108 protein-coding genes and 3 tRNA genes (2 of these 111 only partly in view) are annotated in these 114,909 nt (G+C 74.6%); 29 read left to right on the top strand and 82 right to left on the bottom strand.

The window, feature by feature from the left end; genetic code table 11:
• The 3 genes from O2W17_RS15125 to O2W17_RS15115 form a co-directional block, all read right to left on the bottom strand.
• Positions 1–909, bottom strand: the 5' portion of a protein-coding gene (locus O2W17_RS15125; protein WP_269193242.1) for a thiolase family protein. 234 nt of this gene lie to the left of the window's left edge; the window shows 909 of its 1,143 coding nt (coding positions 1–909); the start codon lies at positions 907–909; the stop codon falls past the left edge of the window.
• 254 nt (positions 910–1,163) lie between these two features.
• Positions 1,164–1,964, bottom strand: coding sequence for an RNA polymerase sigma factor WhiG (gene whiG, locus O2W17_RS15120; RefSeq protein ID WP_269193241.1), 801 nt, complete (start codon positions 1,962–1,964; stop codon positions 1,164–1,166).
• 92 nt (positions 1,965–2,056) lie between these two features.
• Positions 2,057–2,995, bottom strand: coding sequence for a tyrosine recombinase XerC (locus O2W17_RS15115; protein WP_269193240.1), 939 nt, complete (start codon positions 2,993–2,995; stop codon positions 2,057–2,059).
• 167 nt (positions 2,996–3,162) lie between these two features.
• Here O2W17_RS15115 and O2W17_RS15110 point away from each other — a divergent pair, with 167 nt between their 5' ends.
• Positions 3,163–4,233, top strand: a complete 1,071-nt coding sequence (locus O2W17_RS15110) for an IPT/TIG domain-containing protein (RefSeq protein WP_269193239.1) — start codon at positions 3,163–3,165, stop codon at positions 4,231–4,233.
• A gap of 151 nt (positions 4,234–4,384) precedes the next feature.
• Positions 4,385–5,233 carry a hypothetical protein gene (locus O2W17_RS15105; RefSeq protein ID WP_269193238.1) on the top strand — a complete coding sequence of 283 codons (849 nt, stop codon included), beginning with the start codon at positions 4,385–4,387 and terminating at the stop codon, positions 5,231–5,233.
• Between the two features lie 29 nt (positions 5,234–5,262).
• On the opposite strand, the gene dprA is transcribed toward O2W17_RS15105, so the two are convergent.
• The 14 genes from dprA to O2W17_RS15035 form a co-directional block, all read right to left on the bottom strand.
• Entirely contained in the window at positions 5,263–6,504 is a 1,242-nt protein-coding gene (gene dprA, locus O2W17_RS15100; RefSeq protein WP_269193237.1) for a DNA-processing protein DprA, read from the bottom strand.
• Positions 6,501–8,021, bottom strand: a complete 1,521-nt coding sequence (locus O2W17_RS15095) for a YifB family Mg chelatase-like AAA ATPase (protein ID WP_269193236.1) — start codon at positions 8,019–8,021, stop codon at positions 6,501–6,503. Before O2W17_RS15095 ends, dprA begins: the two co-directional genes overlap by 4 nt.
• Entirely contained in the window at positions 8,018–8,377 is a 360-nt protein-coding gene (locus tag O2W17_RS15090; protein ID WP_269193235.1) for a YraN family protein, read from the bottom strand. The genes O2W17_RS15095 and O2W17_RS15090 overlap by 4 nt, the downstream gene beginning before the upstream one ends.
• 86 nt (positions 8,378–8,463) lie before the next feature.
• Positions 8,464–8,784, bottom strand: a complete 321-nt coding sequence (locus tag O2W17_RS15085; RefSeq protein WP_135146486.1) for a DUF2469 domain-containing protein — start codon at positions 8,782–8,784, stop codon at positions 8,464–8,466.
• Positions 8,781–9,569 carry a ribonuclease HII gene (locus O2W17_RS15080; RefSeq protein WP_269193234.1) on the bottom strand — a complete coding sequence of 263 codons (789 nt, stop codon included), beginning with the start codon at positions 9,567–9,569 and terminating at the stop codon, positions 8,781–8,783. Before O2W17_RS15080 ends, O2W17_RS15085 begins: the two co-directional genes overlap by 4 nt.
• 108 nt (positions 9,570–9,677) lie before the next feature.
• Positions 9,678–10,400: a LuxR C-terminal-related transcriptional regulator gene (locus O2W17_RS15075; RefSeq protein WP_269193233.1), complete on the bottom strand. Its 723-nt coding sequence runs from the start codon at positions 10,398–10,400 to the stop codon at positions 9,678–9,680.
• 146 nt (positions 10,401–10,546) lie between these two features.
• Positions 10,547–11,485, bottom strand: coding sequence for a signal peptidase I (gene lepB / locus O2W17_RS15070; protein WP_269193232.1), 939 nt, complete (start codon positions 11,483–11,485; stop codon positions 10,547–10,549).
• A 78-nt stretch (positions 11,486–11,563) separates the two neighbouring features.
• Positions 11,564–11,920, bottom strand: coding sequence for a 50S ribosomal protein L19 (gene rplS / locus O2W17_RS15065; protein WP_269193231.1), 357 nt, complete (start codon positions 11,918–11,920; stop codon positions 11,564–11,566).
• A gap of 146 nt (positions 11,921–12,066) precedes the next feature.
• Positions 12,067–12,567, bottom strand: a complete 501-nt coding sequence (locus O2W17_RS15060; protein WP_269193230.1) for an NUDIX hydrolase — start codon at positions 12,565–12,567, stop codon at positions 12,067–12,069.
• The gene (gene trmD, locus O2W17_RS15055) at positions 12,560–13,303 is read right to left on the bottom strand and encodes a tRNA (guanosine(37)-N1)-methyltransferase TrmD (RefSeq protein ID WP_269193229.1); all 744 of its coding nucleotides are present in this window, start codon (positions 13,301–13,303) and stop codon (positions 12,560–12,562) included. The genes O2W17_RS15060 and trmD overlap by 8 nt, the downstream gene beginning before the upstream one ends.
• Positions 13,300–13,845 carry a ribosome maturation factor RimM gene (gene rimM / locus O2W17_RS15050; protein WP_269193228.1) on the bottom strand — a complete coding sequence of 182 codons (546 nt, stop codon included), beginning with the start codon at positions 13,843–13,845 and terminating at the stop codon, positions 13,300–13,302. Before rimM ends, trmD begins: the two co-directional genes overlap by 4 nt.
• A gap of 25 nt (positions 13,846–13,870) precedes the next feature.
• Positions 13,871–14,107: an RNA-binding protein gene (locus O2W17_RS15045; RefSeq protein ID WP_269193227.1), complete on the bottom strand. Its 237-nt coding sequence runs from the start codon at positions 14,105–14,107 to the stop codon at positions 13,871–13,873.
• 3 nt (positions 14,108–14,110) lie between these two features.
• A complete protein-coding gene (gene rpsP / locus O2W17_RS15040; protein WP_269193226.1) occupies positions 14,111–14,602 on the bottom strand; it encodes a 30S ribosomal protein S16 in 492 nt (163 codons plus the stop codon).
• 168 nt (positions 14,603–14,770) lie between these two features.
• Positions 14,771–16,519 carry a proline--tRNA ligase gene (locus O2W17_RS15035; RefSeq protein WP_269193225.1) on the bottom strand — a complete coding sequence of 583 codons (1,749 nt, stop codon included), beginning with the start codon at positions 16,517–16,519 and terminating at the stop codon, positions 14,771–14,773.
• A 203-nt stretch (positions 16,520–16,722) separates the two neighbouring features.
• Here O2W17_RS15035 and O2W17_RS15030 point away from each other — a divergent pair, with 203 nt between their 5' ends.
• Positions 16,723–18,270 (top strand): LCP family protein, encoded by a 1,548-nt coding sequence (locus tag O2W17_RS15030; protein ID WP_269193224.1) that lies wholly within the window; start codon positions 16,723–16,725, stop codon positions 18,268–18,270.
• A gap of 27 nt (positions 18,271–18,297) precedes the next feature.
• Here O2W17_RS15030 and O2W17_RS15025 read toward each other — a convergent pair whose 3' ends face one another.
• From O2W17_RS15025 to O2W17_RS15015, 3 genes are all read right to left on the bottom strand, one after another.
• The gene (locus O2W17_RS15025; protein WP_269193223.1) at positions 18,298–19,386 is read right to left on the bottom strand and encodes an amidohydrolase family protein; all 1,089 of its coding nucleotides are present in this window, start codon (positions 19,384–19,386) and stop codon (positions 18,298–18,300) included.
• Positions 19,383–20,960: a signal recognition particle protein gene (gene ffh, locus O2W17_RS15020; protein WP_269193222.1), complete on the bottom strand. Its 1,578-nt coding sequence runs from the start codon at positions 20,958–20,960 to the stop codon at positions 19,383–19,385. Before ffh ends, O2W17_RS15025 begins: the two co-directional genes overlap by 4 nt.
• A gap of 541 nt (positions 20,961–21,501) precedes the next feature.
• Positions 21,502–21,840, bottom strand: coding sequence for a helix-turn-helix transcriptional regulator (locus tag O2W17_RS15015; RefSeq protein ID WP_269193221.1), 339 nt, complete (start codon positions 21,838–21,840; stop codon positions 21,502–21,504).
• A 214-nt stretch (positions 21,841–22,054) separates the two neighbouring features.
• On the opposite strand from O2W17_RS15015, the gene O2W17_RS15010 reads away from it, so the two are divergent.
• Entirely contained in the window at positions 22,055–22,510 is a 456-nt protein-coding gene (locus O2W17_RS15010) for a hypothetical protein (protein WP_269193220.1), read from the top strand.
• On the top strand, positions 22,507–23,556 hold the full coding sequence (locus O2W17_RS15005) for a baeRF3 domain-containing protein (protein WP_269193219.1): 1,050 nt from the start codon (positions 22,507–22,509) through the stop codon (positions 23,554–23,556). Before O2W17_RS15010 ends, O2W17_RS15005 begins: the two co-directional genes overlap by 4 nt.
• 5 nt (positions 23,557–23,561) lie before the next feature.
• On the opposite strand, the gene O2W17_RS15000 is transcribed toward O2W17_RS15005, so the two are convergent.
• The 4 genes from O2W17_RS15000 to O2W17_RS14985 form a co-directional block, all read right to left on the bottom strand.
• Positions 23,562–23,756: a hypothetical protein gene (locus O2W17_RS15000; protein WP_269193218.1), complete on the bottom strand. Its 195-nt coding sequence runs from the start codon at positions 23,754–23,756 to the stop codon at positions 23,562–23,564.
• An 83-nt stretch (positions 23,757–23,839) separates the two neighbouring features.
• Positions 23,840–26,209, bottom strand: a complete 2,370-nt coding sequence (locus tag O2W17_RS14995; protein ID WP_269193217.1) for a [protein-PII] uridylyltransferase — start codon at positions 26,207–26,209, stop codon at positions 23,840–23,842.
• Between the two features lie 109 nt (positions 26,210–26,318).
• Entirely contained in the window at positions 26,319–26,657 is a 339-nt protein-coding gene (locus tag O2W17_RS14990; RefSeq protein ID WP_263551933.1) for a P-II family nitrogen regulator, read from the bottom strand.
• Complete coding sequence (locus O2W17_RS14985) at positions 26,654–27,976, bottom strand: ammonium transporter (protein WP_269193216.1); 1,323 nt, start codon at positions 27,974–27,976, stop codon at positions 26,654–26,656. Before O2W17_RS14985 ends, O2W17_RS14990 begins: the two co-directional genes overlap by 4 nt.
• 264 nt (positions 27,977–28,240) lie before the next feature.
• On the opposite strand from O2W17_RS14985, the gene O2W17_RS14980 reads away from it, so the two are divergent.
• From O2W17_RS14980 to O2W17_RS14965, 4 genes are read left to right on the top strand one after another with little or no spacing between them, the layout of a single operon-like run.
• On the top strand, positions 28,241–28,945 hold the full coding sequence (locus O2W17_RS14980) for an energy-coupling factor ABC transporter permease (protein WP_269193215.1): 705 nt from the start codon (positions 28,241–28,243) through the stop codon (positions 28,943–28,945).
• Positions 28,942–29,253, top strand: a complete 312-nt coding sequence (locus tag O2W17_RS14975; RefSeq protein WP_269193214.1) for a PDGLE domain-containing protein — start codon at positions 28,942–28,944, stop codon at positions 29,251–29,253. The genes O2W17_RS14980 and O2W17_RS14975 overlap by 4 nt, the downstream gene beginning before the upstream one ends.
• 1 nt (position 29,254) lies before the next feature.
• Positions 29,255–30,037, top strand: a complete 783-nt coding sequence (cbiQ, locus tag O2W17_RS14970) for a cobalt ECF transporter T component CbiQ (protein ID WP_269193213.1) — start codon at positions 29,255–29,257, stop codon at positions 30,035–30,037.
• On the top strand, positions 30,034–30,780 hold the full coding sequence (locus O2W17_RS14965) for an energy-coupling factor ABC transporter ATP-binding protein (RefSeq protein ID WP_269193212.1): 747 nt from the start codon (positions 30,034–30,036) through the stop codon (positions 30,778–30,780). Before cbiQ ends, O2W17_RS14965 begins: the two co-directional genes overlap by 4 nt.
• Positions 30,781–30,799: 19 nt before the next feature.
• On the opposite strand, the gene ftsY is transcribed toward O2W17_RS14965, so the two are convergent.
• Positions 30,800–32,029, bottom strand: coding sequence for a signal recognition particle-docking protein FtsY (gene ftsY, locus O2W17_RS14960; RefSeq protein WP_269193211.1), 1,230 nt, complete (start codon positions 32,027–32,029; stop codon positions 30,800–30,802).
• Positions 32,030–32,110: 81 nt separating this feature from the next.
• Here ftsY and O2W17_RS14955 point away from each other — a divergent pair, with 81 nt between their 5' ends.
• On the top strand, positions 32,111–33,784 hold the full coding sequence (locus O2W17_RS14955) for an alkaline phosphatase D family protein (RefSeq protein ID WP_269193210.1): 1,674 nt from the start codon (positions 32,111–32,113) through the stop codon (positions 33,782–33,784).
• Between the two features lie 13 nt (positions 33,785–33,797).
• Complete coding sequence (locus tag O2W17_RS14950) at positions 33,798–34,613, top strand: endonuclease/exonuclease/phosphatase family protein (protein ID WP_269193209.1); 816 nt, start codon at positions 33,798–33,800, stop codon at positions 34,611–34,613.
• A 68-nt stretch (positions 34,614–34,681) separates the two neighbouring features.
• Here the strand turns inward: O2W17_RS14950 and smc are convergent, their stop codons facing one another.
• From smc to O2W17_RS14895, 11 genes are all read right to left on the bottom strand, one after another.
• Complete coding sequence (smc, locus tag O2W17_RS14945; protein ID WP_269193208.1) at positions 34,682–38,248, bottom strand: chromosome segregation protein SMC; 3,567 nt, start codon at positions 38,246–38,248, stop codon at positions 34,682–34,684.
• 93 nt (positions 38,249–38,341) lie between these two features.
• Positions 38,342–38,533, bottom strand: a complete 192-nt coding sequence (locus O2W17_RS14940) for a hypothetical protein (protein ID WP_269193207.1) — start codon at positions 38,531–38,533, stop codon at positions 38,342–38,344.
• A gap of 168 nt (positions 38,534–38,701) precedes the next feature.
• Positions 38,702–39,580, bottom strand: a complete 879-nt coding sequence (gene mutM, locus O2W17_RS14935; RefSeq protein WP_269193206.1) for a bifunctional DNA-formamidopyrimidine glycosylase/DNA-(apurinic or apyrimidinic site) lyase — start codon at positions 39,578–39,580, stop codon at positions 38,702–38,704.
• Positions 39,581–39,584: 4 nt separating this feature from the next.
• Complete coding sequence (gene rnc, locus O2W17_RS14930) at positions 39,585–40,370, bottom strand: ribonuclease III (protein ID WP_269193205.1); 786 nt, start codon at positions 40,368–40,370, stop codon at positions 39,585–39,587.
• Positions 40,371–40,380: 10 nt separating this feature from the next.
• Positions 40,381–40,560 carry a 50S ribosomal protein L32 gene (gene rpmF / locus O2W17_RS14925; RefSeq protein ID WP_014377519.1) on the bottom strand — a complete coding sequence of 60 codons (180 nt, stop codon included), beginning with the start codon at positions 40,558–40,560 and terminating at the stop codon, positions 40,381–40,383.
• Between the two features lie 2 nt (positions 40,561–40,562).
• Positions 40,563–41,198, bottom strand: coding sequence for a YceD family protein (locus O2W17_RS14920; protein ID WP_269193204.1), 636 nt, complete (start codon positions 41,196–41,198; stop codon positions 40,563–40,565).
• A gap of 176 nt (positions 41,199–41,374) precedes the next feature.
• Positions 41,375–42,070: a hypothetical protein gene (locus O2W17_RS14915; protein WP_269193203.1), complete on the bottom strand. Its 696-nt coding sequence runs from the start codon at positions 42,068–42,070 to the stop codon at positions 41,375–41,377.
• Entirely contained in the window at positions 42,067–42,552 is a 486-nt protein-coding gene (gene coaD / locus O2W17_RS14910) for a pantetheine-phosphate adenylyltransferase (protein WP_269193202.1), read from the bottom strand. Before coaD ends, O2W17_RS14915 begins: the two co-directional genes overlap by 4 nt.
• The gene (rsmD, locus tag O2W17_RS14905; RefSeq protein ID WP_269193201.1) at positions 42,549–43,103 is read right to left on the bottom strand and encodes a 16S rRNA (guanine(966)-N(2))-methyltransferase RsmD; all 555 of its coding nucleotides are present in this window, start codon (positions 43,101–43,103) and stop codon (positions 42,549–42,551) included. Before rsmD ends, coaD begins: the two co-directional genes overlap by 4 nt.
• A 19-nt stretch (positions 43,104–43,122) precedes the next feature.
• Positions 43,123–45,315 carry an ATP-dependent DNA helicase RecG gene (gene recG, locus O2W17_RS14900; RefSeq protein ID WP_269193200.1) on the bottom strand — a complete coding sequence of 731 codons (2,193 nt, stop codon included), beginning with the start codon at positions 45,313–45,315 and terminating at the stop codon, positions 43,123–43,125.
• 2 nt (positions 45,316–45,317) lie between these two features.
• Complete coding sequence (locus tag O2W17_RS14895) at positions 45,318–46,925, bottom strand: DAK2 domain-containing protein (protein WP_269193199.1); 1,608 nt, start codon at positions 46,923–46,925, stop codon at positions 45,318–45,320.
• A 185-nt stretch (positions 46,926–47,110) separates the two neighbouring features.
• Between O2W17_RS14895 and rpmB the strand changes: the two genes are divergently transcribed.
• The gene (gene rpmB / locus O2W17_RS14890) at positions 47,111–47,302 is read left to right on the top strand and encodes a 50S ribosomal protein L28 (RefSeq protein ID WP_104523111.1); all 192 of its coding nucleotides are present in this window, start codon (positions 47,111–47,113) and stop codon (positions 47,300–47,302) included.
• A gap of 1,260 nt (positions 47,303–48,562) precedes the next feature.
• Positions 48,563–50,749, top strand: a complete 2,187-nt coding sequence (locus O2W17_RS14885) for a DUF6351 family protein (RefSeq protein WP_269193198.1) — start codon at positions 48,563–48,565, stop codon at positions 50,747–50,749.
• A 223-nt stretch (positions 50,750–50,972) separates the two neighbouring features.
• Here the strand turns inward: O2W17_RS14885 and O2W17_RS14880 are convergent, their stop codons facing one another.
• Genes O2W17_RS14880 through O2W17_RS14870 form a run of 3 tightly spaced genes read right to left on the bottom strand, consistent with a single transcriptional unit; the run spans position 50,973 to position 53,141 of the window.
• Positions 50,973–51,599 carry a cytidylate kinase-like family protein gene (locus O2W17_RS14880; RefSeq protein ID WP_269193197.1) on the bottom strand — a complete coding sequence of 209 codons (627 nt, stop codon included), beginning with the start codon at positions 51,597–51,599 and terminating at the stop codon, positions 50,973–50,975.
• Positions 51,587–52,117, bottom strand: a complete 531-nt coding sequence (locus tag O2W17_RS14875; protein WP_269193196.1) for a GNAT family N-acetyltransferase — start codon at positions 52,115–52,117, stop codon at positions 51,587–51,589. Before O2W17_RS14875 ends, O2W17_RS14880 begins: the two co-directional genes overlap by 13 nt.
• Entirely contained in the window at positions 52,101–53,141 is a 1,041-nt protein-coding gene (locus O2W17_RS14870; protein WP_269193195.1) for a thiamine-phosphate kinase, read from the bottom strand. Before O2W17_RS14870 ends, O2W17_RS14875 begins: the two co-directional genes overlap by 17 nt.
• A 92-nt stretch (positions 53,142–53,233) precedes the next feature.
• Here O2W17_RS14870 and O2W17_RS14865 point away from each other — a divergent pair, with 92 nt between their 5' ends.
• Both O2W17_RS14865 and O2W17_RS14860 read left to right on the top strand, forming a co-directional pair.
• Positions 53,234–53,467: an Lrp/AsnC ligand binding domain-containing protein gene (locus O2W17_RS14865; RefSeq protein WP_269193194.1), complete on the top strand. Its 234-nt coding sequence runs from the start codon at positions 53,234–53,236 to the stop codon at positions 53,465–53,467.
• Between the two features lie 11 nt (positions 53,468–53,478).
• Complete coding sequence (locus O2W17_RS14860; protein WP_269193193.1) at positions 53,479–54,051, top strand: DUF3515 domain-containing protein; 573 nt, start codon at positions 53,479–53,481, stop codon at positions 54,049–54,051.
• A gap of 14 nt (positions 54,052–54,065) precedes the next feature.
• Here O2W17_RS14860 and O2W17_RS14855 read toward each other — a convergent pair whose 3' ends face one another.
• Positions 54,066–54,737, bottom strand: coding sequence for a hypothetical protein (locus O2W17_RS14855; RefSeq protein ID WP_269193192.1), 672 nt, complete (start codon positions 54,735–54,737; stop codon positions 54,066–54,068).
• Positions 54,734–55,870 (bottom strand): D-alanine--D-alanine ligase family protein, encoded by a 1,137-nt coding sequence (locus O2W17_RS14850; protein ID WP_269193191.1) that lies wholly within the window; start codon positions 55,868–55,870, stop codon positions 54,734–54,736. Before O2W17_RS14850 ends, O2W17_RS14855 begins: the two co-directional genes overlap by 4 nt.
• Positions 55,871–55,966: 96 nt before the next feature.
• On the opposite strand from O2W17_RS14850, the gene O2W17_RS14845 reads away from it, so the two are divergent.
• Positions 55,967–56,770: a CDP-alcohol phosphatidyltransferase family protein gene (locus O2W17_RS14845; protein WP_269193190.1), complete on the top strand. Its 804-nt coding sequence runs from the start codon at positions 55,967–55,969 to the stop codon at positions 56,768–56,770.
• On the opposite strand, the gene O2W17_RS14840 is transcribed toward O2W17_RS14845, so the two are convergent.
• The 3 genes from O2W17_RS14840 to O2W17_RS14830 all read right to left on the bottom strand — a co-directional run bounded on the left by O2W17_RS14840 (position 56,741) and on the right by O2W17_RS14830 (position 59,780).
• Entirely contained in the window at positions 56,741–57,817 is a 1,077-nt protein-coding gene (locus tag O2W17_RS14840; RefSeq protein ID WP_269193189.1) for a cystathionine gamma-lyase, read from the bottom strand. The two genes, O2W17_RS14845 and O2W17_RS14840, sit on opposite strands and share 30 nt — an antisense overlap.
• 134 nt (positions 57,818–57,951) lie before the next feature.
• The gene (locus tag O2W17_RS14835) at positions 57,952–58,947 is read right to left on the bottom strand and encodes an NAD(P)H-dependent glycerol-3-phosphate dehydrogenase (RefSeq protein ID WP_269193188.1); all 996 of its coding nucleotides are present in this window, start codon (positions 58,945–58,947) and stop codon (positions 57,952–57,954) included.
• Entirely contained in the window at positions 58,944–59,780 is an 837-nt protein-coding gene (locus O2W17_RS14830; protein ID WP_269193187.1) for a lysophospholipid acyltransferase family protein, read from the bottom strand. Before O2W17_RS14830 ends, O2W17_RS14835 begins: the two co-directional genes overlap by 4 nt.
• Positions 59,781–59,891: 111 nt before the next feature.
• Here O2W17_RS14830 and cofC point away from each other — a divergent pair, with 111 nt between their 5' ends.
• From cofC to O2W17_RS14815, 3 genes are read left to right on the top strand one after another with little or no spacing between them, the layout of a single operon-like run.
• Positions 59,892–60,536 carry a 2-phospho-L-lactate guanylyltransferase gene (gene cofC / locus O2W17_RS14825; RefSeq protein WP_269193186.1) on the top strand — a complete coding sequence of 215 codons (645 nt, stop codon included), beginning with the start codon at positions 59,892–59,894 and terminating at the stop codon, positions 60,534–60,536.
• Positions 60,537–60,540: 4 nt separating this feature from the next.
• Positions 60,541–62,613 (top strand): RNA degradosome polyphosphate kinase, encoded by a 2,073-nt coding sequence (locus O2W17_RS14820; protein WP_269193185.1) that lies wholly within the window; start codon positions 60,541–60,543, stop codon positions 62,611–62,613.
• The gene (locus tag O2W17_RS14815) at positions 62,597–63,577 is read left to right on the top strand and encodes an NUDIX hydrolase (RefSeq protein ID WP_269193184.1); all 981 of its coding nucleotides are present in this window, start codon (positions 62,597–62,599) and stop codon (positions 63,575–63,577) included. The genes O2W17_RS14820 and O2W17_RS14815 overlap by 17 nt, the downstream gene beginning before the upstream one ends.
• Here the strand turns inward: O2W17_RS14815 and leuD are convergent.
• A complete protein-coding gene (leuD, locus tag O2W17_RS14810) occupies positions 63,526–64,125 on the bottom strand; it encodes a 3-isopropylmalate dehydratase small subunit (RefSeq protein WP_269193183.1) in 600 nt (199 codons plus the stop codon). The genes O2W17_RS14815 and leuD overlap by 52 nt on opposite strands.
• 3 nt (positions 64,126–64,128) lie before the next feature.
• Positions 64,129–65,535 carry a 3-isopropylmalate dehydratase large subunit gene (gene leuC / locus O2W17_RS14805; protein ID WP_269193182.1) on the bottom strand — a complete coding sequence of 469 codons (1,407 nt, stop codon included), beginning with the start codon at positions 65,533–65,535 and terminating at the stop codon, positions 64,129–64,131.
• A gap of 112 nt (positions 65,536–65,647) precedes the next feature.
• Here leuC and O2W17_RS14800 point away from each other — a divergent pair, with 112 nt between their 5' ends.
• Positions 65,648–66,310 carry an IclR family transcriptional regulator gene (locus tag O2W17_RS14800; protein ID WP_269193181.1) on the top strand — a complete coding sequence of 221 codons (663 nt, stop codon included), beginning with the start codon at positions 65,648–65,650 and terminating at the stop codon, positions 66,308–66,310.
• Between the two features lie 28 nt (positions 66,311–66,338).
• Here the strand turns inward: O2W17_RS14800 and galK are convergent, their stop codons facing one another.
• The 8 genes from galK to O2W17_RS14760 all read right to left on the bottom strand — a co-directional run bounded on the left by galK (position 66,339) and on the right by O2W17_RS14760 (position 72,657).
• The gene (galK, locus tag O2W17_RS14795; RefSeq protein WP_269193180.1) at positions 66,339–67,508 is read right to left on the bottom strand and encodes a galactokinase; all 1,170 of its coding nucleotides are present in this window, start codon (positions 67,506–67,508) and stop codon (positions 66,339–66,341) included.
• Positions 67,505–68,596: a galactose-1-phosphate uridylyltransferase gene (gene galT / locus O2W17_RS14790; RefSeq protein ID WP_269193179.1), complete on the bottom strand. Its 1,092-nt coding sequence runs from the start codon at positions 68,594–68,596 to the stop codon at positions 67,505–67,507. The genes galK and galT overlap by 4 nt, the downstream gene beginning before the upstream one ends.
• Before the next feature lie 65 nt (positions 68,597–68,661).
• A tRNA-Glu gene (locus O2W17_RS14785) sits at positions 68,662–68,734 on the bottom strand.
• Positions 68,735–68,835: 101 nt separating this feature from the next.
• A tRNA-Glu gene (locus tag O2W17_RS14780) sits at positions 68,836–68,908 on the bottom strand.
• 41 nt (positions 68,909–68,949) lie between these two features.
• Positions 68,950–69,021, bottom strand: a tRNA-Gln gene (locus O2W17_RS14775).
• Positions 69,022–69,098: 77 nt separating this feature from the next.
• On the bottom strand, positions 69,099–69,995 hold the full coding sequence (locus tag O2W17_RS14770; protein ID WP_269193178.1) for a CPBP family intramembrane glutamic endopeptidase: 897 nt from the start codon (positions 69,993–69,995) through the stop codon (positions 69,099–69,101).
• 341 nt (positions 69,996–70,336) lie between these two features.
• Positions 70,337–71,839 (bottom strand): glutamate--tRNA ligase, encoded by a 1,503-nt coding sequence (gene gltX / locus O2W17_RS14765; protein WP_269193177.1) that lies wholly within the window; start codon positions 71,837–71,839, stop codon positions 70,337–70,339.
• A gap of 5 nt (positions 71,840–71,844) precedes the next feature.
• A complete protein-coding gene (locus O2W17_RS14760) occupies positions 71,845–72,657 on the bottom strand; it encodes a fumarylacetoacetate hydrolase family protein (RefSeq protein ID WP_269193176.1) in 813 nt (270 codons plus the stop codon).
• Between the two features lie 55 nt (positions 72,658–72,712).
• Here O2W17_RS14760 and O2W17_RS14755 point away from each other — a divergent pair, with 55 nt between their 5' ends.
• The 3 genes from O2W17_RS14755 (at position 72,713) to O2W17_RS14745 (ending at position 74,328) form a co-directional block, all read left to right on the top strand.
• A complete protein-coding gene (locus O2W17_RS14755; protein WP_269193175.1) occupies positions 72,713–73,093 on the top strand; it encodes a VOC family protein in 381 nt (126 codons plus the stop codon).
• Between the two features lie 171 nt (positions 73,094–73,264).
• Entirely contained in the window at positions 73,265–73,591 is a 327-nt protein-coding gene (locus tag O2W17_RS14750) for a putative quinol monooxygenase (protein ID WP_269193174.1), read from the top strand.
• A gap of 8 nt (positions 73,592–73,599) precedes the next feature.
• Positions 73,600–74,328, top strand: a complete 729-nt coding sequence (locus O2W17_RS14745; protein ID WP_269193173.1) for a glutamine amidotransferase — start codon at positions 73,600–73,602, stop codon at positions 74,326–74,328.
• Here the strand turns inward: O2W17_RS14745 and cimA are convergent.
• The 4 genes from cimA to serA form a co-directional block, all read right to left on the bottom strand.
• On the bottom strand, positions 74,319–75,905 hold the full coding sequence (cimA, locus tag O2W17_RS14740; protein WP_269193172.1) for a citramalate synthase: 1,587 nt from the start codon (positions 75,903–75,905) through the stop codon (positions 74,319–74,321). The genes O2W17_RS14745 and cimA overlap by 10 nt on opposite strands.
• A gap of 275 nt (positions 75,906–76,180) precedes the next feature.
• Positions 76,181–76,789 (bottom strand): maleylpyruvate isomerase N-terminal domain-containing protein, encoded by a 609-nt coding sequence (locus tag O2W17_RS14735; protein WP_269193171.1) that lies wholly within the window; start codon positions 76,787–76,789, stop codon positions 76,181–76,183.
• 9 nt (positions 76,790–76,798) lie between these two features.
• A complete protein-coding gene (locus O2W17_RS14730) occupies positions 76,799–77,821 on the bottom strand; it encodes a 3-isopropylmalate dehydrogenase (protein WP_269193170.1) in 1,023 nt (340 codons plus the stop codon).
• A 16-nt stretch (positions 77,822–77,837) separates the two neighbouring features.
• Positions 77,838–79,439, bottom strand: a complete 1,602-nt coding sequence (gene serA / locus O2W17_RS14725; RefSeq protein WP_269193169.1) for a phosphoglycerate dehydrogenase — start codon at positions 79,437–79,439, stop codon at positions 77,838–77,840.
• A gap of 125 nt (positions 79,440–79,564) precedes the next feature.
• Between serA and O2W17_RS14720 the strand changes: the two genes are divergently transcribed.
• Positions 79,565–80,317 (top strand): hypothetical protein, encoded by a 753-nt coding sequence (locus O2W17_RS14720; RefSeq protein WP_269193168.1) that lies wholly within the window; start codon positions 79,565–79,567, stop codon positions 80,315–80,317.
• 123 nt (positions 80,318–80,440) lie between these two features.
• A complete protein-coding gene (locus tag O2W17_RS14715) occupies positions 80,441–81,169 on the top strand; it encodes a hypothetical protein (protein WP_269193167.1) in 729 nt (242 codons plus the stop codon).
• A 64-nt stretch (positions 81,170–81,233) separates the two neighbouring features.
• Here the strand turns inward: O2W17_RS14715 and ilvC are convergent, their stop codons facing one another.
• From ilvC to ilvD, 5 genes are all read right to left on the bottom strand, one after another.
• Positions 81,234–82,262, bottom strand: a complete 1,029-nt coding sequence (gene ilvC / locus O2W17_RS14710; protein ID WP_269193166.1) for a ketol-acid reductoisomerase — start codon at positions 82,260–82,262, stop codon at positions 81,234–81,236.
• A gap of 50 nt (positions 82,263–82,312) precedes the next feature.
• Positions 82,313–82,840, bottom strand: coding sequence for an acetolactate synthase small subunit (ilvN, locus tag O2W17_RS14705; protein ID WP_269193165.1), 528 nt, complete (start codon positions 82,838–82,840; stop codon positions 82,313–82,315).
• An 11-nt stretch (positions 82,841–82,851) separates the two neighbouring features.
• On the bottom strand, positions 82,852–84,738 hold the full coding sequence (locus O2W17_RS14700) for an acetolactate synthase large subunit (protein WP_269193164.1): 1,887 nt from the start codon (positions 84,736–84,738) through the stop codon (positions 82,852–82,854).
• Between the two features lie 236 nt (positions 84,739–84,974).
• A complete protein-coding gene (locus tag O2W17_RS14695) occupies positions 84,975–87,803 on the bottom strand; it encodes a putative bifunctional diguanylate cyclase/phosphodiesterase (protein ID WP_269193163.1) in 2,829 nt (942 codons plus the stop codon).
• Positions 87,804–87,868: 65 nt separating this feature from the next.
• Positions 87,869–89,593, bottom strand: a complete 1,725-nt coding sequence (ilvD, locus tag O2W17_RS14690; protein ID WP_269193162.1) for a dihydroxy-acid dehydratase — start codon at positions 89,591–89,593, stop codon at positions 87,869–87,871.
• A 64-nt stretch (positions 89,594–89,657) separates the two neighbouring features.
• On the opposite strand from ilvD, the gene O2W17_RS14685 reads away from it, so the two are divergent.
• The gene (locus O2W17_RS14685; protein ID WP_269193161.1) at positions 89,658–90,041 is read left to right on the top strand and encodes a PH domain-containing protein; all 384 of its coding nucleotides are present in this window, start codon (positions 89,658–89,660) and stop codon (positions 90,039–90,041) included.
• Here O2W17_RS14685 and O2W17_RS14680 read toward each other — a convergent pair.
• The gene (locus tag O2W17_RS14680; RefSeq protein WP_269193160.1) at positions 90,035–90,982 is read right to left on the bottom strand and encodes a 2-hydroxyacid dehydrogenase; all 948 of its coding nucleotides are present in this window, start codon (positions 90,980–90,982) and stop codon (positions 90,035–90,037) included. The two genes, O2W17_RS14685 and O2W17_RS14680, sit on opposite strands and share 7 nt — an antisense overlap.
• Positions 90,983–91,057: 75 nt before the next feature.
• Here O2W17_RS14680 and O2W17_RS14675 point away from each other — a divergent pair, with 75 nt between their 5' ends.
• Positions 91,058–92,188 carry a PQQ-dependent sugar dehydrogenase gene (locus O2W17_RS14675; RefSeq protein WP_269193159.1) on the top strand — a complete coding sequence of 377 codons (1,131 nt, stop codon included), beginning with the start codon at positions 91,058–91,060 and terminating at the stop codon, positions 92,186–92,188.
• 107 nt (positions 92,189–92,295) lie between these two features.
• On the opposite strand, the gene gatB is transcribed toward O2W17_RS14675, so the two are convergent.
• Genes gatB through gatC form a run of 3 tightly spaced genes read right to left on the bottom strand, consistent with a single transcriptional unit; the run spans position 92,296 to position 95,635 of the window.
• Complete coding sequence (gene gatB, locus O2W17_RS14670; protein WP_269193158.1) at positions 92,296–93,798, bottom strand: Asp-tRNA(Asn)/Glu-tRNA(Gln) amidotransferase subunit GatB; 1,503 nt, start codon at positions 93,796–93,798, stop codon at positions 92,296–92,298.
• The gene (gatA, locus tag O2W17_RS14665) at positions 93,795–95,321 is read right to left on the bottom strand and encodes an Asp-tRNA(Asn)/Glu-tRNA(Gln) amidotransferase subunit GatA (protein WP_269193157.1); all 1,527 of its coding nucleotides are present in this window, start codon (positions 95,319–95,321) and stop codon (positions 93,795–93,797) included. The genes gatB and gatA overlap by 4 nt, the downstream gene beginning before the upstream one ends.
• Positions 95,318–95,635, bottom strand: coding sequence for an Asp-tRNA(Asn)/Glu-tRNA(Gln) amidotransferase subunit GatC (gatC, locus tag O2W17_RS14660; protein WP_269193156.1), 318 nt, complete (start codon positions 95,633–95,635; stop codon positions 95,318–95,320). The genes gatA and gatC overlap by 4 nt, the downstream gene beginning before the upstream one ends.
• Positions 95,636–95,803: 168 nt before the next feature.
• On the opposite strand from gatC, the gene O2W17_RS14655 reads away from it, so the two are divergent.
• Entirely contained in the window at positions 95,804–96,484 is a 681-nt protein-coding gene (locus tag O2W17_RS14655) for an ACT domain-containing protein (protein ID WP_269193155.1), read from the top strand.
• A 132-nt stretch (positions 96,485–96,616) separates the two neighbouring features.
• On the opposite strand, the gene ligA is transcribed toward O2W17_RS14655, so the two are convergent.
• The 13 genes from ligA to O2W17_RS14590 form a co-directional block, all read right to left on the bottom strand.
• Entirely contained in the window at positions 96,617–98,776 is a 2,160-nt protein-coding gene (gene ligA, locus O2W17_RS14650) for an NAD-dependent DNA ligase LigA (RefSeq protein WP_269193154.1), read from the bottom strand.
• A gap of 53 nt (positions 98,777–98,829) precedes the next feature.
• Complete coding sequence (locus O2W17_RS14645; RefSeq protein WP_269193153.1) at positions 98,830–99,840, bottom strand: methionine synthase; 1,011 nt, start codon at positions 99,838–99,840, stop codon at positions 98,830–98,832.
• A 4-nt stretch (positions 99,841–99,844) separates the two neighbouring features.
• On the bottom strand, positions 99,845–100,936 hold the full coding sequence (gene mnmA / locus O2W17_RS14640) for a tRNA 2-thiouridine(34) synthase MnmA (RefSeq protein WP_269193152.1): 1,092 nt from the start codon (positions 100,934–100,936) through the stop codon (positions 99,845–99,847).
• A gap of 10 nt (positions 100,937–100,946) precedes the next feature.
• The gene (locus tag O2W17_RS14635) at positions 100,947–102,152 is read right to left on the bottom strand and encodes a cysteine desulfurase family protein (RefSeq protein WP_269193151.1); all 1,206 of its coding nucleotides are present in this window, start codon (positions 102,150–102,152) and stop codon (positions 100,947–100,949) included.
• Positions 102,149–103,549, bottom strand: a complete 1,401-nt coding sequence (locus O2W17_RS14630) for an MFS transporter (RefSeq protein ID WP_269193150.1) — start codon at positions 103,547–103,549, stop codon at positions 102,149–102,151. Before O2W17_RS14630 ends, O2W17_RS14635 begins: the two co-directional genes overlap by 4 nt.
• A gap of 120 nt (positions 103,550–103,669) precedes the next feature.
• Positions 103,670–104,632: an electron transfer flavoprotein subunit alpha/FixB family protein gene (locus O2W17_RS14625; RefSeq protein WP_269193149.1), complete on the bottom strand. Its 963-nt coding sequence runs from the start codon at positions 104,630–104,632 to the stop codon at positions 103,670–103,672.
• Positions 104,633–104,677: 45 nt separating this feature from the next.
• Entirely contained in the window at positions 104,678–105,457 is a 780-nt protein-coding gene (locus O2W17_RS14620) for an electron transfer flavoprotein subunit beta/FixA family protein (protein WP_269193148.1), read from the bottom strand.
• Positions 105,458–105,574: 117 nt separating this feature from the next.
• Complete coding sequence (locus tag O2W17_RS14615) at positions 105,575–106,594, bottom strand: hemolysin family protein (protein ID WP_269193147.1); 1,020 nt, start codon at positions 106,592–106,594, stop codon at positions 105,575–105,577.
• Positions 106,591–107,979 (bottom strand): hemolysin family protein, encoded by a 1,389-nt coding sequence (locus O2W17_RS14610; protein ID WP_269193146.1) that lies wholly within the window; start codon positions 107,977–107,979, stop codon positions 106,591–106,593. Before O2W17_RS14610 ends, O2W17_RS14615 begins: the two co-directional genes overlap by 4 nt.
• Positions 107,980–108,144: 165 nt before the next feature.
• Entirely contained in the window at positions 108,145–109,251 is a 1,107-nt protein-coding gene (locus O2W17_RS14605; RefSeq protein WP_269193145.1) for a PLP-dependent cysteine synthase family protein, read from the bottom strand.
• A gap of 49 nt (positions 109,252–109,300) precedes the next feature.
• A complete protein-coding gene (locus O2W17_RS14600; protein ID WP_269193144.1) occupies positions 109,301–109,465 on the bottom strand; it encodes an RGCVC family protein in 165 nt (54 codons plus the stop codon).
• Between the two features lie 135 nt (positions 109,466–109,600).
• Positions 109,601–110,389, bottom strand: coding sequence for an enoyl-CoA hydratase/isomerase family protein (locus O2W17_RS14595; RefSeq protein WP_269193143.1), 789 nt, complete (start codon positions 110,387–110,389; stop codon positions 109,601–109,603).
• 10 nt (positions 110,390–110,399) lie between these two features.
• Positions 110,400–111,215: an ABC transporter ATP-binding protein gene (locus O2W17_RS14590; protein WP_269193142.1), complete on the bottom strand. Its 816-nt coding sequence runs from the start codon at positions 111,213–111,215 to the stop codon at positions 110,400–110,402.
• 58 nt (positions 111,216–111,273) lie between these two features.
• Here O2W17_RS14590 and glgX point away from each other — a divergent pair, with 58 nt between their 5' ends.
• Positions 111,274–113,424, top strand: a complete 2,151-nt coding sequence (gene glgX / locus O2W17_RS14585) for a glycogen debranching protein GlgX (protein ID WP_269193141.1) — start codon at positions 111,274–111,276, stop codon at positions 113,422–113,424.
• A gap of 57 nt (positions 113,425–113,481) precedes the next feature.
• On the opposite strand, the gene O2W17_RS14580 is transcribed toward glgX, so the two are convergent.
• Positions 113,482–114,450: an FHA domain-containing protein gene (locus O2W17_RS14580; protein WP_269193140.1), complete on the bottom strand. Its 969-nt coding sequence runs from the start codon at positions 114,448–114,450 to the stop codon at positions 113,482–113,484.
• A 123-nt stretch (positions 114,451–114,573) separates the two neighbouring features.
• Positions 114,574–114,909 carry the 3' portion of an alpha-glucan family phosphorylase gene (glgP, locus tag O2W17_RS14575; RefSeq protein WP_269193139.1) on the bottom strand. The gene runs 2,214 nt beyond the window's last position, so 336 of the gene's 2,550 nt are visible here — the last part of the coding sequence; its start codon lies off the right edge, out of view; its stop codon occupies positions 114,574–114,576.

The raw sequence follows: 114,909 nt of genomic DNA, 5'->3' as shown, positions 1-114,909 counted from the left end.
CGCCTGCGCGTAGGCCCCGGCGCATCCCGGCGGCGCGAGCCCGAGCTCCTCGACGATCATCGCCACGGTGATCGAGAAGCTGTCGTAGATGCCCCAGACGTGCACCCCGCCGAGGTCCATGCCGGCCTCGCCGAGCGCGATGCCGGCGGCCCGGGAGGCTCCGGTGTCGTCCGGGTCGAGTTCGCTCAGGTGCTGGTGCCGGTGGGCCTGGCCGACGCCCGCGATCTGCAACGACCGCTCCGACACCGGGGCGCGCGAGATCACGAAGGCGGCGCCACCGTCGGAGACCGGGCAGCAGTCCAGCAGTCGTAGCGGCTCGGCCACCGGGCGCGAGGCGAGGACGTCGGCGACCGTGATCGGTTCGCGGAAGTGCGCACCGGCGGTCCCGACGGCGTGCTCGCGCATCTGCACCGGCAAGGCGGCAAGTGCGCCGTCGTCCAGCCCGTGGCTCCAGAGATACCGGGACGCCAGGAGCGCGTAGTACGCGGGCACGTTGCCGCCGAGCGGCACCTCGTAGGCGGCGTGCCCCACCTGGGCGAGGACCGTGGTCGAGGTGGTTCTGGCCTGCCCGCTGGCGCGGTTCTCCCCGGCGACCACCAGCACGTGCTCGGCTGCTGCCGACCTCACCAGCGCGACGGCCTGCGCCACCATCGCCAGCCCGGTCGCCCCGCCGACGCTCATGCCGAAGGCGACATCAGGCCGTATCCCCAGCCGCTCGGCGGCCAGGTTCGCCGGCATCAGGTGGTTGGCCACCGTCGAGTATCCGGCGATCACCGCCCCCACCCGGTCTGGGCCGAGGCCGGCATCGTCGAGCGCCATCCCGGCGGCGGTGCACTGCCAGTCCAGCGAGTCCCTCCCCGGCTGGCGGCCGAAGGGGGTGAGCCCCACCCCGGTGAGGAACGCGGTCACCGGGACGCCTCCTCGAACCGGACGCCCCGCGCTCGAGGTTGGCCGGTCAGGCCTGCGGGATCCGCCGCCCCGTGCTGCTGCTGATCAGCGGGGCGCCGCTGCCACCGGGATGCGCGAGCAGTCATCCGGTGGTCGAGAAGGCTGACGTGCACCCTGCCCGCCTCCCGTCGGCCGCGCGCTGGACCGCCGGCGCCCCGCCGACCCGTGACGGCGGTCACGCGCGGCCGGCCGACCGTAGCAGCCGCGCCCGGCCGTCACGCGATGTCGGCGAGCTTGGTGCGCAGGTGCAGGACGGCCTTGGTGTGCAGCTGGCAGATCCGGCTCTCGGTGACCCCGAGGACGCGGCCGATGTCGGCGAGGGTGAGCCCCTCGAAGTAGTAGAGGGAGACGACGACCTTCTCCCGCTCGGGCAGCTGCTCGACGGCGCGGGCCAGCAGCTGCCGGGCCTCCCCGTGCTCGGCCATCGCCTGCGGGTCGAGTGCGGAGGGGTCGCGCAGGGTGTCGCCCAGGCGCGGGGAGCCGCCGTCGTCGTCGGTGAGCAGTTCGTCGAGGGCGACGACGTTGACCAGGGACAGCTGGCCGAGGAACTTCCGGATGTCCTCGACGTCCATGTCCATGGCGTCGGCGACCTCCTCGTCCGACGGCGTCCGGTGCAGCTTGCTCTCCAGCTCGGCGACGGTGCGCTCGAACAGGCGGGCCTTGACGCGGACCGACCGCGGGATCCAGTCGGTGTTGCGGAGCTCGTCGATGATGGCGCCGCGGATGCGCGACATCGCGTAGCTCTCGAACTTCACCTCACGGGTGGGCTCGAAGCGGGTGATGGCGTCGATGAGGCCGAACGTGCCGTAGGAGATGAGGTCGGCCTGCTCGACGTGGGCGGGCAGGCCGCTGCCGACCCGGCCGGCGACGTACTTGACCAGCGGCGCGTAGTGGAGGATCAACCGGTCACGCAGGGCGGGGTCCCGGCCGTCGACGTACCGCGCCCAGAGGTCGTGCAGCAGCGCATCGGCGTCCTCTCCGGACTCGTCGATGCGGCGGATGGTTGCCTCAGACACGGTGGCGCTCCTCGGTCGTGCTGCGCGGGCACCGTCCGTGGTCCCGCGTGGTCATGACTGCCGTCGTCCGCTCCGCGACCCGGCCGCCGCGCTCAGGCACGCGGGTGCGCCTGGGCATGGACAGCACGGAGCCGTTCGACCGTCACGTGCGTGTAGATCTGCGTCGTGGCGAGGCTAGCGTGGCCGAGCAGCTCCTGGACGGACCTCAGGTCCGCGCCGCCCTCCAGCACGTGCGTGGCGGCGGAGTGCCGCAGCCCGTGCGGTCCGATGTCCGGCGCCCCCGGGACGCCGGCCGTCGCGGCGTGCACCGTGCGCCGGGCCTCCCGGGCGTCCAGGCGGCGGCCGCGCAAGCCCAGCAGGAGCGCCGGCCCGGAGTCGGGCGTGGCCAGCGCCGGCCGGCCGCGGGTGAGCCAGCTGTCCAGCGCACGCTCGGCCGGCACCCCGTACGGCACGCTGCGCTCCTTGCGGCCCTTGCCGAACACCCGCAGCAGCCGGCGGCCGCGGTCGATGTCGTCGACGTCCAGCCCGACGAGCTCGCTCACCCGGATGCCGCTGGCGTAGAGCAGCTCCAGGACGACGGCGTCGCGCAGCCGGACCGGCTCCTCCTCCCCCGCGGCTGTCTCGACCAGCGCGCGGGCCTGCTCGGGCGCCAGCACGTCGGGCAGGGTCTTGTGGGCCTTGGGGCTGACCAGTCGCTGGCCGACGTCCTCGGGGGTGAGCCCGGAGCGGCGGAGCCAGGCGGTGAACGACCGGGCGGCCGAGGCGTGCCGGGCGGTGGTCGACCGGCCGTGCCCCCGGGTGCGGCCCTGGGCGAGCCAGCTGCGGAGGGTGGCGAGGTCGAGCTCGTGCGGCTGCGTCCCGCTGCGCCGGGCGAGGTGGTCCAGCAGCCGGGCGACGTCCCCGACGTAGCTGCGGACCGTGTTCTGCGACAGGTCGCGCTGCCCGCTCAGGTGCTCCTCGTAGCCGGCCAGCGCCTCGGCCAGCGCCGGGGGCAGCCCGGCGCGGACCTCTGCGGTGCTGGGAGTCGCCACGGGGGCACGGTCCGTCGGCGCCAGGCGCCGGTCAAGGCGCCGCGCCGGGACGCGTCGGCGCCAGGCCGGGGCCGGGGCCGGCCGATGCGACGGTGACGTCGCGGTGATGTCGCGTTCGTAGCGTCGCCGGATCGGGACATGCCTGCACCCCGCTGAGGTGATGAGTCGTGAGACGGCACGCGCACTCCCGGATCGCCGCACTCGCTGCCGGCCTCCTCCTCACCGTTCCCGCCTGCGGCGGCGCAGGGGACGTCGGGTCGGACGACCAGGCCGAGGAGCAGGAGACCGCCACGGTGACGGAGCCGACCGAGTCCTCGCCGAGCGGGGACGGTGATGAGAACGGCGGCGGCGACGGGAACGGCGGAGACGGCAACGGGAACGGCGGAGACGGCAACGGCGGCAACGGCGGAGACGGGAACGGCAACGGCGGCAACGATGACGACGACGGGTTCAGCTGGGTGCCCTGGGGGCCCGCGGACCCGGGCGATCCGCCGCCCTTCCAGTGGTACGGCTCGCTGGAACGACGCGACTGCGCCGGTCTGCAGAGCTCCGTGGCGGACGTGGAGGGCAGGGAGCTGTGGCGTGCGCTCACCGCGGTGTGCCTCGCTGCGGTCGACGGGGACGCGAGCCAGTGGGAGGTCGCCGAGGAGCAGGCCGCTGCCGTCGACGACGCCGACGACGGCGGGTGCCTGGACGAGGCGGCCCGCGCGCTGCTCGAGCGGGCCCTGGCCTGGCACCGGGAGCACCCGGGTCAGCAGCCGGAGGTCGTCTTCCCCGCACCGGGCAGCGCGACGGCGTGCCCCTTCGAGATCACGCAGGTCCAGCCTGCGCAGGGGCCGGTCACCGGCGGCACCACCGTCGTCCTCGTCGGCCGGGGGATCGACGAGCCGACCGAGATCCTCTTCGGGACGACGGTTGCCGAGGTGACCTCCGAGGGCTCCGGCGAGAGCAGTCCCGTGGAGGAGGCGATCGAGGTCCGCCTGCCACCTGCCGACGAGCCCGGCCCGGTCGACGTCCGGCTGCGCAACCGGGCAGGGGAGGTCACGGCGCCTGCACCCTTCACCTACCTGACAGACGAGGGCGGCGGCTCTCCGCCGTCGGAGTCCTCGGCTCCCGAGTCGTCCGGGAGCGGGACGGCGGACGACCCGACACCCTCGTCATCGGACCCCTCCGACACCTCGGACCCGTCGCCTCCGGGCTCGCCCGCGTCATCGGCCGCACCGACGTCCCCGAACTGACGACCCCGCGATGACCGAGACGGCTGGGGAGCGGCCCCCGTCCGGCGCGACCGCCGCTGCACCTCTCGCCGCCACGGCGTCGACCGCTCCCGGCCCGGCACCCGGAGCGCGCTCGGGAGCCTCCCCTCCGCCGGCGGCGGACGAGTCGCCGTTGCGGTCCTCGCTGTCCGTGCTGACCACGCTGGGACCGCCGGTCACCGTGGCGGGCGCGCTGATGCTCTACTACGGCTGGGCACGAACCGACCAGCAGGCACGGGCCATGGGTCTGGACGTCAGCCTCTTCGGCTACACCACCCAGGACTACGTCCTGCGCAGCGTCAGGACCCTCTACCTGCCGCTCCTCGTGCTCGGCGTGCTGGCGCTCGGCTGGCTCACCGCCCAGCAGAGCGTGAACCGGAGGCTGCTCCGACCAGGACCGCACCGGCGGATCCTGCTGGCCGGCTGGACGATCCTGGGCCTCGGGCTGTCGATCGCTCTGCTCACCCTCGCCGTCGGCATCAGCCGCAACCGCCCACCGCTGCTGCTCCCGCTCGCCATCGCCGCCGGGGTGGCCGCGGCCGCCTACGGCGGGTCCCTCGTCCGGGCCGCCAGGGGCACGGAACGCGATCCGGCACCTCCCTGGCAGCGGGCTCTCCGCACACTGCTCGTCAGCGCCGTCGTGGCCCTCGCGCTGTTCTGGCAGCTGTCGGACTTCGCCGGGGCCATCGGGCGGGGCTACGCCGACGAGGTCGCCGCCTCCGTTCCGGCGCTGCCGCGAGCCACGGCCTACAGCCCGGTTCCCCTGGGCATCCAGGCGCCGGGGGTGGTGGAGGAACCGATCGACATCGACCCGTCGGCAGCCGAGGCGCCGGGGGCGGCGCGCTACCGGATCACGGGCCTCCGCCTGCTGACCCAGTCGGGCGGACGCATCTTCCTGCTGCACGACGGTTGGACCCCCGAGACCGGGACGGTGGTGGTCCTGCCGGTCGATGACGAGGTGCGCTGGCAGTTCTCCCGCTGAGGTGCCTGCAGCAACCCGGACCGTCACCCTCATCCCTCCCCCGCTCGCTCCGACCGGGCCAGCCGCCAGCCGGTGCCGGTCCACTGGACGAGGTCGGCGAGCTCCAGCGACGGCAGCACCTTGAGCACCTCCAGGACGTCGCAGCCGGCGATGCTCGCCAGCCGTTCGGGGCCGACCCCGATCCGCACCGGGCAGGCGTCCAGCACCCGGGCCGCGAGGTCGGAGAGCCCGTCCCGCGGGGACGCCGGCCGCTCGACGGGCGGCGCCAGATCGGTGCCGATGCCGCCGACCGCCTCCACGACGTGCGCCGCCGAGGTCACCAGGATCGCGCCGGCCTCCTCGTCGCGCAGCAGCTCGTGGCAGCCCACCGAGAGCGCCGAGGTGACCGGCCCGGGCACGACCATCACCGGCCGGCCGAGCGTCCGGGCGCGCGTGGCCGTCGCCTGCGCTCCCGAGCGGGCCGCCGCCTCGACGACCACGGTGCCCCGGGTGAGGCCGGCGATCAGCCGGTTGCGCACGAGGAACCGGTGCCGCAGCGGCGCGCACCCGGGCGGCCACTCGCTCACCAGCAGCCCGGACTCGGCGATCCGGGCGAAGAGGGCGCCGTGCGCCGCGGGGTACACCCGGTCGACGCCGCAGGCCAGCACCGCGACCGTCGGGACCCCGGCGGCCAGGGCTCCCCGGTGGGCGGCGGCATCGATCCCGTACGCGCCCCCGGAGACGACGGTCCAGCCGCGCTCGCCCAGCTGGTGGCCGAGCTCGGCGGCGACGTGCTCGCCGTAGGCGGAGGAGGCGCGGGAGCCGACGACCGCCACCGAGCGGTCGGTCACCACGTCGAGCCGGGCGGAGCCGCGCACCCACAGGCCCATCGGCGGCACCGGCGCTCGCGTCCGGTCGGACTGGTGCCGCGGTTCGGCGGGCTCCCCGGCCACGGCGACGGTGAGCGCGTGCAGCGGGTAGGCCGGCCACTCGTCGTCCTCCGGGACCACGAAGCGGGCCTCGCAGCGTTCGGCGCGCCGCAGGTCGGCCAGCGTGGCGTCCTCGTGCGCCCGCGCGCCCACCAGCGACCGGACCCGGTCCGGCGCGGTGCCGGCCCGCAGGCGCCGCACGGCGTCGACGGGCCCCACGTCCTCGACGTAGCGCCAGAGGTCGATGGTGCCCGGCTCGACCGCCCGGCTCAGCCATGCCCGTGCACGCCGCACCCCCGGCTGGGCCGTCCCCGGGACGGCGACCGCGCCGGCCGCCTCCTCGAGGTCCTCGTCCAGGTTCATGCCGCGCTCCGCTGGAGCCGCATGCCGAGGGCCTCGGCCACCTCGTCGGGACCGGGCACCGTCCGGCCCGCCAGGTCGGCGAGCGTCCACGCCACGCGGACCACCCGGTCGAAGCCGCGCACCGAGAGCGACCCGCGCTCCAGGGCGCGCTCGGCCAGCCGCAACGACGACCGGGGCACGGCGAACCGCTCGCGCAGCATCCGCCCGGGCACCTGGCTGTTGAGCCCGAGGCCGGTGCCGGCCAGCCGCTCGCCCGCCGCCGCGCGTGCCCGGCGGACCCGTTCGGCGACCACGGCCGTCGACTCGGGCGCGCCCAGCCCGTCGAGCCAGGCGGCCCTCGTGACCGGCGGCAGCTCCACCCGGAGGTCGACGCGGTCGAGCAGCGGACCGGACAGCCGTGACTGGTACCGCCGCCGCTCCAGCGGGCTGCAGGTGCATGCGGTGTCACCGGCGGCGCTCGCGCACGGGCACGGGTTGGCCGCCAGGACCAGCTGCGCGCGGCAGGGGAAGGTCGCGGAGCCGGCCGCCCGGTGGATGGTCACCTGCCCCCGCTCCAGCGGCTGGCGCAGGGTGTCGAGGACCGCCCGCGGGAACTCCGGGGCCTCGTCCACGAACAGCACGCCGCGGTGGGCCCGGCAGAGCGCGCCGGGGCGGATCTGGCCCGAGCCCCCGCCGATGAGCGCCGCCATGGTCGCCGAGTGGTGCGGCGCCTCGAACGTGGGCCGGGTGACCAGCGGCGCGTCCGCCGGCAGGGTGCCGGCGATCGAGTGGATGGCGGTGACCTCCAGGGCCGCCTGCTCGTCCAGCGCGGGCAGCAGGCCGGGCAGCCGCTCGGCGAGCATCGTCTTGCCGGCGCCCGGCGGCCCGCTGAGGAAGAGGTGGTGGCCACCGGCGGCGGCGACCTCGACCGCACGCCGGCCCGCGGCCTGGCCGACGACGTCGCCGAGATCGGCGACGGGCGGCTGCGGGGGCAACGGCCCGCGCTCGTGCGGCCGCAGCACCGCCTCCCCGCGCAGGTGTTCGACCAGCTGGGCGAGGCTCTCCACGGCGAGCACCTCGACCCGCTCGACCAGCGCCGCCTCGGCGGCGTTCGCGGCCGGCACGACCACCTGGCGGTGCCCCGCCCGGGCTGCGGCGAGCACGGCGGGCAGCACGCCGCGGATCGCCCGCACCGACCCGTCCAGCCCCAGCTCGCCGAGCAGCACCAGCCGCTCGACCGCCCGGCGGCGCACCGCGCCCGCGGCCGCGAGCACCGCCGCGGCCAGGGCGAGGTCGAAGCCGCTCCCCTGTTTCGGCATCGACGCCGGGGAGAGCCCGATGGTGATCCGCCGGGCCGGGAACTCACCGCCGGCGTTGACCACCGCCGCCCGCACCCGGTCCACCGACTGCCGCACCACCGCATCGGGCAGGCCGACCAGGACCACCCCGGGCAGACCGGCCGCGATGTCCACCTCCACCTCGACCATCGCCCCCTGGACCCCGGCCAGGCCGACCGACCAGGTGCGTGCCAGCGTCACGAGAACGCCGCCCGCAGGTGCGTCACCAGGGCGGGGCGCTCGGGCCGCACGAGGACGCCGACGACGTCGAACCGCACCTCGGGCGCGTGCTCGTCGTGCGCGGCCAGCCAGCGCTGCGCCAGCACCCGCAGCCGCCGCTGCTTGGCCGGCGTCACCGCCTCGACGGGATGGCCGTAGCCGGTGCCCCGCCGGGTCTTCACCTCGCAGAAGACGAGGGCGTCCCGGTCGCGGGCGACGACGTCGAGCTCGCCCTCACGGCAGCGCCAGTTGCGGTCGAGGACGCGCAGCCCGGTGTCGGTCAGGAAGGCGACGGCGATCCGCTCGCCGCGGGCGCCGAGATCAGTCGTGGGAGGCACTCCCCGACCGTGCCGCGCGGACCCGGCCGGACCCAGGGCCGGCGCTCATCTGTGGACCGCGCCGGCGCCTGTGGACGGGAGACCGGTCAGGGCAGGCGGGGGCCGTCCGGCAGCTCGAGGTCGGGCTTGTCCAGCTCCTCGACGTTGACGTCCTTGAACGTCAGCACCCGCACGTTCCGCACGAAGCGGGCGGGGCGGTACATGTCCCACACCCAGGCGTCGGAGAGCTTCAGCTCGAAGTAGACCTCGCCGCCGGCCTCGCGGACCTGCAGGTCCACGGAGTTGGCCAGGTAGAACCGTCGCTCGGTCTCCACCACGTAGGTGAACTGCCGGACGATGTCCCGGTACTCGCGATAGAGCTGGAGCTCCATCTCGGTCTCGTACTTCTCGAGGTCCTCGGTGCTCATCGGTCCTCGGTGCTCGTCAGGGCTCGGGACGCAGGGCGCATGGCCCCATCATCGACCATGGCACCCGAGCCGGTCAGGTGGGTCGTCCGCGCGGCGTGCGCGTCGCGCGCGCGGGCCACGTTGACGTACCGCATCCGGTGCTCCGGGCAGGGCCCGTGCCGCTCCAGCGCGGCGGTGTGCACGTCGGTGATGTAGCCCTTGTGACCGGCGAAGTCGTACTCCGGCCAGCGCTGGTGCAGGTCCAGCATGATCCGGTCCCGGGTCACCTTGGCCAGCACCGAGGCGGCGGCGACGCACGCGGCCACCCGGTCGCCCTTCCAGACCGCCAGCCCCGGACGGGCGAGCCCGGGCACCGGGAAGCCGTCGGTCAGCACGTAGTCCGGGCCCGGGTCGAGCAGCGAGACGGCGCGACGCAGCGCCTCGATGTTGGTGACGTGCATGCCCCGGGCGTCGAGGTCCTCGACCGGGAGGACGACGACCGACCACGCCACCGCGCGGTCGACGACCTCGCCGTAGACCCGGTCCCGGGCGGCGGCGCTGAGCAGCTTGGAGTCGGCCAGGCCGGGCACCCGCCCCCGCCGTCCCGACGGCAGGACGCAGGCGGCGGCGACCAGCGGCCCGGCGCAGGCTCCCCGGCCCGCCTCGTCGGCGCCGGCGATGGCCTCGAAGCCCCGCCGGCGCAGCGCCCGCTCCATGTCCCAGAGCGCGTCGGGCCGGTCGTCGGCGACCGTGCGCCGGGCACGGACCGCCGGCGCCGAGTGGGTGTGGGTGGGTCGGGCAGCCATCGCGGCACGACAGTACGACGGCGGGGCGACAGCGCGGCCAACCCCCGGACGCACCGCGGGCCGGCCCCCGGGTGAGGGGCCGGCCCGCGGGAGCCGAGGAGGCGTGCGTCAGATGTCGGCGGTCACGTCGGGCTCGGCGGCCCGCAGCGCGTGCGCGCCGCAGGTGCAGCCCGGGGTCCGGTTGGACAGCACCAGGGAGACGGCGTGCGACCGGTCGCGGGCACCCAGCTTGCGCAGGATGGCCTTGACGTGGGACTTGACGGTGTCCTCGCTGATGAACAGGTTGCGGCCGATCTGCCGGTTCGACTGGCCCTGCAGGAGCTCGTCGAGCACGTCCTGCTCGCGCCGGGTCAGCGGCACCTCGGGGGCGAACGGCTTGGCCGCGGGCAGGGCCGACTGCTCGACCCGGCGGATCTGCGGGTCGACGACGACGCGCCCGGCGCGGGCGGCCAGGATCGCCCAGCCGAGCAGCGTCGGGGACGTGTTGACCATCAGGTACCCGCGGATGCCGGCGGCGATCGCCTCGTTGACCACGGCTGGGTCCTCCGAGGTCGCCAGGGCGACGATCGTGACGCGCGGGAAGCGGCGGCGCAGGTCGCGGCAGGCGTTGAGGGTCGCGGCGCGGCCGGCCCCCAGCTCCACCACGACGGCGTCGGGGCGGGCGGTCTCTACCAGCGTGAGGGCGCGGCGCAGTTCGCCGGGGGTGCCCACCGACTGCATGCCGGCGGTCTCGTTGATCATGCTGACCAGTCCCCGACGCAGGACGGGCGCGTCGGCGAGGAGGAGCACACGGGTGATCCCGCGGGCGGTGCTCGCCACAGGTGCAGACACAACAGACTCCGTTTCACTTCCGGGAACGTGCTCTGTCCCCATCGGGAGGGTGAAACGGTTGCTTGAATGCTTTTACAGTCCTTTTTCGGCAATGGCGCGCGACCATTCGCGGTTGTCGCGGATCACATGCGGAACAGCGGAACCATTCAGGGGCCGGTGCGAACCCGCCGTCGTCGCCGCCGCGCCGTCACCGGCACGGCCCCGGCCAGGCCGACCGCGTACGGCAGGACGGCGACGGCTCCCACGGGGCTCGCCGCGCCGCCGGACGGCAGCTCCGGGGCCACCGCGGCGGCCTCGGTGCCCTGGATGTCGGGCGAGCCGAGCAGGCCGAAGCGGTCCAGCGGCCAGACGATGACCGCCGCCTTGCCGATGACGTCGTCGACGCCGATGGTGCCGGCGTACTTGTCGCCCAGGTGCGATCGCGAGTCCGCCGACGCCGACCGGTGGTCACCCATGACCCACAACCGCCCGTCGGGCACCGTCACCGGGCCGAACGCGCGGTTCTCGATCGGGGAGTCCTCGAAGACGTAGGGCTCCTCGAGCGGTTCGCCGTCCACGGTGACCCGGCCCTCGGTGTCGCAGCACTGCACCGTCTGGCCCCCGGTGGCGATCACCCGCTTGACGAAGTCGTCCTCGCTGGGCGGGGCGACGCCGATCGCCCGCCCGAGCCACAGCAGCGACCCGGTGAACCAGTTGTCCGGCTCGTCGACCGAGATCTCCGGCGTCCAGGTGTCCGGCCCGCGGAAGACCACGATGTCGCCGGGCTCGGGCTCGCCGAACCAGTAGGGCACCTTGTTGACCAGCACCCGGTCGCCGGTGCACCCGGTGCAGCCGTGCAGCGTCTGCTCCATCGAGCCGGACGGGATGAAGAAGGCCTGCACGAAGAAGGTCTTGACGACCAGCGCCAGCACGAAGGCGATCAGCAGCAGGACGGGCAGCTCCCGCAGCAGCGAGCCCTTCTTCGCCTGCTCGCGGCGGCTGCGGCGGGAGGACGGCGTGACCCCGGTGTCACGCACGGGCGTCTCGTCGGGGTCCGGTTCCCCCGGAACGACGTCGGCGGGCCCCCCGGGCCGGTCGCTGCTCATCGGGAGCAGCGTACGGCGCGGGGGGCCCGCCGAGATCCAGCCGGTCGGACCGGCTGTCAGGCGTGTCCTCGCAGGAGGTCAGCGCGTGACGACCTCGCGCTTCTCCTTGATCTTGGCGGCCTTGCCGCGCAGCTCGCGGAGGTAGTACAGCTTGGCGCGACGGACGTCACCGCGGGTGAGCACCTCGATCTTCTCGACGACCGGGGTGTGCACCGGGAAGGTGCGCTCCACGCCCACGCCGAAGCTCACCTTGCGGACGGTGAAGGTCTCGCGGATGCCGCCGCCCTGGCGACGGATGACGACGCCCTGGAAGACCTGGATGCGGGAGCGGGTGCCCTCGATGACGCGGACGTGCACCTTGACGGTGTCACCCGGGCGGAACGAGGGGATGTCGTCGCGCAGCGAGTCGGCGTCGAGTGCGTCCAGGGTGTTCATCTCGGCAGTCCTCAGTCTCAGATGGCTCGTTCTCGGTTCGGACAGCGGAACGCCCCGGCTGTCCGTTCCGGGGTGCTGCGGCTCCGGAGCGGAGCTCCCGACGGCCCGGCCGTCGGTCAGCAGCGACTCTCTACTGTGCCACATCCTCAGGCGACGACGCGCGGGGGCCCCGTCCACCGGCCGGCGGCCAGCTCGGCGAGCAGGGCGGCCAGGTCGCCCGGCACGAGGTCCACGCCGCCCGCGACCAGCTCCCCCGGCGTCCACCAGCGATGCGGCTCGTCGGCCAGCAGCTCCAGCTCGGTGAGCGCCCCGGGCACCACCTCGTGCACGACGTCGCGGAGCACGAAGTAGGTCTCGCGGGTGTCGTAGAGCTGTTCGCCGAAGGACCCGACGTGCCGCCGCAGCCAGACCGGCCCCTCCAGCGAGGCGGGGTCGGTGCGCAGCCCGATCTCCTCGGCCAGCTCCCGGACGGCGGCCCCGCGCAGCGTCTCGCCGTCCTCCACACCCCCGCCGGGTGTGTACCAGAACAGCACCTCGCCGGGCGGCAGCGCCGGGCCGGGCAGCCGGGCGCCGAGCAGCAGCACCCGGCCGCCGGGGTCGAGGACGACGACGCGCGCCGTCGTCCTGAGCACCGGCCGCTCACTCACCGGCCAGCGCCGTCCGCTCGGCGTCGGTGAGCGCGTCGTCGGGCAGGGCGGCGAGCAGGTCGGGACGGCGGGCCGCGGTGCGGCGCAGCGACTGCCCGCGGCGCCAGCGGGCGATGCCGGCGTGATCGCCGGAGAGCAGCACCCCGGGCACCTCGTGGCCCCGCCAGGTGGCCGGCCGGGTGTAGGAGGGGCCCTCGAGCAGCCCGTCGGCGTGCGAGTCGAACTCCACCGACTCGCGGTTGCCGACGACGCCCGGGAGGAGCCGGGTGACCGCCTCGGTCATCACCAGCACCGCGGACTCGCCGCCGGCGAGCACGTAGTCGCCGATCGACACCTCGGAGACCGGCCCCGCGTCGGCCGCCCAGTCGGCGACCCGCTGGTCGATGCCCTCGTAGCGGCCGCAGGCGAAGACCAGCCCCGGCTCGGTGGCCCACCCGGCGGCCATCCGCTGGGTGAACGGCCGGCCGGCCGGGGTCGGGACGACGAGCCGGGTGCCGGGCGGGCGGACGGCGTCGAGCGCGCGGCCCCACGGCTCGGGCTTCATCACCATGCCCGGGCCGCCGCCGTAGGGGGCGTCGTCGACGGTGCGGTGCACGTCGTCGGTCCACTCGCGCAGGTCGTGCACGCCGACGCTCACCAGGCCGCGCTCGATGGCCTTGCCGAGCAGCGACTGGCGCAGCGGCGCGAGGTACTCGGGGAAGATGGTGACGACGTCGATGCGAAAGGCGTCGCTCACAGGTCGAGCAGCCCCTCGGGCGGGTCCACCACCAGGAAGCCGCCGGCGACGTCGACGGTGGGCACGATCGCCGACACGAACGGGATCAGCGCCTCGCCGCCCTCCGCGCGCCGCACGACGAGCAGGTCCTGCGCCTCGTGGCGGACCCCCGTGACCTCGCCGAGGACCGAGTCGTCGGGCAGCCGGGCGGCCAGGCCGACCAGCTGGTGGTCGTAGTAGGAGTCGGGCTCCTCGATCTCCGGCAGGTCCGCGATCGGGACCACCAGGAGGGTGTTGCGCAGCTCGTCGACGGCCTCGCGGACGTCGTAGACCGCGCCCGAGGCGTCGGCGAGCTGCAGCAGCAGGGTGCCGCTGTGCCACCGCTTGTCGACGACGGTCAGGGGGCCGCGCTCCGGCGGGTCGGTGGCCAGCACCGCTCCCGGGGCGAAGCGGCGGTCGGGGTCGTCGGTGCGGACCTCGACGGTGGCCAGACCACGGACACCGTGGGGCCGGCCGATCCGGCCGACCACCACGGTGTCGGTGGGTTCGTGCTGTGCTGTCACGTGCCGGCGCCCGGAGGGTTCGTGCTCAGCGCCCGTCGGTGTCGACGACGTCGACCCGCAGGCCCCGTCCGCCGACCCCGGTCATCACCTGGCGCAGCGCCTTGGCGGTGCGCCCGCCGCGGCCGATGACCTTGCCGAGGTCGTCCGGGTGCACCCGGATCTCGAGGGTCTTGCCGCGGCGGTTGGTGAGCAGGTCGACGGTGACGTCGTCGGGGTTGTCGACGATGCCCTTGACCAGGTGCTCGAGCGCGTCTTCGAGCACGTCTTACTCGGCCGGCGTCTCGGCCGGAGCGACCTCGGCCGCGGGGGCCTCGGCAGCAGGCGCCTCGGCAGCAGGCGCCTCGGCGGCGGGAGCGTCGGCGGCCTTCTTCGGCGCCGCCTTCTTCTTGGCGGTGGTCGCCTCCGTGGTCGGCTCGTCCATGCCGGAGCGGACGGCGGCCTCGTACAGGGCCTTCTTGTCCGGCTTGGGCTCGGCGACCTTCATCGGGGCCGGGGCCGGCTCGCCCTTGAACTTCTGCCAGTCACCGGAGACCCGGAAGATGGCGGCGACGGCCTCGGTCGGCTGCGCGCCGACGCCGAGCCAGTACTGCGCACGCTCGGAGTCGACCTCGATGAAGGAGGGGTCCTCCTTCGGGTGGTACTTGCCGATCGTCTCGATCGAGCGCCCGTCCCGCTTGGTGCGGGCGTCGGCGACGACGATGCGGTAGTACGGCGCGCGCATCTTGCCCAGGCGCATGAGCTTGATCTTGGTGGCCACGGTGGGTGGTGTACTCCTCGAACGCTGTGTGGTTGCTCGCCGGAGCGACGTGTGGGGGTACGCCGGGGCGGAGCGATGGACACGTGCGTCAACGGTGAGAGGGCCGCTGAAGCCGTGTTCGACCGTTCATTGTGCCAGACGCCCGGCCGGCCCCGTACCGGGCGCTCGTCAGCCCCGGACGACGGCGACCACGCGGGCCGCCGCGCCGTCGACCGGGATCTCCTCGCGCGCGCCGGTGGCCCGGTCGCGCAGCTCCAGGACGCCCTCTGCCAGGCCGCGGCCGACGGTGACGATCGTCGGCATGCCGAGCAGCTCGGCGTCCTTGAACTTCACGCCGGGTGACACCTTCGGGCGGTCGTCGTAGAGCACCGTCAGCCCGGCGGCGACCAGCTCGGCGGCCAGCCCCTCGGCGGCGGTGAAGATCGCCGGGTCCTTGCCGGTGGCGACGACGTGCACGTCGGCCGGGGCGACCTCGCGCGGCCAGACCAGGCCGAGCTCGTCGTGCGTGGACTCGGCGATCGCGGCCACGGCACGGGAGACACCGATGCCGTAGGAGCCCATGGTGACGGTGACGAGCTTGCCGTTCTCGTCGAGCACCCTGAGATCGAGCGCCTCGGCGTACTTGCGGCCCAGCTGGAAGATGTGGCCCATCTCCACGCCGCGGGCCAGCTCCAGCGGGCCGGAGCCGTCGGGCGCGGGGTCGCCGGCGAGCACCTCGGCGGCCTCGATGACGCCGTCCCAGGTGAAGTCCCGGCCGGCGACGAGGTCGAACACGTGCTTGCCCGGCGCGTTGGCGCCGGTGATCCAGCGGGTGCCGGGGACGACCCGCGGGTCGACCAGGTAGCGGATGCCGGACTCGCTGTCGGCGCCGAGCGCCTGCGGGCCGATGTAGCCCTTGACCAGCGCGGGGTGCTTCTCGAACTCGGTGAACGGCTCGACCTCGGCCGGCGCGACCTGCGCCTCCAGGCGCTTGGCGTCGACGTCGCGGTTGCCCGGCAGGCCGATCACCAGCGGCTCGCGGGTCCCGTCGGGGTGCACGAGCGTGACGACGACGTTCTTCAGCGTCGAGGCGGCGGTGTAGCCGGCGTCGGGGAACAGCTGCCGCGCGACGGCGACCAGCGTCTCGATCGTCGGGGTGTCGGGGGTGTCCTCGACGTGCGCCTCGGGCAGGCCCTCGAGCGGGATCTCGTCGGGGACGACGGTGGTGACCGCCTCGACGTTGGCCGCGTAGCCGCCGGGCGAGCGCACGAAGGTGTCCTCGCCGATCGCGGTCGGGTGCAGGAACTCCTCGCTCCTCGAGCCGCCCATGGCCCCGGACATCGCCGAGACGATCGCGTACTCCAGACCCAGGCGGTCGAAGATCCGGATGTAGGCGTCGCGGTGCGCGGTGTAGCTCTTGTCCAGCCCGGCGTCGTCGACGTCGAAGGAGTAGCTGTCCTTCATCGTGAACTCGCGGCCGCGCAGCAGCCCGGCCCGGGGACGCGCCTCGTCCCGGAACTTGGTCTGGATCTGGTAGAGCGACAGCGGCAGGTCCTTGTACGACGAGTACAGGTCCTTGACCAGGAGCGTGAACATCTCCTCGTGCGTGGGACCGAGCAGGTGGTCGACGCCGCGGCGGTCCTTGAGCCGGAACAGGTTGTCGCCGTACTCGGTCCAGCGCCCGGTGGCCTCGTAGGGCTCCTTGGGCAGCAGCGAGGGGAAGTGCACCTCCTGCGCGCCCATCGCGTCCATCTCCTCGCGGACGATGCGCTCGACGTTGCGGAAGACGCGGAAGCCCAGCGGCAGCCAGCTGAACCCGCCGGGAGCGGCCCGCCGGATGTAGCCGGCGCGCACGAGCAGGCGGTGGCTCGGGACCTCGGCGTCGGCCGGGTCGTCCCGAAGGGTCCGCAGGAACAGGGAGGACATCCGCAACAGCACGCCAGGAGTGTCCCAGGCCCGCCGCAGCGGTTTCCCGACACGTCCACCGGGCGGGCCCCGGACCTGGCACGACCGCGGAGGCGGCGGCCGTCCCCTCCTGCCACGGGCCCCGGCGAGCAGCGTCGAGTGGCTACGATCGGGCAGGTCAGAGGCGCATCGACACACCCCCCGCCGCGGGGCCGATCCCGGGAACGAGGTAGTCCGTGGGCCGAGACCGCCAGCACGACGACCGCGCCGGCCGGCCGCTCCCCCCGCGGCTCGACCCGCGGGCCGGCGTGCCGCCACGTGCCCGCGCCGGCTCGAGCGCCGCCGGGCTGCGACGGCGGGACCCCCGCCGACGCCTCGTGGTCGGCAGCCGGGTCCTGGCCGGCGTCCTCTCGGCGCTGCTGCTCGCCGGCTCGGGCTGGGGCTGGTACCTCGGGCAGGTCGCCGACGCGACGGTGAACCGGACCGACGCCATCCCCGCCGACGGCAACGAGGACAGCGGGGACGCCAGGGAGGCGATGAACCTGCTGCTGGTCGGCAACGACAGCCGCAGCAGCCTGACCGACGAGCAGCTGGCCGAGTTCAACGCCGGCACGGACTCCGGCATCAACACCGACACGATGATCCTGGTGCACGTCCCCGCCGACGGGTCGCGCGCCTCGTTCGTCTCCTTCCCCCGCGACTCCTGGGTCGAGATCCCCGGCCACGGCGAGGACAAGCTCAACGCCGCCTACGCCTACGGCTACGCCGCGGCCGACGACGCCACGGACGAGGCGGCCCGCCAGGCAGCCGGCGCACAGCTGCTGGTCCGGACCATCAGCCGGCTCACCGGGCTGCAGATCGACCACTACGCCGAGGTGGACCTGCTCGGGTTCTTCGAGCTCAGCTCGGTCGTGGGCGGCGTCGAGGTCAACCTCTGCGAGGCCGTCGACGACCGCGAGTGGTCGGGCGCGGTCTTCCCGGCCGGCCCGCAGACGATCAGCGGCGCCGACGCGCTGAAGTTCGTCCGCCAGCGCCACGGACTGCCCGGGGGCGACTTCGACCGCATCGTCCGCCAGCAGGTGTTCATCGCCGGCGTGCTGCGCAAGATGCTCTCCGACGACGTGCTGCTCGACCTGGGCAAGCAACGCGAGCTCGTGCAGGCCGCCGCCGAGTCGCTCACCGTGGACGAGGACCTGAACCTGCTCCAGCTCGCCGAGCAGATGCAGTCGGTCACCACGGGCAGCATCGAGTTCCAGACCGTGCCCAACCTCGGGATCGACCGGGAGGGCAGCGCCTCCATCGTCCGGCTCGAGGACGAGGCGACCCTGCGCCAGTTCTTCGCGCAGCTGTCGGCCGCACCGGAGGACGCCGCACCGGAGGACGCCGCACCGGAGGACGCCGCACCGGCGGACCCCGTGGACCCCTCGGAGGTGGCGGTCGCCGTCTTCAACGGCTCGGGGACGGGCGGGCTGGCGGCCGAGGCCCAGGCCGACCTCGAGGCCGGCGGCTTCACGGTGGCGTCCACGGGCAACGCCGACTCCGCCGACTACGAGCAGACCGAGATCCGGCACGCCGCCGGCGACGAGGCCCTCGCCGCCACGCTCGCCGCCGCCGTCCCCGGAGCTGTCACGCGGCTCGTCGACGACGCCACGCCGGGCACCGTGCAGCTCGTCCTCGGCGGGGACTTCAACGGCATCGGGGAGGCCACCGACGCCCAGCCGCCGGCGGACCCCGCGGCGGGCGAGGACGCCCGCACCGCCGCCGACACCGGCTGCATCAACTGACCGCCGCCGCTCCGGGGCGGCGGGCGTTCAGCCGACCAGGCGGCCGCGGAGGATCGTCCGCTGCGGTCGCCGCAACGCGTCGAGGTCGGCGCGCGGATCGGTCCCGTAGACGACCACGTCGGCGGTCGCCCCCTCCTCGATCCCGCGCAGCCCGAGCCACTCGCGCGCCCGCCAGGAGCCGGCGGCCAGCGCCGCCTCCGCCGGGATCCCGGCCGAGCACAGCGCCCGGATCTCGTCGGCGATGACCCCGTGGTCGATGCCGCCGCCGGCGTCGGTGCCGGCGAACACCGGCACCCCCGCCTCGTAGGCGGCGCGGACGACCGCACCGGAGTTCGCGTACAGCCGCCGCATCGTGCTGGCGTAGCCGGGGAACTTCTTCTCCCCCGCCGCCGCGAAGCCCGGGAAGTTCTCCACGTTGACCAGCGTCGGGACGACGGCGGTGCCCCGGCGGGCCATCTCGGCCAGGAGGTCCTCGGTCAGCCCGGTGCCGTGCTCGATGCAGTCGATGCCGCCCTCGATCAGCCCCGGGAGCGCGTCGGTGCCGAAGGTGTGCGCGGTGACCCGCGCGCCCTCCTCGTGCGCGGCCGCGATCGCCGCCGCGAGCACGTCGGCCGGCCACTCGGGCGCGAGGTCGCCGACCGAGCGGTCGATCCAGTCGCCGACCAGCTTCACCCAGCCGTCACCACGGCGGGCCTGGATCCGGGTCTGTTCGACGAGGTCCTCGGGCTCGATCTCGACGCCGAGCCCGGGGATGTAGCGGCGGGTGCGGGCGATGTGCCGCCCGGCCCGGATGATCGTCGGCAGCTCAGGGTCGCCGTCCAGCTCACGGGTGTCCACCGGCGAGCCGCAGTCGCGCAGCGCGAGCACCCCGGCGTCCCGCTCGGTGAGCGCCTGGGTGCGCGCGGAGGCGATGTCCTCGACGTGCCCACCGCCGCGGGCGATGCCCACGTGGCAGTGCGCGTCGACCAGCCCGGGGAGCAGCCAGCCGTTCCGGCTGACCGTCTCCGCGCCCGGTACCGGCTCGAAGGTGAAGCGGCCGTCGCGGACCCAGACGTCGCGGTGCTCTCCCTCGGGGAGCACCACCCCGGAGAGGTGGAGCGACGGCAGCGCGCTCACCGGCCGGGCCGCTCGTCCTTGAACTGGTCGAAGTTCAGCTTGGTGAGGTCGGGCAGGCCCTGACCCGGGGGCAGCCCCGGCATCCCGCCGCCGCCGAAGGGGTTCGCCCCACCCGGGAAGCCGGCGCCGGGCGGGAGGCCGGGCGCGCCCACCGGCCGCCGGGCGGGACCGCCCTTGCCCTTCCCCTTCTTCCCCTTGCCCTTCTTCGACTGCGCCTGCATCTGCCGGCCGCGGGCCTTCTTCGACATGGGGCCCATGCCCGGCAGGCCCATGCTGCCGGCCATCTGGCCCATCATCTTCTGCGCCTGGGCGAACCGCTCCAGCAGCCCGTTCACCTCGGTGACGGTCACCCCGGAACCGTTTGCGATGCGCACCCGCCGCGACGCGTTGATGATCTTCGGCTCGACCCGCTCCTGCGGGGTCATCGACCGGATGATCGCCGCGGTGCGGTCGAGGTCGCGGTCGTCCACCTGGGCGAGCTGTTCCTTCATCTGGTTCGCGCCGGGCAGCATGCCGAGCAGGTTCGCGATCGGCCCCATCTTGCGGATGGCCATCATCTGCTCGAGGAAGTCCTCGAGGCTGAAGCCCTCGCGCGAGGTGAGCTTGCCGGCCATCTTCTCGGCCTGGTCGGCGTCGAAGGCCTGCTCGGCCTGCTCGATGAGGGTCAGCACGTCGCCCATCCCGAGGATGCGCGAGGCCATCCGCTCGGGGTGGAAGACGTCGAAGTCGGTGAGCTTCTCGCCGGTGGAGGCGAACATGATCGGCTGCCCGGTCACGTACCGGACCGAGAGCGCCGCGCCACCGCGGGCGTCACCGTCGAGCTTGGTCAGGACGACGCCGGTGAAGCCGACGCCCTCCTGGAAGGCCTGCGCGGTGGTGACGGCGTCCTGACCGATCATCGCGTCGACGACGAACAGCGTCTCGTCCGGCGTGACGACGTCGCGGATGTCCGCGGCCTGCCGCATCAGCTCGGCGTCGATGCCGAGCCGACCGGCGGTGTCGACGACGACGATGTCGTGCATCGTGCGGCGCGCGTGGTCGATCGAGTCGCGGGCCACCTGCACCGGGTCGCCGACGCCGTTGCCCGGCTCGGGCGCGAAGACGTCGACACCCGCCTGCCCGGCGACGATCGACAGCTGGTTCACCGCGTTCGGGCGCTGCAGGTCTGCCGCGACCAGCAGCGGGGTGTGCCCCTGCGACTTCAGCCAGCGGCCGAGCTTGCCCGCCAGGGTGGTCTTACCGGCACCCTGGAGACCGGCCAGCATGATCACCGTCGGCGACTGCTTGGCCAGCCGGATGCGGCGGGTCTCGCCACCGAGGATCTGGACGAGCTCCTCGTTGACGATCTTGATGACCTGCTGCGCCGGGTTCAGCGCCTGGGAGACCTCGGCCCCGCGGGCGCGCTCCTTGACCGCGGCGATGAAGGCCCGCACCGCCGGCAGCGCGACGTCGGCCTCCAGCAGCGCGATCCGGATCTCGCGTGCGGTCGCGTCGATGTCGGCGTCGGTGAGCCGACCCTTGCCCCGCAGGCCGGTGAAGACCTTGTCGAGGCGGTCGGAGAGGGTCTCGAACACAGCACGTCCTCGTCACAGCTCGTGGCGCGGCCCGCCGGTCCGACGACCGGCGACACGGCGACGGGCCCGGCCGTGCCGATCCCTCGCGCCTCCTGGGCCCAGCGTATCCACCCACCTCCCCGCACGGGCGCCGCCGCGGGCGTCCCCCCCGGCCACCACCGGCGACGGGTCGGCCCGCCGCGCCGCCATCCGGAGGGGTCCGCAGCGCGACGCCGGGACATTGTCCGAAGCTAGTTTCGCGAGTAGGATTGCCGGTCAACACCGGCCGACCGTGCTGCGGCCGGATGGGGAGGAGTCCTCGTGTCCGATGTCCTCGCTTGGGCGGCCCTCATCCTGGTGATCGGGCTGCTGGCCCTGCGCACCCACCCCCGCGGTCGAGCATGGGCGCCCCGGGGCACCCTCCGGCCCCACGCCCGGACTCCCCTCCCGGCCGCCCGGCCGGCCGACGGGTGCCGGCCGGCGGTCACGGCAGTCCCGGCGTCACCCTCCACCGGCGACGCGCGTGTCCGTACCCCCGCAGATCTGCACTGAGCACCGCGGCTCAGGCCCGGCGAGCGGCCGCTCCCGACTCCGCGGTCGGCACGGCGCCGACCGACTCCGCCAGGACGAGCGCCAGGAAGTCGCCCACGAGGACGTGCCGCTCCAGGTCGTGCCGGAAGCGGCCCTGCGTGACGACGGTGTAGCGGTTGCGCCGCCCGACCCGCTCCCGGATGACGTACCCGGCCTGCTCGAGGTCGCCGACGATCATCTGGACCGCCCGCTCCGTGATCCCCACCCGCGCCGCCACGTCACGCATCCGGACGTCCGGGTCGGCGGCGAGGCTGACGAGCACGTGCCCGTGGTTGGACAGAAAGGTCCACCCCGCGCCCGATGCCATCATGCGAAGCACGTTACGCGTATCAGTCACCGCCCGTCCCCTCGGTACAACGCAGCACTCTTGCAATACGCATTCGGTTTCGCATATCGTGCTTCCTGCGAGGGGAGTACCCGAAGCGCAGGAGCGCAGTCGCTGCCCGTCAGTCCCGGCCCCGGCCCGGGCGCGGCCGGTCCCATCAGGGACCGGGGGAGACCTCGCCGCACCGTGGGAGACGCCCGTGACGTCGCTCGCCACCACCGTCCCGCCGACCACCACCCTGCCCACCGCGCCGGCGACCAGCCCGGCGGAGCCGGGCACCGGTGCGAGGGGCGCCCCGCCCCGGCTGCTCGCCGTCGTGCTCGACCGCGACACCGCGCTGGGCGTCCTGGACGCCGCCTACTCCTCCGCCCGCGACACCGGCCGTGAGGTGCACACCGCGATCCTGCTCCCCCGCACGACCGTCCCGCTCGACCCCTGGCTCCTGCCACGGCTGGGCGAGCAGGCCGACCAGGAGGCGTGCGACCTGATCGCGCTGGCGCGCCAGCGGGCGGCTGCCCACGGGGTGGCCTCGCGCATCAGCGTGCACCACCTCGGCGGGCTGCACGGGCGCCGTCGGCAGCGGGTGGTGGACCGCGCGGTCGCCCGGCTCGCCCGACGTCTCGACGCCGTCCCCGTCGGCTGGACCTCCTCGTGACCACCACCGCGGCCCGCGTGGCCTGGCCCTCCCCCGGCCAGGTGCTCATGCTCCAGTCGGTCCGCGCCGACTGCTGCCTGAGCATCCTCGCCTCGACCACCCCGTCGCCCCGCATGACCGACACGGACCTGCAGCGGCTCCGCCGGCTGGCCGACCGCGCCGCCGCCCGGCTGGCCGAGGGCGACGTCCCCGACGCCGACCTGCTCCGGGCGGCGCTGGACGAGGTCGTCGCCGGCGTCGCGCGGCAGGCGACCGGGTCGGGGATCGCTGTCTACGTCAGCCCCCACCTGCGCGAGGTGGTGCGGCTCCCGGTCCCCGTCAGCGACCGCGTGGTGGTGGACCGGACCTTCGCCACCCGCGACCTCGTGCGGGCGCTGCACCGGACCCCGCAGCACGTCGTGCTGCTGCTCAGCGAGGGCGAGGCGCGCCTGCTGGTGGGCGTGGCCGACGACCTGCGCCCCCCGCCCCGGACCGCGTTCCCCCTCACCGCGGAGGGCGCACCGCTCGACGCGTTCCTGCGCCGGGTGGACGAGTCGCTGGGCACCTACCTGCAACTGCACCCGGCGCCGCTGGTCCTCGTGGGCGCCGAGCGCGTCGTTGGGCGCTTCCGCCGGCAGTCGCGGAACACCGCCCGGCTCGCCGGGGCGCTGGCCGCGAACCTCACGCGGGCTCCCGTGACGGCCCTCGTGCCGCGGATCAGGCAGGTGCTCGAGGCCTACCTTCGCTCCCGCCAGGACGAGGCGCTGGAGCACCTGGACCGGCGGCGGTCCCGGCACGCCGTGGTGGAGGGGATCGGTGCCTGCTGGCTCGCCGCGCGGCGGGAGCGGCCCGAGATGCTCGCCGTCGAGGAGGGCTTCACCTACCCCGCCCGGCTCAGCCCCGACGGCGACTTCCTCACCCCGGCCGAGGACGTCGAGCACCCGGACGTGGTCGACGACGTGGTCGACGAACTGATCGAGACGGTGCTCCTCCGCGGCGGGTGGATCGCCTTCGTCGACGACGGGGCGCTCGCCGCGCACGGGCGGGTGGCGCTCACCGTCCGCTGACCGCGTCAGGCGGCGCAGGGCGCTCCGGCCACGGCGACGACGACGACGCGCACCTCACCGACGACCAGCGCCGAGCCGCAGTCGGCGCAGACCCACTCGGGGCACTCGCCGCCGTCGTCGGTGTGGCCGTCGATGCACGGCGGCTGCACGAAGTCCCGGTCGTCCCCGCAGGACGGGCAGGGCCACTGGCGGCTGTCCACGACGGACTCCTCTCGGCAGGTGGGACCGGTCCGTCCCGGTCCGCTGCCGACGGTCGCACGCACCACCGACAGAACCGCGGACCTCAGGACGGCGTGTCGGGACCGACCGCCAGCGCGGGACCGCGGGTGGCGGCGACCAGCGCCGCGTCGACCCGCTCCTTCTGCTGCGGGTCCACCGGCGAGCCGGAGGGGTTGCACACGTAGAAGCAGTCGACCGCGTCGGCCCCCAGGGTCTCGATGCGGGCGGAGGTCACGTCCAGCCCCTCCCCCGCGATCGCCGCGGTGAGCCGGTAGAGCAGCCCGGCCCGGTCCCCGGCCCGGACCTCCACGATGCCGGTCGCCGGACCGCTGACCTCGTGGTCGTGCCAGGAGATGCGCGGCGGGGCGGAGCGCCCCTCCTGGCGGTAGTCGGCCTCCCGCTGGCGCAGCCGCTCGGGCAGCCGGAGCGTGCCCTCCAGCGCAGCCCGCACGCCGTCGGCCAGGATCTCCGGCACCGGCGCGCGGCCGAACCGGGGCCGGACCGCGAACACCCCGGTGCCGTAGCCGTCGGCCACCGTCATCTTCGCGGCGCGCACGTCGAGCTGGTTGAGCGCGAGCACCCCGGCGCAGGTGCTGAGCAGCCCCGGCCGGTCGGGGGCGCCGATGGTCACCTGCTGCCCGTCGGCCACCTCCTCGATGCCGACGGTGACCGCCCGGGTCACCCCGGGGATGTCCGGCGCGGGCGTGGTCACCTGCGCCGAGGTGGGGTGCAGCACCGGGTCCGGCTCGGTCAGCTGCGGGCCGCCGAGCCGGCCCTGCACCCGGGCGACCAGCGCGGCGACCAGGTGCGCCTTCCACGGCGACCACGCCGAGGCGCTGGTGGCGGCGCCGTCGGCCTGCGCCAGGGCGTGCAGCAGTTGCAGCACCGTGGCGTCGTGCCCGATGGTGGCGGCGACGCGCTCGATGGTCGCGGGGTCGTCGATGTCGCGCCGGGTCGCCGTCGCGGGCAGCAGCAGGTGGTGGCGCACCAGCGTGCCGAGCACGGCGACGTCGGGCTCGGAGAAGCCCATCCGGGCGCCGATCTCCGCGGCGATCGGCGCCCCGACCACGCTGTGGTCCCCCGGCCAGCCCTTGCCGATGTCGTGCAGCAGGGCCGCGACCAGCAGCAGGTCGGGCCGGTCGACGTCGCGGGTCAGCTCGCTCGCCGCGGCGGCGGCCTCGATCAGGTGGCGGTCGACGGTGTACCGGTGCCAGGGGTGGCGCTGCGGCAGCGACCGGATGCGGTCCCACTCGGGCAGCAGCCGCGACAGCAGGCCCTCCTGGTCCAGCTGCTCCAGCACCGGGACCGCCGACCGGCCGCTGGCGAGCACCCGGAGGAACGACCAGCGGGCCTCCGGCGGCCACGGCTCCGGCAGCGGCGGGCTGTGCACCGCGAGCACCTTGAGGGTGTACGGCGAGAGCAGAAGGTCCGCGCGGGCCGCGGCGGCAGCGGCCCGCAGCACCAGCCCGGGGTCGGTGGCGGGGTGCGCGTCGCGGGCGAGCACGACCTCGTCGCCCTGCCGGACGACGCCCTCGGCCAGCGGCTCGCGGCGCACCCGGCGGTACCGCCCGCGCGGCCGGCGGACCAGCGCGGCCTCCACCCGGCGCCAGGTCTCGTCGGCGACGAAGGCCAGCCGCCGCCCGGCCAGGCTGACCTCGCGCAGCAGGACGTCCTCGTCGGCCAGGCCCAGGGTCGCGGCGATCGCGCGCTGCTCCTGGCGCACCAGGACGTCCGAGGCGCGCCCTGACCGGCGGCGCAGCTCGTCGCGCACGTCGAGCAGGAAGGCGTAGGCCTGCTCCACCTCCGCGGGCGGCTCGTCGACGAGCTGGGCCGCCGCCGCCGCCCGCAGCACCTGGCCCTCGCGCAGCCCGCCGTAGGCCTCCTTGAGATCGGGCTCGAGCAGGAAGGCGAGCTCCCCCAGCCGGCGGGCCCGCTCGCGGCGCAGGTCGCGCAGCTGGGGCATCAGCCGGGAGGCGTGCTGCCGCCAGCTGGCCAGGGTCGCCGTCCGCAGCCGGGCGGCCAGCTCCGCGTCGCCCGCCACCAGCCGGGCGTCGAGCAGCCCGAGCCCGGCCTTCGCGTCTGTGGAGGCGACGGTGACCGCCTCCTGCACCGACCGGACCGAGTGGTCCAGGCGGAGGCCGGCGTCCCAGACCGGGTACCAGAGCGCGTCGGCGACGGCGGCGATCTCCGGCCGGTCCTCGTGGACGAGCACCAGGTCGAGGTCACCGTGCGGGGGGAGCTCCCGGCGGCCGAGGCTGCCCACGGCGACCAGGGCCAGCCCCTCGGTGCCCGTCCGGGGCGGCGGCCCGCCGCGCCGGGTCCGAGGCGGCGGGGTGCCGGCGACGGCGTCGTCCAGCAGCCCGGCGAGCCACCCGTCCAGGGCCTCGACCCGCTCTGCGCGGCCCAGCCCCGGCAACGCCTCGGTGTCCAGCACGACTCCCCCTCGGTACGGCCCGGATGACAAGACGTCGGCCGGGGTGGCGGGCGACCCCACCACCCCGGCCGACGGGTGCGCTACGCGCGAACTGCGTCGTCAGCTCCGGTCAGAGCGCGTCGTCGCCGCGCTCGCCGGTGCGGACCCGGACGATCTCGTCGATCGTGGTGACCCACACCTTCCCGTCCCCGATCTGCCCGGTGGAGGCGGACTCGACGACGGCGTCCACGACACGGGCGGCGTCGAGCTCGCTGACGACCACCTCGATCCGGACCTTCGGCACGAAGTCCACCTGGTACTCCGCTCCGCGGTAGACCTCGGTGTGCCCCCGCTGGCGGCCGAAGCCCTGGACCTCGCTGACGGTGAGCCCGGCGATGCCGATCAGCTCGAGTGCGTTCTTGACGTCGTCCAGCTTGAACGGCTTGACGATCGCGGTGACCAGCTTCATGCCAGCGTCCTCTCGTTGTTGCGGGCCTCGGCACGCGCCTGGCCGGCCAGCGGAGCGGTGGAGCCGCTGCTGCCCAGGGAGGCGAAGTCGTAGCCCGACTCGGCGTGCACGACGGTGTCGATGCCGGTGACCTCGTCGTCCTCGGTGAGGCGGAAGCCCATCGTCTTCTGGATGACGAACCCGATGACCAGCGTAAGGACGAAGGAGAAGGCGAGGACGGCCACCGCCCCCACGACCTGGCGCCAGAGCTGGTCGGCGCTGCCGCCGAAGAAGAGGCTCTCCACGCCGGCGGGGGCCGCGGGGTCGGCGAGGAAGCCGATGGCGATGGTGCCCCAGAGACCGCCGACCAGGTGGACGCCGACGACGTCGAGCGAGTCGTCGTAGCCCAGCTTGTACTTCAGGCCCACGGCCAGGGCGCACAGCGCACCGGCGACCGCTCCGATGATGATCGCCCCGATCGGCGAGACCGCCGAGCAGGCCGGCGTGATGGCGACCAGACCGGCGACCACGCCGGAGGCGGCGCCCAGCGAGGTCGAGTGACCGTCGCGCATCTTTTCGACCAGGAGCCAGCCGAGCGTCGCCGCGGCGGTGGCCACCAGCGTGTTGACCCAGACCACCGAGGCGGTGTTGTCGGCGGCCAGCGCGGAGCCGGCGTTGAAGCCGAACCAGCCGAACCACAGCAGCCCGGCGCCGATCATGACCAGCGGCAGGTTGTGCGGGCGCATCGCCTCGCGGCCGAAGCCGCGTCGCTTGCCCAGCACCAGCGCCAGCGCCAGACCGGCGGCACCGGCGTTGATGTGCACCGCGGTACCCCCGGCGAAGTCGATCGCGGCCAGGTCGTTGGCGATCCAGCCGCCCACCACGTCGTCGCCGTCGAAGGCGAAGACCCAGTGCGCCACCGGGAAGTAGACGACGGTGGCCCAGATGCCGGCGAAGACCATCCAGGCACCGAACTTCGCGCGGTCGGCGATGGCACCGGAGATGAGCGCCACGGTGATGATGGCGAAGACGGACTGGAAGCCGACGAAGGCCATGGTCGGCAGCGCGGCGTCGGTGTCCTCCATCAGGCCGTTCAGCCCGAAGAACTCGAAGGGGCTGCCGAGGAGGCCGCCACCGATGTCGTCCCCGAAGGCGATCGAGTAGCCCCAGAGCACCCAGAGCACGCTGATCAGCGCCAGCGCCCCGAAGCTCATCATCATCATGTTGAGGACGCTCTTGGCGCGGACCATGCCGCCGTAGAAGAGCGCGAGGCCTGGGGTCATCAGCAGCACGAGCGACGCACTGGTGAGGATCCAGGCGGTATTGCCGGTGTCGAGCACGGCAACCTCCTGTGTCGGGTCGTCGGCCGGGCGGCCGTATCGGTGGGCCCCGCCGCCGGTGCGGGTGGGGCGATGCGGCGTTCACCGTGCCGGGCCGTTGTTTCCGGTGACGTCGGAGTCACGTTTCCGGGTCGTGAACTCCGCAGCGCGTGTCCGGCTCCTGCGTTGCGGTCGTGTTGCGAGGCCCCCGAGGGCACTCCGGTCGCACCCGTCCCGGCGCCCGCGAATCGCTAGTTGCAAAAGATGTGCAATAAGGTCGGGGGCGTGCACGTCCCCGATGGCTTCCTCGACGTCCCCACCTCCGTGGCCACCGGCGCGCTGGCCGCCGGCACGGTCGCCCTGGCCCTGCGCCGGTCGCGTGCCGAGCTCGACGACCGCACCGCGCCGCTGGCCGGGCTCGCCGCGGCGTTCGTCTTCGCCGGCCAGATGATGAACTTCCCGCTCCCCGGCCTGCCGGTGAGCGGGCACCTGATCGGCGCGGTGCTCACCGCCGTCCTGGTGGGCCCGTGGACCGCGGTGCTCTGCATGACCGTGGTGCTCATGGTCCAGGCCGTCCTCTTCGCCGACGGCGGCCTCACCGCGCTGGGCACGAACGTCACCCTGATGGCGCTGCTGGCGGTGGTCCTCGGCTACGGCGTCTTCCGCGGCCTGGCGGCGGTCCTGCCCCGCACCCGGGCCGGGATCCTGACCGCCACCGGGATCGCCGCGTACCTCTCCGTGCCGGCCGCGGCCCTGACCTTCGTCGGCCTGTTCGCCCTCGGTGGCACCGTCGACATCCCGGTCGGCACGGTCGCCGCGGCCCTGACCGGGGTCCACCTGCTCATCGGCCTGGGCGAGGCCGCGATCACCGTCGCCGTCGTCGGCGCGGTGCTGGCCGTGCGCCCCGACCTGGTCCACGGCGCGGCCCGGCTGCGCCCGGCGACGCCGCTGGCCGGCCGTCCCACCACGACGGCGGAGGTGGCCCGGTGACCCGCCGCGGCCGCAGCCTCTGGATCGCCGGCGTCGTCGCGGCCCTGGTCGTCGCCGGCGTGCTCAGCTGGTACGCCAGCTCCTCCCCCGACGGCCTGGAGCACGCCGCCGAGCAGGCCGGGTTCGCGCAGAGCGCGTCCGACAGCGCGACCGCGGGCTCCCCGCTCGCCGACTACCTGGTCGGCGGTGAGGAGAACCGCCTCTCCGCCGGGGCCGCGGGCGTCATCGGCGTGGTGGTCACCCTCGCGCTGGCCGGTGGGCTGACCCTCGTCCTCCGCCGGCGCGGCACCCCCGCCGACCGCACCTGACGTGGGCGCGGCGCACGGGGGCACGCTGAGCGCCCGCTACCTCCCGGGCAGCACCGCGGTCCACCGCCTGGAGCCGCACGCGAAGCTCGTGTCGGTGCTGACGTTCGCGGTGGTCGTCGTCGCCACCCCGGTGCACGCCCCCTGGGCGCCGGCCGCGTACGCCGGGTACCTGCTCGCGGTGCTCGCCGTCGCCGCCGTGGCCGGTGTCGGCCCGGGCCGGCTGCTGCGCGGCCTGGTCGTGGAGGTGCCCTTCGTCCTCTTCGCCGTCCTGCTGCCCTTCGTGGCGGGCGGCCCGCAGGTCGAGGTGCTCGGGCTGTCCCTGTCGCGGACCGGCCTCGCCGCCGGGACCGGCCTGCTGGCCAAGGCGACGCTGTCGATCCTGGCCGCCACCGTCCTCGCGGCGACGACGGAGCCGCGGGCGCTGCTGCGCGGGCTGGAGCGGCTGCGGCTGCCGCAGGTGCTCGTCCAGATCCTGATGTTCATGATCCGCTACGCCGACGTCGTGGGCGGCGAGCTGCACCGGATGCGGATCGCCCGGGAGTCCCGCGGCTTCACCGGCGGCGGGCTGCGCGGCCTCCGGGTGGTCGGTGCCACCGCCGGCGCCCTGTTCGTCCGGTCCTACGAGCGCGGCGAGCGGGTGCACCTGGCGATGCTCAGCCGCGGCTACCGCGGCAGCATGCCGACCGGGCCGTCGGTCCCGGTCGGGACGCGGTCGTGGGCGGTAGCGCTCAGCCTGCCCCTGGCGGCGGCCGCGGTGCTGCTGGCGGGGATCCTGCTGGGGTGACCGCACCCCCGCCGTCCCTCCTCGTCGAGGACCTCGCCTACGCCTACCCCGACGGGCACCAGGCGCTGTTCGGCGTGGACCTGCGCGTGGAGCGCGGCGAGCGGGTGGCGCTGCTGGGCCCCAACGGCGCGGGCAAGACGACGCTGGTGCTGCACCTCAACGGCATCCTGCGGGCGGGCCGAGGGCGGGTGGCGGTCGCCGGCCTGCCGGTGGAGAAGCGGTCGCTGCAGGAGATCCGCCGCCGCGTCGGCGTGGTGTTCCAGGACCCCGACGACCAGCTGTTCATGCCGACCGTCGGCGAGGACGTCGCGTTCGGTCCGCGGAACCTCGGCCTGCCCGAGCCGGAGGTGACCGCCCGCGTGGCCGCGGCGCTGGAGCAGGTGCACATGTCCGACGCCGCCGACCGACCGCCGCACCACCTCTCCTTCGGGCAGCGCCGCCGGGTCGCCGTCGCCACGGTGCTGGCGATGCAGCCGGAGATCGTCGTCCTCGACGAGCCGTCGTCCAACCTCGACCCGGCCGGCCGCCGGGAGCTCGCGGAGGTGCTGGCCGAGCTCCCGGTGACGCTGCTGATGGTCACCCACGACCTGCCCTACGCCGCCCAGCTGTGCCCCCGCTCGGTGATCCTCGACGGCGGCACCGTGGTGGCCGACGGGCCGACGGGCGAGCTGCTCACCGACGCCGACCTGCTGGCCGCCCACCGGCTGGAGCTGCCCTACGGCTTCGACCCGACACCCACCTGAGCCGGCAGCGGCCGCCGGCTCAGACCTCCCCGACGAGCCCCTCGGCGAACGCCCGCGGCTCGAACGGCGCCAGGTCGTCGGGGCCCTCGCCCAGACCGATGAGCTTGACCGGGATGCCGAGCTCGCGCTGCACCGAGACGACGATGCCGCCCTTGGCGGTCCCGTCGAGCTTGGTGAGGACGACGCCGGTGACGGTGACCGCCTCGGTGAACACCCGAGCCTGGACGACGCCGTTCTGCCCCGTGGTGGCGTCGAGCACCAGCAGCACCTCGGTGACCGGTGACTGCTTCTCCACGACGCGCTTGACCTTGCCCAGCTCGTCCATCAGCCCGGACTTGGTGTGCAGCCGCCCGGCGGTGTCGATCACGACGGTGTCCGCCTCCGCCTCCACGCCGGTGCGCACCGCCTCGAAGGCGACGGCGGCGGGGTCCCCGCCCTCCCGGCCGCGGACGGTGAGCACGCCCACCCGCTCGCCCCAGGTTTCCAGCTGGTCGGCGGCGGCGGCGCGGAAGGTGTCGGCGGCGCCGAGGATCACGCTCTTGCCGTCACCGACGAGCACGCGGGCGAGCTTGCCGACGGTGGTGGTCTTGCCGGCGCCGTTGACCCCGACGACCAGCACGACACCGGGCCGCCCCTCGGAACGCGAGGTCCCCAGCGAGCGGTCCATGTCCGGGCCGAGCACGGCGGTCAGCTCGCGCACCAGCAGCTCGCGCAGGTCCGCGCCGGACGCGGTCGCCAGCACCATCGACTGGGTGCGCAGCCGCTGCACGATCTGGGTGGTGGCGGCGACGCCGACGTCGGCGGCGAGCAGGGTGTCCTCGATCTCCTCCCAGTCGTCCTCGGTCAGCTGCTCGCGGGCCAGGACGGTCAGCAGGCCGCGGCCGAGCGAGGACTGCGACCGCGCCAGCCGGGAGCGCAGCCGCACGAGCCGGCCGGCCGAGGGCAGCGGGGTGTCGAAGACCAGCCCCGGCTCGGGCTCGGCCGGGGGCAGGTCCACGCCCGGCGGCGCCTCGGGCACGACCGCGTCGGGCTGGTCGGCGGCGGGCGGGAGGCCCAGCCCCGAGGCGGTGGCCCCGGTGGGCCGCCGCTGGTCGACCGGTGGCGCGGGCGGCCGCGGGCGGGTGAGGGTCGTGCCGCTGACGGCGTCGTCGTCGAGGCGCGTGGTTCGCCGGCCGCGGCCGACGAGGAGGCTGACGCCGAGGATCAGTGCGACGACCAGGATCGCGATCGCGATCAGCACGAATTCCATGGCCGTGAGTCTTCCAGCCCTCCGGACGGCCTCACAGCGGGCACTGCGGCGGGATGCAGGTCCATGGGCCAGGCTGTGGGCATGCCCGTCCCCGACCCGCCGTCCCCGGCGCTCCTGCTCGGCCCCCTGCTGCGGCACGTCGACCCGGTCTCCGCCACGGTGTGGGTCGAGACCGACCGGCCGTGCACCGTCGACGTCCTCGGCCGGAGCGCCCGCACCTTCTGCGTCGGCGAGCACCACTACGCGCTGGTCGTCGTGGAGGACCTCGAGCCCGGCAGCACCACGCCGTACGAGGTCCGGCTCGACGACGTCCGGGTCTGGCCGCCCGAGGACACGGCGTTCCCGGCCAGCCGGATCCGGACGCCCGGCCGCCCCGGGCCCTTCCGGCTTGCCTTCGGCTCCTGCCGCTACGCCAGCCCGGGCACCGTCGAGGCCTCGGAGGGCATCCCCCCGGACGCCCTGGACCTCTACGCCAAGCAGGTGGCGGGCCTGCCGGAGGACCGGTGGCCCGATGCGCTGGTCCTCCTCGGCGACCAGGTGTACGCCGACGAGCTGAGCGCGCACACGAAGTCGCTGCTGCACCGCCGGCGCGGCCGGAGCACCGAGCGCCGCGCCATGGACGACCAGGTGGCCGACTTCGAGGAGTACACCCGGCTCTACTACGAGTCCTGGCAGGACCCCCAGGTGCGGTGGCTGCTGTCGACCATCCCGTCCTCGATGATCTTCGACGACCACGAGATGATCGACGACTGGAACACCTCGGCAGCGTGGCGGGCCAAGGCCTCCCGGCAGCCCTGGTGGCACGGGCGGATCACCGGGGGGCTGGTCAGCTACTGGGTCTACCAGCACCTCGGCAACCTCAGCCCGCGGGAGCTGGCGGAGAACAAGACCTGGCAGGCGATCCAGGGGCTGAGCGACGACGACCCCACCCGGGACGCCCAGCCGATGCTGCGCGAGATGGCCGAGCTGGCCGACGCCGAGCCGGCGACCATCCGCTGGAGCTACGTGCGGCACTGGGGCGACGCGCGGCTGATCATGGTCGACACCCGGGCCGGCCGGGTCCTGGAGGAGCAGCACCGCCGGATGCTCGACGAGGACGAGTTCGCCTGGGTCGAGGCCGCGATGCGCCGCGCCGTGGACGAGGGCGTGGAGCACCTGATCATCGGCACCTCGCTGCCCTGGCTGCTGCCGCACGCGATCCACAACCTGGAGCGGTGGAACGAGACGCTCAACGTGCGGCACCACGGCCGCTGGCGCGGCAAGGTCGCCGAGGCGATCCGCCAGGCCGCCGACCTGGAGCACTGGTCGGCCTTCGGCCACTCCTTCGAGCGGCTGGGGGCGGCGCTGACCGCGGTGGCCCGGGGCGAGCACGGCCGGGCTCCCGCCACGGCGCTGGTCCTCTCCGGCGACGTCCACCACGCCTACGCCGCCGAGCTGGTGAGTCCCGGCGGGCTCGAGGCCCGGGTGCACCAGCTCACCGTCTCCCCCCTGCACAACCAGGCGCCGCACCCGATCCGCGTCGGCTTCAAGATCGGCTGGAGCCGGGCCGCGCGCCGGTGGACCGAGCGCCTGGCGCGCCTGGTCACGGCCGAGCCCACCGGCCTGGCGTGGGACAAGAAGGCCGGGCCCTACTTCGGCAACCAGATCGGCGAGCTCGTGCTGAGCGGCCGGGAGGCCCGCTTCCTGCTGTCGGTGTCGGACAAGGGCGACGAGCACCTGCGCCAGGTGCTCGACGAGCCGCTGTCCGCCGGGTGACAGGCTGGGAGGCATGACTGGTGCGCACGGGGGGAAGCCGGCCCCCGGTCCCGACCAGCCGCCGATCCCGGTGCGGCTGGTCACCTTCAACACCCACCACGGCGTGGGTGACGACGAGCGGCACGACCTGCCGCGGCTGGCCAAGCTGCTGGCCGCGGTGGATGCCGACGTCATCTGCCTGCAGGAGGTGGACCGCTACTTCGGCGACCGCAGCGAGGACGTCGACCAGGCGCTCCTGCTCTCCCGTGCCCTGGACATGCAGCTGGCGTGGGGGCCGGCCATCGACGAGGAACGGCCCGGTGACCAGCCGCCCCGGCAGTACGGCAACGCGCTGCTCTCGCGGCTGCCGATCCTGATCAGCGACGTCCACCGGCTGCCCGGCAGCGGGGAGCCGCGCAGCGCGCTGCGGACGATGGTGGAGCTCGACGGCGGCGCGCTGTGGATCACCGCGACGCACCTGACCACGCGGTCGGCGCAGGAGCGGGCCGCACAGGTCGCCACCCTGGCCGGGCTGCACACCGAGGCGATGGAGACCGGCGTCCTGGTCGGCGACTTCAACACCGAGCCCGACGCCCCGGAGCTCGACGTGCTGCGGCAGCGGTTCACCGACGCCTGGCGGCTGGCCCGGGCCCGGGACGACCGGGCGGGCTGGCGGTTCTGGCAGTCCGACGCAGGGAAGACGCACCCGGCCCGGTCCCCGCACCGGCGCATCGACCAGGTGTGGGTCTCCTCAGGGGTCGCCGTGGCCGCAGCCTCCGTGCTCGACGCCGGAGGCGCCTCGGACCACCTGCCGGTCGTCGTCGACCTGGAGGTCCGCAGCGGCGTCTAAGCATAGGAAGCTATGCCTATGGATTCGGGCCCAGAAACGTAGGCATAGCTTCCTATGCCTAGGGCGGGTCAGGCCGGCTCGGCCTCCCGCAGCCGCTGGCTGATGACGCCGGTGATGCCGTCGCCGCGCATGCTCACGCCGTAGAGGGCGTCGGCGATCTCCATCGTCCGCTTCTGGTGGGTGATGACGATGAGCTGCGAGGTGGACCGCAGCTGCTCCACGAGCACCAGCAGCCGGCCGAGGTTGACGTCGTCGAGCGCCGCCTCCACCTCGTCGAGCACGTAGAACGGCGACGGGCGGGCGCGGAAGATCGCCACGAGCAGCGCGACCGCGGTCAGCGAGCGCTCCCCGCCGGAGAGCAGCGACAGCCGCTTGACCTTCTTGCCGGGCGGACGGGCCTCCACCTCCACGCCGGTGGTCAGCATGTTCTCCGGGTCGGTGAGCACCAGGCGGCCCGAGCCCCCGGGGAAGAGGGTGGCGAAGACCTGCTCGAACTCGCGGGCGACGTCGGCGAAGGCCGCCGCGAAGACGTCGTGGATGCGCCCGTCGACCTCCCGGACGACGGTCAGCAGATCCCGGCGGGTGTTCTTCAGGTCCTCCAACTGGGTGGCGAGGAAGGTGTGCCGCTCCTCCAGGGCGGCGAACTCCTCCAGGGCCAGCGGGTTCACCTTGCCGAGAGTGGCGAGGTCCCGCTCGGCGCGGGCGACCCGCCGCTCCTGCACCGCCCGGTCGTAGGGCTGCGGCTCGGGCACCGGCTGCCCGGCGGCCTCTGCCTCGGCGACGAGCTGGGGCGCCGGCGGCACCGGCGTCGCCGGGCCGTACTCCCCCACCAGCGTCGGCAGGTCGACGCCGAACTCCTCGGCGGCGCGGCCCTCCAGCGACTCGATGCGGTACCGCTGCTCGGTACGGGCCACCTCGTCGCGGTGCACCTCGTCGGTGAGCCGGTCGAGCTCGGCGGTGGCCGCGCGCACCCGGCCGCGCACCTCCAGCAGCTCCGCCTCCGCCGAGCTGCGGGCCGCGGCGAGGGCGTCCCGCTCGGCCGCGGCCCGGGCCAGCGAGGAGCCCAGCGCTCCCAGGGCGACGTCGGCGTCGGCGCGCACCCGGGCGGCCACGGCCGCGCCGCGCTCCCGCGCGGCCCGCGCCGCGGCGGCCCGCTCCCGGGCCGCCCGCTCCTGCCGGGCCTGGCGGCGCAGCGACTCGGCGCGGCCCTGCAGCGCCCGCGCCCGCTCCTCGGCGGTGCGCACGGCCAGCCGCGCCTCCGTCTCCGCCTGCCGGGCCGCGGCCACCTCGGCCCGCAGCCGGTCCCGGTCCCCGGTGGGCGGCTCGTCCTCGACGGGGGCGGCCTGCGCCTCGGCGAGCCGGCCCTCCAGGGTGGCCAGCGCGGTGGTGGCACGCTCCAGCGACTCCTCGGCGCGCACGCGGGCGGCGGCGTGCCGGTCGGCCTCGGCGGCGGCCGACCGCGCGGCGGCGCCGAGCTCGGCCAGGGCCGCGGCCTCCGCCGAGCGGCTGCGGTCGGCGGCCTGCCGGGCGGCGAGGGCGGTCTCGACGTCGGCGGAGCGGTCCTGCGCCGCGCCGCGGGCCGCGGCCAGGTCGTCGGCGAGCCGTGCGGCGTGCGCGGTGGCGGCGGCCAGCTCGGCGCCCGCCTCGTCGATCCGCGCCCGCAGCTCCAGGTTCGACGGCGCGTCGGTCTGCCCGCCCAGGGCCCAGTCGGCGCCGAGGAGGTCACCGGTGGCGGTGACGGCGCGGACCCGGGGGTGCGTGCGCACCACCCGGACGGCGGCGTCCAGGTCGAGCACCAGTGCGACCCGCTCGAGGGCGCGGGCCAGCGCGGGCCGCAGCGGCCCTGCGGCCTGCACCGCGTCCAGCGCCCAGCGGGCGCCGTCCGGCAGCTCCGGCCAGCCGTCGCGCGGGACCGGCGGCAGGCCGCCGGTGACGAGGAGACCGGCGCGGCCGCCGCCGGTGCCGGTGAGGTGGGCCAGCGCGGCGGCGGCCTCGGCCACCCCGGAGACGACGACGGCGTCGGCCATGCCCCCGAGCGCAGCGGCCACGGCGACCTCGTCCCCGGGAGAGACGGTCAGCTGCTCGGGCAGCGGCCCGACGACGCCGGCCAGCCCGGCGCCGAGCACCGCGGCGGCGCCGTCGGCCGGGGTGAGCCCGAGGGCGAGGGCGTCCTGGCGGGCCTGCCAGGAGGCGCGGTCGCGCTCGGCGGCCCGCTCGGCCTCGGCGAGCTCGGTCACCCGGCGGGCGGCGGCGGCGTGGGCGGCGAGGGCGTCCTCGTGCGCGGTGACGAGGGCGACGTCGCCGTCCTCCTGGTCGGCGACCCGGCCCCGGCGGTCGGCCAGCTGCTCGGCCGCCACCTCCGCGCGCTCGGCGGCCTCCGCGGCGGCGAGGGTCAGCCGGTCGATCTCGGCCTCGCCGGCGCCCACCCGCGACCGCGCCGCGGCGACCTCGCCGGACAGCCGGGCCAGGCTCTCCCGGCGGTCGGCGAGGGCGCGGGCCGCCGCGACCCAGGCCTTCTCCGCCTCGGCCAGCGACCGCTCCAGGTCGGCGCGGCCGGCCACGACCCGCGCCAGCCGCTCCCGCTCGGCCGCGAGCCCGGCGGCGAGCTCGGCCTCGGTGGTGGCGACCTTCTCGGCCTCGGCGTCGAGCTGCTCGGGGTCGCGGCCGGTCGCCGTCGCGGGAGCGGCCGCGGAGAGGTGGCGGTGCCGCTCGACGGCCAGCTGGGAGACGCTGCGGAAGCGCTCCCCGAGGGCGGAGAGCCGGTACCAGGTGTCCGACGCCGTCTGCAGCCGCGGAGCGCCGCCGGCGAGCTCGCTCTCCAACTGCGACTCCCGCCGGGCGACGACGGCGAGGTCGCGCTCCACCACGGCCCGGCGCTCGCGGGCCGCCGTCTCGTCGGCGACGTCCCGGTCCAGGGCGTCGCGCAGCTGCACGAGGTCGTCGGCCAGCAACCGCAGGCGGGCGTCGCGCAGGTCGGCCTGGACCCCGGCCGCGCGGCGGGCCACCTCGGCCTGCCGGCCCAGCGGCTTGAGCTGGCGGCGCAGCTCGGCGGTGAGGTCGGCCAGCCGGTCGAGGTTGGCCTGCATCCCGTCGAGCTTGCGGAGCGCCTTCTCCTTGCGCTTGCGGTGCTTCAGGACGCCGGCGGCCTCCTCGACGAACGCGCGCCGGTCCTCCGGGCGGCCGGAGAGGACCGCGTCGAGCTGGCCCTGCCCGACGATGACGTGCATCTCCCGGCCGATGCCGGAGTCGCTGAGCAGCTCCTGGACGTCGAGCAGCCGCACCTTGTCGCCGTTGATCTCGTACTCGCTCTCCCCTGAGCGGTACATGCGGCGGGTGATCGACACCTCGGTGTACTCGATCGGCAGTGCGCCGTCGGAGTTGTCGATGGTGAGCGTCACCTCGGCGCGGCCCAGCGCGGGGCGCCCGGCGGTGCCGGCGAAGATGACGTCCTCCATCTTGCCGCCGCGCAGGCTCTTCGCGCCCTGCTCGCCGAGGACCCACGAGATGGCGTCGACGACGTTGGACTTGCCCGACCCGTTGGGGCCGACGACGGCGGTGATCCCGGGCTCGAGCCGCAGCGTGGTGGCGGACGCGAAGGACTTGAAGCCCTTCAGCGTGAGGCTCGACAGGTGCACGGGAAGAGGACTCTAGCGCCCGAACGGCCTGCTCAGGGGAGTCGCGGGGCCGGTGGTGCGGGTGGGACGCGGTCCGTCAGCCGGCGCGGTGCGTCAGGCGAGCGCGGGCTCGGCGCTGTCGCCGGCCAGGGAGAGCAGCTCGTGGGCGATCGCGGCGTCCCGCTGGGCGCGCAGCTCGGAGAGCTCCAGCTCCAGCCGGCGGACCTTGGCGCGGAGGACGGCGTTCTCCTCGACAACTCGGAGTTCCGCGGAGGTGACGACCGAACCGAACAGGGCCTTGGCCATGGCTGTGACGGCCTTTCGCAAACGAGAGGGGGTGAACCGGCGCCCCGGGGAACGGTCGGCGCGGCTGGGTGATCCCAGGGTGACAGCCACCGATGCGCAGGTCAACGGCGGCGGCGCGAGGCGACCGTGTCCGGGTGATGTCGTCTTCGTCACGTCGAGGGAACGAGGTCAGCCCTTCCGCCGGGCCCGCGGCCGGGGCTGGCAGACCGGGCAGCTGTAGCTGGAGCGGTTCATGAAGTGCTCCCGGACGACGGCGGTGCCGCACCGCGGGCAGGGCCGGTCCTGCTGGCCGTAGACAGCCAGGTGGCGGGAGAAGTAGCCGCTCTGGCCGTTCACGTCGACGTAGAGGGAGTCGAAGGACGTCCCGCCCTGGGCCAGCGACTCGCCGAGCACGTCGCGGACCCCCTCCAGCAGCTCGGCGACCTGCGGACGGGTGAGCTTGTCGGTCGGCCGGGCGCCGTGCAGCCGGGCGCGCCACAACGACTCGTCGGCGTAGATGTTGCCGACCCCGCCGATCAGGGTCTGGTCGAGCAGCGCCCGCTTGACCTCTGTCCGCCGCCGGCGCAGCGCCGCGGTGAACCCGTCGACGTCGAAGGCCGGGTCGAGCGGGTCGATGGCGATGTGCGCGAGCCGGGCGGGGATCGCCTCGCCGTCCGACTCCTCGACCGCCAGCCCGCCGAACGTCCGCTGGTCGACGAAGCGCAGCTCGCGGCCGCCGTCGGTGAAGGTGAACCGGGCCCGCAGGTGCGTCTCGTCGGGAGCCGAGCGCTTCTCGACCAGCAGCTGCCCACTCATGCCCAGGTGGCCCACGAGCGCCCGGCCCGACGGCGTCCCGTCCGGCTCGGCGAGCGGCAGCCACAGGTACTTGCCGCGCCGGTGCGCGGCGGTGAAGGTGCGCCCGGTGACCGCCTGCACGAAGTGGTCGGCGCCCTCGAGGTGCCGCCGGACGGCTCGCGGGTGGTGCACCTCGACGGTGGCCACGGTCCGGCCGGCGACCCACTGCGCCAGTCCCCGGCGCACCACCTCGACCTCGGGCAGCTCCGGCACGGGCCTACTCCTCGGACAGGGCGCGCCAGGCGGCCTCGGCGGCCTCCTGCTCGGCGGCCTTCTTGGTCCGTCCGGTGCCGGTGCCCCGGACGAGGCCGGCGAGCAGCACGGCGGCGCTGAACGTCTTGGCGTGGTCGGGGCCCTCGTCGTCCACCCGGTAGATCGGGGCACCCAGCCCCTGGGCTGCGCCGAGCTCCTGGAGGCTGGTCTTCCAGTCCAGGCCGGCGCCGCGGGTGGCCGACTCGACCAGCAGCGGGTCGAACAGCCGGTGCACGACCGAGGAGGCGGTGTCCAGCCCGCAGCCGACGTGGATCGCGCCGATCAGCGCCTCGAGGGCGTCGGCCAGGATCGAGTCCTTCTCCCGGCCACCGGTGGTCTCCTCACCGCGGCCGAGCAGCAGGTGCGGGCCGAGCCCGCCGTCGCCGAGCCGTCGGGCGACCTTGGCCAGCGAGGTCATGTTGACCACCGAGGCGCGCAGCTTGGCCAGCTGCCCCTCGGGCAGGTCGGGCTGGCTGCGGTAGAGCTCGTCGGTGACGACCAGGCCGAGCACCGAGTCGCCCAGGAACTCCAGGCGCTCGTTGGTCGGCAGGCCGCCGTTCTCGTACGCGAACGACCGGTGGGTGAGCACCAGGGAGAGCAGGCCGTCGGGCAGTTCGACGCCCAGGGCGTCGGTCAGCCAGGCGGCGGCCCGCTCCGCGTGCTCCGCCCCACCCGGGGCGGCCACCGGGGGACGGCCGTCGGCGGCACCCTCGGGAGGGTGCTCGGCGGCCGTCGTCCCTCCGGCGGTCACGTCCGGTGGTTCAGACCGAGAGGACCTGGCGACCGTCGTACTGGCCGCAGGTCGGGCACGCCTGGTGCGGGGGCTTGAGCTCGCCGCAGGCGCGGTTCGGGCACGGCGACAGGGTCGGCGCGGTGGCCTTCCACTGCGACCGGCGCATGCGGGTGTTGGCGCGCGACATCTTCCGCTTCGGGACGGCCACGATCAGTTCTCCTCTGGGGTGGTGGATTCGCCGGGGGTGCCCGACGAGGAAGCAGTGGTGCCGAACTTCGCCGCGAGGCCCGCCCAGCGGGCGTCGACGACCTCGTGCGAGTGGTCGGCGGGGAGGTCGTCCAGTCGCTGACCGCAGTCGACGCACAGGCCGGAGCAGTCCTCGGTGCAGACCGGGGCCAGCGGGAGGCTCAGGACGACGACGTCGCGCGCGAGCGGCTCGAGGTCGAGGAAGTCGCCCTCGATCCGGCGGACCTCGTCCTCCTCGCTCGTCGCCTCCGTGGTGCTGCCCGAGTAGGCGTAGAGCTCCTGGACGTCGAGGCGGAGAACGTCCTCGATCGGCTCCAGGCAGCGCGCGCAGGAGCCGGCGACCGGGACGGAGAACTCGCCGGTGACCAGCACGCCCTCCATGACCGACTCCAGCCGCAGGTGCAGGTGGACGTCAGCGGCCTCGGGCACACCGAGCAGCTCCACCCGCCAGTCACCAGGGGCCGGCGCGGTGCGGTCCAGCTCCTGCATCGACCCCGCCCGACGGCCCAGCTCCCGGAGGTCGACCTTCCAGGGGTTGGCGGCGGGACGCCGGTCCTCGTGAGGAGCGGCGCCGGAGCGGTTCGGCGAAGCAGCAGGCATGTCAGTACTCGCGGTCGGGAGCGGGAGGGCGGCCGGCCCGGGCGGAAAGCCACGGGAGGAGGACCGGGGATCGAGACTACCCGATCCCCGCCGCCGACCGAGGTGAGGGACTCCGAACGCCCGCCGTCCAGGGACCCGCCCCGAGCGTGCGAGGGGTGGGGAGGACGGTGGTCCTCCTAGGGCTCCCGCAGGGTGGAGCGGGCCTTGTCCACCGAGCGCAGCATCCGCTCGAGCGTTCCCCCGAACTCGGCCAGCCGGCTGTCGACGTACTCGTCGACCTCCGCCCGCATCTGCGCGGCCTCGGCGTGCGACTGCTCGCCGAGCTCGTCGGCCCGGGCGACAGCGGTGCGGTAGACCTCGGTCTCGGTGATCAGCCGCTCGTGCTCGGCCTGCGCCTCGGCGATCAGCGCGGCCCGGTGCTGCCGGCCCTCGTCGATCAGCGCCTCGGCCTCCGCCTCGGCCTCCAGCAGGATCTGCTCGGCGTCGGCCTGGGCGGCGGCGAGCAGCTCGTCGCGCTGCCGCCGCGCGGTGCCGATGATCTCGTCGCGCTGGCGGCGGGCCTGGGTGAGCAGCTGCTCGCTGTCGGCGCGGGTGCGGCCGGTGAGGCGCTCGGCCTCGGCCTGGGCCTGCTGCAGGATCTCGGTCCGCTGCTCGACGATCGCGCCTGCGGCCTGCACGTCCTCGGGCAGCGACTCGCGCAGGTCGTCGAGCAGGTCCAGCACGTGATCGCGCGGCACCATGCAGGAGTTGGACATCGGCACGCTGCGGGCGTTCTCGATGACCGTGGTCAGCTCGTCGACGGTCTCGTACAGGCGGTAGACGACCTCGGTCGTCGCGCCGCGGGGCGGCCCACCCCGGGGCGGGCGGGTCACGTGTCCGCCCGCCGGGCGTGCTCGGCCAGCCGGTCGTTGACGGCCTTGGGCACCAGCCGGGAGACGTCCCCGCCGAAGGTGGCGATCTGCTTCACCAGGCTGGAGGACAGGTGACCGACCTGCGGCGCCGTGGGCACGAACAGGGTGTCGATGGCGGCGAGCTCGCGGTTCATCTGCGCCATCTGCAGCTCGTACTCGAAGTCGCTGACCGCCCGGAGCCCCTTGACGATCACCGGGATGTCGTGGGTGCGGCAGTAGTCGACCAGCAGCCCCTGGAAGCTGTCGACGGTGACGTTGGGCAGGTCGGAGACGGACTCCCGCAGGAGGTCCATGCGCTCCTCGACCGAGAAGAGCCCGGCCTTGCCCGGGTTGACCAGCACCGCGACGACCAGTTCGTCGTACAGCCCGGCGGCCCGGTTGATGACGTCGACGTGCCCGTTGGTGACCGGGTCGAAGGAACCTGGGCAGACGGCACGTCTCACGGACGCCGACCGTACCGGAGCACGGCCTCGCCGTAGCGTCGCTCGCGCAGTCCTTCCAAGGGTGTCGGCCACTCCCACCCCTGTTCGCGGCTGGACCGCTCGACCACGACGACGCCCCCGGGGGTCAGCCACTCCCCCGTGACCAGGGCCCGCAGCACGTCGCGCACCTCGTCGGCGGGCACGGCGTAGGGCGGGTCGGCGAGCACGACGTCGAACGGTGCCGGCGCGGGAGAGGCGATGACGGTGGCCACCGATCCGGCGACCACCCGGCCGCCCGGCAGGCCGACCGCGGCGAGGTTCGCCCGCAGCACCGGCAGCACCCTCGGTCCGGACTCGACGAAGACGACGCTCGCGGCACCGCGGGACAGCGCTTCCAGCCCGAGCGCACCGGAGCCGGCGTAGAGGTCGAGCACCGCGGCGCCGTCGAGGTCGACCAGCGAGCCGAGCGAGTTGAACAGCGCGCCGCGGGCCTTGTCGCCGGTCGGCCGCACCCCGGCCGGGGGCACCTGGAGCCGCCGGCCCCCGGCGACGCCGGCGATCAGGCGTGTCACACCCGCACCGCCGAGCTGGTCACGCCTTCTCCAGCCACTCGGCTCGCTCGTCGCTGGCGAGGGCAGCCACCTCGGCCGCGAGCCCGGGGTGGTCGGCGAGCCCGCGCTCGGTGGACAGCAGGGCGGTCGCCTCGCCGCGCGCCTCGGCGATGAGCTCCTCGTCCTCCAGGAGGGACAGCAGCTTGATGCCCGACCGGCGGCCCGACTGCGCCGCGCCGAGGACGTCGCCCTCGCGCCGGGTCTCCAGGTCCAGCCGGGCCAGCTCGAAGCCGTCGGACGTGGACGCGACGGCGGCCAGCCGCTGCCCGGTCGGCGACGACGACGGGGCGTCGGTGACCAGCAGGCACAGGCCGGCGTGCTTTCCCCGGGCCACCCGGCCGCGGAGCTGGTGCAGCTGGCTGACGCCGAACCGGTCGGCGTCCATGACCACCATCACCGTGGCGTTGGGGACGTCGACGCCCACCTCGACCACGGTGGTGGCGACGAGCACGTCGGTCTCGCCGGTGGCGAAGGCGCGCATGACGGCGTCCTTCTCCTCCGGCGTCATCCGCCCGTGCAGGACGTCGAGCCGCAGCCCGGCCAGCGGGCCGCTGCGCAGGGCCTCGGCGACGTCGAGCACGGCCAGCGGGGGACGGCGGTCGCTGCGGCCCTCTTCGTCGGGAGGCGCGCCGTCGGCGTCCTCGGGCTCGTCGTCGGGGCCGGTGACGTCACCGATGCGGGGGCAGACGACGTAGGCCTGCCGGCCGGCGGCGATCTCCTCGCGCAGCCGCTCCCAGGCCCGGTCGAGCCAGCCGGGCTTCTCCACGACCGGGACGACGGAGCTGGAGACGCCCCCGCGGCCGCTGGGCAGCTGCCGGAGGGTGGAGATCTCCAGGTCGCCGTAGACGGTCATCGCCACGGTGCGCGGGATCGGGGTGGCGGTCATGACGAGCACGTGCGGGGGCCGGCTGCCCTTGGCCCGCAGCGCGTCGCGCTGCTCGACGCCGAAGCGGTGCTGCTCGTCGACGACGACCAGACCCAGGTCGGCGAAGTCGACGCCCTCCTGCAGCAGCGCGTGCGTGCCGATGACGATGCCCGCCCGCCCCTCGGCCACCTCGGCGCGGGCCTGGCGGCGGGGAGCGGCCTTGAGGGAGCCGGTGAGCAGCGTGACCCGGGTGCCGGCGGGGTCGCCGTCGAGCTCGCCGGCGCGACCCAGCGGGCCCAGCAGCGCGCGGATGCCGCGGGCGTGCTGGGCGGCGAGCACCTCGGTGGGGGCCAGCAGCGCGGCCTGCCCCCCGGCGTCGACGACCTGGGCCATGGCCCGCAGCGCGACGACGGTCTTGCCCGAGCCGACCTCGCCCTGGAGCAGCCGGTGCATCGGCTGGTCGCGGTCGAGCTCGACGGCCAGCTCCTCCCCCACGGCCCGCTGGCCGTCGGTGAGGGCGAAGGGCAGGGCGGCGTCGACGGCGTCGAGCAGGCCGCCGGCCTTCCGGGGGCGGGCGGTGCCCGGCTCGAGCGCGGCGGCCCGGCGGCGGGCGGCCAGGGTGAGCTGGAGCGTGAGCGCCTCGTCCCACTTGAGCCGGCGCTCGGCCCGCTCGACGTCCTGGCTGCTGGTGGGCCGGTGGATGTCGAGCAGCGCGGCGGGCAGGGAGAGCAGCCCGTGGCGGGTGCGGATCTCCTCAGGCAACGGGTCGGTGACGAGGTCGGCGAGGTTGCCGGCACCGCCGAGCAGCAGCTTCACCGACTTCTGGATCACCCAGCTCGAGACGTCCTTGCTGGCCGGGTAGATCGGCACCAGCTCGCGCGCCCAGTCGTCGTCGTCATCGTCGCCGCTGAGCAGCTGCATGTCGGGGTGGGTGAACTGCAGCTTGCCCTGGTAGGTGCCGACGGTCCCGGCGAACATGCCCCAGACGCCGGGGGCCAGCCGGGCGTGCTTGTGGCTGAAGAAGACGAGCTTCATGGTGCTGGCGCCGTCGCCGACGGTCACCTCGGTGATCATGCCGCGGCGCTGCCGCATGGGCCGGGTGCTCACGGTCTTCACCTGGGCGAGCACCGTCACCCGGTCCCCGGCCTGGAGGTCGTCCAGCCGGGCCATCTCGCCGCGCCGCGCGTAGCGACGGGGGTAGTGCCGCAGCAGGTGGCGGACCGTGTGCAGCCCGAGCTGCTCGGCCATGCCGGTGGCGGTCTTGGGGCCGAGCACCCGGGCCAGCGGCGTCTCCAGCGTCACCGCCACGGTCACTCGACCCCGATCTGCAGGAGCAGCGAGCTCGGGCCGCCGCCGTAGCGGACCACCTCGATGGTGGGGTGCGCCGTCGAGAGGTGGCGGCACACCGCGTCGCCGAGCGCCTCGGCGGGGCCGACGACCAGGGTGGCCATCTCCCCTCCGGCGGAGAGCAGCCGGTCCAGCAGGTCGCAGGCGACGGCGGCCGGCTCGGCGCCGATGACGACGACGTCGCCCTCCGCGGAGCCCAGGACGTCGCCCGGCCGGCAGCGGCCGGCGGAGGTGAGGGCCTCCTGGTCGGCGACGGTCAGCTCGGCCCAGCGGGTGGCGGCGGCGGCCTCGGCCATGGCGATGACGTCGTCCCCGAAGCGCCGCCCGGCCTCCGCGACGGCCACGGCGGCCAGCCCCTGCACCGGGGAGCGGGTGGGCACCACGGCGATCTCGCGACCACCGGCCTCGCGGGCGCGGGTGGCCGCCCGGGAGGCGACCGGCAGCAGACCGGCGTCGTTCGGCAGGACGATGACCTCCTGCCCGCCGGAGGCGACGATCTCGTCGAACAGGTCGTCCTCGGTCACGCCGTCGGCGTCGCAGACGACCACGCCGACGCCCTCCGCCCGGAAGAGCTCGGCGAGGCCCTCGCTGTGCACGGCGGCGACCACCGACCGCCGCCCGGGGACCGGTGCGGCCGGGCGCACCGGCGCGAGCGGGGTGACCGAGATGCGGTGCGGGCGCCCGGCCTCGATGCCGGCCTCGATGGCGGCGCCGACGTCGGAGACGTGGACGTGGACGTTCCACTCCCGGCCGGTCGGGGTGTCCACGCCGACGACGACGAGGCTGTCCCCGAGCGCGGCCAGCCGCTCGTGCAGCCGGGCGACGGAGGTCTCGTCGGCGTCGGCGAGCAGGTACTGGACCTCGCTGCCGGGGCCGGGCGGGGGCTGGTGCGGTGCGTGCTCGGAGCCGTGGCGCCGGCGGTGCCGGTCGGGACCGTCCAGGGCCGGCCGGACCGGCTGGACGCCGGTGACGGTGCGCACGAGGGCGTCGAGGACCAGCGACAGCCCGGCGCCGCCGGCGTCGACGACGCCGGCCTCGCGCAGGACGGCGAGCTGGCCGGGGGTGCGCTCCAGGGCGGCGCGGGCGCCGTCGGCGGCGGCGAGGACGACGTCGGCGAGCGTGGTGCGACCCTCGTCGACGGCGGCCACGGCCGCCTCCCCGCTCGCCCGGGCGACGGTGAGGAAGGTGCCCTCCTCCGGGTCGGCGACGGCGGAGTAGGCGCTCTCCGCGGCCTTCCGCAGCGCGCCGGCGAAGGCGGGCCCGTCGGCCGGGGGCTGGTCGGCCAGCTGGTCGGCGAGGCCGCGCAGGAGCTGGGCGAGGATCGTGCCGGAGTTGCCGTGCGCGGCGAGGACCGCGCCCCGGGCGACGACGGCCCAGGCGGACTCGCCCTCGCCGGCCGCGTCGAGCGCGGCGCGGGCACCCTCCGCGGTGTGCAGCAGGTTGGTGCCGGTGTCCCCGTCGGGCACCGGGAAGACGTTCAGGTCGTCGAGCCGGCCCCGGGAGTCGGACAGCGCCTCGACCGCGGCCCGGCACCACTGACCGACCGCGGCGTCATCCAGCGCCAGCAGCACGGGTGGCAGGCTACCCACCCGCACCGACACGACCGACCATCACGCACCTCCCTGCCGCTCGCAGGGGGTCGTCCGGAGGGCACCGCGACGTCCGGTCCGAGGAACGGTTAGACTGCTGGACGGTCTTGATGCGGGTGCTGCCTTGCCCCGCCGCTGTGAACGATTCTTTCTGGGAGTGATCAACCGTGGCTGCCAACTGCGATGTGTGTGGCAAGGGCCCCGGTTTCGGTATGTCGGTGTCGCACTCGCACCGCCGCACGCCGCGCCGTTGGAACCCGAACATCCAGTCCGTGCGGGCGCTGATCGCCCCCGGCAACCGTCGCCGGATCAACGCGTGCACCTCGTGCATCCGCGCCGGCAAGGTCGTTCGCGCCTGAGCTGAGGGGCCCGCCCCCACTGACGACAGAACCCCGGAGGTCTCCGACCTCCGGGGTTCTTCGTGTGCCCGGACGCCGGCCGGGCGCTCACGAGGGCGCCGGCTCCTCTCGCGGGCGCAGCGGTCTGCCGAGCATCGGGTCGGCGGCTTCCCAGCCGCTGGCCCCCGTTCGACCGCAGTCGCTCACCACCCGGGATGGGTCCACTGCAGGCCACCGTCGCGCAGCCGGCGCATGCGTCAGCCCGGTGCCTGGTGGCTGAGCCGGTGGTGGTGCCGGCCACAGGCCGCGGCTCTTTCCAGTCGAGCTTGGGTGGCCGGGTTGATCGTCGGCGTGACGGGCCGTGGACGAGGTCGAGGCCTTCCGGATCGGGAGCGACCAAGCAACTCCGTTCCTCGAGGCCTCGCGTGCTCGACTCCACGCGCTGGTCCGGCGCTTCGGTGCGTCCGGGCCGATGACTTGTTCGGTGTCGACGGTGTCCACCTCCTGGCCGTGACCGGCCGGGACGCCGAGCCGCTGACCGTGGATGTGGATGTGGAACCGATGGACGATGACCGGCTGCCCGGACTGCGGGATCGTCGCGGTCGGGCACGGGCGGCGGGTGCAGCTGCTGCACGACGCTCCCTGCTCCTGTCGCCCGGTCCTGGTCCGTCGGCGCAAGCGGATCTGGCGCTGCGCGGACCAGGGCTGCCCGCGGTCGACCTGGACCGAAGCCCACCCCTACGCCGGCCCTCGGGCCGAGCTCACCACCCGCGCGGTGGCGTGGGCCGTGGCCGGCTCGCGTCATGACGACACACCGGTCTCAGCGCCGGCTCGTCGGCCAGGAGTCGCCTGGGGCACGGTGTTGAGCGCCGTGACCGCCGCCGCCACCGACCTGCTGGGCGCGGGTGACCGGCCGGCGGGGTGAAAACCGATCGGGTCGACGAGCACATCCGGCTGTCCTCGAGGACCGCCATCATCGACAAGAGGCTCTTCGAGATCGAGCATGGTTGATCTCAATGCGCCTGCAATTTCACAGGTTGCACTCCGGGCTGGACCACAAGACACCACAAAGAAGCCCACGACGGGTACTCCAACGAGCGGTCAGCGGCCCGAAAGACAACAAAGACGCTTGCCCGGAGATTGCGTGGCGGATCATCGGTGAGTGCGGTGCGTTTGTTCGCCACCCTCTTGACGCTGCGGAGCGAGGTGAGGAGGCTCGGCGCGCCTACGTGAGTCTCTGACATGACCAGGCGGTCGCGGTGGGAAGGGGCAGGTATGCACGTGTCCGGTGTGCGCCGACGGGGGAAAATCCTGGCGCTTTTCGCCGCACTGTCGGTGAGTTCTGCTTTGGTCGGAGTGTCCACAGCGCATGCGGGACCGCCGCGGCAGAATGAACCGTCCGCGAACGAGTTCGAGGTCACGACGTTGTCGACGGAGCCTGAGTACGTGACCGGCGGGGAGGTGCTGGTCGCGATCGCCGTGCCCCCCACCGTGCCAGCCCACCAAGTGCACGTGTCCGTCGACGGGAGGGACATCAGTGACGCGTTCGCACCCGCACCTGAAGACCCCCGCAGGCTGGTGGGGCTGGTCGAGGGCCTGTCGGTCGGCAAGAACACGCTGCAGGTCAGGGCCGACGGCCGGGGCAACGGCCGCCCGACCGCGACGATGGAGCTGACCAACCATCCGATCACCGGGCCGGTCTTCTCCGGGCCGCACCAGGAGCCGTTCCTCTGTGAGACTGAAGCCTTCGGTCTCGGACCCCCGCTCGACGACGACTGCAGCGCGGAGACGAAGGTCGAGTACTTCTACCTGTCCTCGGCGACGGAGGCCTTCGAGCCGTTCGATCCGGCCGGACCACGGCCGGACGACCTGGCACGGACTACCACCATCGAGGGCGACACCGTCGACTCCATCGTGCGGCGCGAGACCGGCACCATCAACCGCGCGGTCTACGAGATCGCCTTCCTGCACTCGCCGGGGGAGCCGGCACCGGACCCGTGGACCTCGACGCCAGGCTGGAACGGCCGGCTCGTCTACACCTTCGGCGGCGGCTGCAACGCCGGCTTCCACCAGGGCGCCAGCACCGGCGGTGTGCTGAACGCGGACCTCCTCGAGCCGGGCTTCGCCGTGGCTTCGTCGTCCCAGAACGTGTTCGGCAACCGATGCAACGACGTGACGTCGGCCGAGACAGCGATGATGGTCAAGGAACACTTCATCGAGTCCTTCGGCGCTGAGGACTACACGATCGGGTACGGGTGCTCCGGCGGGGCGATGCAGGTGCATCTGGTCGCCCAGAACTACCCCGGGATCCTCGATGGGATCATTCCGCTGTGCAGCTACGCCGACGTTGCATCGCTTATCGGGCCCGCCTCGGACTGTGGGCTCCTGGAGCGCGCATTCGCGGCGAGCGAACAGCCGTGGTCACCGGAGCAGATGACCGCAGTCAGCGGCTTCGGGACGTGGGACGTGTGCCCCGAGGAGTGGTCGGCACCGAGAGAAACGTTCAGTGGTGTGGGCTTCGAAATCGGCTACATCCTCCCGCAGAGCTGTAACCCGGCTATCCCGGAGGAGCTCATCTACGATCCCGTGACGAACCCCGACGGCGTGCGCTGCACACTCCAGGATGACTGGATCAACGTGCTCGGCACGGACCCCGGAACCGGGTTCGCACCCGGGCTGTTGGACAACGTCGGAGTGCAGTACGGGCTCGAAGCTCTCAATCAGGGAGTGATCAGCTTCGAGCAGTTCGTCGAGTTCAACGAGCTGGTCGGCGGGTTCGACATCGACGCCAACTACGTGGCTGAGCGAACCGTTGCCGACGCACAGGCGCTCGAGCTCGCGTACGCCACCGGGCGGGTCAACAGCGGCGGCGGTGGACTCGCCACATTGCCCATCATCGACCTGCGCAGCTACACCGACCTGAACCCGGACATCCACGACTTCGTCCGGTCCTTCTCCGTCCGGGAGCGGCTCATCGAGGCCAACGGCCACGCCGACAACCAGGTCATCTGGGTCGAAGAAGGGCCGAGCGTGCTGCCCTCGCGCGCACCGGAGGCGGTCCGCGTGATGGACGAGTGGTTGCGCGCCATCACTGCGGACACCTCTGCGGCGAGCGCCGCGGAGAAGGTCGTCCAGAACAAGCCCGACGAGGCCGTGGACACCTGCTGGACCCCGTACGACTGGAAGATCGTCCAGCCGATCCCCTATGAAGGATCCGGCGTTTGCGGCGAGCTGTACCCGGCCCATGCCGACCCGCGCATCGCGGCGGGTGCACCGGTCGCCGACGACATCATCAAGTGTGCGTTGAAGCCGGTGGAGGCCGCGGACTACGTCGAGTCACTGACCGAGGGCCAGCTCGACCGGCTGCGGGAGGTCTTCCCGCAGGGCGTGTGCAACTACGAGGTGCCCGGGATCGGTGAACAGCCTCTGGAGGACACCTGGCTCGACTACTCCAGGTCTGGAGCCTGAGCGCGACCGAGTGACGGTGGCGGGGTCCCGAGAGCAGACTCGGGGACCCCGCCACCGCACGTCCGGCGGTGCCGGTCATCCGGGTCGGCCCTCGCCCACCTCACCGGGCCGCCACTGCCGGAGCCCCGCTCCGGACATCCGGCGGGCCCCCGCCTCCCGCAGCCGGTGCAGCGCCGCGGCGTCGCAGCCGAGTGCCGAGTGCCGAGTGCCGGCCGCGGGAGCATCATCGCCCGAGCCCGCGTCCCCTCGCGGCGGTCACGACGATGTCCACGACCGTGTCCAGCGGCAGCGCGGTGGCGTCGACGACCACGTGGTAGTGAGCCGCCGCAGCCGGGTCGACGCGGTAGAAGTGCCGCACGTACGCCTCCCGGGCCCGGTCGTTGGCCGCCATCTCGCTCGCCACCTCGTCGCGGGGCCGCCCGGACCGCGCCACCGCGGCGGCCAGCCGCCGGTCGCGCGGGCCGTCGAGCCGGACGTGCAGCGCGTCGGTCCGGTCCCGCAGCACCATCGCCCCGGCCCGGCCGAGCACCACCCCGCCGTCGCCGGCCGCGATCTCGGCCAGGACGCGTTCGGTCTGGTCCCGGTAGGCCCGGGCGTCGGGCAGCGGCGCCCCCGGCACCACGGCGCCCACCGGGTCGGGCATGGTCCCCAGCGACTCCACCAGGCGCCACAGCCCGCGGACGACGGTCTCGTCGTTGGCCTCGGCCTCCTCCACCGGGACGCCGAGCCGGCCGGCCACCTGCGCCGGGATCGCCCGGTCGTGGAACGGGAGACCGAGCCGCGCGGCGACCGCGGGCCCCACCTCCGGACCCGCGGCGCCGTAGGGGGCCGAGATCGTCACGATGCCCACGTCGCCTCCTCCTCGTCCACCAGCGGAGCAAGATCCTTGCCGAGGAACACCGCGTCCGGCGCGCACGCGTACACCCCGTAACCCGGAACGGGGACGTAGCCCAGCTCCCGGTACAGGGCGACCGCCTCGGGCTGCTTCTGCCCGGTGTTCAGCACCACCGACCGGTGGCCGGCCAGCGCGGCGGTGGACTCGAGCTCCGCCATGAGCACCTGCGCCAGCCCGCGGCGGCGGAACCCCGGCCCCACGTACACCCGCTTGATCTCGACGCCGCCGGGCGGGTAGACCCGCCACGCGCCGCAGCCCGCGGCCTCCCCGGCCACCTCCGCGACCAGGAAGAGCCCGACCGGCGGCAGGAACTCCGCCGGGTCGACGACGGCCGCGTCCCGGCCGCCGTACCGGGTCACGTACTCCTGCTGCACCGCCTCGACCATCTCCTGCGCCAGCGGGTCGTCGTAGGGCAGCGGACGCAGCCGGACCACCGACCCGTCACGCAGCACCCGCTCAGCCGAAGTGGACATGCCCCGCCTTCTCCGCTCCCACCGACAGCAGCGCATCCGCCGCGGCCACACCGTCCACCCGGACCCCCGGCCCCGGCTTGCCCTGGCGGACCACCCCGATCGCCGTCCACCCCTCCGGCAGCGGCACCTTCCGCGGGAACGTCGCCAGCAGGGCGTGGTCCTCCCCGCCGGTGAGCACCCACGCCATCGGGTCCACCCCGAGCGCCGAGCCCACCTGCTGCAGCGGGCCGACCGGCTCCAGGCACGCCTGCGCCAGGGCGGCGCGATCGAGGTCCAGCACCACGCCGCTGGCGCTCGCGATGTGCTCGGCGTCGGCCAGCAGACCGTCGCTCACGTCGCACATCGCGGTGGCGCCGGCGTCGGCGGCCGCCGGCCCGGCCGCGTAGGGCGGGGTCGGCCGCCGGTGCGCCGCCACGACGGCCAGCGGGCTGGAGAAGCCGCGGCGCAGCACCGCCAGGCCGGCCGCCGACCACCCGAGGCGGCCGGCCAGCGCGATCACGTGCCCCGGCCGGGCGCCGGAGCGCAGCACCGGCGCCCGGCCCGCCAGGTCGCCGAGGGCGGTGACCGACAGGACGACGCCGGCGCTGTCCGGCGCAGCGGCCACGGTGTCCCCTCCGACGACGGCGGCACCCAGCGGGGCGCACTCGTCGGCGAGTCCGGTCGCGACGCCCTCCAGCCAGCTGGTGGGCGTGTCGGCCGGGCAGGCGAGCCCGACGACCAGCGCGGTGGTCCGGCCCCCCATCGCCGCGACGTCGGCCAGGTTGGCGGCCGCCGCCTTGTGCCCGACGTCCTCGGCGGAGGACCAGTCCCGCCGGAAGTGGCGGCCCTCCACGAGGACGTCGGTGGTGACGACGACCCGCTGGTCGGGCGTGCGAACCACGGCCGCGTCGTCCCCGGGCCCGACGTCGGCCGCCGCGGCGGTCCCGGACCGGGCCAGCACGCGGGCGATCACGCCGAACTCGCCCACCACCCGCACGGTGTCGGCCGGATCGCCGCGCGGGACCAGCGGGCGGGGTCGGCTCATCGGTGCACTCCAGTCGCTGCGGTAGGTTGCCGACGAGTCCGCCACCCGGCGGGGACGACGTCTCGGCACTGTTGCCGGAGGAAGGATCTCCCGTGGTCCACGCCTACATCCTCATCCAGACCGAAGTCGGCAAGGCCGCCCAGGTCGCCTCGACCATCAGCGAGATCAGCGGCGTCACCCGCGCCGAGGACGTGACCGGCCCGTACGACGTGATCGTCCGCGCCGAGGCCGACACCGTCGACGACCTCGGTCGCCTGGTGGTCGCCCGCGTGCAGTCGGTCGACGGGATCACCCGGACGCTGACCTGCCCGGTCGTCAACATCTGAACGGTCGCCCCGTGGACCCGCTGCGCCGGGCCGCGATCCTGATCACGGCGGTCACGCTCCCGGTGGTGATCGCGCTCATCGTCCTGGTCAACGTGGTCGGCGACCCGGACGCCGGCACACCGTCGGCCGACGAGGACCTCCCGGCCGACATCCAGGGCGCGGCTCCCGTCCGCCCCGAGGACCTCCCGGTCCTGGAGCTGCCCACCCCGCCGGTCACCCCGGAGGCCGAGGCGTCCTGCCCGGACCTGATGGGCAACCTGCCGCTGGAGCTGGCCGGGCAGCCGTCCCGCCGCGTGCAGTCGGAGACGCCGTACGTCTACGCCTGGGGCGAGCCGCCGGTCGTGCTGACGTGCGGTGTCGAGCGGCCCGCCGGCTGGACCGTCGGCGCCTCCGCCATCCAGATCAACGGCGTGCAGTGGCACGTGGACACCAGCGACCCCGGCACCACCGTGTGGACGGCGGTCGACCGGCCGGTCTACGTCGAGGTGCGGCTGCCCTCCGGCGTCGACAGCGCCCCGGTCACCGCCCTCACCGTGCCGCTGGCCGAGGCGCTCCCCTACCAGGACCCCACGCCCGCCCCCTGAGCCCGCAGCCGCGCTCACGCGGGCGGCAGGAGCGCCAGCTGCTCCTCGAGCACGGCGCCCACCTCCTGGACCGCGTCGTCGCGCGTCGCGGCCACGGCGGTCACCGACACGCTGAAGACGCCGTGCCAGCACCACGCGAAGGCGGCGGGATCGGTCAGCCCCGTCTCGGGCACGGGGGTGTCCACGGTGAGCAGCCGGCAGTTGGCGGGTAGCTCGGGCGGGTCGTCGCTCAGCATCCCGCCGTAGAGCTCCGCGTCGTTGCGGGCCAGGTCCTCGGCGTACGCGCCGGCGCCGGCGCGCTGCTCGAACTGGTCGACGAAGACCCCGGTGATCGGCCCGGACTCCCGCCCCCAGAAGCGCTCCCAGCCGAACCGGTAGCCGTAGCTGTCCAGCACGTCGAGCTCCCGCTCCGGATCGGGGGCGTAGGCGGCGACGTCCTCCAGCCGCTTGTGGCCGGCCGGGGGGTGCACCTCGTCGTCGGGCAGCCGGGGCAGCCCGGAGGGGACCTCGCCGACGACCAGCCGTTCGAGCTCCGCCGCCGAGGTGGGCCGGCCGGACGGCGGCGCGGCCGTCGGGACGCCGTCGACCGCCCGCCCGCAGCCGAGCAGCAGGGACGCGGCGACGAGGAGGGCGAGCCGGCCGCCGGCGGCGACCGCGCCACGGCGGGCGGGCCGCCCCGGGGTCACCGGCCCGGCCGTGCGCCGTCGGCCAACGCCCCGCTGACGAGACGGTCCACCAGCTCGGCGAAGTCGACGCCGGTGGCCCCCCACATGCGGGCGAACATCGAGATCGGCGTGAACCCCGGCATGGTGTTGACCTCGTTGATCACCAGCCGGTCCGCGCCGTCGGGGCCGGTGCCGAGGAAGAAGTCCACGCGGGCCAGGCCGCGGCAGTCCAGCGCGAGGTAGGCGCGGCGGGCGGCGTCCTGCACGGCGGCGATCCGCTCGGGGGTGAGGTCGGCCGGGATGTCGAACTCCGCCGCGTCGTCGAGGTACTTCGCGGCGAAGTCGTACCAGTCGACGCCGGGGCGCAGCCGGATCTCGGCCGGCAGGCTGGCCTCCGGCAGCCCGGAGCCGCGGGCGGCGAGCACGCCGCACTCGATCTCCCGGCCGGGGACGGCGGCCTCCACGATCACCTTCGGGTCGACCGCGGCGGCCGCGGCGACGGCGGCCGGGAACTGGTCCCAGTCGGCCACCTTGGTGATGCCGATGCTCGACCCGGCACGCGCCGGCTTCACGAAGACCGGCAGGCCGAGGCGCTCGCGCGCCGCGTCGTCCAGGACGGCCGGGTCGGCGCACACGGCACCGTGCTCGTCGCGCAGGACGACGTGGTCGCCCTGGGGCAGACCCGCTGCCGCGAGCAGCTTCTTGGTGAACTCCTTGTCCATGGAGGCCGCACTGGCGAACACCCCGGACCCCACGTAGGGCAGCCCGGTCATCTCCAGCAGGCCCTGCACCGTGCCGTCCTCGCCGAAGGTCCCGTGCAGCACGGGGAAGACGACGTCGACCTCGGTCAGCGCCCGCCCGATGCCCTGACCGGGGTCGAGGACGGCCAGCCCCCGCGCCGCCGGGTCGCCGACCAGCGAGACCGCCGTGCCGCCGGTGACCTCGGGCAGCGCGCCGTCGGTGATCGTGAGCCGGAGGTCGGCGTCTGGCAGCACCCAGCGGCCGTCCCGCGCGATGCCGACGGGCACGACCTCGTACCGCTCGGGGTCCAGCGCCGCCATCACGCTGCCGGCCGACACGCAGGAGATCGCGTGCTCCTCGCTGCGCCCTCCGAAGAGGACCGCCACACGCACCCTGCCCGCCTGTCCGCTCATCGCGGGAACCCTAACCGAGGCCGGTTCCCGGCTCCCGCCGCGACGTCGGGCACGCGCCGTGGCGCCGGTCGCACCGCGGTGTGGCAGCCTCGTCGCGTGCAGGAGAACTCGGCCAACCCCTCGGCGACCGAGCCGGCAGCGGCCCCGGAGCCGGCCGCTCCCCACCACTCCCGGCGGCTGCGCCTGGCCGGCGCGGCGGTGCACCTGTACACGGCCAGCGGCTCGGTGCTCGGCCTGCTCATCGTCCTGGCGGCCTTCGACGGCGCCGTGGAGACCGCCCTGTGGCTGATCCTCGCGACGCTGTTCATCGACGGCACGGACGGGATGCTGGCCCGGCGGTTCCGGGTCAAGGAGACGATCCCCTGGTTCGACGGCGCCCGGATGGACGACATCGTCGACTACCTGACCTACGTCTTCGCCCCGGTCGTGCTGCTCTGGACGACCGACCGGCTGCCCGGCGGCGCGCTGGGCTGGCTCCTGGCCGCGCTGCCGCTGCTCGCCTCCTGCTACCAGTTCTGCCGGGTCGACGCGAAGACCGAGGACCACTACTTCCTCGGCTTCCCGAGCTACTGGAACGTGGTGGCCTTCTACGCGATCGTCCTGGACGTCGGGACCATCGGCGTCGGCATCGCGCTCGCCGTCCTGACCGTGCTGGTCTTCGTGCCCGTCAAGTACGTCTACCCGTCGCGCACCAAGCTGCTGCGGAGCGTGAACCTGGGGCTGGCGGCGGTCTGGCTGGCCGCCTCCGCGGTGCTGGTCGTCCAGTACCCCGACCCGAACCCGCTGGTCGTCGTCCTGAGCATGGTCTACCTCGCCTACTACTTCGGCGTGAGCATCTGGCTCACCGTGGCCGGCAGCCGCCGGGCCGGCTCAGCCGAGGGCGTCCAGCGCGCGGGATAGGTCGGCCACCAGGTCGGCGGTGTCCTCGATCCCGCAGGACAGCCGGACGAAGCCCGCGGGGACGGCGTCCCCGCCCCACTGCGCCCGCCGATCGACGGTGCTGTGCACGCCGCCGAAGCTGGTCGCCGCCGCCCACAGCCGGCTGGCCCCGAGCAGCCGGGAGACCGCGGCCTCGTCGGGCAGCTCCGCGGACACCACACCGTTGGGGCGGAGCATCTGGCGCGTGGCCAGCGCGAACGACGGGTCGGCCGCGCGCCAGGGCCAGCGCAGGCCGGTGACGGCGGGATGCCCGGCGAGCAGCTCCACGACGGCGGCCGCGTTCTCCGCCTGACGGGCCAGCCGCAGGTCCAGCGTGCTCATCGAGCGGTGGCCCAGCCACGCCTCGAACGGCCCCGGCGTGCTCCCCGTCCGGTCGCGGAAGCCCTTGACCGCCGCGTACAGGTCGTCGTCGGTGACGGTCACGTGCCCCAGCAGCACGTCGCTGTGCCCGGTGAGCGCCTTGGTGTCGCTGCCGACGGTGAGGTCGGCGCCGAGCGCCAGCGGGCGCTGGCCCAGCGGCGTGGCGGTGGTGTTGTCGACCGCCACCAGCGCGCCGGCCGCGTGGGCGGCCCCGGCGACGGCGGCGATGTCGCAGACGTCGAGCTGCGGGTTGCTGGGGGTCTCCAGCAGGACCATGCGGGCCCCGGCGAGCCCGCCGTCGGCCGCCACCCGGCCGATCTCCGGCGTCGGCACGTACTGCACCGCGATGCCGAAGCGTGCCAGCTCCTCGGCCGCGAGCAGCCGGGTCGTGTAGTAGCCGTCCGAGGGCAGCACGACGCGGTCGCCGTTGCGGGTGCACGCCAGGACGGCCGCCGTCAGCGCCGCCATCCCGGTGGCGAAGGACAGGCAGCGGCCGCCGTCCAGCTCGCCGACGGCGTCCTCGAAGTGCCGGAACGTGGGGTGCTCGGTGCGCGCGTAGGCGTCGGCGCCACCGGTCCGGGGCGGTAGGTCCCCGAGGTGGAACGGCGCCGCGAACACCGGCGAGGGGCGCAACGGCGCACCCGGCACGGCCGGGTCCTCCCCCGCACGCACCGACCGCGTGCCGTCCCCCCACTGAGCATGCGTCACTGCACCCTGTTCGCTCCCGCGGGGCGCTCCGCTCCTCGCTCGTTGCTCGCTGCGATGCTCACGCCCCTGTCCGCTCACTCCGACTTCGCCTCCCGCGACATGATCTCCCGCACCATCCGGCCGGGCGCCTCGCCCTCGTGGCACACCCGCACGACGGCCTCGGTGATCGGCACGTCGATCCCGTGCGCGCGGGCGAGGTCGAGCACCGAGCGGCAGCTCTTCACGCCCTCCGCGGTCTGCCGGGTGCTCTGCTGCACCTCCTCGACCGTCATGCCGCGGCCGAGCTTCTCGCCGAAGGTGCGGTTGCGCGACAGCGGCGAACTGCAGGTGGCCACCAGGTCGCCCAGCCCGGCCAGCCCGGCGAAGGTGGTCAGCTCGGCGCCCAGGGCCAGCCCCAGGCGGGCCGTCTCGGCCAGCCCGCGGGTGATCAGCGAGGCGCGGGTGTTGTCCCCGAAGCCCAGCCCCTCGGCGATGCCGCAGGCCAGGGCGATGACGTTCTTCACGGCCCCGCCGAGCTCGCAGCCGACGAGGTCGGGGTTCGTGTACGGCCGGAAGTACCGGGTGTGGCACGCCGCCTGGAGCACCGCCCCGCGGTCGGCGTCGGAGCACGCGATCACCGTGGCGGCGGGCTGCTCCTCCGCGATCTCGCGCGCCAGGTTGGGCCCGGACAGGGCGGCCACCCGCTCCGGGCCGGCACCGGTGATCTCGCAGATCACCTCGCTCATGCGCTTGGTGGTGCCGAGCTCGATGCCCTTCATCAGGGACAGCAGGGTCGCGTCCGGTGGCAGCAGCTCCCGCCAGGCGCCGAGGTTGTCGCGCAGCGACTGCGAGGGCACGGCGAGCACGACGACGTCGGCGTCGAGCAGTGCCTCGGCCGGGTCGGCCGTCGCCCGCAGCCGCTCCGGCAGCCGCACCCCCGGCAGGTAGTCGGCGTTCTCGCGGTCGTCGCTGATGGCCTTGGCCAGCTCGGGACGCCGGGCGTGCAGCACGACCTCGCACCCGGCGTCGGCGAGCACCTTGGCGAACGTCGTCCCCCAGGAGCCGGCCCCGAGCACCGCGGCGCGGGTCACGCCGCGCTCCCCGAGAGACCGTCGGGGCGCCGGCGCCCCGGGCCCGGGTGGACGGCGAGCGGCGGGTGCTCGTCCCGCAGCTCGCCCAGCTGGTCGCGCACCTTCGACATCATCAGATCGGTCGTCTCCCGCAGCAGGTCGGCGTTCAGCGGACGGCCCGCCCGCACCTCGGCCCGGAGGGCGGAGAGGTCGATCGGCTCGCCGACCAGGTGGTCGGCGGGCGCGCGGAACCGCAGGTGCAGCTTCCCGGTGTGGTAGTCGTGCACGCGCTGCGGCCCCCACTGCGCCACCGGGACGACCACGGCGTCGCTGGTCAGCGCCAGGTGTGCCGCGCCCGTGCGGGCCTGCATGGGCCACCAGTCCGGATCGCGGGTGACCGAGCCCTCGGGGTAGACGACCACGATGCTGCCCGCGTCGAGGTCGGCCCGGGCGGCGTCCAGCGACCCCCGCGCGGCACTGGAGTACCGGGCCACCGGGATCTGGCCGGCCGCCCGCAGGATCGTGCCGGCCGGTCCGGTGAAGACCGCCTCCTTGGCCAGGAAGTGCGGGATCCGGCCCTGGTCGAACACCAGCCGGGCGCAGGCCAGCGGGTCGAGCACCGACACGTGGTTCACGACCAGCAGCACCGGCCCGCGCACGGGGATGCGCTCGGCGTGCAGGTAGCGCAGCCGGAAGAGCAGGGACGACACCGGGTAGATCACCACGATGCACAGCCACAGGGCGGGCGAGATGCGGCCGCGGGTGCCCCACCTGCCGGGCCGGCGGGCCCGGCGGCCCCGGACCGCGGTCGTCCCGCCCGTCGCCGCTCCGCCCGAGGACGTCTCTGCCGTCACCGCCGCGCCTCCCTCCCGTGAGCCAGCCCATGATCGACCCGTCCGCCCGCCCGCGGGGCACCGGGTCCCGGCCGGGGGCCCGCGGGGCGGCCGTGTGCTCACATTGTGGCCGTGCCCAGCTGGTCGGTCGTGGTCCCGGCGAAGCGGCTCGCCGTGGCCAAGACCCGGCTGCGGCCGCTCACCGGCGCGCCCGGTGCCGACCACGGCGCGCTGGTCCTGGCGCTCCTCGCCGACACGGTGTCGGCGGCCCTGGCCTGCTCCCGGGTGGCGTCGGTCGTCGTCGTCACGGACGACCCGGACGCCGCGGACCTGGTGCAGGGCCTGGGGGCCCGCACCGTGCCGGACGAGCCGGACCGGGGGCTGAACCCGGCGCTCGAGCACGGCGCGCGGCGGGCCGGCGGCGACCACGTGGCCGCGCTCTCCTCCGACCTGCCCGCGCTGCGCCCCGCGGAGCTGGCCGCCGCGCTGACCGCCGCGGAGGCGGTCCCGCGCTGCTTCGTCGCCGATGCCCAGGGCACCGGCACCACCCTGCTGACCGCCGTCGGGGTGCCCCTGCGCCCCCGGTTCGGACGCGGCTCGGCGCGCGCCCACGCGGCGGACGGCACCGTGCCCCTGACCGGCGCCTGGCCCGGCCTGCTGAGGGACGTCGACACGCCCGACGACCTCCGTGCGGCCCTCGCGCTCGGGGCCGGCCCGCGCACCGCGGAGCTGGTCCGGGGGTCACCCGGTCTCAGCGGCCGGCTTACGGCACGATGAGGCCGTGCCTTCCGAGAGTGCTTCCCGGACCAGTGCCCTGCCCGCCGACCGGTACCTGAACCGGGAGGTGTCCTGGCTGGACTTCAACTCCCGCGTGCTGGAGCTGGCGGAGGACGACTCGCTCCCCCTGCTCGAGCGGGTCAAGTTCCTCGCCATCTTCGCCAGCAACCTGGACGAGTTCTACATGGTGCGCATCGCCGGGCTGAAGCGCCGGCAGAGCACCGGCCTCACCGTCCGCTCCCCCGACGGGCTCACCATCCGCGAGCAGCTGGAGCGGGTCACCGCCCGCACGCGGGAGCTGGTGCAGCGGCACTCCGACGTCTTCAACAAGGACGTGCTGCCCCGGCTGGAGGCGACCGGCATCCGGATCGTCCACTGGGAGGACCTGGAGGACGACGCGATGCGCCGGCTCCGGGACTACTTCCGCGACCAGGTGTTCCCGGTGCTCACCCCGCTCGCCGTCGACCCGGCGCACCCGTTCCCCTACATCAGCGGCCTGTCGCTGAACCTCGCGGTCTCGGTGCACGACCCGGACACCAACGCCCCCCGCTTCGCCCGGCTCAAGGTGCCCAACAACGTGCCGCGGTTCGTGCCGGTCGCCTCGCCGGACGACACGGTCATCTTCCTGCCGCTCGAGGACCTGATCGCCGCGCACCTGCCCCAGCTCTTCCCCGGGCTCGACGTGCTCGACCACCACTTCTTCCGCGTCACCCGAAACGCCGACGTCGAGGTCGAGGAGGACCGCGACGAGGACCTGCTGCAGGCGCTGGAGCGCGAGCTCGCCCGGCGCCGGTTCGGGCCCGCGGTGCGCCTGGAGGTCGCCGAGCCGATGGACCCGCGGATCCTCGACGTCCTCATCTCCGAGCTCGAGGTCTCCCCCGCCGACGTCGTCCACGTGCCCGGGCTGCTCGACCTGGCCTCGCTGATGGCGCTCTACGACCTCGACCGGCCCGAGCTCAAGGACGAGCCGTTCGTGCCCACCACGCACCCGCGCCTGTCCGAGGGCGAGACGCCCAAGAGCGTGTTCGCCACCCTCCGCGAGGGCGACGTGCTGGTCCACCACCCGTACCACTCGTTCGCGACGAGCGTGCAGCGGTTCATCGAGCAGGCCGCCGCCGATCCGGACGTGCTGGCCATCAAGCAGACGCTGTACCGCACCTCCGGCGACTCGCCCATCGTCTCGGCGCTGATCGAGGCCGCCCAGGCCGGCAAGCAGGTCGTGGTCCTGGTCGAGATCAAGGCCCGGTTCGACGAGGAGGCCAACATCAGCTGGGCCCGCTCGCTGGAGCGGGCGGGCTGCCACGTCGTCTACGGGCTGGTGGGCCTGAAGACGCACTGCAAGACCGCCCTCGTGGTCCGCCGCGAGCAGGGCGTGATCCGGCGGTACTGCCACATCGGCACGGGCAACTACAACCCCAAGACCGCCCGCATCTACGAGGACCTCGGCATCCTCACCGCCGATCCGCGGGTGGGCGCGGACCTGACCGACCTGTTCAACGTGCTCACCGGCTACTCGCGGCAGACCAACTACCGCACGCTCATGGTGGCGCCGCACAGCATCCGCAACGGCCTGGTCGAGAAGATCCGCCGCGAGGCCCGGCACGCGGGCGAGGGGCGCCCCTCCGGCATCCGGATCAAGGCGAACTCGATCGTCGACGAGCGCGTCATCGACGCGCTCTACGAGGCCTCGCAGGCCGGGGTGCCGGTGGAGCTGTTCGTGCGGGGCATCTGCGCCCTGCGGCCCGGTGTCCCCGGCCTGTCGGAGACGATCCGGGTGCGCTCGATCGTCGGCCGGTTCCTCGAGCACTCGCGGGTGATCTCCTTCCTCAACGGCGGGGAGCCGGAGTGGTGGATCGGCAGCGCCGACCTCATGCACCGCAACCTCGACCGCCGCGTCGAGGTGCTGCTGCGGGTCTGCGATGAGTCGGCCCGGACCCAGCTGGAGGAGTCCCTGAGCCCCGCCATGGCCCCGGGCGTCCGGTGCTGGGAGCTGCGCAGCGACGGGCAGTGGGACCGGCTGGAGGGGCGGGACTACCAGGCAGAGCTGACGCGCCGGATCCATGAGCTCGCCGGCTGAGGCGCGGCCCATCGCGGCCGCCGGCGGGGTCCTGTGGCGGCCGGCCGGGGACGACGGCATCGAGATCGCCGTCGTCCACCGACCGCGCTACGACGACTGGTCGCTGCCGAAGGGGAAGCTCGACCCCGGCGAGCACGCGCTGGCCGCCGCGTGCCGCGAGGTGGTCGAGGAGACCGGGCTCCGCGTCGTCGCCGGACGCCGGGGGCCGACCACGCAGTACGCGGTCGACGGCGTGCCCAAGCACGTGGACTACTGGCTCATGCGCTGCGCCGGGGGCTCGTTCGTCGCCAACGACGAGGTGGACGAGCTGCGCTGGCTCGACCCCGACGAGGCGACCGCGCTGGTCACCCACGACCACGACCGGCTGGTGATCACCGACGCCGCCCGCACCGACGTGCCGCGCGAGGTCGGCCTCCTGCTGGTGCGCCACGGCCGCGCCGGGAGCAAGCAGGAGTTCGACGGCCCGGACGACCTGCGCCCGCTGGACGACCGGGGGCTGCGGCAGGCGGAGCAGCTGGCCGACGCGCTCGCGTGGTTCGCGCCCGCGGACCTGCTCAGCGCGCCGAAGCTGCGCTGCACGCAGACCGTCGAGCCGCTGGCGGAGCGGTCGGGCCTGGACGTGCGCCCGTCACCCGCGATGGGCGAGGAGGCCTTCGCCGACGACCCGCAGGCGGGCCTGGCGCTCGTCGAGGAGCTGCTGGACCCCGGGGCCCGCAGCGGGGTCACCGTCCTGTGCAGCCAGGGCGGGGTGATCCCGTCGGTGCTGCAGGCGCTCGGGGTGCACGGCCACGGCGTCCGCGGCCTGCTGCCACCGGCCGCCAAGGGCAGCGTGTGGGCCCTCGGCGGCCGGCCGGGCGCGCTCGTCGCGGACTACTACCGCGACTTCGAGCCCGACCCGGACGCCCCGGTGCGTCAGCGCGCGGGCAGCGCGGCGGGCAGCCAGGAGGGGCGCGCCGCCTCGTAGGCCGCGACGTCGTCGAGGTGCCGCTCGGTGAGACCGACGTCGTCGAGCCCCTCCAGCAGCCGCCAGCGGGTGTAGTCGTCGACGTCGAACGGCACCGACACGTCGCCGTAGGTGACCTGCTTCGCCTGCAGGTCCACCGTCACCGGCGTCGCCGGGTCGGCCTCGATCGCCGTCCACAGCGCCTCGACGTCGGCCTGCGGGAGCACGACCGTCAGCAGGCCCGACTTGGTCGAGTTGTTGCGGAAGATGTCGGCGAACCGGGAGCTGATGACCACCCGGAAGCCGCCGTCGAGCAGCGCCCAGTTGGCGTGCTCGCGGGAGGAGCCGGTGCCGAAGTCGGGGCCGGCCACCAGGATCGACGCGTCGGCGTACTCCGGCTTGTTCAGCACGAAGTCCGGCTCGTTGGTCCGCCAGGCGACGAAGAGGCCGTCCTCGAAGCCGGTCCGGGTGATCCGCTTCAGGTACTCCGCCGGGATGATCTGGTCGGTGTCGACGGCGCTGCGGCGCAGGGGCGCGGCGGTGCCGGTGTGCGTGGTGAAGGCATCCATGGCTCAGGCTCCGATCAGGTCGGCGGGGGCGGTCAGGCGACCGGTCAGCGCGGTGGCGGCCGCCACCGACGGCGACACCAGGTGGGTGCGCCCGCCCTTGCCCTGGCGGCCCTGGAAGTTGCGGTTGCTGGTCGACGCCGACCGCTCGCCGGGCTGGAGCTGGTCGGGGTTCATGCCCAGGCACATCGAGCATCCGGCCCCCCGCCACTCGGCACCGGCCTCGGTGAAGACCTTGTCCAGGCCCTCCGCCTCGGCCTGCAGCTTCACGCCGACCGAGCCGGGGACGACGAGCATGCGGGTGTCGGGGTCGATCCGCTTCCCCTGGAGGAAGGTCGCGGCGGTGCGCAGGTCCTCGATCCGGCCGTTGGTGCAGGAGCCGAGGAAGACCGTGTCCACCTTGATCTCGCGCAGCGGGGTGCCGGGGGTCAGCCCCATGTAGGCCAGCGCCTGCTCGGCGGCCCGCCGCTCGCTCTCGTCGGCGAACTGGGCGGGGTCGGGCACCACGCCGTCGATCGGCAGGCCCTGGCCGGGGTTGGTGCCCCAGGTGACGAACGGGGTGAGCGTCGAGGCGTCCAGCGTCACCTCGCGGTCGAACACGGCGCCGTCGTCGGTGCGCAGCGTGCGCCAGTGCTCGACCGCGGCCTCCCAGTCCGCACCTTCCGGCGCGTGCGGGCGGCCCTGCAGGAAGTCGAAGGTGGTCTGGTCGGGGGCGATGAGGCCCGCCTTCGCGCCGGCCTCGATCGACATGTTGCAGATGGTCATCCGGGCCTCCATCGACAGGGCCTCGATGGCGCTGCCGCGGTACTCGATGACGTGCCCGGCCGCGCCGTTGGTGCCGATCTGGGCGATGACGGCCAGGATGACGTCCTTCGCCGAGACCCCCGGGGCCAGCTCGCCCTCGACGGTGACCGACATCTGCTTCGGGCGGTACTGCGGCAGCGTCTGGGTGGCGAGCACGTGCTCGACCTCGCTGGTGCCGATGCCGAAGGCCAGCGCCCCGAAGGCGCCGTGGGTGGAGGTGTGGCTGTCGCCGCAGACGATCGTCATGCCCGGCTGGGTGAGGCCCAGCTGCGGGCCGATCACGTGCACGATGCCCTGGTCGCGGTCGCCCATGGGCGCAAGCCGGATGCCGAACTCGACGGCGTTCCGGCGGAGCGCATCGACCTGCGCCCGGCTGACCGGGTCGGCGATGGGGCTGAGGATGTCCAGCGTCGGGACGTTGTGGTCCTCGGTCGCCATGGTGAGATCCGGACGGCGGACCGTGCGCCCCGCGGCCCGGAGGCCGTCGAAGGCCTGCGGGCTGGTCACCTCGTGGACGAGGTGCAGGTCGATGTAGAGCAGGTCGGGCTCGCCCGCGGTGCTGCGCACGACGTGGGCGTCGTAGACCTTCTCGGCCAGGGTCTTCGGCACGGTCTCGTCCCCTTCGGGTGACTGGTCGATCCCGGAGTAGCTGTCTCACTCTGCGGGATGCAAGTATTGCTGTGTGGGACAGCCTAACCCGGTAGCGGTCTTGGACAAAGCGGTGTCGATCCTGCACGCCGTGGCGCACGAACCGGCCACCCTCGCCGAGCTGGTCGCGCGCACCGGCCTGCCGCGGGCGACGGCCCACCGGCTGGCCGTCGCGCTTGAGGGGCACCGCCTGGTGCGCCGCACCGACTCGGGCAGCTGGGCGCCGGGGCCGGCGCTCGCCGAGCTCGGCCGCAGCACCGCCGACATCGGCGAGATCGCCTCCCGCCACCTGGCCACGCTGCGCGACGCGACCGGCGAGAGCGCGCAGTTCTACGTGCGCGACGGGGCCACCCGCGTCTGCGTCGCCGCGGCCGAGCGGTCCAGCGGCCTGCGCGACACCGTGCCGGTCGGCGCCCGGCTGCCCATGACCGCGGGGTCGGCCGCGCACGCCCTGCTGGCGTTCACGCCCGCGGACGAGGTCACCCGGCTGCTGCCGCAGGCCAGCTTCACCGCCCGGACGCTGCTCGACGTGCGCCGCCGGGGATGGGCGCACAGCGTCGCCGAGCGGGAGCCGGGCGTCGCGTCGCTGTCGGCGCCGGTCCGGGACGGCAGCGGAGCGGTGCTGGGCGCCGTCTCGATCTCCGGCCCGGTGGAGCGGCTGGGGCGGCGCCCCGGCGCGGAGGTCATCGGCGCCGTGCTCGACGCCTCGGCGGCGATCGCCCGCGCCGCCCGCTGAGCCCGCGCCCCGCGCGGGCCGGCAGCGGTCAGGCCAGCCGGCGCGCGCCGGCGGAGGGGACGACGACGACGGTGCGCGGCGCGGGCCGACGCTCGCGGGCGAAACGCGCGGTCACGGCGGCGGTGACGGCGTCGACGCCCCCGCTGTCGACCAGGGCGACGACGCTGCCGCCGAAGCCGCCCCCGACCATCCGGGCTCCGTGGGCGCCACCGGCCAGCGCGGCGTCGACGCAGGCGTCGACCAGCGGCACGGAGACCGCGAAGTCGTCGCGCAGCGACTCGTGGCCCGCGGTGAGCAGCGGGCCGATGGCCCTCGGGTCGGCGGCGCCGCGCAGCGCGGCCACCACCTCGAGCACGCGGGCGTCCTCGGTGACCACGTGCCGGGCGCGCCGGAGCAGCAGGTCGCCCTCGGCGCTGCCGTCGGCCAGCGGGGCCAGCCCGGCGACGTCGCCGACCTCTCGCAGCAGCCCGACCCCGAGCCGCCGGGCGGCCTCCTCGCACTCCCGGCGCCGGTCGGCGTACCCGCCCGCGGCGTGCTCGTGGGTGGTGCCGGTGTCGATCACCAGCAGCGCGAGACCCGCCGCGGCGAGGTCCAGCGGCACCTGCTCGCGCGTGCCGTCGCGGGTGTCGAGGAAGAGCGCGTGCCCGGCCGTGCAGAGCACCGACGCGGACTGGTCGAGGATCCCGGTCGGCGCGCCGGCGAAGTCGTTCTCGGCCCGGCGGGCGACGTCGACCAGCGCGTCGGCGTCCAGCTCGAGGCCGAGCAGGTCCCGGACGGCGAGCGCCACCGAGCAGCAGAGCGCCGCCGACGAGGACAGCCCCGCGCCCACCGGCACGTCGCCGTCGACCAGGACGCTCAGCCCGCCGGGCACCCGGTCGGCCAGCGCGTGCACGACCCCGGCCGGGTAGGCCGCCCAGCCGCCCGGCCGGCCGGGCCGGAGCCCGGCGACGGCGACCTCGGCGTCCTCGCCCGGGTGCTGGACCGAGGTGAGCACGAGCAGCCCGTCGTCCCGCCGCGCCAGCGCCGCGCGGGTGGTGTGCGGCAGCGCGACGGGCAGCACGAAGCCGCCGTTGTAGTCGGTGTGCTCGCCGATGACGGTGACCCGCCCCGGTGCCGCCCAGACCCCCTCCGGCTCCCGGCCGAAGCGCGCGGCGAAGGCGGTGGCCGCCCGCGCGGCGGCCGCACGGTCGTCCGTCACGGCAGGACCACGGCCCGCAGCTGCTCGGCGACGTCCTCGGGGTCGGTGTCGGTGATGAACGCGCCCATCCCGGACTCGGAACCGGCCAGGTACTTCAGCTTGCCGGGGGCGCGGCGCAGCGAGAAGAGCTGCAGGTGCAGCCACCAGTCGTCGCGGCCCCCGGCCGCCGGCGCCTGGTTCCAGGAGGCGATGTAGGGCATCGGGGTGTCGAAGCGGTGCGCGAACCGGCCGAGGACGTCCAGGTAGACCGCGACGAAGGCGTCCCGCTCGGCGCCGGTGAGCGCCGGCAGGTCGGGCACCTTGCGGGCGGGGAACAGCTGCACCTCGTAGGGCCACCGGGCCGCCGCCGGCACGAACGCCGTCCAGTGCTCGTTGGCCGCCACCACCCGCGGGCCGGCCCGCTCGGCGGCGAGCACCTCGCCGAACAGGTCCCCGCCGGTCGCGTCCCGGTGCCGGCGCACGGACGCCATGATCCGCTCCACCCGCGGCGGGACGAACGGGTAGGCGTAGATCTGTCCGTGCGGGTGGGCGAGCGTCACGCCGATCTCCTCGCCGTGGTTCTCGAAGCAGAACACCTGCGCCACGCCCGGCAGCGCCGCGAGCTCCGCGGTGCGCTCGGCCCAGACGTCGACCACCAGCCGGGCCCGGTCGGCGCCCAGCCCGGCGAAGTCGCGGTCGTGCTCGCTGGTGAAGGAGACGACCTCGCAGCGGCCGATGCCCGGCCGCAGCTCCGCCAGCGGGTTGCCCTCCACGGCGGGTGCGACCTCCCGCGCGGCACCGGTCGCCAGCGACGGGAACCGGTTCTCGAGGACGACCACCTGGTAGTCGCTCTCCGGCACCTCGGTCGGCCGGCCCGGCCTGGAGGGGCAGAGCGGGCACCGGTCGGCCGGGGGCAGGTGGGTGCGGGTCTGCCGGTGGGCGGCGACGACGACCCACTCGGCCAGCAGCGGGTCGAACCGGAGCTGCGAGCGGGGAACCACCGCCGGCAGGTCGCGGCCGTCCACGGCGTCCCGCGGAACGGGGTGCCGGTCGTCGTCGAAGTAGAGGATCTCCCGGCCGTCGGCCAGCCGACGGCTGGTCCGGATCACCGCGACCACCTTCCCCCGCTGACGGCGAGAGCCCCCGACCTGGTGGTCGGGGGCTCTCGCTCACGTAGCCCCGAAGGGATTCGAACCCTCGCTACCGCCGTGAGAGGGCGGCGTCCTAGGCCGCTAGACGACGGGGCCGTGTGCGGATGCCATGTTGCCATGCCGCCGTCGGCAGGTCGCAGGGGACCCCCGGGAACGGCGAGAGCCCCCGACCTGGTGGTCGGGGGCTCTCGGTCGCGTAGCCCCGAAGGGATTCGAACCCTCGCTACCGCCGTGAGAGGGCGGCGTCCTGGGCCGCTAGACGACGGGGCCGTGCTGTGGTGCGGTACTGCGAGAGGAACCAGGATTCCTCGCTGGGGTACCAGGACTCGAACCTAGACTAACGGAACCAGAAACCGTCGGGCTGCCAATTACCCCATACCCCATGGGTGGCACCTCGCGGCGCCGGAGAAGACTCTACCCGACGGGTCGGGAGCAGGTGGCACCACCCCCCGTCGGCGGGTCAGCGGGCCGGGGTGGGCGCCGCGACGGGCGGGAACCGGAGGTCGAGCGCGGGGGTGCGCGTCTCCAGCTCGGCCCGCCGCCGCCACCGGGCGACCAGGGCGACGTAGCCGCCGAACGCGGCCAGGCCCAGCGCGACCGAGGCCGCCGCCAGCCCGGCGGGCAGGACCTCGGTGGCCACGCCCTCCCCCAGCAGCGCGGCGAGGACGAACAGCACCACGTTGTTCGCCGCGTGCAGCACGACCGCCGCCTCCAGGCCCCCGGTCAGCCACACCACGGCCGAGGCGGCCAGGGCGAACAGGAACCGGTCGAGGAAGGTCAGCAGGTCCGGCGGCAGGTGCGCGAGCGAGAACAACGTCGCGGTGACCGCACCGGCCACCACGGCGCCGGCCTGCGGGCCGCGGATCCAGCCGGCGATCGCCTGGCTGAGGTAGCCGCGGAACAGGTACTCCTCGGCCGCGGACTGCAGCGGCGTGGTGAGCAGGACCACGACGAGCAGCCACCCCCACGAGCGGACCGGCCCGTCGACGTCGGCGTCGCCCACGGTGAAGACCAGCAGCACCGACACGCCGATGGCCACCCCGAGGGTGGCGAGGGCGAACAGCGTCAGCCGGGGCAGCAGCCGCCAGCGGAAGCGGGCGAGCACCGACGACGACCAGCCGGTGCGCATGCCGTGGGCCACGGCCCACGCCAGCCAGACCACCGGGATCGCCACGATCAGCGTCAGGTTGGTGACCAGGAGCGTGCCGGGGTCGGTGAGCTCCAGGAGGGCGAGGTCGGGGCTGATCCCGGTGACGATGCCGACCACCGCGAGCACCGCGCTGCCCACCACGAAGACCACCCCGAGCAGGAACAGGCCCAGCAGCGGCCGCCACCACGCCCAGTCGCGGGTGCGCATCACGTGCAGGTAGGGCCGGGGCTCGTCGTGCGGAGGCGCGTCCGGCGGCACCCCCCAGCCCGCCGGGGGCACCGGGTACGGCGCCGGGTGGGGCCCCCAAGGCGGCGGCCCCCATGCGGGCGGCGGCGACCCCCAGGGCGGCGGTGGCGGTCCCCAGCCGGGTGGTGGCGGTCCCCAGCCGGGTGGTGGCGGAGAGGGCGCCCAGACGGGCGGCGCCCCGTACGGCGACGACCAGGGCGCCCCCCAGGGGACCACCGGGGCCTGCCCCGGTCCGGGGCGCAGGGTCGGCGGCGGACCGGTGTACGGCTCGTCGTCGGGGCCGCCACCGGCCCACTGGGACGTCATCCCGCGCCGGCGAGCGTGCGCGCCGCGGCGAGCCGGTCGAGTGTCCGCTCGCGGCCGAGCAGCTCCATGGACTCGTACAGCGGCGGGGACACGGTCCGGCCGCTGACCGCGACCCGCACCGGGCCGAACGCCTGGCGCGGCTTGCGCCCGAGCCCCTCGACCAGGGCGTCCTTCAGCGCCTGCTCGATGGCCGGCGTGGTCCACTCCGGCAGCTCGCGCAGCGCCGTCGTCGCGGCGTCCAGCACCTCGACCGCGGTCTCCCCGGCCAGCTGCTTCTCAGCCGCCGCGGGGTCGATGGCCACCTCGTCGACGAAGAGGAAGCCGAGCAGCCCGACCGCCTCGGACATCACGACCATGCGCTCCTGCGCCATCGGCGCGATGGCCCGGAGCACGGCGTCCTGCTCGGCGGTGGGCGGCTCGCCGACCAGGCCCGCGGCGGCGAGGTACGGGACCACGCGGGCGGTGAACTCCTCCACCGGCAGCGCGCGCAGGTGGGTGGCGTTGATCGCCTCGGCCTTCTTCAGGTCGAAGCGTGCCGGGTTCGCGCTGACCCGCGTGACGTCGAAGGCCTCGACCAGCTCTGCCGTCGAGAAGACGTCCCGGTCCTCGGCGATCGACCAGCCCAGCAGCGCCAGGTAGTTGACCAGGCCCTCGGGCAGGAAGCCGCGCTCCCGGTAGACGTCGAGGTTCGACGTGGGGTCGCGCTTGGAGAGCTTCTTGGTGCCCTCGCCCGTCACCAGGGGCAGATGGCCGAAGCGGGGCGTGCCCGACGCGACGCCGATGTCGGTGAGCGCGGCGTAGAGGGCCAGCTGCCGCGGCGTCGAGGGCAGCAGGTCCTCGCCGCGCAGCACGTCGGTGATGCCCATCAGGGCGTCGTCGACCGGGTTGACGAACGGGTACAGCGGCGCGCCGTTCCCGCGGACCAGCACGAAGTCGGGCACCGCGCCGGCGGCGAAGCGCACCTCGCCCCGGACCAGGTCGGTCCAGGTGAGGTCCTCGTCGGGCATCCGCAGCCGCAGCACCGGCTGGCGGCCCTCGTCGCGGAACGCCGCCTTCTGGGCCTCGGTGAGGGTGCGGTCGTGGTTGTCGTACCCGAGCTTCGGGTCCTGGCCCGCCGCCCGGCGCCGGGCGTCGACCTCCTCGTTGGTGGAGAACGACTCGTACGCGTGCCCGGACGCGAGCAGCTTCGCGGCCACCTCGCGGTAGACGTCGTGCCGCTCGGACTGCCGGTACGGCCCGTTCGGGCCGCCGACCTCCGGCCCCTCGTCCCAGTCCAGGCCCAGCCAGCGCAGGCTGTCGACCAGGTGCCGGTAGGACTCCTCGGAGTCACGCGCGGCGTCGGTGTCCTCGATGCGGAAGACGAACGTGCCGCCGGAGTGACGGGCGTGCGCCCAGTTGAACAGGGCGGTGCGGATCAGCCCGACGTGGACGAGCCCGGTCGGCGACGGGCAGAAGCGGGTGCGGACGGATGCGGTCGGGGCGGTGGGTGGGACAGCCATGGCCGTCACCGGGCGCCGCCGGCCGTGGAGACGGCATCGGCCGCGGAGACCGAGTTGGTCAGCGTGCCGAGGCCCTGGATGGTGCAGGAGACGGTCTGGCCGGGGCGGATCGGGCCCACGCCGGACGGGGTGCCGGTGAGCACGACGTCGCCGGGCAGCAGGGTCATCACCTGCGAGATGTAGGAGATGAGCAGGGGGATGCCGAAGAGCAGCTGGCTGGTCCGCCCGGTCTGGCGGCGCTCGCCGTCGACGTCGCAGGTGACCTCCAGGTCGGCGGCGTCGAGGCCGATGCCGGCGAGGTCGGTCTCGATCCACGGGCCCAGGGGGCAGAAGGAGTCGAAACCCTTCGCGCGGGTCCACTGCCCGTCGTTCTTCTGCATGTCCCGCTCGGTCACGTCGTTGCCGATCGTGTAGCCGAAGACGCTGCCCAGCGCCTGCTCCGGCGTCACGTTGCGGGCGCCCCGGGCGCCGATGACGACGCCGAGCTCGACCTCGTGGTGCACGTTGGTGCTGCCCGACGGGATCCGGATGGCGTCGCCGGGGCCGATGACCGACGTCGACGGCTTGAGGAACAGCAGCGGCTCCCCCGGCGCGTCACCGGTGCCCATCTCCTTGACGTGCTCGGCGTAGTTCTTGCCGACGCACACCACCTTGCTCGGCAGGATCGGCGAGAGCAGCCGGATGTCGGCCTGCGCGAAGCGCGTGCCGGTGAAGGAGATCTGGCCGAAGGGGTGGCCCTCGATCTGGGCCACCTGGCCGTCTCCGTCGAGGACGCCGAAGGACATGCCCTGGGGGGAGGCGAAACGGACGATGCGCACATGACGAGGTTAGTCGGCGCGCGGGCGGTCGCCTCCCGGCCTACCGTCTGCCCCCATGGCCTGCCGCTTCTCCGAGCTCGTGATCGACTGCCGCGACGCCGAGTCGCTGGCCGCCTTCTGGGCCGCGGTCCTGGACTACCGGGTGCTGGGCCGCGAGGGGAACGGCGAGGTCGAGATCGGGCCCGAGGCGGGGTTCGGCGGGCCGGCGCCCACGCTGATCTTCCAGCCGGTCGCCGAGCCCACTCCGGGCAAGGTGCGGCTGCACATCGACCTGAACCCGACCGACCGCGACCAGGACGCCGAGCTGCAGCGGCTGCTCGACCTCGGTGCGGCGCCGGCCGACGTCGGCCAGTCCGGCGACGAGAGCTTCCACGTCCTGGCCGATCCGGAGGGCAACGAGTTCTGCCTGCTGCGCACCCGGCTCGACCCCGTCTGACGGGCGGCCGCCGGCGCACTACCTGTTCCGCGGGCAGTCTGTCTCTGCCCAGCTGAGGTGGGCAGAGACGGACTGCCCGCAGGACACCTCGCCGCGGGACGGCGAAGCGGCTCCGCGCGACAGCAGGAGGGCAACTGGCCGCGGTGTCGGCCGGAGGCCGACAATGTCACGGTGATCCTCATCGTCGTGAAGTTCCCCGTCCGTCCCGAGCGCGCCGACGAGTGGACCGGGCTGGCCGCCGACTACGCCCGCGCGGTGAACGCCGAGGAGGGCTCGCTGTTCTTCGAGTGGTCGCGGAGCCTGGAGGAGCCGGAAACCTACGTCTGCGTCGAGGGCTTCCGGGACGCCGCCGCGGGCGCGGCGCACGTGTCCACCGACGCCTTCGCGCGCTTCGTCGAGCAGGCGCCGGACCTGGTGTCGGCGCAGCCGCAGATCATCTACGTCGACGCGCCCGACGTCCCCGGCTGGGGCCCGATGGGCGAGATCCAGCCCCGCTGACCCCTCCGGTGCTGCCGTTCCTGCTGCTCTCCACCCGTCCGGAGGACGAGGCCGCCGACGAGGAGTACGCCTCGTTCCTGCGGTTCACCGCCCTGCCCGCGGAGCGGCTGCACCGGATCCGCCTGGAGGCCGGCCCCCTGCCGCCGCTGGACCTCGACGCCTACGCCGGGGTGTTCCTGGGCGGCGGGCCGTTCAACTCCAGCGACGACCCCGCGGAGAAGTCCGCCGTCCAGGTGCGGGTCGAGCGCGAGGTCGGCGCGCTGCTCGACGAGGTGGTGGCGCGCGACCGGCCGTTCTTCGGCGCCTGCTACGGCATCGGCACGCTCGGCACCCGCCGGGGCGGCGTCGTGGACCGGACCTACGGCGAACCGGTGTCGGCGGTCGAGGTCGCGCTGACGCCGGAGGGCCGCGACGACCCCCTGCTGGCCGGGGTGCCCGACCGGTTCCAGGCGTTCGTGGGGCACAAGGAGGCCTGCCGGGTGCTGCCACCGGACGCGGTGCTCCTGGCATCGTCGGCCGGCTGCCCGGTGCAGATGTTCAAGGTGCGGCAGAACGTCTACGCCACCCAGTTCCACCCGGAGCTCGACGTCCCCGGGATCGTGCAGCGGGTGCGCATCTACCAGCACGCCGGCTACTTCCCGCCGGCGGAGCTCGAGGCGGTCATCGGGCGGCTGACGCCCGCGGTCGTGACCCACCCCGGGCGCCTGCTGGCGAACTTCGTCGCCCGCTACGGCTGAGGACGGCGCAGGACGGCGTAGGCGAAGGCGTCGACCAGCGCGTGCCAGGACGCCTCGACGATGTTGGCGTGCACCCCGACGGTGGTCCACTCCCCCTGCCCGTCCGTGGTGTCGATGAGCACCCGGGTCGTGGCGCTGGTGCCGCCCTTCCAGCCCAGGATGCGCACCTTGTAGTCGGCCAGGGAGACGTCCGCCAGCTGCGGGTAGCGGTGCACCAGCGCCTGCCGCAGCGCGTTGTCCAGGGCGTTGACCGGGCCGTTTCCCTCCCCGGTGCTGAGGATCCGCTGCCCGTCGACGTGCACCTTGACGGTCGCCTCGCTGACGACGACGCCGTTGCCCCAGTGCTCCACCGAGGTCTTGTAGCTCTCCAGCGCGAACAGCGGGGGCGGGGCGTCGGGCAGCTGCGCGCGGAGCAGCAGCTCGAACGAGGCGTCGGCCGCCTCGAACGACCAGCCGTCGGCCTCGAGCACCTTGACCTGGTCCACCACCTGGCCGATGGCGTCGGACTGGCCGGTGAGGTCCACACCCAGCTCCCGGCCCTTCAGCTCGACCGAGGCCCGGCCGGCCATCTCGGTGACCAGGATGCGCATGTCGTTGCCCACGACCGCCGGGTCGAGGTGGTTGTAGAGCTCGGGACTCACCTTGATCGCGCTGGCGTGCAGCCCGGCCTTGTGCGCGAACGCCGAGGCGCCGACGAACGGCTGGTGGTCGTCGGGGGCGATGTTGGCCAGCTCGGCGATGGCGTGGCTGACCCGCTGCAGCTCGGGCATGCACTCGGCCGGCACCGCGGGGATGCCCATCTTGGTGACCAGGTTGCCGATGAGCGCGAACGTGTCGGCGTTGCCGGCGCGCTCGCCGTAGCCGTTCGCCGTCCCCTGCACGTGGGTGACGCCGGCCTCCACCGCCGCGAGGGTGTTGGCCACCGCGCAGCCGGTGTCGTCCTGGCAGTGGATGCCCAGCCGGCCGCTCACCCGCGCCCGCACGTCGGCCACCACCCGGCCCACGCCCATGGGCAGCATCCCGCCGTTGGTGTCGCAGAGGACGCCGACCTCGGCGCCGGCGTCGAACGCCGCCTGCAGCACGCGCACCCCGTAGTCGCGGTCGGCGGCGTAGCCGTCGAAGAAGTGCTCGCAGTCGAGGAACACCCGCCGGCCGGCGGCGACGAGGAAGGCGACGGTGTCGGCCACCATCGCCAGGTTCTCCTCCAGGGTGGTGCGCAGCGCCTCCCGCACGTGCCGCACGTCGGACTTCGCGACCAGGCAGACCACCGGGGTCTGCGCGTCGAGCAGGGCGCGGACCTGCAGGTCGTCGGCCACCGCGACGCCGGCCTTGCGGGTCGACCCGAACGCCACCAGCTGGGCGTGCTTGAGCTGCAGCTCGGTGCGTGCCCGGGAGAAGAACTCGGTGTCCTTGGGCAGCGCCCCGGGCCAGCCGCCCTCGATGTACCCGACCCCGATCTCGTCCAGCAGCCGGGCGACCGCCAGCTTGTCGGCGACCGAGTAGCTGACCCCCTCCCGCTGGGCGCCGTCGCGCAGCGTGGTGTCGAAGACGTGGAAGTCGGGCTCGGTGGTGCTCACGGTGTCTCCCGGGGAGGGCAAGAGGGCCGGACACGAAAAAGACCCCCCGGGTACGGGAGGTCTGCGCGCAGTCGGGGAGGTGACTGCGCGCTAGGCGATGATGATCGTGCCGCTGGTGTGCATCGCCGACCATGAAAGCACGGGAGGTGCGGTGCGCGGCACCCCTGTTCCGGGAAAGCGGGCAACGGACCGGTGCCCGGCCTGGTATCCACTCCCGGTGATCCCCACCGGCGGCGACCTGCTGCGCGAGCAGCCTCCGGCGGGCTGACGCCGGCTCAGAGGACGGAGCGCGGCGCCGCCGCGCGTCCGGTGGCGGCCAGCAGCAGCGCACCGGCCGAGCCGTCGGCCACCGCGAGCTCGGCCGCGAGCGCCAGCGCCTGGCGCGCGGGGGCCGCGGGTACGTCCGGCGGCAGCCCGAGGGCCACCGCGAGGTCGGCGGTGTGGACGGCGAGCTCGAACGTGCGCGTCGGCAGGTAGTCGGCCAGCCGCATGCCGCCGGCCACCGTGGTCAGCAGCTCGGTCCCGTCGCAGGCGTCCACGAGCGGCCGCACCCGGGCCGCGATCCGCGCCACGGCGCCGGCCGGGTCGTCGCCCAGGGCCTCGCCGGCGGCCCGTCCCCGGGCCGCCACCCCCGGGCCGGCCGCGACGGCCCGGGTGGCCCGGAAGTAGTCGGCGGCGGAGGCCACCTCGACGGTCCGCGCCGGCCGGGCGAGGTACTCCTCGACCGTCAGCAGCGACCGGCTGGTGTGGCCGGTGAGGGCGCGCACGTCCCACTCCCCCAGCCCGGGCGCCGTCCAGCGGTCGTCGACGACCGCGACGACCGCGACGAACCACCCCGCGGCGTCGGCGAACGCCCGGCGGGACCCGTCCCAGGAGAGGTCCACCGGGGGAGGTCAGCCGCCGGCGAGGGCCGCGAGCCGGTCGCCGACGTCGGTGGTCTTGATCGTCGCCTGCGGGTCCCGCGTGGACAGGTCGAAGGCGACCGCGGCGTCCACCTTGCGCGCCTGCTCGCTGCGGCCGAGGTGCTCCAGGAGCAGCCCGACCGACAGCACGGTGGCCGTCGGGTCGGCGACGCCCTGGCCCGCGATGTCGGGGGCGGACCCGTGCACCGGCTCGAACATGCTCGGGTTCGTGCCGGAGGCGTCGAGGTTCCCGCTGGCGGCCAGGCCGATGCCGCCGGTCACCGCGGCAGCCACGTCGGTGACGATGTCGCCGAAGAGGTTGTCGGTGACGATCACGTCGTAGCGGCCCGGGTCGGTGATGAAGAACATCGAGGCGGCGTCGACGTGCTGGTAGGCGACGGTGACCTCGGGGAACTCGACCGACACCTCTTCCACCACCCGCGACCAGAGGCCGCCGGCGTAGGTGAGCACGTTGGTCTTGTGGATCAGCGTCAGGTGCTTGCGGGGGCGGGCCACGGCGCGCTCGAAGGCGTAGCGGACGACCCGTTCCACGCCGAAGGCCGTGTTGAGGCTGACCTCGGTCGCGACCTCCTGCGGGGTGTCCTTGCGCAGCACGCCACCGTTGCCGACGTAGGGGCCCTCGGTGCCCTCGCGGACGCAGAGCATGTCGATCGGACCGGGCGCGGCCAAGGGGCTGCGGACGCCGTCGAAGAGCTTCGCCGGGCGCAGGTTGACGTGGTGGTCGAGCTCGAAGCGCAGCCGCAGGAGCAGGCCGCGCTCGAGGATGCCCGGCGGGACGCTCGGGTCGCCGATCGCGCCGAGCAGGATCGCGTCGTGCCCGCGCAGCTCGTCGAGCACGGTGTCCGGCAGCAGCTCGCCGGTCCGCTGCCACCGGTCGGCACCGAGGTCGTACGGGGTCGTCTCCAGGTCGGGCGCGACCGCGCGGAGGACCTTGAGCCCCTCCGCCACGACTTCGGGGCCGATGCCGTCTCCAGGGATCACTGCCAGGCGCATGGGAAGCGACCCTAGGTCAGAGCGTCGTGAGGTCGGCGGACCGGGCTGCCCGGGCACCGATCCGCCCGGCGATGTCGTCGAGCAGCTCCGGGCCGACCGGGCTGTCCACGGTGACCGCCATGAGCGCCTCACCGCCCTCGTCGGCCCGGCTCACCTGGGCACCGGCGATGTTGACCCCGGCCTCGCCCAGCGCCGCACCGACGGTCCCCACGACGCCGGGGCGGTCGGCGTAGACGAAGAACAGCAGGTAGCCGGAGGCGGCCAGGTCGATCTCGAAGCCGTCGACCTCGGTCAGCCGCGGCACCTGGTTCTTGCCGAACAGCGTGCCGGCGACGGTCACCTGCGTGCCGTCGGACATGGCGCCGCACACCCGGACGTAGTTGCGGTAGGTCGGGCTCTCCGGGTCGCTGGTCAGGGTGATCTCCAGACCCCGCTGCTCCGCGAGCAGCGGCGCGTTGACGTAGGTGACCTGCTCCTCCACGACGTCGGCGAAGACGCCTCTGAGCACCGCCAGGGAGAGCACCGAGACGTCGAACTCGGCGAGCTTGCCCCGCACCTCGACGGTGACCGACTGGGCCAGCCCGCCGGCGACGGAGGTGAAGACCCGGCCCAGCTTCTCGGCCAGGGGCAGCCCCGGCCGGACGTCCTCGGCGACCACACCGCCGGCCTGCACGTTCACCGCGTCCGGCACGAACTCGCCCTGCAGCGCCAGGCGCACCGACCGGGCGACCGCGGCGCCGGCCTTGTCCTGCGCCTCCGTCGTGGAGGCACCCAGGTGCGGGGTGACGACGGTGTTCGGCAGGCCGAACAGCGGGCTGTCGGTGCACGGCTCCGTCGCGTAGACGTCGATGCCCGCGGCACCCACCTGACCGGTCTTCAGCGCGTCGGCCAGCGCGGCCTCGTCGACCAGCCCGCCGCGGGCGGCGTTGACGATGATCACGCCCCGCTTGGTGGTGGCCAGCTCGTCGGCGCCGATAAGGCCGAGGGTCTCGGGGGTCTTGGGCAGGTGGATGGTGATGAAGTCCGACTCCTCGAGGAGCTCCTCCAGCGAGACCAGCCGGACGCCCAGCTGCGCGGCGCGCCCCGGCTGGATGTAGGGGTCGTAGGCGATCAGCTCGACGCCGAAGGCCGCCAGGCGCTGGGCGACGAGCACGCCGATGCGCCCGAGGCCGATGACGCCGACGGTCTTCTCGGTGACCTCCACGCCGGTGAACTTCGACCGCTTCCAGGTGCCCTCGCGCAGCGAGGCGTCGGCGGCCGGGATGTGCCGGGCGGCGGCCAGGAGCAGGGCGACGGCGTGCTCGGCGGCGCTGACGATGTTCGAGGTGGGCGCGTTCACCACCATGACGCCGCGCTCCGTGGCGGCGGCGACGTCGACGTTGTCGAGACCGATGCCCGCGCGGGCGACGACCCGGAGGTTCGGCGCCGCGGCCAGCGCCTCGGCGTCGATCCGCGTGGCGCTGCGGATCATGACCGCGGCGGCGTCGGCGAGGGCCGGCAGCAGCGCGGCCCGGTCGGCGCCGTCGACGTGCCGGATCTCGACCTCGGTCCCGAGCACCTCCAGCACGCTGGGCGCGAGCTCTTCGGCGATCAGGACGACGGGCGCGGTCGTGGTCACGGTGCCACAGCCTAGGGAGGCTCCCGGGGGCCGGACCCACCGCCCGGGTCCTTGCCCCGGTGTGGAGCCGGGGACATCCTGACCGTCGACAGCCGGGGACGACCCGGCGCCCACGGAGGAGAACAGTGAGCCAGTCCGACGACCAGGGTCGTTCCGAGTCCGACCCGTACGGCCGCGGGAGCGGCCCGGAGCACGGCCAGCCCCCGTACGGGCAGCAGGACCCTTCGCAGCAGTACGGGCAGCCCGGGTACGGGCAGGGGCAGTACGGGCAGGCGCCGTCCGGGCAGCCCTCGTACGGCCAGCCGGCGTACGGGCAGCAGTACGGCGACCCCGCCTACGGCCAGCAGTACGGGACGCCGTCGCCCTACGGCCAGCAGTACCCGCAGCAGTACGGGCAGTACGGCCCGACCGGCGTCCCGACCAAGCCGGGCGGCGTCGTCACCGCGGCCGTGCTCGGCTTCATCTACGGCGCCTTCGGCCTGCTGCTGAGCTTCTTCGCGATCGTCGTGGGAGCGGCCGCCAGCAGCGCCGACTCGGGGCTGGAGGAGGAGATCCCCGGCCTCGGTCCCGTCGCCGGGGCCGTCGGCGGCGTGTTCCTCGTCGTCGGGCTGCTGGCCCTGATCTGGACCGTGGTGATGATCTGGGGCTCGGTCTGGGCCCTCAGCGGCCGCAGCCGCGTGCTCCTGCTGGTGGGCGCCTCCATCGCGCTGGCCTTCACCGCGTTCGGCGTCCTGGGCAGCCTGGTCGAGGGCGGTGCCGGCGACCTCGTGGCGAACCTGCTGTTCTTCCTCGCCGCCCTGGCGATCGTCGTGCTGCTCTCGATGAAGCCGGCCGCGCAGTTCTTCGCCGCGCACCGGTTCCGGCGCACCGGTCGCTGAACCGGGTGACCGGTGCGCGGGTCCCGGTGCCGCACCCGCCGCCGGGACCCCGGGCCGACGTCCGGTCCCTACGATCGGTCAGCAGGGGGCCACGTCGGCCCCCCTGACCAGGAGGACGCTGCGATGTCCAGCCCCACCCCCGGTTCCGACCCCGACCAGCCCCAGGGCGGCGCGCCGCAGGGCCAGCCGGGCTGGGGTCCGCCCCCCGGCCAGCAGCCCGCACCGGGCTACGGCCAGGGCGGCTACGGCCAGGACCCCCAGGGCTACGGCCAGAACCCTCCGGGCTACGGCCAGAACCCCCAGGGCTACGGCCAGCACCCCCAGGGCTACGGCCAGCACCCCCAGGGCTACGGCCAGCACCCCCAGGGCTACGGCCAGCCCCCCCAGGGCTACGGCCCGGGCGGCTACCCCGCCGCTCCTCCCGGCTACGGCCAGGCCCCGCAGGGCCAGCGCCCGGGGCAGGTGACCGCTGCGGCGGTCATCGGCCTCGTGTGGGGTGGCCTCGGCGCCCTGCTGGGCCTGCTCGGCCTGCTGGGCGCCTCGGTGATCGACGACCTCGGGGTCGAGATCTCCGGCCTCGACATCCTGCTGGGCATCGTGGGCGTCGCCGTCTCCCTCGCGATGGCCGTCGGCGGCGCGCAGGTCCTCCAGGGGAAGGCGCCCAAGCTCCTGCTCTACGCCGCCTACGCCCAGGCGGCGCTGTGGCTGCTCGGCATCCTCTCCCTGCTCGTGCAGGGCTACGAGTTCAGCGCCGCGGGCATCCTGAGCCTGGTCGTCGCCGTCCTCATCGTGTTCCTGCTCCGGCAGCCGCCGTCCCGGGAGTACTTCGCCTCCCGCGGCCACGCGGTCTGACCCGCGGCACGACGTACGACGGCCCCCGCTGCCCGAGGCAGCGGGGGCCGTCGTCGGTCCGGGCTCAGTTGCGGGCCGCGGTCCCGGTGTAGTCGTCGGACGCCGAGACCCAGCTCATGAGCCCGCGCAGCTTGCGCCCGGTCTCCTCGATCGGGTGCGCCTCGGCGGCGGCGCGCTTGGCCTTGAAGTCCGGTGCACCGGCGTCCTGGTCGGCGATGAAGGCCGCGGCCCACGAGCCGTCCTTGATCGCGGCCAGCACCTCGCCCATCGACTCCTTCACGCGAGCGTCGATGACCTTCGGGCCGGAGGTGTAGTCGCCGTACTCGGCGGTGTCGGACACCGACCAGCGCTGCTTGGCGATGCCGCCCTCGTACATGAGGTCGACGATCAGCTTCAGCTCGTGGAGGCACTCGAAGTAGGCGACCTCGGGCTGGTAGCCGGCCTCGGTGAGGGTCTCGAACCCGGCGGTGATCAGCGCGCTCGCGCCACCGCAGAGGACGGCCTGCTCGCCGAAGAGGTCGGTCTCGGTCTCCTCGGCGAAGGTGGTCTTGATGACCCCGGCCCGGGTGCCGCCGATGGCGGCGGCGTAGGAGAGCGCCAGCGCCTGCGCACTGCCGCTGGCATCCTGCTCGACCGCGACCAGGCAGGGCACGCCCTTGCCGTTCTCGAACTCGCGGCGCACGAGGTGGCCCGGGCCCTTGGGGGCGACCATGGCCACGTCCACACCCGTCGGGGGCTTGATGTAGCCGAAGCGGATGTTGAAGCCGTGGCCGAAGAAGAGCGCGTCGCCGTCCTGCAGGTTCGGCTCGACGGACTCCGCGTACAGCGTCCGCTGCACGTGGTCCGGCGCCAGGATCATGATCAGGTCGGCTTCGGCGGACGCCTCGGCGGGCGTGACGACCCGCAGGCCCTCGGCCTCGGCCTTGGCCCGGCTCCTGCTGCCCTCCGGCAGGCCGACGCGGACGTCGACGCCGGAGTCGCGCAGCGACAGCGCGTGGGCGTGGCCCTGGCTGCCGTAGCCCAGGACGGCGACGGTGCGCCCCTGGATGATCGAGAGGTCGGCGTCGTCGTCGTAGAAGATCTCGGCGGCCATGCTGTGTGCGGTTCCCTTCGGTTGGATGTGCGAAGTCTCGGGGGGCGGGATCAGGCGGTGCGCTCGACGGGGCGCAAGGTACCGGCGCCCGACATCGCCCGCGGGCCACGGCCCAGCGCGACGGTGCCGGACTGCGCCATCTCCTTGATGCCCTGCGGCGCGAGCACCGCGAGCAGCGCCTGGAGCTTGTCGGGGGTGCCGGTGGCCTCGAGGGTCACCGTGTCGGGGTTGACGTCGATGACGCGGGCCCGGAACAGCTCCGCGGTCTGCAGCACCTGGGTGCGCTCGGCGAGAGGTGCGCGCACCTTCACGAGCAGCAGCTCCCGCTGGACGGCGGCCCCGCCGTCCAGCTCGACGATTTTGATGATCTCGATGAGCTTGTTCAGCTGCTTGGTGATCTGCTCCAGCGGCTGGCTCTCCGCGTCGACGACGATCGTCATGCGGGAGAGGTCGGGGTTCTCGGTGGGCCCGACGGCGAGGGACTCGATGTTGAACCCGCGGCGGCTGAACAGCGCCGACACGCGGGCCAGGACACCGGACTTGTTCTCCACGAGGACCGAGAGGGTGTGGCGGGTCATCTGCGTGCTCCTCAGACCTGTCCGTCGCCGAAGACCGGGCGCACGTCGCGCGCGGCCAGGATCGCGTCGTTGCTGGAGCCGGCGGCCACCATCGGCCACACCTGGGCGTCGGAGCCGACGACGAAGTCGATCACGACCGGGGCGTCGTCGATCGCCATCGCCTTCGCGATGACGGCGTCGACGTCGTCCTTGCTCTCGCACCGCAGCCCGACGCAGCCCAGCGCCTCGGCCAGGGCCACGAAGTCGGGGATGCGCACCGGCTTGGGCGAGCCGTCGGGGTTGCGGGCGTGCAGCTTGGTGTTGGAGTACCGGCCCTCGTAGAAGAGGGTCTGCCACTGCCGGACCATGCCGAGGTTGCCGTTGTTGATGACGGCGACCTTCACCGGGATGCCCTCGATGGCGCAGGTGGCCAGCTCCTGGTTGGTCATCTGGAAGCAGCCGTCGCCGTCGATGGCCCAGACGGTGGTGTCGGGGCAGCCGTACTTGGCGCCCATCGCCGCCGGGACGGCGTAACCCATGGTCCCGAGCCCGCCGCTGTTGAGCCACGTGCCGGGCTTCTCGTACTTGATGAACTGGGCGGCCCACATCTGGTGCTGCCCGACGCCGGAGGTGTAGATCGCCTCCGGACCGGCGATCGCGCCCAGCCGCTCGATGACGTACTGGGGCGACAGCGCACCCTCCTCGGGCCAGTCGTAGCCGAGCGGGTAGCGCTCGCGCCAGTCGTCCAGCTGGACCCACCAGGCCGCCAGGTCCGGCGTGCGGCCGGCCGCGTGCTCGGCGCGCAGCGCCTCGACCAGCTGCGCGATGGTCTCCTTGGCGTCGCCCACGATCGGCACGTCGGCCTTGCGGTTCTTGCCGATCTCGGCGGGGTCGATGTCGGCGTGGACGACCAGCGCCTCGGGCGCGAAGCTGGACAGCTCACCGGTCACCCGGTCGTCGAACCGCGCCCCGAGCGCCACGATCACGTCGGACTTCTGCAGCGCGGTCACCGCCGCGACCGTGCCGTGCATGCCGGGCATGCCCAGGTGCTGGTCGCTGCTGTCGGGGAACGCGCCGCGGGCCATGAGCGTGGTGACGACCGGAGCACCGGTCAGCTCGGCCAGCTCGGCCAGCTCCTCGGTCGCCCGCGCCTTGAGCACACCGCCGCCGACGTAGAGCACCGGGCGGCGGGCGCCGGCGATCAGCGCGGCCGCCTCGCGGACCTGCTTGCCGTGCGGGCGCGTCGTCGGCTTGTAGCCGGGCAGGTCCATCCGCGGCGGCCAGGCGAAGTCGGTCGTGGCCTGGAGGACGTCCTTGGGGATGTCGACCAGCACCGGGCCGGGGCGCCCGGTGGACGCCAGGTGGAACGCCTCGGCGATCCGCTGCGGGATCTCCGCCGCCGTCGTCACCAGGAAGTTGTGCTTGGTGACCGGCATCGTGATGCCGCGGATGTCCGCCTCCTGGAAGGCGTCGGTGCCGATGGCCGCGCTCGGCACCTGGCCGGTGATCGCCACGATCGGCACCGAGTCCATGTAGGCGTCGGCCAGCGGGGTGACCAGGTTCGTGGCGCCCGGGCCGGAGGTGGCCATGCAGACGCCGACCCGGCCGGTGGCCTGGGCGTACCCGGTCGCCGCGTGCCCGGCGCCCTGCTCGTGCCGGACGAGCACGTGGTGGACGTGGGAGTCGAACAGCGGGTCGTAGGCCGGGAGGATCGCGCCGCCCGGGATGCCGAAGACCACGTCGACACCGACCGCCTCGAGCGAACGGACGAGGCTCTGCGCGCCGGTGATGCCGGTGGCCGGCTGGGCGGCCGCCTCGGCGACGGAGCGGGCCGTCGTCTCGACGCCGGCCAGCGACGCGGCGGCCTCGCGGGTGGTGGCCTCGGTATCGGGGGCCTGGTGCGGGGTGGTGGTGGTCATCGCGCGGATCTCCTGTGCCTTGCGGCGGTGGTACGGGCTGGTGCGACGGGCGGCGTGCTCGCTGTGCGGCAGGTCACGGCCAACAAAAAACCCCTCGTGCCACGAGGCACGAAGGGTCAGCGCGTCGGTCGGTGACCGGACGCGCTACGCGATTACGAGGACGCCGCGGGTGCGGACGTCGGCGAGCATGCTGGTGCGAGGCACGACCACACTGTGCGCCCCGCTCCGGCCCGCCGTCAACCGTCCCGTCCCACCAGGTGGACTTCGAGGTCCAGATTCCGCGGGCCCGGCCCGTCCACGTCGAGGATGGAGTCGTCGAACGAGGCGAGCAGCGCCCGCAGCTCGGGGAACGGCATCGGCCGGCCGAACAGGTAGCCCTGCAGGTACCGGCAGTCCATGGCGCGCAACTCGGCCATCTGCCCCTCGGTCTCCACGCCCTCCGCGACGACGTCCATGCCCAGCGTGCGGCCGAGCTCCACGACGCTGGCCACGAGGGCCCGCCCGCGGGGATCGGTGTCGATGCCGGCCACGAAGGCCCGGTCCATCTTGAGGATCTGCACCGGCAACCGGGCCAGGTAGGCGAGCGAGGACCAGCCCGCCCCGAAGTCGTCGAGCGAGAGCACGACGCCCATGCCGCGCAGCGTCTCCAGGTCGCTGAGCACCCGGTCGTGCACATCCAGCAGCACCGACTCGGTGATCTCGAGGATCAGCTTGTCCGCGGGCAGCTGCGCGGCGGTCAGCGCGGCGACCACGTCGGGCGCCAGGCAGCCGGCCTGGAGGTGGCGCACCGACACGTTCACGCCCATCTGCACGTCCCACCCGTCGGCGAGGAGCACGGCCGCGTGCTCCGTCGCCACCCCGAGCACCCAGCGCTGGAGCGGGACGATGAGGCCGTCCTCCTCCGCCAGCGGGATGAACTCGTCCGGCGGCACGGCGCCCAGCAGCGGGTGGTCCCAGCGCACGAGCGCCTCGAGACCCAGCACGCGGCGGTCGTGCACGCCGACGACGGGCTGGTAGAGGACGTGCAGCTGGCCCTCCGCGAGCGCGGCCGGCAGGTCGCGGGCCAGCCGGGTCCGCCGGTCCACGGCGGCGTCGATGCCCTCGCCCGAGGAACGCACGCAGCGCTTGCCCGCCGCCTTGGCCGCGCGCAGGGCCAGATCGGCCTGCCGGACGGTGGCCGACGCGTCCTCGGCGGGGGCGAGCTCGGCCAGGCCGATGCTGCCGGAGACGGGGAACCGCGGACCGGCGCCCCGCCCGTCCGGGGACGGCGCCTGGAACGGCCGGTCCAGCACCTCGACCAGCCGCTCGGCCAGCCCCGTCGCCTCCGCGAGGCCGGCCGGCACCAGGATCGCGAACTCGTCGCCGCCGAGCCGGGCGACGAGGTCCTGCTCCCGGGCCCCGGCCCGGAGCTGGTCGGCGACCTGGGTCAGCAGCTGGTCGCCGGCGTCGTGCCCGGCCACGTCGTTGACCGCCTTGAACCCGTCGAGGTCGACCAGCAGGACGCAGCTCGGCCGCCCCGCGGCGGCGTGTGTCCGCGCCTCCTCCAGCCCGGCGAGGAAGCGGGCCCGGTTGGGCAGGCCGGTCAGGTGGTCGGTGTAGGCCAGCCGCTCCAGCTCCCGCTGGTCGGACCGGCGCGCGGTCACGTCGCGGAGGTGGAGCACCAGCCCCTCCCCGAGGCCGGTCCCGGGAACACCCGCGCGGGCCGCACCGGACAGCTCCACGTCGCGCCACTTCCCGTCCCGGGTGCGCAGCCGCACGGTGGGCGGCAGCGCGGCGGGTGCCGCACCCCCGGGCGCGCCCACCAACCGGTCCAGGACGCCGCGGTCGGCGGGGTCGAGCAGGTCGGCCAGCCGGCGGCCGGTCAGGTCGCGCGCGGACCACCCGAGCTGACCGTCGGCGGCACCGGAGACCCAGCGCACCCGCCCACCGTCGTCCAGGACGACGGTGACGTCCTCGGCGCTGGCGGCCAGCGCGCGGAAGTAGGCCTCGGTCTGCTGGAGCCGGCGGGTGAGCCGGCCGCCGTCGACGACCCACAGGAGGCTGCGCAGCGAGGTGCAGAGGATGAGGACCCCGACGGCCACCTGCTCGAGCCGGGTGAACGTGTGCCCGGCGTTCAGCACCGCGATGACCACCCCGGCCACCCCGTAGGCCGTCGCGTGGCTGACGGCCAGGCCGAACAGCGGCAGGGCGTCGGCGTGCCGGCCCGCCCGCGGCCGGTGCCCGGAGTCGGTGTCGACCGCCCGGACGCCGGCGGCCAGCATCGCCGACCAGGCGACGCTGATCAGCAGGTCCGAGGGCGCCTCACCCAGCACGCGGGCCATGGCGGCAGCGAGCGCGACGACCGCCGACGCCACCATCGACACCAGCAGCCACACCGCCGGCCGACGGCGGGACTCCGGCCCGCGGGAGACGACCATGAGCGCCACCGCGCAGAGCACTGCGCCGGCGGCGGGGTAGCCCATGTTCTGCAGCACGCCGACGACGCCGCTGCCGCTCCGGGCGCCCGCCCGGGACAGCACCAGCCCGGCCAGCAGCACCACCGCGACCACCACGATGGCGCCGTCGAGCAGCTCTCGCACCCCGATCCGCCCTCCGCGGCGCGGCAGGAGCAGGAGGCAGGCCGCGAGCCCGAGCGGCAGCGCGAGCACCTGGACGACGTGCGCCACGACGCCGGGCACCGCGCCGTCCACCGCGCTCAGCAGGCGGCCGGCCGCCTGGAGCACGGCGACCGCCGCGAGGGCCCGCCACGGCCGGCGCTCGGCGCGGTCCAGCCGGGCGGCGTGGGTGTGGACGACGACCGCGGTGCCGATCGCGGCGACCGCCAGCAGGACGGTGAGCAGGCGCTCGGCCACCGCACCGAGGTCGGGTCGCGCCAGCCCGCCGGAGAGGGCGAGCACGGCGAGCAGGACGTAGAGGGTGCGCGACTCCCGCCGCTCCGCCGCGGACGCGGCCGGCGGAGGAGCGACCGGGGATTCGGTGCGCGGCGGCGCGGCGAGGATCGGCCCGGCGAACGGCTCGGAAAGGGTCGGCGCACCGCCGTCCCGTCGCTGCGCATGCAGGTCCACGGCCCTCTGGTCGGCACCTGAACCGGGACGGTGGAGTTCCACAGCCCCGGGCTCACCCGTCGGGGTCAGCCGCAGATGGCGCCCTGGGCGGCCGAGCCGACGAGCTTGGCGTACTTGCCGAGCACGCCGGTGGTGTACCGGGGCGGGAGCGGCGTCCAGCCGTCGGCCCGGCGGGCCAGCTCGTCGGCGTCGACCAGCAGGTCCAGCGTGCGGTTCGCCAGGTCCAGCCGGATCCGGTCGCCGTCGCGCACGAAGGCGATCGGGCCACCGTCGGCGGCCTCGGGCGCGACGTGGCCGATGCACAGGCCCGTGGTCCCGCCGGAGAACCGCCCGTCGGTGAGCAGGAGGACGTCCTTGCCCAGCCCGGCGCCCTTGATCGCGCCGGTGACGGCGAGCATCTCCCGCATGCCCGGCCCGCCCCGGGGGCCCTCGTAGCGGATGACCACGACGTCGCCGGGCTCGAGCGTCCCCTCGGTGACGGCGTCCATGGCGCCCTGCTCGCCGTCGAAGACGCGGGCGGTGCCCTCGAAGACGTCGGTGTCGAACCCGGCCGACTTCACGACCGCGCCCTCCGGGGAGAGCGAGCCGCGCAGGATGGTGAGCCCGCCGCTCTTGTGGATCGGTGCGCTCATCGCGTGGATGATCGCGCCGTCGGGGTCCGGCGGGGCGATCTCGGCGAGGTTCTCGGCCATCGTCTTCCCGGTCACGGTGAGGACGTCGCCGTGCAGCAGCCCGGCGTCCAGCAGCGCGCGGAGCACCACCGGCACGCCACCGATGCGGTCGACGTCGGTCATGACGTAGCGGCCGAACGGCTTGACGTCGGCCAGGTGCGGGGTCCGGTCCCCGATGCGGTTGAAGTCCTCGAGCGAGAGGTCGACCTGCGCCTCGTGCGCGATCGCCATCAGGTGCAGCACCGCGTTGGTCGAGCCGCCGAGGGCCATGACGACGGTGATGGCGTTCTCGAACGCCTCGCGGGTCATGATCTGCCGGGCGGTGATGCCCCGGCGGAGCAGGTTGACCACCGCCTCGCCGGAGGCGACGGCGTAGGCGTCGCGGCGGTTGTCGATCGCCGGCGGGGCGGCGCTGCCCGGCAGCGCCATGCCGAGCGCCTCGGCGACGCTGGCCATGGTGTTGGCGGTGTACATGCCGCCGCAGGAACCCATGCCGGGGCAGGCGGCCTTCTCGATCTCGACCAGCTCGTCGCGGCTGATCAGCCCGCGGGCGCAGGCGCCGACGGCCTCGAAGACGTCGATGATCGTGAGGTCCCGGTCGCCGAGCTTGCCCGGCATCGTGGAGCCGGAGTACAGGAACACGCTGGCCAGGTCGAGGCGGGCGGCGGCCATCAGCATCCCGGGCAGCGACTTGTCGCAGCCGGCGAGGAGCACCGAGCCGTCCAGCCGCTCGGCGAACATGACGGTCTCGACCGAGTCGGCGATGACCTCGCGGGACACCAGCGAGGCGCGCATCCCCTCGTGGCCCATCGAGATGCCGTCGGACACCGAGATGGTGCCGAACTCCAGCGGGAAGCCGCCGGCCGCGTGCACGCCCTCCTTGGCCCGCTTGGCCAGCCGGTCCAGGGACAGGTTGCAGGGGGTGATCTCGTTCCAGGACGAGGCGACGCCGATCTGCGGCTTGGCGAAGTCGTCGTCACCCATGCCGACGGCGCGCAGCATGGCCCGGGCGGGCGCCTTGGCGTCCCCGTCGGTCACCTCGTAGCTGCGCGGCTTGAGCGGGCTGTGGGTCTGGCTCGCGGGCTCGTTGCCGGGGATGAGGTCCTCGCCGATCGTCACGAGCGGGGATGGTAGGCCGTCGACCCGCCCGGCCGACCGGCCCGGGGTGGGATCATGGCCGTCCGTGAGCCCTTCCGCCCGCTTCCGGATGGACCGCAGCGCGCTGCTGCCCCTGGCCGTGCTGGCCGTCTGCATCGTCCCGACGGCGGCGATCGCCTGGTGGACGCCGGTGCTGCTGCTGGTCCCCGCGGCCATGGCGGTCGCGGTGCTGCGCCGGGGCGTCGACGTCGCCGACGACGGCATCACCGTGCGCGCCCTCCTGGGCTCCCGGACGGTGCGCTGGCCGGAGCTGGCCGGCATCCGCGTCGGCCGGCGCGGCGACCTCTGGCTGGTCACCACCGCCGCCACGGAGGTCCAGCTGCCGGTGCTGCGGACCCGCGACCTGCCGCGGCTGGCCGCGGTCTCCGGCGGGCGGCTGGAGATCCCGACCGGCCCGGCGGCTCAGTAGTCGTCGACGACGTTGACCAGCGGCTCGCCGGCGAGGACGCGGCGGAGCTGGTCGGTGACGGCGGCGGCCGCCCGCGCGCCGGTCTCGGGCACCGCGCCCCCGACGTGCGGCGTGAGCAGCAGCCCGGGCGCCGACCACAGCGGGTGCCCCTCGGGCAGCGGCTCGGGGTCGGTGACGTCCAGCGCCGCGCGCAGCCGGCCGCTCGCCAGCTCGGCGACGAGCGCGTCGGTGTCGACGACGACGCCCCGGGCGGCGTTGACCAGCAGCGCCCCGTCGGGCATCGCGGCGAGGAAGCGCGCGTCGACCATGCCGCGGGTCTCCGGCGTCACGGGGACGATGAGGACGACGACGTCGGCGTGCGGGAGCAGGTCGGGCAGCTCGTCCATGGCGCGGACCCCCTCGCGGGCGGTGCGCGCGACGTAGGTCAGCTCGACGTCGAACCCGGCGAGCATCCGGCCGATGGCCCGGCCGATGTCGCCGGCGCCGACCACGAGGACGCGGGCCCCGACCAGGGACCGGTGCGTGCCGAACGACCAGCGGCCGGCGTCCTGCTCGCGCACGAAGAAGGGGATGCCGCGCTGCGCCGCGAGCGTCGCGGCGACCGCCCACTCGGCGGTCGACGGGGTGTGCGCCCCCCGGGCGTTGCACAGCACCACGCCCTCGGGCAGCCGGCCGATGAACTTCTCCGCCCCCGCGGTGAGCAGCTGCACGAGGCGCAGGTCGGGCAGCGCGGCGAAGAACCCTGCGTCCGGCGCGGTGGCGCCGGCCGAGCGCGGCACCCAGACCCGCGCGCGGGCGGCGTCGCCACCGGGGGGGCCGTCGGCGGGATCGCACCGGTGCGCCCGCACCCGGGGGGAGACCGCCTCCACGGCGGCGCCGACGGCGCGGGAGGGCACCAGCACGTGCAGCGTCTCGTCCGCCGGCAGTTCCAGAGTCGTCACGGGCACCACGCTAACCAGCCCGGGCGCCGGCGACGACCGGCGGCCGGCCGGTCGGCCGCACGTACTCTGGGCCCGGTGAGGCGGACGAGGGCGCTGCGCGCGTCGCAGGGAGTCGCCGCCCTGCTCACCGCGGTGCTGCTGACCGGCTGCGGCAGCGGCGGCTACGAGCCCGCCGGCCCGTTCCGCCCGCTGCCCGAGGGCCCGCCCCCGCAGGTCGGGCCGCCCTCGGCCACGCTGCCCCCGCCGGGCGAGCCCGCCCAGCCCGGCGGCGAGGAGGAGGCCGGCGATCCGAACGTCGTCGCCTCCGGGCTCAGCGTGCCCACCGGTCTGGTGCTGCTCCCCGATGGCTCGGCGATCGTCGGCGAGCGGGACACCGGGCGCCTGCTGCAGGTGTTCCCGGACCGCTCGCCGGCCGAGGAGCTCATGACCGTGCCGGGGCTGGACACCTCCGGCGACGGCGGGCTGCTGGGGCTGACCCTCTCCCCCACCTTCGCCGAGGACGGGCTGCTGTTCGCCTACGTCACCACGGCGACCGACAACCGGGTGGTGCGGTTCCCGATCGGGGGGACGCCGAACCCGGTGCTCACCGGCATCCCGCGCGGCGCGACCGGCAACGGCGGCGGCCTCGTGACCGGCGCCGACGGCCACCTCTACGTCGGCACCGGGGACACCGGGGACCCCGCGCTCGCGGCCGACCCGGCATCGCTGGCGGGCAAGGTGCTGCGCATCGACGTCTTCGGCGACCCGGTGCGGAGCCTCACCCCCGTGCACAGCTGGGGCTACCGCGACGTCACGGCGCTCTGCCTGGACGGGGAGCGGGTCTACGCGACCGACGAGGCGTCCCAGGGCCCCGACGAGCTCGACCGCGTCCAGGAGGACGGCCCCGGTGTCCCCGTGGTGACCATCCCGGCCGAGGAGGGCGGCCTGGGCGGCTGCGCGGTCGCGAACGGGACGGTGTTCCTGGGTGCGCTGGACGGGCGGCAGGTGCACGTGATCACGCTGGACGAGAGCGGCGTGCCGATCGACGGCGCCGTCGACGCGGTGCTCGGCGACCGGTACGGCCGCCTGCGCACCGTCGTCCTGGACGCCGAGGGCGCGCTCTGGATCACGACGTCCAACCGCGACGGCCTCGGCACGCCGGCCGAGGACGACGACAAGGTGCTGCGCATCCGCCCGCCCGGCGGCCAGCCGAACTCCCCGCTCTGACACTGCGGTCCTCCGGACCGCACCGCGGCCAGGTGCCGTCCCCCTGCTGAGCTGAGCCGCTGAGTCGCGCCTGCGCGGAGCCCTCCGGGCCCCACTCGGCGCGACGATCAGCTGCTGATCAACCGTTCCTCCAGCATGCGCTTCACGGTGGCGGCGTCGGCCTTGCCGCGGGTGGTCTTCATGACCGCGCCGACCAGCGCCCCGATCGCCTGCACCTTGCCGCCGCGCACCTTGTCGGCGACGTCGGGGTTGCCCTCGATCGCCGCGTCGACGGCGGCCACCAGCTCGTCGGAGTCGCCCATGACCGCCAGGCCGCGGGCCTCGACGACGGCGGACGGGTCGCCCTCGCCGGCCAGGACGCCGTCCAGCGCCTGCCGGGCCAGCTGGTCGTTGATCGTGCCTGCGGAGATCAGGCCGATGAGCTCGGCGACCTGCGCCGGGGTCACGGCGAGCTCGGTCAGGTCGGTCCCGGCGTCGTTGGCCCGGCGGGCCAGCTCGCCGAGCCACCACTTGCGCGCATCCCCCGGCGAGGCGCCCGCGGCGACCGTGTCGCTGACCAGCTCGACGGCGCCGGCGTTGACCAGCCACGCCATCTCCGTCGGCGAGATCCCCCACTCGTCGGAGAGGCGGGTCCGGCGGGCAGCGGGCAGCTCGGGCAGGCCGGCCCGCAGCTCCTCGACCCACGCCTCGTCGGGGGCGATGGGCACCAGGTCGGGCTCGGGGAAGTACCGGTAGTCGGTGGCCTCCTCCTTGCTCCGGCCCGACGAGGTGCTGCCGGTGTCCTCGTGGAAGTGGCGGGTCTCCTGCACGACGCGCTCGGCGGCGTCCAGCACGGCGGCCTGGCGGCGCATCTCGAAGCGCACCGAGCGCTCCACGGAACGCAGCGAGTTCACGTTCTTGGTCTCGGTGCGGGTGCCCCACTCGAGGCTGCCGATGGGCGCCAGCGAGGTGTTGACGTCGCAGCGCAGGTTGCCCTGCTCCATGCGCACCTCGGAGACGCCGAGGGCGAGCAGGATCTCGCGCAGCTCGGTGACGTAGGCCTTGGCCACCTCGGGGGCCTTGGCCCCCGCGCCCGGGATCGGCCGGGTGACGATCTCGACCAGCGGGATGCCGGCGCGGTTGTAGTCGACCAGCGAGTGGTCGGCGCCGTGGATGCGCCCGGTCGAGCCACCGACGTGCAGGTTCTTGCCGGTGTCCTCCTCCAGGTGCACCCGCTCGATCTCGACGCGGTAGGTCTCGCCCTCGACCTCGACGTCGAGGTGCCCGGCGGTGCAGAGCGGCTCGTCGTACTGGCTGGTCTGGAAGCCCTTGGGGATGTCCGGGTAGAAGTAGTTCTTCCGCGCGAAGCGCGACCAGGTGGCGATCCGGCAGCCCAGCGCCAGCCCGATGCGGATGGTCGCCTCGATGGCGGCGGCGTTGGCGGCGGGCAGCGACCCGGGCAGGCCCAGGCACACCGGGCAGGTCTGGGTGTTGGGCTCGGCGCCGAAGGTGGTCGAGCAGCCGCAGAACATCTTCGACGCGGTGCCCAGCTCGACGTGGGTCTCCAGGCCGATGACCGGCTCGTACCGGGTGAGCAGCTCGCCGTACTCGACCAGGGTGTCGGTGCTCATGAAGCGGTGTTCTCCTTCGCGCCCAGTTCGTCGAGCAGCCGGTGACCGCGGGCAGCGTCCTGCGCGGCCTCCAGCGCAGCGGCGACCCGGTAGCAGCGGTCGTCGGCCAGCGCCGGCGCCATGATCTGGAAGCCGACCGGCAGGCCCTCGGAGAGCCCGCAGGGCACCGAGATGGCGGGCACGCCGGCCAGGCTCGCCGGCAGCGTGCACAGGTCGGCGGCGTACATGGCGATCGGGTCGTCGACGCGGGCGCCGATCGACCAGGCCACCGTCGGGCTCGTCGGGCTGACCAGCACGTCGACGTCGTCCCAGGCGCTGGTGAAGTCGCGGGTGATCAGCGTGCGGACCTTCTGCGCCTGGCCGTAGTAGGCGTCGTAGTAGCCGGCCGACAGCGCGTAGGTGCCGAGGATGATGCGGCGCTTCACCTCGGGCCCGAAGCCCTGCTCGCGGGTGAGCGCCATGACCTCGTCGAGGTCGCGGCTGCCGTCGTCGCCCACGCGCAGGCCGTAGCGCACGCCGTCGAAGCGGGCCAGGTTGGACGACGCCTCGCTCGGGGCGATCAGGTAGTAGGCCGGCAGGGCGAGGTCGAACGCCGGGCAGGAGACCTCGCGCACCTCGGCGCCCATGCTCTCGAGCAGGGCGACCGCCGCGCTGAAGCGGTCGAGGACGCCGTCCTCGTAGCCGTCGGTGTGGCCCTCCCCGCCCAGCTCGCGGACGACGCCGACGGTCAGCCCGGCCAGCTCGCCCTCGGCGCCGCGGCGGGCGGCCTCGGCGAGCACGGGGACGGGGCAGTCGATGCTCGTCGAGTCGTGGGCGTCGTGGCCGGCGATCGCCTCGTGCAGCAGCGCCGCGTCGAGGACCGTGCGGGCCATCGGCCCGGCCTGGTCGAGGCTGGAGGAGAACGCGACCAGCCCGTAGCGGGAGACCGAGCCGTAGGTGGGCTTGTGCCCGACCAGCCCGGTGAGCGCGGCCGGCTGGCGGATCGAGCCGCCGGTGTCGGTGCCGATCGACCAGGGGGCGAGCCCTCCGGCGACCGCGGCCGAGGAGCCACCCGAGGAGCCACCGGGGATGCGGTCGCGGTCCCACGGGTTGCGGGTGACCTGGTAGGCGGAGTTCTCGGTGGAGGAGCCCATCGCGAACTCGTCCATGTTGGTCTTGCCCAGCAGGACGGTGCCCGCGGCCTTGAGCTTGGCGGCCAGCGTGGCGTCGTAGGGCGGGCGCCAGCCCTCGAGGATCCGCGAGCCGCTCGTGGTGGGGACACCCGCGGTGACGACGACGTCCTTGAGCGCCAGCGGGACGCCGGCCAGCGGGCCCAGCTCCTCACCGGCGGCGCGGGCGGCGTCGACGGCCTCCGCGGACGTCACCGCGGCCTCCGCGTCGACGTGCAGGTAGGCACCCAGCTCGCCGTCGTCGGCGGCGATGCGGTCCAGGTAGGCGCGGGTGACCTCGGCGGAGCTGAGGTCGCCCGCCTGCAGCGCGCGGCTCAGGTCGGCGGCGCTGGTGGTGGTCAGGTCGGCGCTCACGCCTCCTCCCCCAGGATGCGCGGCACCCGGAAGCGGTCGTCCTCCGCGGCGGGGGCGCCGGCGAGGACGACGTCGCGGGGCAGGCTGGGCCGGGCGACGTCGGCCCGCATGACGTTGGTCATCGGCACCGCGTGCGTGGTGGGCGGCACGTCGGCGACGTCGGCCTTGCCCACCTGGGCGACGGCGTCCAGCACGGCGGCGAGCTGACCGGCGAAGAGGTCCAGCTCCTCGTCGCTCACCGCCAGCCGGGACAGGTGCGCCAGGTGCGCCACCTCGTCGCGGGTCAGCTGGCCCTTCGGGGAGGGGGTGCTCATGAGGCGGTGGAACTCCACTTCGGCAGTGCCCGTCGGCCCGCTCTCGGCCCGGGACGTGACCGGGACACTGTACGTGGGGCCCTTCCGGCGCCGGTCGGCGTGAGAGGCTCATCCCGATCGCGATCGACGGAGATCGGCCGAACCGGCGAGTGCTGCCCCGGAGGAACCGTGTCCTATCTCCTGCGTCTGGTCGTGCCCGACCGCCCCGGCGTCCTGGGCGCGGTGGCCACCGCGCTCGGCACCGCGGGCATCGACATCGTCTCCCTGGACGTCCTCGAACGAGGTCACGGCATCGCGGTGGACGACGTCGTCGTCGACCTGCCCGAGGACCGGCTGCCCGACAGCCTGATCACCGTCGCGCAGGCCGTGCCCGGCGTGCAGGTGGAGTCGCTGCGGCCGTTCGCGGGGCCGCTGGACACCCACCGCGAGCTCGACCTGCTCGACGCGCTGGCCCACGGTGGGGACGGCACGGCCGCGGCGCTGCTGGCCGCCGAGCTGCCGCGGGTGTTCCACAGCGGCTGGGCGGTGATCGTCGACGGCGCCGGCCAGCCCGCTCCCCTGGCGGCGTCCGCGGTGGTGGCGACGTCGGAGGCCGCGCCGTCGTTCGACGGCCTGACGCTGCCGTGGCTGCCGCTCGCCGGTCCGGTGCTCCTGCCCAGCGACGACTCGTGGCTTCCCGAGCGGTGGCAGGAGATGGCCATCGAGATGATGGCCGCCCCCTACGGCGCGGGGACGCGGGCCGTGGTGATCGGCCGGTCGGGCGGTCCGGCGTTCCGCCGCTCGGAGCTGCTCCGGCTGGCGCACCTGACCGGCATCGCGGCCACGGTCACCCACCTGCCGCCGGCCTGAGCCGCCTCGTCCGGGGACCGTGTCGCCGGCCCCGGCCGCCGGCCTCCCGGGCATGCCGAACGGACCGTGCCGGGACGTCGTGGAGGGGCGGGTGGTCGCCACGGCCGTGGCCACGGCGACCGTCCGGGGCGGTCAGCCCGGCTCGCTGCCGTCGCCGATCGTCGCCACCTCGCGGGCGGCGTCCGGGCCGTCCTCGAGCAGCACGCGGAAGCCGTCGTCGTCGAGGATCGGCGCCTTCACCTGGACCGCCTTGTCGTACTTGCTGCCGGGGTCGGCCCCGACGACGACGAACCCGGTCTTCTTCGACACCGAGCCGGTGACCTTGCCCCCGCGCTCCTGGATCGCGGCGATCGCCTGGTCCCGGCTGTGGTCGCGCAGCGACCCGGTGACCACGACGGTGACGCCGGTGAGCGGCCCCGGCGGTGCGTCGTCGGCGGCGTCGGCCATCCGCACGCCGGCCTGCCGCCACTTCTCGACCACGTCGCGGTGCCAGTCGACGGCGAACCAGTCGCGCACGGAACGGGCGATGGTGGGCCCGACACCGTCCGCGGCCGCCAGCTCCTCCTCGCTCGCGGCCATGATGCGGTCCATCGAGCGGAAGTCGCGGGCCAGCGCCTGCGCGGCGGTCGGGCCGACGTGCCGGATCGACAGCGCCACGAGCACCCGCCACAGCGGGACGTCCTTGCGCGTCTGCAGGTTGGTCAGCAGCTTGGCGCCGTTGGCCGACAGCGCCCCGTTCTTCTTCGTGAAGAACGGCGAGCGCTGCAGCTGCTCCTCGTCGAGGAAGAAGATGTCCCCCTCGTCCTGCAGGAGGGAGCTCTGCAGCAGCGCGACCGCCGCCTCGTACCCGAGGTTCTCGATGTCGAAGGCGCCGCGGCCGGCCACGTGGAAGACCCGCTCCCGCAACTGCGCCGGGCAGGACCGGGCGTTCGGGCACCGGATGTCGGCATCGCCCTCCTTCTCCGGCCGCAGCTCGGTACCGCACTCGGGGCAGTGCGTGGGCATCACGAACTCGCGCTCGTCGCCGGTGCGGGCGGCGACCACCGGGCCGAGCACCTCGGGGATGACGTCACCGGCCTTGCGGATGACCACCGTGTCGCCGATCAGCACGCCCTTGCGCCTGACCTCGCTGGCGTTGTGCAGCGTGGCCAGCTGCACGGTGGAGCCGGCGACCTTGACCGGCTCCATGTACGCGAACGGGGTGACCCGGCCGGTGCGGCCGACGTTCACCCGGATGTCGTGCAGGGTCGTCGTCGCCTCCTCCGGCGGGTACTTGAAGGCGATCGCCCAGCGCGGCGCCCGCGAGGTCGAGCCCAGCCGCCGCTGCAGCGACACCTGGTCGACCTTCACGACGACGCCGTCGATCTCGTGGGCCACCGAATGCCGTTGCTCGCGGTAGCGCTCGATGAAGGCCCACACGCCCTCGAGGTCGTCGACCACCTCGTACCGGTCGCTCACCGGGAGGCCGAGGGCGCGCAGCCCGTCGTAGGCCGCCGACTGCCGATCCGGCTCGAAGCCCGTCCGGGCACCCAGGCCGTGCACCACCAGGCGCAGCGGCCGCGAGGCGGTGACCTTCGGGTCCTTCTGCCGCAGCGACCCGGCCGCGGCGTTGCGCGGGTTGGCGAACGGCGGCCGGCCCTGCTCCACCATCGCCGCGTTGACCTCGGCGAAGGCGGCCACCGGGAAGTAGATCTCCCCCCGCACCTCGAGCAGCTCGGGGACGTCGGCGCCGGTGAGCTGCTGCGGGACGTCGTCCATCGTGCGGACGTTGGCGGTGACGTCCTCGCCGGTGGTCCCGTCGCCGCGGGTGGCGGCGCGCACCAGCCGCCCCTTCTCGTACACCAGGTCGACGGCGACGCCGTCGACCTTCAGCTCGCACAGGTAGCTCGCGCTGGCGGCGCCCTCCCGCTCGGCGCGCGCGGCCCAGGCCGACAGCTCGTCGCCGGTGAACGCGTTGTCCAGGCTCTGCATGCGCTCCAGGTGCTGCACCGGGGCGAACGTGGCGGTGAACCCGCCGTTGACCTTCTGGCTGGGCGAGTCCGGCGTGAGCAGCGCGGGGTGCGCGGCCTCGAGCGCCGTCAGCTCGCCCATCAGCTCGTCGTACTGGCCGTCGCTGACCAGCGGCTCGTCGCGGACGTAGTAGGCGAACGCGTACCGGTCCAGCTCCTCGGCGAGGTCGCGGTGGCGCGTACGTGCCGCGTCGGGGACATCGGTCAGGTCCGCGCGGTCGGCCGGCGCCCCGACCGGCAGCTGCTCGACGCTGGGTTCCCCGACTCCGGCCTCGCTGGTCACGGCAGCACGGTATCCGGCGGGTACGACGGTCAACCGGTGCTTCCCCGGTCGGGCTACTCGGGCAGCAGGTACCTCGCCGCTTCCCGCACGTGCGCCATGGCGGTGCGGGCGTAGGACGGGGTGGCACCGGCCAGCCCGCACGACGGCGTCAGCGTCACCGCGGCCGCCAGGTCGTCGGCGGGGAAGCCGAGCTCGCGCCACCACGCCCGCACCCGGGACGCCGTCGCCTTCGCCGCCGGCAACGGAGCGTCGGTGCCGGGCACGACGCCGGGCAGCAGGTGGGTGCCGGCCTCGACCGCCGTGCCGACGGCATCGAGGTCCTGCACCAGGCCGAGGTCGAAGGAGAGCCCGGCGGCGCCGGCGGCGCGGAACAGGTCGAGCGGCATGCGCGGCGCGCAGCAGTGCACGACCACCGGGCCCGGCAGCACCCGGATCACGGCCGCGAGCTCGGCCTCGACCACGTCGGCGGCCACGGCGGGCAGCTTGCCGAATCCGCTGGCCGTCGGCAGCCCGCCCTGGAGGACGGCGGGCACCGAGGGCTCGTCCAGCTGCACCACCACCTGCGCGCCGGGCACCCGCGCCCGCACCGCGGCCACGTGCGCGGCGAGCCCCTCCGCGAGCGACTGGCCCAGGTCGCGGCGGGCCCCGGCGTCGACCACGGCGCGGTCGCCCCGCGTGCGCTCGAGCCCGGCGGCCAGCGTCCACGGTCCGGCGGCCTGCACCTTGAACGGCCCGGTCCAGGTCGCGGCGACGTCGTGCAGCGCGTCCAGGTCCCGGGCGAGGAACTCGTCCGCCCGGCGCTGGTCCGCCCCCGGGCGCGCCACCAGCCGCCAGCCGGCCGGGGTGAGGTCGACGGCGAGGTCGACCAGCAGCGCGGCAGACCGGCCGAGCACGTCCGCACCGGCACCGCGGCCGGGCAGCTCGGGCAGGTGGGCGAACTCGGGCAGCTCCCCCGCCACCAGCCGCACCGCCTCGGCCGGGTCGGTGCCGGGCAGCGAGCCGACGCCGGTGGCCGGCCCCCAGGGCACCGGTCCCGGTGCCGCGCTCCCGCTCGGTGCGCTCATCCGGTCAGCTCCGTCCGGCCGTCGACGTCGCGTCCTGGATCACGGCCTGGCCGAGGACCCGGTCGCCGCGCTCGGCGTCGGGCTCGTAGAGCACCGCCGACTGGCCGGCGGCGACGCCGCGCTGCTGCTCGCCGAGCTCGATCCGCAGACCGCCTCCGTCGCCGGCGGCAACCTCGCAGGGCACCGGCGTGCCGTGGGCGCGCAGCTGCACCTCGGCGCGGAACGGCAGGGCGGGGGCGGGGCCGGTCCAGGTCGGCGCCGCCGTCCCGACGACGTCGACCCCGGTGAGGTCGGCCGTGCCGATGGTCACGGTGCGGGTGACCGGCTCGATGCCCAGCACGTACCGCGGGCGGGAGTCGCCGGTGCTCACGCCGAGCCCGCGGCGCTGCCCGACCGTGAAGCCGTAGGTGCCGTCGTGCTCGCCGACGGCCAGACCGGTGGCGGCGTCGACCACCGGGCCCGGCCGGCTGCCCAGCCGCCGAGCCAGGAAGCCGCGGGTGTCGCCGTCGGGGATGAAGCAGATGTCGTGGGAGTCGGCCTTGGTGGCGACGGCGAAGCCGCGCTCGGCCGCGATCTCCCGCACCCGCTCCTTGGTCATGCCGCCGAGCGGGAACACCGCCGCGGCCAGCTGCTCGGGGGTGAGCACGCCCAGCACGTAGGACTGGTCCTTGGCGGCGTCCACCGACCGGCGCAGCGCGCCGTCGGCGAGCCGCGCGTGGTGCCCGGTGACCACGGCGTCGAAGCCGAGCGCCTGCGCCCGGTCCAGGACGGCGGAGAACTTGATCTTCTCGTTGCAGCGCAGGCACGGGTTCGGGGTGCGCCCCGCGGCGTACTCGGCCACGAAGTCGTCGACGACGTCCTCGGAGAACCGCTCGGCGAGGTCCCAGACGTAGAACGGGATGCCGAGCTCGTCGGCCACCCGTCGGGCGTCGTGGGAGTCCTCGACGCTGCAGCACCCGCGGGAGCCGCTGCGCAGCGCTTGGCGCTCCTGGGACAGCGCCAGGTGCACGCCGGTCACGTCGTGCCCGGCGTCGACGGCCAGCGCGGCGGCGACGGCGGAGTCCACTCCCCCGCTCATGGCGGCGAGCACCCTCATGCGGAGCTCCTCATCGCCGGCCCATCCCGGCGCGGCGGGCGCGCTCCACCACCGGGGCGATCACCTCGAGCAGGGCGTCGACGTCGGCGTCGGTGCTGGTGTGGCCGAGGCTGAACCGCAGCGAGCTGCGGGCCCGGTCGGGGTCGGCGCCGACCGCCAGCAGCACGTGGCTGGGCCGGGCCACCCCAGCGCTGCACGCCGAACCGGTCGAGCACTCGATGCCGCGGGCGTCGAGCAGCATGAGCAGCGCGTCGCCCTCCGCGCCGGGGAAGGACAGGTGCGCGTTGCCGGGCAGCCGGCCCGGGCCCGAGCGCACCACGTCGTCCAGCGGCGCGCCGTTGAGCTGCGCGTCGGGTACCTGGCCGACGACGCCGGCGACGAGCCGGTCGCGCAGCCGGGCGAGCTCGGCGGCCCGCTCGACCCGGCCGTCGACCGCGGTCGTCGCCGCCACCGCCAGCCCGACGATCGCGGCGACGTCGAGGGTGCCGGAGCGGACGTCGCGCTCCTGGCCGCCGCCGTGCAGCAACGGGGTGCACTCGGCGTCGCGGCGCAGCAGCAGCACCCCGGCGCCCATCGGCCCGCCCAGCTTGTGCCCGGTCATGGTCAGCGCGTCGGCGCCGCTGGCGCCGAAGTCGACGAGCACGTGACCCACCGCCTGCACGGCGTCGGTGTGCAGCGGCACCCCCACGTCGTGGGCGGTGGCGGCGAGGGCCGCGATGTCGCTGACCGTGCCGATCTCGTTGTTGGCCCACATCACGCTCGCGACGGCGACGTCGGTGCCGTCGCCGAGCGCCTCGGCCAACGCCTCGGGCGTCACCCGGCCGGAGGGCGTGACGGGCAGCCAGGTGACCTCGGCGCCCTCGTGCTTGGCCAGCCACTCCACGCTGTCGAGGACGGCGTGGTGCTCGGCCGGGCTCACCACGATCCGGCGACGACGGGAGTCGGCCGCCCGCCGGGCCCAGAACAGGCCCTTGACGGCGAGGTTGTCGCTCTCGGTCCCGCCGCCGGTGAACAGCACTTCGGACGGCCGGGCGCCCAGCGCCTCGGCCAGCCGCTCGCGGGCCTGCTCGGCGGCGCGGCGGGCCGCCCGGCCGCTGGCGTGCAGCGACGAGGCGTTGCCGACCCGGCCGAGCTGCCCGGTCATCGCGACGAGCACCTCGGGCAGCATCGGCGTGGTCGCCGCGTGATCGAGGTAGACCGGGTGCGAGTAGGTCATGACGCGCTCAATGTAGTCGCGCGGGCGGCGGGGTCCGCCGTCCCCGGCACAGCGGCACCCGCCCGGGGCGCGGCCACGGCCCCGGCCAGCGCCACGGCCGTGAGCACGGCCACGCCGGCCAGCACCGCGCCCGAGAGCGGGAGGGCGCCGGTCACCGACGTCGCCACCAGCACCCCGACGACGCCGACCAGCAGCGCCGACCCGGTCACGTCGGCGATCTGGAAGGCCGCCGAGTCCGCGCCCCGCCGGTGCTCCGGCGAGGAGTCCAGCAGCAGCACGCTCAGGCTCGGCATCCCGAGCCCCATGCCGAGACCGGCGACGCCCCACGTGAGGTACGCCGGCCAGCCGCCGATCCCGGGGACGGCGATCAGCGCCGTCCCGGCCAGCCCCGCCGCCAGCAGCAGGAAGCCCGCCCGCAGCACCACGACCCGGCTCCAGTCCGGCCGTCGCCCCTGCAGCTGCGAGGCCACCGCCCAGCCCAGCGCCCCGGTGGTGAGCGGCACGCCGGCGGCGGCCGCCGGGTAGCCGTGCAGCTCGGTGAGGGCCAGCGGCAGGAGCACGTCCATGCCGAAGAAGGCCCCGGCCAGCAGACCGCGGGAGGCCACGACCGCCGGCAGCCCGGGCCGCACCAGCGCCGTGCCCGCGGGGAGCAGCGCGCGCAGCGCGGCGACCAGGGCCGCCAGGCCGGCTACGGCCAGGCCCAGCGCGAGCAGGTCCATCCGCTGCCCGGCGTACTGCAGGACCGCGATCCCGGCCCCCGCCAGCAACGCCCACCAGCGGCGCGCGGGAGCCGGCGGTGCGCCGCCCTCCGGCACGGCCAGCGCGCGCACTGCGGGCAGCACCAGCGCCAGCCCCAGCAGGATGAGCGGGAGCAGGCCGAGGAAGACCAGCCGCCACGTCAGGTGGGTGGTCAGCAGGCCGGAGACGACCGGGCCGATCAGCGCCGGCAGCACCCACGCCGCCGCGAACGCGCCGAACAGCCGGGGCCGCAGGGCCGTCGCGTAGGCCTGCCCGGCGACGACGTACAGCGAGACCACGATGACGCCGCCGCCGAGGCCCTGCACCGCGCGCGCCGCGACGAACAGGGCCATCGAGCCCGCCAGCCCGGCGGCCAGCAGTCCGGCGGCGAAGACCCCCACGCCGGTGAGCAGCGCGGCCCGCGGACCCCGCCGGTCGCCGACGTCCCCGCCGAGCACCATCCCGACGACCGAGGCGACCAGGTAGGCGCTGAACGGCCAGGCGTACCAGGCGAGACCGTCGAGCTCGGCGACGGCGGTGGGCATCGCCGTCGCCACGGCCATCGCCTCGAAGGCGACGAACGTGACCAGCATGAGCAGCCCCGCGGTGGTCAGCCGGTGCGCCCGGTCGAACACCGACGCCGGCCTGCCGTCGGTCACGCTGCCGTCCTCACGCCGTCCCCAACCCCGGGCGCCCACCGGTCCTTCCCGGATCCGGACAGCCGTCGAGCGCCGACCCCCGGGGGGATCGGCGCTCGACGGCTGGTGGTGCGGTCGGTGCTACTTGCGCGCGTTGATCTGCTCGGTGGCGGCGGGCACGACCGTGTTCAGGTCGCCGACGACACCGAAGTCGGCCAGCTCGAAGATCGGGGCCTCGGGGTCCTTGTTGATGGCCACGATGGTCTTCGAGGTCTGCATGCCGGCGCGGTGCTGGATGGCACCGGAGATGCCGACGGCGACGTAGAGGTTCGGCGAGACGGTCTTGCCGGTCTGCCCGACCTGGAAGCTGTGCGGGTAGAAGCCGGAGTCGACCGCGGCGCGCGAGGCGCCCACGGCGGCACCGAGCGAGTCGGCCAGGCCCTCGATGACCGAGAAGTTCTCGGCGCTGGCCACGCCGCGGCCACCGGAGACGACGATCGACGCCTCGGTGAGCTCGGGGCGGCTGCTCTTCTGCTCCACGACGCGCTCGACGACCCGGACCTGCTTGGCCTGGTCGCTGACCGACACCGCGACGGCCTCCTCGGCGCCCGCGGCCGGGGCCGGCTCGGCGGTGACCGAGTTGCCCCGCAGCGTGTAGATCGGGGTGCCGACCGTCACCTGCGAGTGCACGATCGTCGCCCCGGCGAACGCCACCTGGGTGGCGGTGCCGTCGGCGGCGATCTCGGTGACGTCGGTCAGGAATCCGCTGCCGGTCTTGATGGCCAGGCGGGCGGCGATCTCCTTGCCCTCCGGGGAGGAGGGGATGACGACGGCGGCGGGCGACTTCTCGCCCACCAGCTGCGCCAGCACCTCGGCCTTGGGGGCCACCAGGTAGGCGTCGACGTCCTCGGACTCGGCGACGTAGACGGTCGCGGCGCCGTACTCCGCGAGGGTGTCCTTGACGCCGGCGGCCGTGCCCGGCGCGCCGAGGACGACGGCCGACGGCTCACCGAGCGCACGCGCCGCGGTCAGGGCTTCCAGGGTGGTCTTGCGGACTCCGCCGCCGGCCGGGTTCAGCTCGGCCAGGACCAGGACCTCTGCCATGGGTATCTCCTCTTCCTTCGATCCGGGCTATGTCTCGGGTGGCCGTCAGACGATCTTCTGGCTGGCGAGGAAGTCGACGAACTTCTGCCCGCCGTCACCCTCGTCGGTCACCTTGACGCCCTCGCCCTTCGGCGGGCGCCCGGCGAAGTCGAGCACCTTGCTGGTGGCGGTGGCCAGACCCACGCTGCCGGCGTCGACGCCGAGGTCGGCCAGGGACTTCGTCTCCACCGGCTTCTTCTTGGCGGCCATGATGCCCTTGAAGGAGGGGTAGCGCGGCTCGTTGATGGTGTCCCAGGTCGAGATGATCGCCGGGAGCGGGGCCTCGAGGGCCCAGAAGCCGCCGTCGGTCTGCCGCTCCACCTTGGCGGTGCCGCCCTCGATGGTCACCTTGCGGGCACCGGACAGCTGCGGGAGGCCGAGGCGCTCGGCGACCAGGGCCGGCATGACGCTCAGCTGCGCGTCGGTGGCCTCCGCGCCGCAGAGGACCAGGTCGTACTCCATCTGACCCAGGGCCGCGGCGATGACCGCCGAGGTCTGCACCGCGCACGAGCCGTGGATGGCGTCGTCGACGACGTGCACGGCCTTGTCGGCACCCATGGACAGCGCCTTGCGGATGGCGTCGGTGGCGGAGTCGGGGCCGACGGTCAGGATGGTGACCTCGCCGCCCTGCGCCTCCTTGATGGTGAGCGCCTCCTCGATGGCGTACTCGTCCATCTCGTTGATGACGTTGTCGGCGGCCGCACGGGCGACGGTGTTGTCGGCCGGGTCCAGCTTGCGCTCGCTACCGGAGTCCGGGACCTGCTTGACAAGAACGACGATGTTCATCGCGCTGAACCTTCCTCAGGACGCGTTCAGGATGCGGGCACGTGGGCCCGCCTGGCTCCGATCATGGAGGTTACTGCGCGGTAACGCCGCTGCGGTACGAGGGGCGGGTGAGGCACATCACGCCGACGCGCCGGACGGCCCGGGCAGCAACCGGCGCAGGACGTCGGCCAGCGTGACGACGCCGAGGACGGCGCCGGCGTCGGTCACCAGCGCCAGGTGGTTCCGGGTCTCCCGCATGGCGGTCAGGGCCGCGTGCACGGTGGTGCCCGCCTCGAGGGTGAAGACGGTGCGGGCGAACTGCCCGGCGGGCGCGTCGTCCGGCGACGCGAGGGTGTCGCGGACGTGCACCACCCCGGCGATGCCCGTCCCGTCGTCGAGCAGGATCCGCAGGTGCCCGCTCCTCCGGGTGGCGTCGCGCACCTCGCCGGCGGTCGCGCCGACGCCCACCGCCACCAGCGGGGCACCGGGGCCGACGAGCTCCCGGACGGTGAGCCGCTCGAGCTCCAGCGCACCGGCGATCTGCGCCGAGAAGCGCGCGTCGAGAGCGCCCACGGTGACCGAGTGCTCCACCAGGTGCCGCAGCGCCGCGGGGCTGTGCCCGGCCGCGACCTCGCTCGCCGGCTCCACGCCGACCCGGCGCACCAGGGCGTTCGCGGTGGCGTCGAGGACCCGCAGCAGCGGCCGGAACACCGCCAGGAACGCCCGCATGGGCAGCGCCAGGAGCGTCGCCGAGCGCTCCGGGTGGGCGATCGCCCAGGACTTCGGCGCCATCTCCCCGACCACCAGGTGCAGGAACGTGACGACGACCAGCGCCAGGACGAAGCCCACGACGTCGGCGGCGACCGGGGGCAGCCCCCACGCCTCGAACACGGGGGTGAGCCAGTGGTGCACGGCGGGCTTGCTGATCGCGCCGAGCGCGAGCGTCGCGGCGGTGATGCCCAGCTGCGACCCGGCGAGCAGCAGCGTCAGCTCCGAGGAGCTGCGCAGCGCGGCGCGGGCGGAGCGGCTGCCGGTCGCCGCGTCCTCCAGGCGGTGCCGCTTGGCCGCCAGGGCGGCGAACTCGACCGCCACGAAGAAGGCGCTGAGCGCGACGATGACCACCGTCGCGGGCAGCACGACCCAGGGGCTGTCGCTCATCGCCCGACGTCCCCGGCCACGGTGGGAGCACCGGCCCGGCCGGGGAGCTCCAGGCGCACCCGGGACGGGACGTGCCGCTCGACCGCCAGCACGTCGATGCGCAGGTGCCTGGCGGCCGGCTCGCCGTCGGCGACCAGCCCGGCGAGGTCCGGCGGCAGCGGCACGGTCAGCCGCGTGCCCGGCTCCGGGAGGGCGCCGTGGAGGACGATCACCAGTCCGGCGATCGTCTCGAAGTCCCCTCGCGGCAGGTCGATGCCCAGCGCGCGCTCGACCTCGTCCACGTGCACGTCGCCGGGCATCTCCCACACGCCGTCGCCCTCGACCGGCTGGTACCCCGGGTGCTCCGGGTCGTGCTCGTCGGTGATCTCGCCGACGAGTTCCTCCGCGAGGTCCTCGACGGTGATCACCCCGGCGAAGCCGCCGTACTCGTCGATGACGCAGGCCAACCGGTCGTCGGTCTCCGCCAACCGGCGCAGGGCGTCCGGGAGCGAGCTGTAGGTGGAGACGGCGAGCGGGGGGCGGGCGATCGCGGCCACGGCCGCGGTGTCGGGCTCCGGGGTGGTCAGCAGGTCGACCAGGTGCACGACACCGACGACGTCGTAGGTGTCCCGGGCGAGCACCGGGTACCGCGAGTGCCCCTCGGCCATGAGCGTGCGCAGGTGGCCGAGGGTGTCGGTGTCGACCACGGTGTCCACCCGCGGGCGCGGGATCATCGCGTGCCCGACGTCCCGGTTCGGGAAGTCGAGGATGCGGTCGAGCACCATCGACAGCTCCGCCGGCAGGTCCCCGCTCTCGCGGGAGTCCTCGACGATGTGCTCGAGGTCGCGCACCGTCGCGGCCTGCTCCACGTCGTGCACCGGCTCGATGCGCAGTGCCCGGAGCAGCAGGTTCGAGGCCGCGTCGAAGACCCGGACCAACCACCCGAACACGGCCAGGTAGACGACGGTGGAGCGGGCGAGCCACCGGGCCACGGGCGCCGGCCGGGCGATGGCGAGGTTCTTCGGGAACAGCTCGCCGAAGAGCATCTGCACCACGGTGGAGAACAGCAGCGCGAGCACCGCACCGACGCCCACGGAGAGCGCGGTGGGGATGCCGGTGCCGCCCAGGATCGTGCCCAGGGAGTCGCCGATCAGCGGCTCGGCGACGTAACCGACGAGCAGACCCGTCACGGTGATGCCCAGCTGGGCGCCCGACAGCATGAAGGAGGTGCGGCGGGTCACGGTCAGCGCCCGCTCGGCGGCGGCGTCGCCGTCCGCCGCCTGGGCCGTGAGCTCGGCCCGGTCGACGGTCATGAAGGCGAACTCCTGGGCCACGAAGTAGCCGGTGACCACCGTGATCCCGAGGACCACGAGGACACCGCTCAGGAGGGTGAGCACTTCGGTCACCGGCCGCGCACCCCGTCATCGGATCGGAGGGACGCGGCCTGGGGATGGTGGTCGGTGCTCATGTCTCTCTTCGCGGGGCGGGCAGGGTCGGGCGGTGCCCGCGCCCGACCCAACGGGCGTCCTGCCGCGACGGTTCCCCCGGCGGTCGCCCGGCCGACCCGCTCCTCAGCGGGTCCGCCACTCCCCCGTCGCGGCGAAGTGCCGGAGCGTCTCGGTGTGGGGGGCGAGGTCCAGGCCCTGCGCCGCCACCCACTCGTCGGAGTAGTAGGTGCGGGCGTAGCGCTCCCCGCCGTCGCAGAGCAGCGTGACCACGCTCCCCCGCCGTCCTGCGGCGACCATCTCGGCGACCAGGCCGAAGGCGCCCCAGAGGTTGGTGCCCGTGGACCCGCCCGCCCGGCGGCCGGTCGCCCGCTCCAGGTGCCGCATCGCGGCCAGGGAGGCGGCGTCGGGCACGCCGATCATCCGGTCGACGATCGTCGGCACGAACGAGGGCTCCACCCGCGGCCGGCCGATGCCCTCGATCCGGGACGGCGTCCCGGTCGTCCAGCCGGGGTCGTCGGCCGCGTACCCGGGCAGGAACGCCGAGTTCTCCGGGTCGACGACGGCGAGCCGCGTGGGGTGCCGGCGGAATCGCAGGTACCGGCCGATGGTCGCGCTGGTGCCGCCCGTCCCGGCGCCGACGACGACCCAGTCCGGCACCGGGTGCCGCTCGGCGGCCAGCTGCTCGAAGATCGACTCGGCGATGTTGTTGTTGCCGCGCCAGTCGGTGGCCCGCTCGGCGTAGGTGAACTGGTCGAGGTAGTGGCCGCCGCACTCGGCGGCCAGCCGGCGGGCCTCCCCGTACATGTCGGGCGCGCGGTCGACGAAGTGGCAGCGGCCCCCGTGGAACTCGATCAGCGCGACCTTCTCCGGGCTGGTCGACCGCGGCATGACCGCGACGAACGGCAGGCCCAGCATCCGCGCGAAGTAGGCCTCGCTCACCGCCGTCGACCCGCTGGAGGACTCCACGACCGTGCTGCCCTCGGTGATCTGCCCCGAGCACAGCCCGTAGAGGAACAGCGACCGGGCCAGCCGGTGCTTGAGGCTGCCGGTCGGGTGGGTCGACTCGTCCTTGAGGTAGAGGTCCACGCCCCACTCCGGGGGCAGCGGGTAGACCAGCAGGTGGGTGTCCGCGCTGCGCCGTGCGTCGGCCTCCACGGCGGCGACCGCGCGGTCCACCCACGCCCGGCTCCCGGGGTCGGAGTGGTCGACGTCCGTGCGGTGACCGGTCACCCCGGCATGATCGCGCACCGGCCGGCCACTCCCGGCCGGCCGGTGCGTGTCACGTCCGGCAGGCGCAGCCCCGCGAGCTGTCGGAGGCCCGGGTCGCCTGGCAGAAGCGCAGCGAGATCCGGTCGTGGTCGGCCAGCGGGTGCGGGCAGGCGGTGCACGAGACGGCCGCGGCGGGCTGCTCGGTCTCGGCCGGGGAGGACAGGGCGGTGGTCATGGCAGAACCTGACTCGGCCGGGGTCGCCGGCGCGCAGCGGGGTGCTCCCGTCCCGGCACCGGCTCGGACGGCCGGTGCGCGACGTGGACGGGACGCCCCCGACGCTACGCCCCGGGGTGCCCCGGCCGCGCCGGGTCAGCGGCCGGTGAAGGTGGCCTTGCCCGGGCCGCTCTCCAGGAACGAGCGCATGCCGGCGTCCTGGTCCTCGGTGTCGAACAGCTCGGCGAACAGCCGGCTCTCCAGGTCCAGCCCCGCGTCGAGGGGCAGGTCGAGCCCCTCGTCGATCGCCCGCTTGGCCGCGGCCAGCGCCAGCGGTGGGCCGGCGGCGAGCTTGCGGGCCATCGCCAGCGCCGTCGCGTACACCTCGGCGTCCGGGACGACGGCGTCGGCCAGGCCCATCTCCAGGGCCTCCTCGGCGGCGACGTGCCGGCCGGTGAAGACCAGGTCCTTCGCCTTCGCCGGGCCGACCAGGCGGGCCAGCCGCTGGGTGCCGCCGGCGCCGGGGATCACGCCCAGCAGGATCTCCGGCTGGCCGATCTTCGCGCCGGCGCCGAGCACGCGGAAGTCGGCGCACAGCGCCAGCTCGTAGCCGCCGCCGAGGGCGTAGCCGGTGACGGCGGCGATGACCGGCTTCGGGATGCCGGCGACGGCCCGGAACGAGTCCTGCAGCTCCTTGCCCCAGGCGGTCATGCCGGCGGCGTCGAGCTGCGACATCGCCTTGATGTCGGCGCCGGCGGCGAACACCCGCTCGCCGCCGTAGACGACCACGGCGCGCACGTCGTCGCGGCTGCCGGCCTCCGTCGCCGCGGCGCGCACCTCCAGGTGCAGCTGCTCGTCGATCGCGTTCATCTTCGGCCGGTCGAGCCGGATCGTGCCGACTCCGTCCTCCACCTGCAGGGTCACGAACTCGGGGGTCTGCGCCATGGTGGGCACCCTAGCGAGCGCGGCGAGCGGTGAACCGGCCGTCGGTGCGGGAGAGCTCGAGCGCGAGCCCGAAGGTGTCGGACAGGTGCGCGGCGGTCAGCACGTCGTCGGCGGCCCCGGCGGCCACCACCTCGCCGTCGCGCAGCAGCAGCGCGTGGGTGTAGCCGGGCGGGATCTCCTCGACGTGGTGGGTGACGAGCACCTGGGCCGGCGCGTAGTGGTACCTCGCCAGGTCCGACAGCCGGGCGACGAGGTCCTCCCGGCCGCCCAGGTCCAGGCCCGCGCCGGGCTCGTCGAGCAGCAGCAGCTCCGGGTCGGGCATCAGGGCGCGCGCGATCTGGGTCCGCTTGCGCTCGCCCTCGCTGAGGGTGCCGAACGGCCGGTGCGCGAACTGGGCGACGCCCCACTGCTCCATGAGCATCCCGGCCCGGGTGAGGTCGTGGACGTCGTAGCGCTCCCGCCAGCGGCCCACGACCGCGTAGCCCGCGGAGATCACGATGTCCCCGGTGCGCTCGGTCGGGGTGATCCGCTGGGCGAGCGAGGCGCTGGTCAGGCCGATCCGGGGCCGCAGCTCGAAGACGTCGACCGCACCGAGGGTCTCCCCCAGCAGCCGCACCTCCCCGCGGGTGGGGTGCATCTGGGCGGCGGCCAGCTGCATCAGCGTGGTCTTCCCCGCCCCGTTCGGCCCGAGCACGACCCACCGGTGGTCGGGCTCGACCGCCCAGTCGACGCCGCGGAGCAGGTCGTTCTGCCCCCGGACGACGTCGACGCCGGTCATGCGGACGACCGCCCCGTCGGGGGCGCCAGGGTTCGACACGTCCCCCATCCAACCTCGATCGCGGTCGGTGCGCCCGATCCGGCCCCGGAGACGGCACGATCAGCCGGTGACCGACTCCCCCGCCGCCGGTTCCCTGGTCCCGGGCGTGCTCCCCGGCACGCCCGCCCCGCTCGGCGCCACCTGGGACGGCCGCGGCACGAACTTCGCCCTCTGGTCGGCCGGGGCCTCCGCCGTCGACCTGTGCCTGTTCGACGCCGACGGCGCCGAGCACCGGTACCGGCTGGAGGAGACCACCCACCAGGTGTGGCACGGCCGGCTGCCCGCGGTCGGGCCCGGGCAGCGCTACGGCTACCGGGTGCACGGCGGCTACGACCCGTTCTCCGGGCACCGCTGCAACCCCGCGAAGCTGCTGCTGGACCCCTACGCGCGGGCCGTCGACGGCGAGCTGCGGTTGGACGGCGCGCTGTTCGGCCACCCGGTCGACGCGCCGGACTCCGCCGTCCCGGACGCGCGGGACTCCGCGCCGTTCGTGCCGCGCGGCGTCGTCGTCCACGACCCGTTCCCCTGGGACGGCGACCGGCCGCTGCGGCGCTCGTGGTCGGACACCGTCGTCTACGAGGTGCACGTCAAGGGCGCCACCGCCCGGCACCCCGGCGTCCCGGCGCACCTGCGCGGCACCTACGCCGGCCTGGCGCACCCGGCCTTCGTCGAGCACCTGCTCGCCCTCGGGGTCACCGCGGTCGAGCTGATGCCCGTGCACCACTTCGTCAGCGAGCCGCACCTGCTGCGCCGCGGGCTGACCAACTACTGGGGCTACAACACCCTCGGCTACTTCGCCCCGCACGCCGGCTACAGCGCCTCCGGCAGCAGCGGCGGCCAGGTCACCGAGTTCAAGACCATGGTCCGGGAGCTGCACGCCGCGGGCATCGAGGTGATCCTCGACGTCGTCTACAACCACACCGCCGAGGGCGACCACACCGGGCCGACGCTGTCGTTCAAAGGCATCGACAACCCCGGCTACTACCGCCTCGACGGGGAGAGCCCCGGCCGCTACACCGACTACACCGGCTGCGGGAACACCCTGGACGTGCGCCGGCCGGCGGTCCTGGGGCTGGTCATGGACTCGCTGCGCTACTGGGTCACCGAGATGCACGTCGACGGGTTCCGGTTCGACCTCGCCTCGGCCCTGGCCCGCTCGATGCACGACGTCGACCGGCTGTCGGCGTTCTTCGACGTCGTGCACCAGGACCCGGTGGTCAGCCAGGTGAAGCTGATCGCCGAGCCCTGGGACATCGGGCCGGGCGGCTACCAGGTGGGCAACTTCCCGCCGCCGTGGACGGAGTGGAACGGCAAGTACCGCGACACCGTCCGGGAGGTGTGGTCCGGCGCGCACGTCGGGGTCCGGGACCTCGCCTACCGGTTGACCGGCTCCTCGGACCTGTACCGCTCCGACGGCCGGCGGCCGTTCGCCAGCGTCAACTTCGTCACCGCCCACGACGGGTTCCCCCTCGCCGACCTGGTCAGCTACGAGCACAAGCGCAACGAGGCCAACGGCGAGGACAACCGGGACGGCGAGAGCCACAACCGGAACTGGAACTGCGGCGTCGAGGGCCCCACCGACGACCCCGGCGTCCTGGACCTGCGCGCCCGCCAGGCGCGCAACCTGCTGATGACGCTGCTGCTGTCCACCGGGGTGCCGATGCTCACCGCCGGCGACGAGCTGGGCCGGACCCAGCAGGGCAACAACAACGCCTACTGCCAGGACAACGAGCTCTCCTGGCTGGACTGGAGCGCGGTCGACGAGGACCTGCTGGCGTTCGTCACCCGGCTGGTGCGGCTGCGGCGCGGCGCCCCCGTGCTCCGCCAGGAGGCGTTCTTCGAGGGCCACGAGCTGCCCGGCACCGGCGGCACCCGGGACCTCGCCTGGTTCGCCCCCGCCGGCGGGCAGCTGACCACCGCCGACTGGTTCGACACGGGGCTGCAGACGGTCGGCATGTACCTCGACGGCCGGGGCATCCGGCACCGCGACGAGCACGGCCACCCGGTGGTCGACGACTCCTACCTGGTGCAGCTGCACGCCGGCCCGGACCCGGTGACCGTCACGCTGCCCGGCCCGCCGTGGGCAGACGGCTACGAGCTGGTGCTCTCGACCGAGTACCGCCGGGGCACCCCACCGGAGCCGACGTTCGTGGCACCCGGCCCGCTCGAGGTCCCCGGCCGCTGCGTCTGGCTGCTGCGGGTCGAGCGCCGGCCCTGAGACGCCGGGAGCCCCGGTCCTCGTCGGACCGGGGCTCCCGGGGATCGCTGCGGGGGGTCAGTCCTGCGGCTGCTCGAAGGTGATGACGGTCCAGCCGAGCAGCAGCCGGTCGCCGTCGGAGAGCGGGTGGGCGACGCCGGGCTCGAGCTGGGTCCACTCGGTGGCCTCGGGCCCGGCGACGTGGGTGCCGTTGAGCGAGCCCAGGTCGACCAGGGAGACCTCGCGGCCGGAGCGGGTCAGCGCGGCGTGCGCCGAGGACAGCACGTTCTGGGTGTCGGCGATCGGCACCGCCCGCGCCGAGCCGCTGGCCACCATCTCGTGGTTGTCGGGACGCCGGCCGAGCACCAGGTCCTCGTCGATGGTGACGACCATGCCGTCGTCGAACCGCAGGATCGGCGCGGCGTCGGACGGGTCGGGCCGCCAGAAGGCGGTCTGCTCGCCGGAGTCCGGGCGCGCGACGGAGGCGGCGGAGGACCCGCGGCTGGCGCCGAACCCGCCGGAGTCGGGCCCCGGCGAGAAGGACGACGCCGGCGCGGCGGCGGTCTCCGGCGCGGCCGCGGCGGCCGGCGCGGAGCCGGCCAGCTGCAGCGTCACGCCGCCGCCGGGCACGGTGCCCTCGACGAGGTCGAAGCTCACGCCCGGCGGGGTGCGGGGGGCGGACTGCCCCGGACCCACGTACAGCGACTGGCCCAGCGCGAAGCCGGAGGCGAGCGTGCCGCCCTCGACCGACGAACCGGAGACGGGGACGCCGTCGACGGCCGGCTGGCCCTTGCCCGCCCACAGCCCGACGCCGGTGCCGGCGTCGGTGGTGAGGACGAGCGCGAACGAGGCGCTCCCGGAGGCGAGCGAGCTCACCTGACCGGCGACGGCGGCCAGGACGCGGTCGGCGCCGGGACCCGACACGCCCAGGCAGGCGTGCAGGGCCGAGACCAGGGCGGGCGAGCCGGGAGCGTCGACCCACAGCAGGCCGCCGCCGCGGCGGGCGACGACGGCATCTCCGGGGAGGACTTCACAGCGGTCGGGCATAGCGTCCAGCCTAGTGATGCACAGCCGGTCTGGCTGGGCGCGGGTTCCCGCCACGCCGGGGTGTCACGAGGTCACAGGAGGTCACTGTGACGGGCGTGGTCGCAGTGTCCGATGAGTCGTCGGCTACGCGGTGCTCACCACGCCGAGCTCCGCCGGGTCGGCCAGGTACTGGGAGTGCGGCAGGACGCGCACCGTGTAACCGAAGGCGCCCGTCCGCTCCAGGGGCAGGGTGGCGGTGAACCAGTGCCGGGAGCCGTCGGTGTGCTCGTGGCTCATCGGCACCGTCGTCACCTCGTGCAGCCCGTCGGCGTCGTCCACCCGGCCGTAGGCGGCCTGGACCTCGACGTCGGACGGCGTCAGCCCGGGCAGCTCGACCTCCGCCCGCAGCGCCAGGCTCGACCCGATCTCCGGGGTGTCCCCCGCGCCGGTCGTCTCGACGTGGGCGACCCGCACGTCGTG

The sequence above is a fragment of the Blastococcus sp. VKM Ac-2987 genome (genome assembly GCF_026967805.1).
Lineage (GTDB): Bacteria > Actinomycetota > Actinomycetes > Mycobacteriales > Geodermatophilaceae > Blastococcus.
The sequence above is the reverse complement of the archived record's forward strand: the minus strand, read 5'-3'. Positions and strand labels throughout refer to the sequence as shown.

Bases quoted from the DNA above. Each gene is read 5' to 3' on its own strand.
- O2W17_RS14635 (WP_269193151.1), bottom strand. From the start codon at position 102,152: ATGACCTACTCGCACCCGGTCTACCTCGATCACGCGGCGACCACGCCG.
- ilvC (WP_269193166.1), bottom strand. From the start codon at position 82,262: ATGGCCGCCGAGATCTTCTACGACGACGACGCCGACCTCTCGATCATC.
- O2W17_RS14620 (WP_269193148.1), bottom strand. From the start codon at position 105,457: ATGAACATCGTCGTTCTTGTCAAGCAGGTCCCGGACTCCGGTAGCGAG.
- O2W17_RS14715 (WP_269193167.1), top strand. From the start codon at position 80,441: ATGTCCAGCCCCACCCCCGGTTCCGACCCCGACCAGCCCCAGGGCGGC.
- O2W17_RS14615 (WP_269193147.1), bottom strand. From the start codon at position 106,594: ATGAGCGACAGCCCCTGGGTCGTGCTGCCCGCGACGGTGGTCATCGTC.
- O2W17_RS14870 (WP_269193195.1), bottom strand. From the start codon at position 53,141: ATGAGCCGACCCCGCCCGCTGGTCCCGCGCGGCGATCCGGCCGACACC.
- lepB (WP_269193232.1), bottom strand. From the start codon at position 11,485: ATGAGCAGCGACCGGCCCGGGGGGCCCGCCGACGTCGTTCCGGGGGAA.
- O2W17_RS14950 (WP_269193209.1), top strand. From the start codon at position 33,798: ATGACTGGTGCGCACGGGGGGAAGCCGGCCCCCGGTCCCGACCAGCCG.
- O2W17_RS14730 (WP_269193170.1), bottom strand. From the start codon at position 77,821: ATGCGCCTGGCAGTGATCCCTGGAGACGGCATCGGCCCCGAAGTCGTG.
- O2W17_RS14755 (WP_269193175.1), top strand. From the start codon at position 72,713: ATGGCCTGCCGCTTCTCCGAGCTCGTGATCGACTGCCGCGACGCCGAG.
- O2W17_RS14850 (WP_269193191.1), bottom strand. From the start codon at position 55,870: ATGAGCGGACAGGCGGGCAGGGTGCGTGTGGCGGTCCTCTTCGGAGGG.
- O2W17_RS14920 (WP_269193204.1), bottom strand. From the start codon at position 41,198: ATGCCTGCTGCTTCGCCGAACCGCTCCGGCGCCGCTCCTCACGAGGAC.
- gatB (WP_269193158.1), bottom strand. From the start codon at position 93,798: ATGAGCACCGACACCCTGGTCGAGTACGGCGAGCTGCTCACCCGGTAC.
- dprA (WP_269193237.1), bottom strand. From the start codon at position 6,504: ATGAACCTGGACGAGGACCTCGAGGAGGCGGCCGGCGCGGTCGCCGTC.
- O2W17_RS15080 (WP_269193234.1), bottom strand. From the start codon at position 9,569: ATGGCTGCCCGACCCACCCACACCCACTCGGCGCCGGCGGTCCGTGCC.
- O2W17_RS14645 (WP_269193153.1), bottom strand. From the start codon at position 99,840: ATGAGCGCACCGAGCGGGAGCGCGGCACCGGGACCGGTGCCCTGGGGG.
- O2W17_RS14595 (WP_269193143.1), bottom strand. From the start codon at position 110,389: ATGGCGCAGACCCCCGAGTTCGTGACCCTGCAGGTGGAGGACGGAGTC.
- O2W17_RS14580 (WP_269193140.1), bottom strand. From the start codon at position 114,450: ATGCCCGACCGCTGTGAAGTCCTCCCCGGAGATGCCGTCGTCGCCCGC.
- O2W17_RS14600 (WP_269193144.1), bottom strand. From the start codon at position 109,465: ATGACCACCGCCCTGTCCTCCCCGGCCGAGACCGAGCAGCCCGCCGCG.
- gltX (WP_269193177.1), bottom strand. From the start codon at position 71,839: ATGGCTGTCCCACCCACCGCCCCGACCGCATCCGTCCGCACCCGCTTC.
- gatC (WP_269193156.1), bottom strand. From the start codon at position 95,635: ATGAGCACCCCCTCCCCGAAGGGCCAGCTGACCCGCGACGAGGTGGCG.
- ftsY (WP_269193211.1), bottom strand. From the start codon at position 32,029: ATGGAATTCGTGCTGATCGCGATCGCGATCCTGGTCGTCGCACTGATC.
- O2W17_RS14590 (WP_269193142.1), bottom strand. From the start codon at position 111,215: ATGGGGGACGTGTCGAACCCTGGCGCCCCCGACGGGGCGGTCGTCCGC.
- O2W17_RS14990 (WP_263551933.1), bottom strand. From the start codon at position 26,657: ATGAAGCTGGTCACCGCGATCGTCAAGCCGTTCAAGCTGGACGACGTC.
- O2W17_RS14770 (WP_269193178.1), bottom strand. From the start codon at position 69,995: ATGCGCACCCGCGACTGGGCGTGGTGGCGGCCGCTGCTGGGCCTGTTC.
- O2W17_RS14940 (WP_269193207.1), bottom strand. From the start codon at position 38,533: ATGGCCAAGGCCCTGTTCGGTTCGGTCGTCACCTCCGCGGAACTCCGA.
- rplS (WP_269193231.1), bottom strand. From the start codon at position 11,920: ATGAACACCCTGGACGCACTCGACGCCGACTCGCTGCGCGACGACATC.
- O2W17_RS15015 (WP_269193221.1), bottom strand. From the start codon at position 21,840: ATGATGGCATCGGGCGCGGGGTGGACCTTTCTGTCCAACCACGGGCAC.
- O2W17_RS15085 (WP_135146486.1), bottom strand. From the start codon at position 8,784: ATGAGCACCGAGGACCTCGAGAAGTACGAGACCGAGATGGAGCTCCAG.
- leuD (WP_269193183.1), bottom strand. From the start codon at position 64,125: ATGGATGCCTTCACCACGCACACCGGCACCGCCGCGCCCCTGCGCCGC.
- O2W17_RS14955 (WP_269193210.1), top strand. From the start codon at position 32,111: ATGCCCGTCCCCGACCCGCCGTCCCCGGCGCTCCTGCTCGGCCCCCTG.
- O2W17_RS14625 (WP_269193149.1), bottom strand. From the start codon at position 104,632: ATGGCAGAGGTCCTGGTCCTGGCCGAGCTGAACCCGGCCGGCGGCGGA.
- mnmA (WP_269193152.1), bottom strand. From the start codon at position 100,936: ATGAGGGTGCTCGCCGCCATGAGCGGGGGAGTGGACTCCGCCGTCGCC.
- O2W17_RS14815 (WP_269193184.1), top strand. From the start codon at position 62,597: ATGAGCTCGCCGGCTGAGGCGCGGCCCATCGCGGCCGCCGGCGGGGTC.
- ilvN (WP_269193165.1), bottom strand. From the start codon at position 82,840: ATGACCCGCCACACCCTCTCGGTCCTCGTGGAGAACAAGTCCGGTGTC.
- O2W17_RS14875 (WP_269193196.1), bottom strand. From the start codon at position 52,117: ATGTCCACTTCGGCTGAGCGGGTGCTGCGTGACGGGTCGGTGGTCCGG.
- O2W17_RS14700 (WP_269193164.1), bottom strand. From the start codon at position 84,738: ATGACCACCACCACCCCGCACCAGGCCCCCGATACCGAGGCCACCACC.